Consider the following 110,896-nt stretch of genomic DNA (forward strand, 5'->3'; position numbering starts at 1 on the left):
CTCCCGTCCATTCCCGTCCTACCCGCGCCCGACCGACCTCCCGGGCCTTCCCGACCAACCCGCGCCCGACCGACCTCCCGGGCCTTCCCGATCGGCCTGCGCGCGGCCGGTCGGCCGCGCTCGCGAACCCGCCTCCGCGTCGAACGCGGCGACCGACCGGGGTTGCGGTGCGCAGGCCGGCCCCGCGAGCTTTCCCGACCAACCTGCACCCAACCGAACTCTCGGCCTGCGTCCGACCGAACTCTCGGCCCGCGCCCGACCGACCTCGCGGGACGGTCAGCTGTGGCCGAGGGCCTCCTCGTCGGTCAGTGTCGCCGACGGCACCACGTCGTAGCCCATCTCGTCGACGATAGGGGGCGCGACCTCGGCCGAGGGCGGCGCCACCACGGCCTCGGAGTGGGCGCCGCATCCGTGGTCGACGGAGACGACCTTGCCGTCGTCGGGGGCGTACTCGTTGGCGCACACGCCGAACACCTGCCGCAGTGAGCCCGCGAGCGGCACGAAGAAGCCGCAGGTCGCGCACTGTGCCGGCGCGGAACGGGCGACCGGCGCCTCCGGGCCGGACTCCCCGCCGTACCACCGGCCGGCGGCATCGTCGCGGCCCTCGACGGACAGCACGCGGGCCTTGCCGAGGCCCAGCTCCCAGCCGAGCTCGACGTCGATCTCCTCCGTACTCGTGAATCCGGGCGCCAGGCGCGGGTCGTCGGCCTGTGTCGGCAGCAGGTCGCCGGGGCCGAGGTCGCCGGGGCGCAGCCGGTCGCTCCACGGGACCCACTCGGGAGAGAGCATGGCGTCCTCGCCGGGCAGCAGCACGCTCTCGCTGACGGTGGCGTGTTTGGCGCGGGAGGCGCGGACGACCGAGACGGCCCAGCGCCAGCCACGGTAGGCCGGGTCTTGGCAGGCGAAGTAGTGGGTGACGACCCGTTCCGCCTCGGGGAGCATGCCCAGGTGCTCGCCGACGAACTCCGGCCGGGACGTCTCCTCGGCCGCCGCGCGTGCCAGATCGACGGCCTCGGCGGCGATGGCGTCGATCACAGGGGTACGGCTCCGCCTGGTGGCGGCCGGACTGGTGGAACGCACAGGACTCACATACACGATTGTCGCTCATCAATGGGCATGGGTTCGCCGCAAAGAGGCAGACTTGACGGCATGAGTTTGTGGTCACGTACGCGCGCCATGGGGCGGTCGATGCGCGGGGTGGCCCAAAAGGCCGGCCGGGCGACCCGCCGGGCCACGCACGCCGGGGGCGCGGGCGGCAGCGGGCTGGGCGCCCTGATCGAGCTGGGCGCGCTGAACAGCGCCGGGGACGCGCTGATCGCGGTGGCGCTGGCGGGCACGATGTTCTTCAGCCTTGACGTTCAGCAGGCGCGTGGCCAGGTCGCCCTTTACCTTTTGGTGACGATGGCGCCGTTCGCGCTGGTCGCGCCCCTGATCGGGCCGGTGCTCGACCACATGCGCCACGCGCGGCGCATCGCGATCGCGGGCACGATGCTGGCGCGCGGCCTGCTGTGCTGGGGGATGGCCGGGGCGGTCCTGCACAAGGATCCGGTGACGCTGATGCCCGCGGCGTTCGGGGCGCTCGTGCTGTCGAAGGCGTTCGGGGTGTCGCGCAGTGCCGTCACGCCGCGGGTGCTGCCCGACGGCCTCGCCCTGGTCACCGCGAACGCCCGCGCGTCGTTCACCGGCCTGGTCGCCGCGTCGATCATGGCGCCGCTCGGGGCGGGTCTGGTCGCCGTCACGAACGCCGGCTGGGCCCTGCGCGTCGCGACGGTCGTCTTCATGGTCGGCGCGATCTCCGCCATGCGGCTGCCGTCCCACGTCGACACGCCCGACACCACCGACGCGGGTGCCCCGGAGGGAGCCCGTACGGACGACCGGGGCCGCTGGCGGACCCTGCTGCGGGTCGGGCCGGTGGTCGGGGAGGCGATGCTCGTCAACGCGGCCCTTCGGGCGTTCGCCGGGTTCTTGATCCTCTATCTGGCGTTCCTGCTGCGGACCAAGGGGTTCGTCCAGCCGGTCTCGCCCAACATCGCACTGGGTCTGCTGGCGGCCTCCGCCGGCGCGGGCGGCTTGGCCGGAACCGGCCTGGGCGCACTGGTCAAGGCGCGGGCTCCGCGCGCGATCGTGTTCGGCACGCTGGCGACCGCGACGGTGACGGCGGCGGTGTGCGCGGCGTTCTTCGGCCTCATCGCCGCGCTCGTGGTGGCGTTCGTCGGCGCGCTCGGTCAGTCGCTGGGCAAGCTCGGCCTGGACGCGATCGTGCAGCGGGAGATCGGCGAGGAGGTCCGGTCGTCGACGTTCGCGGTGACGGAGACGGTGCACCAGCTCGTCTGGGTGGTCGGCGGGCTGACCGGACTCGGCATGTCGATCGTCGCCTCGAACGGCCACCTCGCCCTCGCCGCGGTGGCCGGCGCGCTCGCGCTGTCCCTGCTCACGCTGGCGTCCCGGTCCAGGAGCCGCCGTGCCGTACGACGCCGCGAGCGCGCCGCCGAGGGTGAGCCGAGCGTCGCCGACACCACCGCGTGACTACTGCGGATCGAGGTCGTCCGCGACCGCGCGCAGCACCTCACCGATCTTCTTGGCGATCTTGCCCTCGGGGTGCTTGCCCCGACGATAGGTGGTGGAGATGCCGTCGAGGAGCTTGATGAGGTCCTCGACGATCTCCACCATCTCGTCGGGCTTCTTGCGCTTGCCCTTGACCACGGACGGCGGGTTGTCGAGCGTGCGGACGCTCAGCGCCTGCTGTCCCTTGCGGCCCTCGACGACCCCGAACTCGACGCGCTGCCCGGGTTTGAGCGAGGTCACGCCGCCGGGCAGCGCGGAGGAATGAACGAACACCTCACCACCGTCATCGCGGGTGAGGAAGCCGAATCCCTTGTCGGCGTCGTACCACTTGACCTTGCCAGTGGGCACAGGGGACCTCGTTGCTAGCTCTTGTCCGGGCGGGTCACATCAAGGCTATTGCCTCGACGGGGAACCAGGGTTGATCAGTTCGTTCAAAGTGTCGGGGAAACGCCGCAAATCGGGCAACACGATATCGGCTCCGTAGGCCCGCAGCGCCTCCGAATCGTACGGGCCGGTGGCGATCGCGACGCTGCGGGCGCCCGCAGCCCGGGCGGCGTCGATGTCGGCGACGTGGTCCCCGGCGTACGCCGTCGCACCGAACTCCTTCAGCGCCGAGCCCTTCCCCGTGCCGAAGAGCCCGCCCGCGACGGCGTTGACGTTCAGGCCGAGGAACCGGACGGTCGCCTCGGCGTCGCGCTGGTTCTTGGCGGTGACGACGATGACGCGCCCGCCCCGGGCCCGTACGGCGTCGACGGCCGCGCCCGCACCGGGCATCGGGGACGTACGGGGAACGGCGACCTCGCCGTAGAAGGCGCGGTAACGCGCGGCCACCTCCACGACGTCCTCGGGCGGGAACCAGTAGGCGAGTTCGGTCTCCAGCGGCGGGCCGAGGCGCGAGGTCACGGCGGCCGTGTCGATGGGCACCCCGGTCTCCGCCGACAGCCTCTCGAAGGCAGCGGCGATCCCCGTACGGGTGTCGGCAAGTGTCATGTCCAGATCGAATCCCACAGCGAGCACGCGCCTTAGGGTACGTACCATGCCGACTCACGCGTGCCCGCGCCCTCCCGGTAGTGGCGATGCGACGGGATCCGAGTGGGAGGGCGCGGAGTCTGCGCGAAATCTGGATCTATTGATCTGGTCACCGGCCGGGCTCGCATTATTTGCAGGCCCATAACTGCGGTTACGTGATGCGGATATACCCAGCGGCCACCCCTCGAACCGTACAGACGGCAAATCGATCTCGAGAGTAAGAAAAGAAAATGGCGAGATGGCGCACTAAGTCGGGAAATGTCGCCCAGGATTCCGGCCGAGACGAGTCCTCCTCCGACCGGACCGTTCCGCAGGCCGGACGACACCGGCCGAACGGCGATCCACTCCGAAGCGGCCTGGCCAGAGCCGCAGGCATCGCGGCCACCGTGGTCGCGGTCGCCGCGACGGTCGTCACGGTGGTGTTGGCCCTGCACATCGCCTTCGTCGTGTTCTCCGCCAATCCCGCCAACCCGATCGTCCGGACGGTGAACGATCGGGCACAGGGATTCGCGTGGGAGTTCCGGGACATGTTCACACCCAAGGACGAACGCGTGGCGGTGCTCGTCAACTACGGGATCGCCGCCGTCGTGTACCTCATCGCCGGAAGGGTGGCAGCCGGGCTGATCCGGAGGATTCGCTGACCGTCGCCTCCGTACGCGCACTGTCACACCCTGTGAGATGACGAATCCGTACGACATCGCGCGACCGTTCCATGGCTTACGCTCTTTCTCGGAGGAGCACACGAAAATGCAAAGATCTACCCGAGAACGGATCGTCGCCGAGGCGCTCCGGCTGTTCGCCGAGCGGGGCTACGCCGCGACATCCGTGGCGGAGATCGAGGCCGCGGCCGGCCTGTCCCCAGGGGCCGGTGGGCTCTACCGCCACTTCCGCTCCAAAGAGGAGGTCCTGGCCGCCGCCGTGCGCGAGCACATCGCCCGCACCTCCGAGCAGATCGCCACGATCTTCAAGCGGTCGGCCGGGATCCAGGACCAGCCGCTGGCCGACCGGCTGAGCGCGGCCGCGTCGGCGGGCCTGGCCAAGATGCGGGAGGAGGCCGACCTCATCCGGGTCCTCTTCCGCGACCTGGACAAGTTCCCCAACCTCGTCGCCGAGATGCGCGAGGGCATCGCCAACCCCCTCTACGACCTGTTCGGCAAGTGGCTGGCCGGCCAGCCGGAGATGGCCGGAATCGACGAGGACTGGGACGCCGTCGCCCTGACCCTCGGCGGGGCGATCGTCAACTACTGGCTCGCCCAGGACGCCCTCTACGCGGCGCCCAACCGCATCGACGAAGAACGCTTCATCAACGGCTGGTCCCGCCTCGCCATGGGCCTGGTCGGCACGGCCGCCGAAGCCGTCCAGTAGCCGGCCCGGTGGGTTCGGCAGTGGTCGTCGGCCGATAGCGGCCAGGCAGATCCCCGAATCGGCCGCGGCGGACCGACCGCCGGCCAAGCGATCCGCTCAGCCGCCGGTCGGCCCGCTGCCGCCGGGACCGGCTCAGCGGACGAGCCGGCCCAGCAACGCCGACGCGGCCGTGATCCCGGCCGCCGCGGCCACCACGAGCACCGCGATGTCGAGAGGAAGATGCCCCGGCGTGCCGATCAGCAGGTTACGCAGGGCGTCGACCTCGTAGCTCAGCGGGTTGACATGGCTGATGACGCGCAGCCATCCCGGCATGATGCTCACCGGGTACAGCGCGTTCGACCCGAAGAACAACGGCATCGTGATCGCCTGCCCGATGCCCATGAGCCGGTCCCGGGACATGGCGAGACCGGCGATGGTCATTGACAGGCACGAGAAGAACGCGGTGCCGAGCATCACCACGACCACGACCCCGAGCCAGCGCACGGGGTTGACGGTCAGCACCACGCCGAGCAGCGCGGACAGCACCATGATGGCCACGGCCTGAGCGAGGGAGCGCACTCCCGCGGCGAACGCCTTTCCGGTGACCAGCGCCGCCCGCGGGGTCGGCGTGACGAGCAGCTTGGCCAGCACGCCCGCATCGCGCTCCCAGATGATCTGGATGCCGTAGAAGATCGCGATGAACAGGGCGGACTGAGCGAGGATGCCCGGCGCCAGGTAGTCCAGGTACGGCACCCGCCCGGTGGGGATGGCCCGGATCCGGGAGAACGTCTCCCCGAAGATCAGCATCCACAGCGCGGGCTGGATCGCGCGGGTGTAGAGCTCCGTCCGGTCGTGCCGCATCTTCTGCAGCTCGACGATGCACATCGCGGTCACCCGCGCGAGCGGCAGGCGCCAGGCGGCCCGGCGGGCCGACGGCTCGACCGAGCCGACCGGCGGCCGGGAGGTCGCAGGGTCAGTGGGGTCGACCGGCGGCCGAGAGATCACAGACTCGGCCGTGCCGACGGGCGGTCCCGAGGTCGCGGACTCAGCCGAGTCGGCCGGCGGTGCGCCGGGTGCGGCGCACGTCGCGGAATCCGTGTCCCGGCTCGTCGAGCCGGTCTCCGGTGTAGGCACGGAACACCTCCTCGAGGGTGGCGCCGGGTTCCAGCCCGGACTTGAGTTCGGTCGGGGTGCCGAGGGCCTGGATCCGGCCCCGGTGCATGAGCGCGATCCGGCCGCAGTGCTGGTCGGCCTCGTCCATGTAGTGGGTGGTCACCAGGACGGTCATCCCGGTGGCGTGCCGGACCTCCTGGATGCGCTCCCAGACCCCGTCGCGCGCGACCGGGTCCAGGCCGATGGTCGGCTCGTCGAGAATGAGCAGGCGCGGGGCGCTGACGAGGGCCTGCGCGAGTTCGAGGCGCCGGATCATTCCCCCGGAGTACGTCTGCGCGCGCCGGTCGGCGGCGTCGGCGAGCCCGACCGCGGACAGGACCTCCTCGACACGTTCCCGGCGATGGCGGCGCGGCACGTCGAACAGGCGGGCGAAGAGTTCGACGTTCTCCCGGCCGGTCAGCGCGGCGTCCGCGGACAACTGCTGGGGCAGGTAGCCGATCGCCCGGCGCACGGCCATCCGATGGCGTGCCACGTCGAGCCCGAACACCTCCACCATGCCCGGCGTGGCGGGCAGCAGGGTGGTGATCAGCCGGATCGTCGTGGTCTTGCCCGCCCCGTTCGGGCCGAGCAGGCCGAAGACCTCGCCCTCGGCCACCTCCAGGTCGACGCCGTCGACCGCGACGTTGCCACCGAACGCGTGCCGCAGCCCCCGGCACATCACCGCGAGCCGGTCCGCCGGTTCGCTCCCGTCGCTCATGATTCACCCCCGTCGGAAGACGCGTGCACGGATGACGCTGCCGGGCGACCGATGTCGGCCGGCTCTGTGGATGGGCTGGCCGGGCGGTCGGCGGCGTCGTCGGACGGCTGCACGAATGTCGCCGGGCGACCGGCGCTGACCGGCTCCGTGGACGGGCTGGGCGGACCGTCGGCTGCGTCGCCTGTCGGCTCCGCCAGCCGGGCGAGCAGCCGGCGCAGGGCGGGCAGCGCCGCGGCGATCGAAGCCTGGTCCTCGTCGGACAGTTCGTCGAGTCGTGCCCCGACAAGGTGGGCCCGGCGGTCCCGCCAGTCGGCGATGCGGCGGCGCGCTGCGGCCGTGAGCTCCAGCCGGGCGGCCCGCCGGTCGTCAGGGTCAGTCTCCCGGCGCAGCATGCCGGCGCGGATCAGCTGGTTGACCAGGGTGCTCACCGTGTTGTCGGCCAGCCGGAGCTCGCGCGCGGCCGCCGCCACGCTCACCCCGGGGTTGCGGTCGACGACGAGCATCAGCTCGACCTGGGCCGGGCGCAGGTCCGGCGGTGGTGTCACACCGCGCAGCCTGCGCCGTACGAGGCGGCGCATCGCCATGGTCACGTCCATGAGATCGCCGCCCAGGCGAACGCCATCGCTGCCCATAAGTCCGGATATTACCTCTTAAGCAGAGGTAATCATTTCCCCTGGGACCGACGTGGCTGTAGTGGCCAGTGAGGATTGGCGGCCGGGGAAGGGCCCTCCCTCCACTTCGCCACTCGTCACGGACGGTAAAGAAGTTGCTCCATAGTGTGGTGGTCATCACGCGTGCCGAGGAGCCCACGCCGCAGTTCCGTCCCCCCGACGGCCCGCCCGCGCAGTCCGAACGGAGCACCATGTCCGTACGAGGGGAAGAACGGTGATCGCCACGGTGCGGGGGTTCATGTCCATGGGCCGCCCCGCCAAGGTGCTGCTGATCAACGAGAGCGGTGAGACGGCCGGGCTCCTCATGCTCGCGCCGTACCTCGCCGACCACCTGACGCACCGGATCGGGCTGGCGGTCTGGCTCGTCGGCATCCTTCTGGGGCTGCGCCACTTCAGCGAGGGCCTGTTCGCCGTCGCCGGCACGCTGGGCGACCGTATCGGCTACAAGCCGGTGCTCGTGGTCGGATGCGCGCTCGAGGCCCTGGGCTGCGTGCTGTTCGGCCTGTCCACCGCCGTGCCGTGGCTGATCGGGGCAGCGCTGTTCAGCGGGCTCGCCCGCGCGCTGTTCATCCCCGCCAGGCGCGCGTACCTCGCCCAGGTGGAAGGCGACCGGAAGGTCGAGGCGTTCGCCCTGGCGAGCGTCTGCCGCCGGGTCGGGCTGCTCATCGGCCCTATCGCCGGAATCCTGCTGATCGACGCGGGGTTCGAAACGCTGTGCACGGCGGCGGCCGGGGTCTTCGTCGCCCTCACGCTGGCCCAGTGGTGGCTGCTGCCGCCCTGCGCCGGCGTCCACGCGGGCTCGGCGCGTCCGCTCTGGGCCGAGTGGCGGGAGGCGCTCGGTGACCGCGTGTTCCTCGCCTTCGCCGCGACGATGTTCGCGTCGTACTCGCTCGTCTACCAGCTCTCGTTCGGCCTGCCGATCGAGGTACGCCACGTGTCCGGAGGACGCGCCGGGATCACGGCCCTGTTCGTCCTGTCGGCCCTGCTCGGTCTCGCGGGACAGGTACGCCTCACGCGGTGGTGCGAGCGGCGCTGGACACCCGGCCAGGTCATGGTGCGCGGCCTGATCATCATGGGTGTCGCGTTCGTCCCGTTGATGTTGCCGCCCGCGCACGGCGGGCCGCTCATCCGCCTGCTCCCCATCATGCTGTGCGCGGCGATCCTGACCGTCGGCATGATGATGGTCTTCCCATTCGAGATGGCCACCATCGCCGACCTCGCCGGCGACCGCGGGATCGGGACGTACTACAGCGTCAACAACCTGCTGTCCGGAGTCGGCTCCGTCTTCGGCAACCTGCTCAGCGCCGCCGCGATGGGCCTGTCGCGCACCCTGAACGTGGCGGGCCTGCCGTGGCTCGTGCTGCTGTTCCTCGGCCTTTTCTCGGCGACCGCGCTGACCTTCGTGAACCGAAGCGGCCGGCTCCCCGCGGGCCGCCTGGCCGAGGCAGGGGTCGGGACGGCGCCCTAGCCGCGATCACGCGCGGCGTCGATTCCGTACCCGCGCGGGACCATCAGGTCGCCATCCGCGAATACCGTTGTCGTCGTGAGCACGGAGACCTACGCCGATTGGCTGCGGGCGCGCGACGACGACGGTCTGCGCGCCCTGTTCGCGGCTCGCCCCGAGTTGATCACTCCCGTGCCCGCCGACATGGGAGCGCTGGCCGCCCGAGCGTCCGCGGCATCGGCCGTGTCGCGGGCGCTCGACCGCCTTGACCGGCTCGCGCTGAACGTCTTCGAGGCGCTGCTGGTCCTCCCCACGCCCATCGCCTACGACGACCTCTTGACGGCCGTCTCCGCCGAGCCGGCCGCGGAGGCCGGCGCCCGGATCCGAGAGACCGTGGACCGGCTGCGCACCCTGGCCCTGGTGTGGGGCGAGGACGAGGCCCTCCGGGTGGTGCCGGGTGGGCGGCAGGTCATTCCGCACCCGGCCGGACTCGGCCCGACGCTCCGGGAGGCGTTCGCCTCGTATCCCTCCGACCGGTTGGCGGAGCTGCTCGGCGACCTCGGTCTGGAGTCGGTCGACGACATCCCGGGCCGGATCGCCACTTTGATCGAGGACGCGGGTCCAGAGGCGAGGGCCGCGCTGGACCGGCTCGCCTGGGGGCCGCCCGTCGGCCGGGTCGACGGCGCCCGCCGGCCCGTCAGCCTCGCCACGGCCGCCTCCCCCATCGAGCGCCTTCTCGCGCGTGGCCTGCTGGCCGCGACCGACGACCGCACCGTGACGCTGCCCCGCGAGGTCGGCCTCCATCTGCGCGGCGGCCGGGTCTTCGCCGAGTTGCGGACGACACCGCCGCCCCTCGACGGCAAGGCGCGACCGCGATCGCTCGTCGACCGCACCGCCGGCGGCCAGGCGTTCACGTTCGTGCGCACGATCGAGGACCTGCTCGACCACTGGGGCGTCGAGCCACCCGGCGTGCTGCGCGGTGGCGGCCTCGGCATCCGCGACCTGCGCGCCACCGCCGGCCGGCTCGACGTGCCCGAGTGGACGGCCGCGCTGCTCATCGAGGTGGCGTACGCCGCCGGGCTGCTCGCCCGCGACGGCGACCACGACGGCCCGGCGGGCGCGGAATGGCTGCCGACCCAGGCGTACGACCTGTGGCGGCTGCGGGACATCGAGCGCCGCTGGACCGACCTGGCCAACGCCTGGCTGCTGACCGACCGGGCATCCGGCCTAGCGGGCGAGCGCGACGACCGCGACCGGCTCATCAACGCGCTGTCCGACGAGGCCGTACGGGTGAGCGCCCCGCAGGTGCGGCGCTCGGTGCTCGGCGCGCTCGGCGACGCCGAGCCCGGGACCGTGCCCAGGGCGGAGGACGTCTTCGCCTACCTCACGTGGCAGCAGCCGCGCCGCGGCGGCACCCTGCGCGAGCGACTCGTCGGCTGGAGCCTTCGCGAGGCCGAGGTGCTCGGTGTCACCGGGCTCGGCGCCCTGTCCGGCCACGCCCGGGTGCTCCTCTCGGGCGGCGACGCGACCAAGGCGCTCGCCGCCGTACTGCCCGAGCCGGTCGACCACGTGCTCATCCAGGCCGACCTGACGGCGGTCGCCCCGGGCCCGCTCGTCAGCGACCTGGCCCGCGAGCTCGCGCTCGCCGCCGACGTCGAGTCCACCGGCGGCGCCACCGTCTACCGCTTCACCCCGGAGTCGGTACGCCGGGCCCTCGACGCGGGTCGCGGCGCAGCCGAGCTGATCGACCTGCTCAAACGGCATTCGACGACCGACCTGCCGCAGCCGCTGACCTACCTCATCGAGGACGTCGCCCGCCGGCACGGCCGGTTGCGGGTCGGCGTCGCCTCGGCGTACGTCCGCTGCGACGACCCTGCCGTCCTCGACGAGATCCTCGCGGACCGGCGCTCGGACCAGCTGCGGCTGCACCGGCTCGCACCGACGGTCCTGGCCTCCCGGATCTCCCGCGGCGAGCTGCTGGAGTCCCTGCGCGCGCTGGGGTACGCGCCGGTGGCCGAGTCGCCGGAGGGCTCCGTCGTCGTCACCCGCCTCGACGCGCGCCGAGCCGAGACCACGCACGGCATGTACGAACCGGCGCACCACTCCCAGATCGGCGTGGCCGGCCCGGACCCGTCGGTCGTGACGGCGGCCGTCCGCGCGCTCCGGGCGGGCGAGAGCGCCGCGCGGGCCGCCGTCCCGAGCGGCGCGCCGCCGCGCTCCCCTGCCATGGCCATGGTCAAGCAGCTCCGGCAGGCGGCCGATCGAGGCGCCCGCGTGTGGATCGGCTACCTCGACCAGCAGGGGCAGGCGTCCAGCCGCATCATCGAACCGGCCCGTGTGGAGGGCGGTTTCCTCACCGCGTACGACGCGACGCGGGCCGCCGTACAGCGCTTCGCCCTGCACCGCATCACCGGCGTCGCCGAGGTCGACGGCTCGCCCTGATCCACAGCACCGACGTCGTCGAGCTCGGCAGCTCATCCTGGCTCACAGCACCGCCCGCGCCGAGGTCAACGGCTTATTCTGCTCCGAAACCCGGTCGCCCTGGCCGTTTCCGGTCACCGGCATTCAGTGCTGATATTCCATGATCAATCTACGAATGTCACCGAATGCACACAAATGTAACTCTTTTGCCCTTGCGACTCACGTATCACAGAAGGCAGGGTTCGCATCGGTCGGCCGACCGTAATGCCCATGGTCATCTCTCCACAACGGGAGTTCAGATGCGCATTACCGCAAAGACCCTGGCAGCGACGACGATGACGGCCGGCCTTACCCTGACCGGAATGGCGACCGCACACGCCGCCGTCGCCGCCCCGGCCACCGCGAAAGCCCCGGCCGCCGTGAAGGTCACGGACGTCACGGCCCAGGCGTGCAAGGGCAACCCCAGCAGCAACCTGCACCTGACCCGAGCCCAGATCAAGACCCGCGCCCGCACCTGGCTCGGCAAGGTCTCGTACTCTCGGAGCAGCTACTACTGCAACGGCTACGGCCGTTACCGGCAGGACTGCTCCGGCTACGTCTCGATGGCCTGGGGGCTGCACACGTCCCAATGGACCGGAAGTCTCCTCAGCTATTCCTATGGCATCTCCAAGAAATCGCTCCGGTACGGTGACGTGCTGACCCACGACCCCCAGAGCACGTCGAAGGGCCACGTCGCGATCTTCATGGGATGGGCGAGTAAGGGCCGCCCGATCGTGTGGGAGGAGTCCCACCCCGGCACCAAGGCGGGCCAGCACACCTGGACAGCTTCCTACGCGGCCACCTTCTCGGCGCGCCGTTACAAGAACGTCCGTTAGCGCAGCTGGGGCAGGCTGATGCCGGAATCCATCAGCTCACCACGCCGAAATGGGTCGAGGGGTCATCGGCCCCGAAAACGGCCCCTCGACCCTTCCCATTTCACGCCCATATCTTCGCGGCGAAGAACCGCGCGGCGGTCATCCCCCGCGCTTGCCGAAGTCGGCGCTGGACCAGTGCGCGGGATGCATCCGGATCAGCACGAGGCCCTCTCCGCTGGTGCTCTGGAGATACCGCTCGCCGAGTTCCGGCCCGAGATAACGGTGGGCCAGCGCGGCGCGCTCGGCCTCCCCGGCCGGTTCGTCGACGGCGGTGACCGGGCCCTCCACGGTGACGTACCGGTAGGGCGGGTCGTCGTTGTGCACGCACAGCGTGACCCGGCCGGCCTCCCGGATCAGCTCGGCCTTACGGCTCTTCGCGCCGGTGATGAAGTACAACTCGCCACCAGGCTCGTAGGCGAACCACATCGGCACGGTCACCGGTGCCCGGTCTCCGCCGCTCTCGGTCACACTCAGCACGCCGAGCCGTACTCCCGCGAGGAACGCCTCGCGCTCCCCGACACTCATCACCTGCGTCACGCCGTGATGCGTAACCGGGCCGCGCCCATCGCCAACCCGTAGGCCGGCAAAGAGTCAGCGCGGGTCGGCGCCGCCCGCGTACCGGCCCGGGGTGACGCCGAAGGCGTGGCGGAACGACTCGATGTACGCGCTGGGGCTGCGGAAGCCGCTGGTGGCCGCGACGGTGGTGACCGACGCTCCGGTGGCGAGGAGTGTGAGGGAGTGGTGCAGCCGCAGCTGGGTGCGCCACTGCGGGAAGGTCATCCCCGTCTGTTCCCGGAAGAGACGGCTGAGCGTGCGTTCGCCCGCGCCGACGGCCCGCCCGAGTTCGGCGAGGGAGCGCTGGTCGGTGGGGTCGGCGGTCAGGATTCCCGCCACGTCGCGGAGCCGGGGGTCGACCGGTGTCGGCAGGCACAGCGGGAGTGCCTCGACCCGGCGCAGCTGGTCGAGGGCGACCGCCTCGAGGTTGCGCCGCTGGCGGGTGGTCAGTCCGTCGTCGTCGCTGAGCGCGATGATCACTTCGCGCATCAGCGGGGTCACCGCCAGGACGGTGGGCGTGTCGAGCCCGAGCGGGTTGACCCGGGTGTCGAAGACGAGGGTCCGCATCTGCGTCGGACCGTACGCCTGGTGGGAGTGGGCCACGGCGGCGGGGATCCACACGGCGCGGTGCGGAGGGACGACCCATGAGCCCGCGCTCGTGGAGACCTGCAGCACGCCCCGGCTCGGATGGACGAGCTGGTGCCGGGCGTGGTCGTGCCAATCGATCCAGGCGCCGTGCTGCAACGACTTGCGCGTCGGGCCGGTGAGATGTTGGCGGGTTACCGACATTTGTTGGCAGAGTACCGGAAGCCCGCTCCCTGTACCGGGCCCGATCCTGAGCACATGTGTCACTCAGGACCTCGATCATGACCGCCGAAGGGACCCGTGTCGGCGACGGAGCGCCCCGTACGGAGACCGCGAGCGAAGCGGCCGACGCCCCCGGGCCGACCAAGCCGGCCGTGCCGTCCTCGGCGTTGCGGCGGATGTGGGTGTGGGCGGTCGCGCACGCGGTCGACGACCTGTATCAGGGGCTGGTCCCCGCGAGCGTGCCGTACTTCGTGCTGGACCGTCACTACGGCTACGTGGCCGCCTCCGGGCTGACCCTCGCCGCCACGCTGGGCAGTTCGGTGCCTCAGCCGTTCATCGGCGTGGCCGTGGACCGGAAGGGGCTCGGCCGGCTGGCCGCCGTAGGCGTGGCGGTCGCCGGGCTCGGGTTCGGGCTGTCCGGCCTGGTGAACTCCTACGCCCTCGTCTGGAGCCTGATCCTGATCTCCGGGCTGGGCGTGGCGATGTTCCATCCGGCCGCCGGGAAGTGGGCTCGGGAGACGGCCGGCGACAGCACGACCGCGATGAGCCTGTTCGCCGCGGGCGGCAGCGTCGGATTCTTCCTCGCTCCGGTCCTGGCGACGCCCGCGCTGGTGTCGATGGGCGTCGGGGCGAGCGCGCTGTTCATCCCGCCCGCCCTGCTGATCGCCTTCGTCCTCCTCCGGCACGGGCGGCGAAGGGCCGGGACCGCGTCCGCGGTGGCACGGACGGGAACGGACCGGTGGCCGCCGTTCCTCGTGCTGACCGGCATCGAGATCGTGCGGTCCGTGGCCTTCTTCGGTGTCAACACCTTCATCGAGCTGTACTGGATCCGGAACCTGCACTCCTCACGCGTGCTCGCGGGCGCCGCGCTGGCGTGCTTCCTCGTCGGGGGCGTCGCCGGCACCCTGCTCGGCGGCCGCGTCGCCGACCGGATCGGCCTGGTCCGCACCGTGCAGATCGGCGGCGCGCTGGCGATCCCCGCGCTGGTCGGGCTCCGCCTGGCCCCGGGTCCGGTCGTTCCGCTGCTGTTCGCCGTGTTCAGCGGCGTCGCGCTGAACATCCCGTTCGCGGTGCTCGTCAAGCTCGGCCAGGACTACCTGCCGACGCGGCCGGGAACGGCGGCCGGAGTCACGCTGGGCCTGGGAGTCAGCGTCGGCGGCCTGATCTCCCCGGTGTTCGGCCTCATCGCCGAGGCGTACGGCCCGCGGGGCGTCTTCCTGATCCTGGGCGCGGTCCCCGTCGCCGCCCTCGTGCTGGGCCTGTTCCTCGTCGAACCGGAAGGTCCCCCGGACAATCGACTTTCGGGACGGCAAGATGGAACCAAACGGTGATCGGATGAGTCGTACTTATCCGTCATGCTTGGCGTGCCGTTTACATCCTTGGATTGTCGACCTGGGGGCTCACCGTGACATGGCAGGACCCGTATGGGCAGTACGGTCAAGGTGGCCAGAACCCGTACGGTCAGGACCCCTATGGCCAGCAGGGCTGGCAGAACACCCAGCAGGGCTGGCAGGACCCGTACGCCCAGCAGAACGCCTACGGGCAGCAGCAGGGTTACGGCTACTACGGGCCGCCGGGCGCACCGGCCGGCGGCTCCAACGGGAGCGCGGTCGCGGCGCTCGTCGTCAACATCATCTCCGCGCTGCTCTGCTGCGGCGGAATCGCCTGGCTGCCCGGCATCATCCTCGCCGCGATGGCGATGAACCGGAACAACACCGACCCGGAGTCCGCCAAGCAGCTGACCCTGTGGTCGTGGGTCTGCGTCGTCCTCAACATCGTGCTCGTCATCATCCTGTTCGTGGTGCTGTACAGCATCGGCACGTTCGCCAACCACTCGTCGAGCACCAGCGGTACGTACTGACCGATCGGGCGCGGGAAGCTTCACGGGGGTCCCGACTGTTGGACACTGAGGTTCCACCCCAGAAAGGCACCCCGTGACCGACGGCCCGCTCATCGTCCAGTCCGACAAGACCCTGCTGCTCGAGGTCGACCACGACCTGGCGAACGAATGCCGCAAGGCGATCGCGCCGTTCGCCGAACTGGAGCGCGCGCCCGAGCACATCCACACGTACCGGATCACCCCGCTCGCGCTGTGGAACGCCCGTGCCGCGGGCCACGACGCCGAGCAGGTGATCGACGCGCTCATCACCTACGCGCGCTACCCCGTGCCGCACGCGCTGCTCGTCGACGTCACCGACACGATGGGCCGGTACGGCCGGCTGCGGCTGGAGAAACACCCGACGTACGGGCTGGTGCTGGCCTCGTCGGACCGCGCCGTGCTCGAAGAGGTGCTGCGGGCCAAGAAGCTCAAGGCGATGTTCGGCCAGCGCGTCGACGACGACACCGTGGCCGTGCACCCCAGCGAGCGGGGCACGCTCAAGCAGGCCCTGCTCAAGCTGGGCTGGCCGGCCGAGGACCTCGCCGGGTACGTCGACGGCGAGGCCCACCCGATCGCTCTGCAGGAGAACGGCTGGGAGCTGCGGTCGTACCAGCGTGACGCCGCCGAGTCGTTCTGGCACGGCGGATCGGGCGTCGTCGTACTGCCCTGCGGCGCGGGCAAGACGATCGTGGGCGCCGCAGCGATGGCCCACGCGTCCGCCACCACGCTGATCCTCGTCACCAACACCGTCTCGGCGCACCAGTGGAAGCAGGAGCTGCTGCGCCGCACGTCGCTGACCGAGGACGAGATCGGGGAGTACACCGGCACCAAGAAGGAGATCCGGCCGGTGACGATCGCGACGTACCAGGTCATGACCACCCGCCGGAAGGGCGTCTACTCCCACCTGGAGCTGTTCGACGCCCGCGACTGGGGCCTCGTCCTGTACGACGAGGTGCACCTGCTGCCCGCGCCGATCTTCCGGATGACCGCCGACCTGCAGACCCGCCGGAGGCTCGGCCTGACCGCGACGCTCGTCCGCGAGGACGGCCGCGAGGGCGACGTGTTCTCCCTCATCGGCCCGAAGCGGTACGACGCGCCGTGGAAGGAGATGGAGGCCCAGGGCTGGATCGCCCCGGCCGACTGCGTCGAGGTCCGGGTGACGCTCACCGACTCCGAGCGCCTCGCCTACGCCACCGCCGAGCAGGAGGAGCGCTACCGTTTCTGCTCGACGACGGCGACCAAGACCTCGGTCGTCGAGGCCCTCGTCGAGCGCCACCGCGGCGAGCAGTTGCTCGTCATCGGCCAGTACATCGACCAGCTCGACGAGCTCGGCGAGCGACTCGACGCACCGGTGATCAAGGGCGAGACGAAGATCAAGGAGCGGGAGCGGCTGTTCGACGCCTTCCGCAGCGGCGAGCTGTCCGTCCTGATCGTCTCGAAGGTCGCAAACTTCTCCATCGACCTGCCCGAGGCCTCGGTGGCCATCCAGGTCTCGGGGACGTTCGGGTCGCGGCAGGAGGAGGCACAGCGGCTCGGCCGCGTCCTGCGCCCGAAGGCGTCGGGCAAGGGCGCGCGGTTCTACTCGGTCGTCGCCCGCGACACCCTCGACCAGGACTACGCCGCCCACCGGCAGCGCTTCCTCGCCGAGCAGGGCTACGCCTACCGCATCGTCGACGCCGACGCCGTCTACTCCTCCGACGAGGAGATCTGACCTAGTCGATCCGGAACACCGGGACGGTCGGCGCGACGGCCACGAGCAGCTCGTCGTCGGCGTTCTTGATGTCCACGTCGAAGAACCGGGCGACCTCCCAGCCCCACCGCTTGAAGTAGTGGCGCAGCAGCAGGGGCTTCTGGTCGTCCGGTAGTTCCGTGATGGTGAACGACTCGACCCGGCGGCCCAGGCGCAGCTCACCCCCGCCGGCGACACGGATGTTGCGCACCCACTGGGTGTGGCCGCGCGGGGCGACCAGATAGCGCGTGCCCTCGTGGGTCAGCAGGTTGACCGGGGTGGTGCGCCACTCCCCGCTGGTACGGCCCCGGACGGCGAGGACCCGCGTCCCGAAGAGGCTGACCCCCTTCCGGGTCAGGAAGTGCACGAACTTGTTGAAGTAGATCTCGATCCCGGCGCCCTGGACGTAACGGGGCTCGGTGGTGGCGGTCATCTCGACTCCTTTGTGAGCAGTGCTCTCTCTTAAGAGCAGTGTGCACCAGAGGATGTCGGCGAAGCAAGAGCACTGCTCTCGAATTTGTGCGCCGATCTCATCCCTGTCAGACTGTGCCCATGAACGCGAGTCGTACCGCCCGCGAGCGAGCGAGGGCCGAACTGACCCAGGAGATCAAGGACGAGGCGCGCCGCCAGTTGGCGGTCTCCGGCGCCCAAGGGCTGTCGCTGCGCGCCGTGGCCCGCGAGCTCGGCATGGTCTCCTCGGCGCTGTACCGCTACTTCGCCAGCCGCGACGACCTGCTCACCGCACTGATCATCGACGCGTACTCGGCACTCGCCGACGAGGTTGAGGCCGCCGACCGGGCTGCGGCCACGGCCGGCTTCCGCGCCCGCTGGCAGGCGATCTGCCGGACGGTGCGCGCCTGGGCGACCGCGCATCCCCACGAGTACGCACTGGTCTACGGCTCACCGGTGCCGGGATACCAGGCGCCCGAGACGACGATCGCCTCGGCGACCCGCGTGCCCATCGCCATCATGTCCATCATCCGCGACGCCCACGAGGCCGGCGCATTGGCCGCCCCGCGCGACGAGGACGCGATGCCGCCGGTCCTCACCGAGCAGACCGCCCGCATCGCCGCGTTCATCGGACCGGACGTCCCCGGCCACCTGCTCGTTCGAGGCGCCGTGGCCTGGACGCAACTGTTCGGCATGGTCACGTTCGAACTGTTCGGCCAGTACGCCAACACCCTCGACCCCGCCGACGCCTTCTTCGACCACACCGTCGCCCGCATGGCCCGCCTACTCGGCCTTCCGTAACCGAAGGCACTGTGTCGGCGGTCGGCGACCCAGCGAGAAGTGGCTGTGGCCATGGGGGTGTCGGCCCGCGGGTGTCCGCGATCGAGCACGGCGACATGAACAAGGTCGAGGTCGCCAGGTGATCATCGGCGGTTGCCGCGTTCTATCGGCAGCGACCGCCGACGATCATGAGGGGGCTTACTTCTTGTTCTCCCTCAGGACCACGTCGATGGTGATGGCCGTGGAGATGACGAGGGTGCGGAGCGGGTCGGGGAGCTGGTACGGGATCTGGACGGCGTAGCGGTCGGCCGTCGTGAACCAGGCGGCGGCGAGGCCCTCCCACTGCTTGTTGACCTGAGCGACCTCGACGCCCTGCCAGTCGGTGACCCGGAAGTCCCAGGCGAAGAAGTCACCGCGAATCTCGCCGATCTGGCGGTCCTGCGGGTCCAGCATCGTGAAGCGCGGCTTGAGCCCGAAATGGCATTGGATGGCGCCGATCGGCTGGCCGTTCGGCCAAGTGATCTTCACCTTCGGCGTCGCCAAGGCGAACGGCTTGTCGATGATCAGCATCGGCGCGCCGTCGGGGCGCATCACGTGCAGGGTGTGCCGCGTGTTGTTCGAAAGATCCGAGAACATGAAGCGCATCGCCTTCTTGCCCCCGGACAGGTTCGGCTCGCCGACGATCGCGACCGGTTGCCCCTGGGCGTTGAAGACGGTGTATTTCGACTCGACCGCGAACACTTTTTTGGGCTGCTCAACGAGCAGAACGGGAGAGTTGAAGAGATCCACAGGCAGAAGTTTACGTTTTTTACCCTACCTACGCTTACGTATGGCCGGCTCCGCTGATCACCAGGTCGAAAATCGCCGACGCCGACGCGGCCGGGGCCGGAACACCAAGGACGATCGGCCGGTACAGCGCCGGCCCGACGATGGCGTCCATCAGCAGCTCCGGATCCACATCGCCGCGCAGCCTCCCCTGGTCGACCGCCCGGCGGATGAGCGTCCGCGCCCGGTCCCGCAGCGGGTGGACGAAGCGCCGCCGGTACTCCTCGGCGAGGGCACGATCGGCCATGAGCTCGGCGGAGAGGGCCGGAAGGGCCCGGCCGGCGACGGTCTCGGCGAGCCGCTCGTACGTCACCTCGAGCAGTCGCCGCAGGTCTTCGAGGGGGTCGCCGCTCTCCTCGACCGACCGGTCCCCGAGCTGCGCGGCGATGGCGTCGAGTACCATCTCGCCCTTGGAGGGCCAGCGACGGTAGATCGTCGTCTTGGCCACTCCCGCGCGCCGGGCGACGTCGTCGACGCGGAGGGCGGGGTAGCCGCCCTCGGCCAGGAGTTCCAGGGTCGCCGACAGGATCGCGCGGTCACGAGCCGCGTCCCGCGGCCTTCCGATACTCACAGTTGCGTATTATGCCGAACGCTATTTACGCTACTCGTAGTTTCGTTATGGAGATGATCATGGTCGGATGGAAGCGGTGGTCCTGGGCGCTGGCGGGCGCGTTCGCGCTGCACAACACCGAGGAGGCGCTCACCATGCGCCGTTTCCCGAGCCTCGCGGGCTGGCTCGACCAAGCGGGCCGGCTCGACCAGGGCGCCCTCAACGGGCTCATGGCGGCGATCTCCGGGCTCGGCGTGGTGGCGGTCGCCGTCGGGACGACGGGCCGGCCCGCCGCCTGGAAGCCGTACCTGCCCGCGGGCATGGCCGGGGTGATGCTGCTGAACGTGGCACTCCCCCACGTGCCCGCCGCCGTGGCCGCGCGCGGCTATGCGCCCGGTCTGGTCACCGCCCTGGGCCTCAACCTGCCGATCGGGGCCGCGGTGCTGCGGAGCGCCGTACGGGAGGGCGCGATCTCCCGGCGCGGTCTGCGCCGCACGATGCCGGTCGCGCTCGGCGTCCTTGCCTGCGCTCCCCTCGCTGTCGCCGCCGCCCGCGCGGTCTCTGTCGGAGGGCGTCGCTAGCGTTCCGGCCGTGACGGCGAACGTGGCGTCCTCCTGGGACCGGATCATCACCTGGCTACAGGCGCACGCGCCGACGACCGGCTCGTGGACGCCGAATTCGACGGCAGACTTCTGAAACGCTGACCGTCGTTCTTCTTCGACTGGGTCTGAACAGGGATGGGCGGGCATGCGAAAGGGGCGGTCCCAGCACCGCGGACCGCCCCCTAAGCGAGTGGACTCAGAAGTCCATGCCGCCCATGCCACCGGAGGGGTCGCCGGCCGGAGCCTTCTCCTTCTCCGGCTTCTCGGCGATGACCGCCTCGGTGGTGAGGAACAGCGCCGCGATGGACGCGGCGTTCTGCAGCGCCGAGCGCGTCACCTTCGCGGGGTCGATGATGCCCGCGTCGAACATGTTGACGTACTCGCCGGTCGCGGCGTTGAGGCCCTGACCCGGCTCGAGGTTGCGGACCTTCTCGGCCACCACGCCGCCCTCGAGGCCGGCGTTGATCGCGATCTGCTTCAGCGGCTCCTCGAGGGCGCGCTTGACGATCGCCGCACCGGTCGCCTCGTCGCCTTCGAGCTCGATCTTGTCGAACGCCCTGGCGCTCGCCTGCAGCAGCGCGACACCACCGCCGGGCACGATGCCCTCCTCGACGGCTGCCTTCGCGTTGCGAACGGCGTCCTCGATGCGGTGCTTGCGCTCCTTGAGCTCGACCTCGGTGGCCGCGCCGGCCTTGATGACGGCGACGCCGCCGGCCAGCTTGGCGAGGCGCTCCTGGAGCTTCTCGCGGTCGTAGTCGGAGTCGGAGTTCTCGATCTCCGCGCGGATCTCGTTGACGCGGCCCGCGATGTCGTCGGGGTTGCCGGCGCCATCGACGATGGTGGTCTCGTCCTTGGTCACCACGATGCGCTTGGCCTGGCCGAGCATGTCGAGCGTGGTGTTCTCCAGCTTGAGGCCGATGTCCTCGCTGATGACCTGGCCACCGGTCAGGATCGCGATGTCCTGCAGCATGGCCTTGCGGCGGTCGCCGAAGCCCGGGGCCTTGACGGCGACGGACTTGAAGACACCGCGGATCTTGTTGACGACCAGCGTGGCCAGGGCCTCGCCCTCGACGTCCTCAGCGAGGAGGATGAGCGGCTTGCCGCTCTGCATGACCTGCTCGAGAACCGGCACGAGGTCCTTGTTGGCCGAGATCTTCGAGCTGACGATGAGGATGTAGGGGTCGTCGAAGACGGCCTCCATGCGCTCGGGGTCGGTCACGAAGTAGTGCGACACGTAGCCCTTGTCGAAGCGCATGCCCTCGGTCAGCTCGAGCTCCAGACCGAAGGTCTGGCTCTCCTCGACCGTGATGACGCCTTCCTTGCCGACCTTGTCCATCGCCTCGGCGATCATCTCGCCGATCGAGGGGTCGCCCGCGGAGATGGAGGCCGTGGAAGCGATCTGCTCCTTGGTCTCCACGTCCTTCGCGATCTTGGAGAGCTCCTCGCTGACGCGCTCCACGGCGGACTCGATGCCCCGCTTCAGGGACATCGGGTTGGCGCCGGCGGCCACGTTGCGCAGGCCCTCGCGGACCAGCGCCTGGGCCAGCACGGTGGCCGTGGTGGTGCCGTCACCGGCTACGTCGTCGGTCTTCTTCGCGACCTCTTTGACGAGCTCGGCCCCGATCTTCTCCCACGGGTCCTCGAGCTCGATCTCCTTGGCGATGGATACACCGTCGTTGGTGATCGTGGGGGCGCCCCACTTCTTCTCCAGAACGACGTTGCGGCCCTTGGGACCGAGGGTCACCTTCACGGCGTCGGCAAGCTGGTTCATGCCGCGCTCGAGGCCGCGTCGCGCGTCCTCGTCGAACGCGATCATCTTTGCAGCCATAAGCTCCAGATCCTCCCGGAACGGGGTGGCTATCACTGGATCGAGTCGACGCCCGCGACGGACGACCCCGTCCGGCGACTTCCATGCCGTCGCCGGGCGCGAGGCCTCATCGCCTCGATCACTTCGTTGGCACTCTCAATAGTAGAGTGCCAACCGCTTGTTTAGCACTCTGCCCCCGAGAGTGCAAGCGCGGTCCGCTCTCACCAGGGTGAACTTCTCGCCATCTCGCGCCGGCGCCCTCCCCAGCACGCTATAACGCCAGGTCTGCGGGGTTACGCCAGGGCCCTGACCGCGTACGACCGGGAGCCCAGAAACCCGCACGGCGACGGCCAGAGGGGCCGTTCACGGTCAGCGGGCCGAGCGGGGGAGGCGTTCGGACGGCCGGAGGCCCGGCGCCGAAGCGCCGGGCCTCCGTCGGGCTATGGGACTCAGAGTGCCCGGACCGCGTCCGCCTGGGGACCCCGGTCGCTCTGCGTGATCTCGAACTCCACCCGCTGCCCCTGCTCGAGGCTGCGGTAGCCATCCGACTGGATGGCCGAGTAGTGCACGAACACATCCCTGCCACCGTCGACCGCGATGAAGCCGTAGCCTTTGTCCGCGTTGAACCATTTGACGGTGCCTTGCGCCATTCCTAACAACTCCCACCAGGGCAATTCCCGTGACCATTGGCCACGGCCACTGATTCGAGCCCGCCGGACCACTGCGGAACCCGCCGATCGCCCGCCGACTCGGCTGCGGCGGCCATCGCCGACCCTACACACGGCTACCGTCCGTGGAACAGCCTTTACCCGAGAAGTGCGCGCGGCCGATGTCGGTCAAAAAGAGAATCCCTCAGGCGGAACTAGCGACGTCTACCGATAAATCCGTATACGCGGGCCCGAATTACCGCGCGGGAGAGCGGAGTGGGAGCCTCTGCCTCGGTCGTTTCGGCTGCCGAACGCACGATCCCCGGTGGTCACCGGGTCCGTAGACTCGGCGACCACCGGGGATCGCGGGTACGTCCTGATCACGGGGGGTCACCCCCGAGGAGGGCTCAGCCGCCGGCGACGGCCGGGATGATGGAGATCTGGACGCCGTCCGGCGTCGGCGTGTCGAGCCCGTCGGCGAACCGCACGTCCTCCTCGCCCACGTAGACGTTGACGAACCGCCGGATCTTGCCGTTGTCGTCGAGGATGCGCGCCGCGATGCCGGAGTAGCTGGCCTCCAGGTCGGCGACGACCTCGCGCACGGTCGAGCCCGTCGCCTTCACCTCGGCCTCACCTCCGGTGTAGCTCCGGAGGATCGTCGGGATGCGGACACTGATCGAGCTCACGCCAGACCTGCCTTTCGGAATGCCTCGATGGTCGGAGCGATGTTCGCGGACGGCACGGCCACCGGGGCCACCGCGTCAAGGGTCTTGAGACCGTCGCCGGAGTTGATGAAGACGGTCTCGGCGTCGGGGTCGAGTGCGCCGCCGGCCAGCAGCTTGCGGAGGGCGCCCAGCGTGACACCGCCCGCCGTCTCGCCGAAGATGCCCTCGGTGCGGGCGAGCAGCGCGATGCTGTCGACGACCTCTTCGTCGGAGACGTCCTCGATGGCCCCGCCGGTGCGGCGCACGGCGTCGAGGACGTACGGCCCGTCGGCGGGGTTGCCGATCGCGAGGGACTTGGCGATCGTGGCCGGCTTGACGGGCTGGACGACGTCGAGCCCCGCCTTGAAGGCCGCCGAGACGGGCGAGCAGCCGGTCGCCTGCGCTCCGAAGATCTTGTACGGCCGGTCCTCGACCAGGCCCAGCTTGATGAACTCCTGGAAGGCCTTGTCGATCTTCGTGAGCTGGGAGCCGGACGCGATCGGGATGACGATCTGCTCGGGCAGCCGCCAGCCGAGCTGCTCGGCGATCTCGTACCCGATGGTCTTCGAGCCCTCGGCGTAGTACGGCCGCACGTTGACGTTGACGAACGCCCAGTCCTCCTGCTCGCCCGCGAGCTCCGAGGCCAGCCGGTTGACGTCGTCGTAGTTGCCGTCGACGGTGACGAACGTCCCGCCGTACACCGCCGTCGTGACGATCTTCTGGCGTTCGAGGTCGGACGGCACGAACACGGCGCTGCGGATGCCGGCGCGCGCCGCCGCGGCGGCGACCGCGTTGGCGAGGTTGCCGGTGGACGGGCAGGCCAGGACCTTGAACCCGAGCTCGCGGGCGGCGGCCAGCGCGACCGCCACGACCCGGTCCTTGAACGAGTGGGTCGGGTTGCCACTGTCGTCCTTGACCCACAGCGACCGCAGCCCCAGCGACTCGGCGAGGTTGTCCGCGCGTACGAGGCGGGTGAAGCCGGGCTCGGTGTTGGGCGTGTCGACGACGTTCGACGGAACGGGCAGCAGGCCGCGGTAGCGCCAGATGTTGCGCGGGCCGGACTCGATCTGCTCCCGGGTCACGCCGGCGAGGTCGTAGGAGACTTCCAGGGGCCCGAAACAGAGCTCACAGGCGTAGCGAGGGCCCAGATCGTAGGATTCACCGCATTCACGGCACGTCAGTGCGGTCGCGGGGCCGAGGTTTCGGGCGGCGGACTGCGACATGGAGCGAGGCCTCTCTCCTCATCTTTCCCGTGCCACCTTGGTCACGAGCCGGAGTTGGCACCTGTCCCGGGCGGCCTCGCTGTCAGCGCGAGTTGGTCGCGTGCGAAGCACGCGGTGAACCGCATCTCCGGGAGGGTTGCCGGGGCTTCAACGGGCCGGTCCCTCCACCCCTCTGGATGAGCTTTATGAAGTTGTCTGTTGACCTGTATACGTGACTGACCGGTTCGCCGCCAAGCGCGTCTCAGGTCGCGAGACACCGCCGGGGCCGTACGCCGGGTCGCGAAGCGCCACGTGGGGCCCGGTCGCGGGATGACGTATCTGCGGGATGACGTCCCGAACCGCCCGCCATTCGACCTTCTTCGACCCTCCTTAACGTCGGCCGGTTACGCTCCCTCCATGGGTGACTCGCAGGTCCTCGTCGCTTCCAACCGCGGTCCGGTGTCCTTCGCGCTCGCCGACGACGGCACGCTGTCCATGCGGCGCGGCGGCGGCGGTCTCGTCTCGGCCCTGGCCGGTCTGGGCGGCGACATCCTGTGGATCTGCACGGCGCTGTCGGACGCCGACCGCGCCGCGGCCCGCCGCGCGGAGGACGGCCGGCTGGACGCCTACGGCGCCGGCGCCGTCCGCATGCTGGACATCCCGGCCGGCACCTTCCACCGCGCCTACAACGCCGTGGCGAACTCCACACTGTGGTTCGTCCACCACATGCTGTACGACAGCCCGAACACGCCGCACTTCGACGCGCGGTCCCGGCGGGACTGGCAGTCCTACGAGGCGTACAACGCGGCGTTCGCCGACGCGCTGGCCCGGGACGCGCGGCCGGGCGCGAAGGTGGCGATCCAGGACTACCACCTGACGCTCGCCCCCGGGATGCTGCGCGAGCGCCGACCCGACCTGAAGATCGCCCACTTCTCGCACACGCCGTGGGCGCCGCCGGAGTACTACCGGCTGCTGCCGGACGACATCGGGCGGCAGGTCCTCGAGGGCATCCTCGGCGCCGACCACGCCGGTTTCCACGCCCAGCGCTGGGCCGACGCGTTCATCGACTGCTGCGCCGCCGTCCTGCAGGCGAAGGTCGACCCGGTCGCGGGCACCGTCACCCACGCCGGCCGCGTCACGCGCGTCGGCGTGCACGGGCTGGGGATCGACGGCGAATCCCTCCGAGCGCGCGCCGCCGAACCCGACGTACAGGCCCGCAAGAAGGCCCTGCGCGAGCAGGTCGGCGACCGCCGGCTCATCGTGCGGATCGACCGTACGGAGCTGTCCAAGAACATCGTGCGGGGGCTCGCCGCCTACCGTGAGCTGCTCGCCAAGCACCCGGAGTGGCACGGCCGGGTGGTGCACCTGGCCTTCGCCTACCCCTCCCGCCACGACCTGCCGGAGTACCGCGAGTACACCGCCGCCGTGCAGCGGATCGCGGCCGAGATCTCCGACGAGTTCGGGGACGCCACGTGGGAGCCGCTGATCCTGCAGGTCAACGACGACTATCCGCGCTCGCTGGCGGCGTACGGCCTGGCCGACGTCCTCCTGGTCAACCCGATCCGGGACGGCATGAACCTCGTCGCCAAGGAAGGGCCGGTGCTGTCGGAGCGGGGCTGCGCCCTCGTGCTGTCCCGGGAGGCGGGGGCCGCCGCCGAGATGGACGACGACGCCCTGATGATCAACCCGTTCGACATATCGCAGACCGCCGAGGCGCTGAACCAGGCGCTGCTCATGCCGCCCGACGAGCGCGCCGAGCGCTGCGCCCGTCTGACCGCCGCCGCGACGACCCTGCCTCCCCAGGAGTGGCTCGGCGCCCAGCTCGCCGCCCTGGACGGTCAGCTGTAGTCGTCGCCGAGCGTTTGCCGGAACTGCTTGCGCGCCTCGTGGATCCGGGACTTCACCGTGCCCAGGGGCAGGTTGAGCTGCTGGGCGATCTCGCTGTACTCCAGCTGGGACACGTCGCGCAGCACCAGGGCCTCGATGAGGTCCGGCTTGCGACGCTCCAGATCCTCCATCGCCTCGAGGATGTCCACGCGCGAACCGGCGATGACGCTCGTACGGTGCGGGTCCGGGCGCTGCTGGGGCAGCTCGCCCGCCTGCTCCACCGACCGGCGCTTGAGCGACCGGTACGTCGAGCGCGCGGAGTTGGCCACGACCACGTGCAGCCACGTGCTGAACCGCGAACGGCCCTCGAACCGCCCGATGTTGCGCGCGACCTGCATGAGCGCGTCCTGGCACGCCTCCTCGGCGTCCTGCCGGCACGGGAGGAATCGGGAGCAATGACGCAAAACGTCAGATTCGATGACTCTGAGTAGTTCGTTCAACGCCGCCGAGTCACCTTTAGCGGCCCGCTCCGCCAGCTCTTCGGTCCGCTCGTCGTACGCCATGAAGCCGCCTCGCCCTCGCTATAGCCCCGATATTGGGCATGATACGGGGGTGTCCATGCCTTCCGCCGTCGGCCGTTACCGAATCGATCGTGTTCTTGGGTCCGGAGCTTTCGCTTCCGTTTGGCTGGCCCGAGACGAGCTGCTCGATGCCCCCGTGGCCGTGAAGGTGCTGGCCGGGGGGCTCATCGACGACCTCGACGTACGAAGTCGCTTTCTGGAAGAGGCCAAGATCCTGCGCCGCGCGGACTCCGAACGCCTGGTGCGCGTGCACGACATCGGGGAGTTGGAGGACGGCCGGCCCTACTTCGTCATGTCGTACGCCGACCGCGGCACGCTCGCGGACCGGATGCGGGAGCGGAGGATTTCGGTCTCCGAGGCGCTGCGGCTGGCCATCGAGATCTCCCACGGGGTGGAGGTCATCAACCGGCTCGGCGTGATCCACCGTGATCTCAAGCCGTCGAACGTCCTCTTCCAGTCGACCACCGATGGCGGCGAACGCCTGCTCATCGCCGACCTCGGGCTCGCCAAGGCGCTCGCGCACGCCTCCGGGGCGTTCACGATGCCGGTGGGCACCCCGGGCTACATGTCGCCCGAGCAGGCGCGGTTCGGCGGCGGCCTCGACGTCCGGGCCGACGTGTACGGGCTGGGCGCGCTGACTTACCACCTCCTCACCGGTGATCCCCCGGGTCCGGCGCCGGTGGACGCTCCGCCGAGCGCGGCGCGGCCGGGCCTCCCCCCGGCCGTCGACGAGATCGTGATGCGGGCCCTGGAAGGCGATCGGGAGCGCCGCTGGCCCTCCGCCGAGGCGTTCGCGGCCGCCCTGAGCGTCCCGCTGATGTCCGTCAACGATGACGCGACGCTGTACGACGGCCCCGAGACCGGCGACATGGCGACGACGGCGGACTCCGGATCGGGTGGCGGATGGGCCCCGGGCGTGTCGCCCGGCGGCCCGGCGGGGGGTACGCTCCGCGTCCACCCGATCCCGGACGACCCCGGCCCCACGGACCACCCGGAGGGCGGGCCACCGCCGGACCGTACGTTCGACGTCCCCCCGATCCCGGACGCCTCCCCGGACCGTACGTTCGATGTCCTCCCGGCCCCGGGCGACGCCTCCACGGGCCACCCGGAGGGCGGTCCAGTGCCGGGGGGTACGCTCCACGTCCACCCGATCCCGGACGGCCCCGGTTCCACGGGCGGCGGATTGCCGTCGGACCGTACGGTCCGGGTCCCGCCGGTGGACGATCCGGGTTCGGCGCCGCCGTACGAGAACGCGCGGGACCGGACGATCAACACGCCGCCTCCGGCCGACGTCGGCAACGACACGGTCGTCGACCTGCCGATCGGGGGTCCTCGCGGCGCCGGCCCCAAGACGCCCGGGTCGCACCGCTCCGGTGACACGGGCGGCAGATCACTCGCCGGTTCGCCGAGCCGCAAGCGGTTGATCGTCGTCGCCGGCCTCGCCGCGGTACTGGTCATCGGCGGTGGGGGCGCCTTCGCGATCGGCAAGCTCACCGGTTCCTCGAAGTCGCACGGCAAGCCCGGGGACGGCCTCGTCGCGGTGACCGACGTGACGGGCCGCCTGAGCATCCGCGTGCCGCCGACCTGGAAGCTGCAGACCGAGCACACCACCTGGCCGATCGCGGTGACGGACCGAGCGAAGGCGCCCGCGCTGCGCGCCACCCCCGACTACGCCCAGTTCGTCAAGGACGACGTCCCGACGCCGGGCGTCTTCGCGGGGCTCACCCACGACCTGAACGCCACTCTGCCGCCACCGGGTCTGGGGCGGCATCGCCTCAAGTGCACCGCCGGCACCGCGCAGCCGTACCATCACGGCACGCTGAGCGGGCAGATCAACCCGTGGCACTGCGGCACGATCACGATCAACGAGGTGGGCCTGCGGGACGCGAGCGGGAAGTACGCGATGTGGGTGCGCGTGAAGCTGGCCGGACCGCCCGACCTGACCAAGAAGATCCTGGACAGCATCCAGATCAAGGGCTGACCGACCGTACGATATATCGTCGAACATCGTCGGGAGAGGTCATGCGCAGAGGATCACGGCACCGCGAGGAACGCGCGGCGTTCGGTGACTGGGGGCCGGGTTTCGGGCCTGGGTTCGGTCCGCGCGGCCGCGGCGGGCGGGGCGGACGCCGGATGAAACGCGGCAACGTGCGGGCCGCGATCCTCGCGCTGCTCGCCGAGCGCCCCATGCACGGCTACGAGATGATCCAGGAGCTGGCGAACCGCACGGGCGGGATCTGGCGGCCCAGCCCGGGGTCCGTGTACCCGACGCTGCAGCTGCTGGAGGACGAAGGGCTCATCTCCGGGCAGGAGTCGTCCGGCAAAAAGCTGTTCGCGCTGACGGACGAGGGCCGCGGTGAGGCCGAGTCGGCCGGGCGGACGCCGCCGTGGGCGGAGGTCACCGAGGACGCCGGGGCCGCCGCCACGCACGTCCACACCGCGATGGGCCAGCTGATGATGGCGATCCGGCAGGTCATGCACGCCGGCAACGAGGACCAGCGCGAACGCGCCCTCGACGTCATCAACGACGCGCGGCGCCGCCTGTACGGCATCCTCGCCGACGACGGGGACTGATCCCGGCAGCACACAGCAGAAAACGCCTCCGGTCGGCCACGGGGCCATCCGAAGGCGTTCTCATCGGGTGATCGCCTGCCTGGCCGGAGGCGCCCACCTGCGCTCGCGAGGTCAGGCGGCGGGCACGCCGAACGCGCTGACCAGGGCGTCGAGCTCCTGCCGCCAGATCCGGTGGACGTTGAGCCGGATCGGCTTGGGCGCGTTCGGCACGGCGTAGCGGAACGAGCTCCACAGCGCGCTGCGCTTGTAGTCGGAGATCTGGACGGCCTGGAGCGGAACGGCGTAGGAGATCTCCTTGGGCCGGTTCGTCATGCGGTTCATCTTGACGAAGATGACCTGCTGACGGGTGACGGCGACGAAGTAGTAGTCGATGAAGAACTGGCCGAGCAGGCCGAGCTGGTTCATCAGCCACGGGCTCGGGCCGGTGATGGCGTACACGCCGCTGACGATCTGGTCGCCGGGCTGCATGGCCTGGACCACCATTTCATTGGCCTGCTGTTTGATGGTCTCCTTGCGAATGGCCACCGGGCTACCCTTTCGGTCGTCACCTATACCCGGAATCGGGCATTTCGTCCGTTGTTGGACGGTTGGGGCGACGACTCTACCGTTACCCCAATTCGCTCGCGAGCGATTCGATCACAGTGACCACGCCCGCTGGGCCGTCGACCACGAGATCCGCGCGCTCGGCCACGACGGTGACCTCGTCCGAGGAGCTGCACACCTTCACGCCGGGGATGCCCTCCTTGCGCAGCGCGTCGATCGCGTCGTACGCCGCGAGGTCCCCGAGGTCGTCGCCGCCGAACAGCACGGACGAAGCGCCGCGCTCGGCGACCAGCGCGCGCAGCGCCCCGCCCTTGTCCATGCCGGGCGGGCGCAGCTCGAGCACGAAGCGGCCCGGCTCGACGGCGAGGCCGGTGCGCTCGGCCAGGGCCTCGACGATGCTGCGCAGCCGGTCCAGGGCGACCTGCGGCTCGGCGGCGCGCCGGGTGTGCACCGCCAGCGCGAGCCCCTTGTCCTCGATCGTGACGCCTTCCGGGGCGTTCTGGAGGATCTGAGGGAGCTTGGCGCGGACCTCCGCGACCCCGGGCGGCGGCTCCGGGACCTGCAGGACGCCGTTCTCCCAGCGCTCCCGGCCGTACTGACCGAGGACCAGGAGGTTCTCAATACCCTCGAACCCGCCGCGCTCGACGGCGGTCGCGGCCGGACGGCCGGTGATGACGGCGATCGTGCCGACGAACGGCGCCAGCCGGCGCAGCGCCGGCGCGACACCGGGATGGGCGCGCGCCTCCGCCGGGTCGTCGACGATGGGCGAGAGTGTCCCGTCGAAATCGAAGCCGATCAGCGCCTGCCGCGGGCGGGCACGGATCGCGGACAGTCCCTCGGCTCCGGCGGTCGTCTGGGCTTCCAGGGCGGCGGCGCTCATCGATCGTCCCTCTCGTTCGGTTGACGAGCCCGTCGCGGCCGGTAACGGCGGCGTACGGTCCGTCATCGACCGGTCACGCCACTTTACGACGCGCCACCGATGGCCGCAGCCCGTACGGCCGTCCCGGTCGCGGCTCAATCCACGCCGACCCGGCCGCCGAGGCCTGGGGCGGGTCAGGTCCGGATGCCGAGCCGGCGCGCGGCCCGCTGGCGCTGCCGCGCGGATCGCTGCCGCCGGAGCCGCTTCACGAGCATGGGGTCGTGCTCCAGGGCCTCCGGCCGATCGATCAGCTGGTTGAGGATCTGGTAGTAGCGGGTCGACGACATGTCGAACAGCTCGCGGATCGCCTGTTCCTTCGCGCCCGCGTGCTTCCACCATTGTCGTTCGAAGTCGAGGATCTCCCGGTCGCGCTGGGTCAGGCGGCCGTCCTTGTCTTTGTCAGGGCCATCGCCCCGGGCGTTCGCCGGTTGCATCAGGTCCCCTCTTTACGGGTCGGGGGGCTGTCATGCTACGCGTGATCGGCGGCTGGTTGGCGGTGTTCTCCGGGACCGGCCTCGACGTACTCTTCAACCGTGGCGCTCACCAACTGCGTAACGCTGCTGACCGACTACGGGCTGGAGGACGGCTTCGTCGCCGCCTGTCACGGAGTCATCTCACGCATCTCGCCGAGCACTCGCATCGTCGACATCACCCACCTCGTCCCTCCCGGTGACGTGCGCCGTGGTGCGGCGATCCTCGCCCAGACCGTGCCGTACCTCCCGGAGGGCGTGCACGTGGCGGTCGTCGATCCCGGCGTGGGCACGTCGCGGCGGGCGGTCGCGGTCGCCGCGGGCGACCGGATCTTCGTCGGGCCGGACAACGGACTGCTGTCGTGGTCGCTGCCCGACAGCGGAGCGCGGGCCTTCGAGCTGACCAACTCCAAGCTGTGGCTCGAGCCCCTGTCGGCCACGTTCCACGGCCGGGACATGTTCTCGCCGGTGGCGGCCCACCTCGCGGCGGGACTGGACGTCGCGGCGGTCGGCACGGAGTTCGACGCCGCCGACCTCGTGATGCTTCCCCGGCCGACGCGCCGCGTCCAGGAGGGCACCGCCGACGGCGAGGTGCTGACCGTCGACCGGTTCGGGAACGTCCAGCTCTCCGTGACCGCCGACGACCTTCACCGGATCGGAGCGGTGAGCGGCACCTCGTTGACCATGACGCTCGGGCGCCGCACCCTCACCGTGCCGTACGGCGAGACGTTCGCCTCGGCGGCGCCCGGCGAGCTGGTGGCCTACGTCGACTCCGTGGGATGCCTGGCTCTCGCGGTGAACTCCGGAAACGCCGCTCAGCGCCTGGGCCTGCCGCCGGGGGCGCACGTCCGCGTCTCCGTCGCCGCACCATCGATGCGCTGAAGGTCAACGAACCGTCAAAACCGCAGGTCCGAATGCGGCATGATCTCCACCATGGTTTTCTCCCGCTCGGACTGGCGCCTGATGATCGCCACGGTGGTAGCGACCGTCGCGGCCGGCGTCACGCACTTTGGAAAGATCGGCGGCACTGTCATCCCCTTCGTCGTCGCGGCGCTCGCGCTGGCGCTCCTGGCCAGCCTGGTCGGGCGTAGCGTCGAGGCTCTCGGCGACCGCCTCGGCGCGGGTGCGACCGGGGTCGTCCAGAGCGCGCTGGGGAACCTCCCCGAGTTGTTCGTCGTCCTGTTCGCGCTGCAGAAGAAGTTGTACGACGTCGCGACCGCCACGATCGTCGGTTCCATCCTCGCGAACGTCCTGCTCGTGCTGGGCCTGGCGTTCCTGCTCGGAGGCATCAAGCACGGGCCGCAGAAGTTCGGCAGCGACGCCGCCCGTACCCTCTCGATGCTGCTCGTGCTGTCGGTGGCGGCGCTGCTGGTCCCCTCCCTCACCGCGGCGCTCGGCTCGCATGCCACAAAGGCGGCCCTGCACGAACGGAACCTGTCCGTCGTGGTGTCGGTCCTGCTGCTGGGCCTGTTCGTGGCCTCGCTGCCCAGCGCGATCAAGCGGCAGAAGGCCGGTGAGGCGCACGCCGGGGCCGGAGAGACGGCTCCGGTCACCGCGGGGGCCGGAGAGGCGGCCACGGCCGCCGCCGGCACCGGCGAGAGCACCGCGGAGAAGGCCGACGCGGCCGTGACCGCCTCCGTTGCGGACAAGGCGGGCGACGGGGAGGGCGCCCCCCACGGGCCGTCGTGGCCCTTGGCCGTCGCCCTGATCATGCTGGCGGTCACCGGAGTCGGCGCGGCGTTCGTCTCCGACTGGTTCGTGGCCGCTCTGGAGCCCGCCATGGACTCCCTCGGCATCTCTCAGGCGTTCGCCGGTCTCGTCATCGTGGCGATCGCCGGAAACGCCGTCGAGAACGTCGTCGGCATCCAGCTCGCCCTCAAGAACCAGTCCGACTACGCACTGTCGGTCATCCTCCAGAGCCCGCTGCAGATCGCCCTGGTCGTCGCCCCCGCGCTCGTCCTGCTCTCCCCGCTGGTCGGCGCGTCGTTCACCCTGGTGCTCTCGCCGCTGCTGATCGCGGTCCTGATCATGGCCGTGGTGATCACCGTTCTGGTGGTGCTCGACGGCGAGTCGAACTGGCTTGAGGGCGCGACGCTGATGGTGCTGTACGGAATCATCGCCACGGCGTTCTGGTGGGGATGATCTCGTTGGATGCGGGCTCGGCGCACGGGCTCAATTACTGTGACGGTGTGGGTACCGACATCGACGCGAGCGTCGCGGAGATCGAGCAGGCCGCCTTCCAGCTGCGCAGGCTGTGGATCAAACCGCAGCTGCTACGGCGGCTCCGTGAGGAATGCGAGCAGGGACAGGGCATCCAGCTGTCCAACCTGATGGTGATCTACGCCATCTGCCGACAGAGCGAGGAGCACGGTGATGTCACCGTCGGTGCCGTCGCCGAGCACCTCGATGTCGACCCGTCAACCGCCAGCCGGCTCGTCGGCCACGCCATCGACGGGGGGTTCGTCTCCCGCCAGGCGTCCCCCGTCGACGCCCGGCGCGCCCACCTTCAGCTGACCGACGCCGGCCGGCGGATCAAGCAGATGGCCGATGAGTTCCGGCGAAACTTCATTCGCCAGCTCGTCGCCGACTGGGCCCCGGAGGAGCGCACCCAGTTCGCCCGCCTTCTGCGGCGTTTCAGCGACGCCGCGGCGAGCATCCCCATCGACCAGACCGGAGCCGGCAGGCTCCTCGAGGCGGCCGGCCCGCCCGCCGACCGGCCCGAGGACGCCCCCACGGCTCCAGGCACCGAACGGCCCCACGAGACCACACCCCGGTGAGCCGAGCCGCCGCAGGGTTCTGACGGGAGTCAGGAGCGCAGGACGGTCAGCCGCTCGCGGTACTCCTCCTCGTCGATCTCGCCCCGCGCGTAGCGCTCGGCGAGGACGGACTCCGCTTTCGCCGGCGACTTCGTACGCCGCCAGAGCAGGTAGCCGCCTCCGCCGAGGAGAAGCAGCCAGAAGAGCCCGAACGCGAGAGGGATGACGGGCCACCAACCAGGGCCGCCTTCGTGGTGCCAGGGACCGTGCCCGGCGAGGATCATCGTTTCCATGCCCCGATCGTGCGCCCGGGTCTCCCCGATGGTCGTCATACGGCGGGAGGCTTCCGTCGTACGCCGGGTGGAGCAGACGGCCGGCGCGCGCCCCGTACCTGGCACTTCCGCCACGCTCCGTGACGCGTCGAGTCCCAAGCGCACCGAAATGGCGTCGATCGTGAGGGCGTTCCGCATTCCTCCGTGGCAGAATGACGCCCGCCGCCGATACCGGGGAGGAAACCGGTGCCCGTATCCGAGCCCCGCCGCACCTTTCCTCGCCTCGTCTCCGCGCTGCTGGTCAGCGCCGCCGTCGCGGTGTTGTCCGTCCCGGCGGCCCAGTCCGCCGTGCCGGGCCGACCGGCCCGCCCAGCAGGCCGTACGGCCGCGGTGGACCTGTACCGCGGCCAACAGTGGACACTGGGCGCTCTTCACCTTCCGCGTGCGTGGAAGTACTCACGGGGCGACGGCGTGACCGTGGCCGTGCTCGACACCGGTGTGGACGGCCACCAGCCGGACCTCACCGGCCGCGTCGTCGACGGCCCCGACTTCACGGGGCACGCACGCAAACCGGGCAACCGCTATTGGGGCCGCCACGGCACCGAGATGGCCAGTCTCATCGCGGGCCACGGGCACGGCGCCGGCGGCAGCGCGGGGATCATGGGCGTGGCGCCGGAGGCGAAGATCCTCTCCATCCGGGTCACGTGGGAACTGAACGATCCGATGCGGGACGACCACGCGCAGGTCACCCACTCGCGCGACGCCATCGCGAAGGGCATCCGGTACGCCGCCGACCACGGCGCGCAGGTCATCAGCATGTCGCTCGGCGGCGGCAAGCTCTTCTACAACGGCAACCCGCTCGAAGAGGCGGCGATCAAGTACGCGCTCGGCAAGGGCGTCGTGCTCGTGGCCTCTTCCGGCAACGACGGCGCCACGGGAAACCGGCGCAACTATCCGGCCGCCTACCCCGGAGTGATCGCCGTCGGCGCGGTCGACCGCGCTTTCAAGCCGACCAAGTTCACGAACCGCCACACGTACGTGTCGATCGCGGCACCCGGCGTCGAGATCGTCAGCGCCGACGTCGCGGGACACGGATACGTCCTCGGCACCGGGACCAGTTCGTCCGCGGCTCTCGTGGCCGGCATGAGCGCCCTGGTCAAGGCCCGTTTCCCCCGCCTCACGCCGGACGAGGTCAAGCAGACGCTCGAGGAGGGCACGACGCACCGTCCGGCCGAGGGCCGCAACGCCGCGATCGGCACCGGCGTGGCCGACGCGCTGGGCTCGCTGCGCACGGCAGCCCGCATCAACAAGGCCGAGCACGGTGGCGCCGGCGTGAAGCAGCCGGACTCGTCCACCACGCCCGCACCAACCGGGTCCTCGGCGAAGGGCGGGCCCGATCTCATGCTCGTCGCCGTCCTGAGCGGCGGCGGCACTCTGCTCGTTCTCAGTCTCATCCTGGGCTGGCGGCAGCGCCGCCGGCGTCTCGCCGCCGACCGGGCCGCCGAGGAGGAGGAGACCCTCGCAGCGGTCGCCGTCGCCTCACCCGCCGAGGCCGACCCGTGGCAACCGCGCTCGACCGGTCGCTCCCCGCGGCAGGGCCGGCCCTCAGGCCCCTCCCCCTGGGAGCCACGCTCGGACGAACCCTCCTCGCCGTGGGAACCTCGATCGACCGAGCGGCCGACCCCCTGGGAGCCTCGGCCGACCGAGCCCTCGTCCTCTTGGGAACCGCTCGCGTCCGAGTCGGCGGCGGAACGCTCCACGGACGCCTCCGCGTGGCGGCGAGGCGAGACCGACGCCTCGCCGCGGTCCCGGCGTCCGGAGGAGCCGTCACCCTGGCAGCAGCCATCGTCGGACGCCCCGTTCTCCGACACCGGGTTCGGCGACGCGGCCAGGCCGTCGCCTTCCTCCCCCGTCGGCGATCGGTCCCCCTCCGGACCATCGCCCTTCTCCGCCCCCGCCGACCGGCTGCCCGCCGAGCCCCCGACCGGACCGATGCCGGCCGCCGGTCCCGCCGCCGCGCAGCCGCCCCGTCGCGGAGGTCCCGGAGTGCCACCGGCCGACGAGAACGCGGCCTGGTCTGTTCCTTTGCCCTCCGGCCCTTCGGCCGCCGGTCCGTCGGCGGCCGCGCCGGATGCGCGCACCGAGGCGTTCCCGGCGGCCGGCGGACCGGCGGCCACCAACGCCACCTCCGGGTCCGAACCGGACCGGTCCGCCCCCGCGTCCCGTACGCCGCTGAGCGGTGCCACGACGTCGAGCGATCCGTCACCCGTGGTCGGTCCGGACGTCCGGTCCGGCGGTGGCCCCGACCCGCTGAGCGACGCGTCGATCGACTCGTCCTCCGACGTCGGCACACCACTCGCGGACGAGAGCTGGGAGAGCATCCGCCGCGGGTTCGACCGGCTGAAGGAGGACACCCGCAACTGGGGATCTCCGCTACTCGGTGGGGAGACCGGTTCGGGCTGGTCCACGTCGTGGAACTCCGCGAGCGAGCCGGCGGACCCGCCTCCCGCCGAACCCGACGGCGAGTCCGAGAACTGATGGCGTAGGGGGGATAACCCCACCCGCGTCACGCCTGTCGCCCCCATAGGGTCCGGCACCGCGTTCCAGTAGCGTGCGATGCAACCGACCTGGAGGAACTCGTCCGTGAGAAAACGTGGCCTGGCTCTTTCGCTGCTCGCCGTCGCCGCCCTCCCGGGGTGCGGTGTCGGCGTGCACTTCGCCGGCTACCGTCACGAACTGACCGCCGACGCCGACATCAGCGGACCGGTGAAGGTCGTGGACGTGAACGGGGACAGCGGCCGCGTGACCATCACCACGGGCGGCTCCGGGGTGAGGATCCACCGGACCGTCCGCTACCAGGACGGCACCCCGCATCCCGGGCAGCGGCTCGAGGACGGGACCCTGACGTTCACCAAGGACTGCTCGCGCTGCAGCATCGACTACGAGCTGACCGTCCCGGCCTCCGTCACCGTCCGCGCCCGTGCCGACAGCGGCAAACTCGACATCAGCGGAGTCGCGGCCGTCGACGCTGAGGCCGACTCGGGGTCCGTCAAGGTCCGCTCCGTCAAAGGCGCGGTGCGCGCCCACAGCGACTCCGGTTCGGTCGCGGTCGAGGACCTGTGGGGCACGCTGGACCTCGCGGCCGAGTCGGGGTCGGTCCGCGCCATCGACCTGCGATCCACGACCGTACGAGCGTCGTCCGACTCTGGAAGCCTCCGGTTGGAATTCGCCGCCGCGCCCACCGACGTACGCGCGACCACCGACTCCGGATCGCTCCACGTCACGGTCCCCGGCGGCCCGTACAACGTGCAGGCGAACACCGACAGCGGCGACAGGAACGTCTCGTCGGTTCCCCACGACCCGTCCGCCCCGCGCCGGCTGTACCTGCGCACCGACTCGGGCAGCCTGACCGCCGAGCACGCCTGACCCGCTCCCGAACGACCGTCCCGTTCGGGGCTTTTGCGGTGAAGAGCTCCGATTTGCGACCCGCTTCGGGGGCTTCACTTGAACCGTAGATGACTGTGAGGTATCCGTCCCACTACGTGTCTTTTGCCACAGGACTACCGATCATCGCCCTCGAGGGTGAAACATGCTCCTATGCGGGCGAAGAGGGTTGAGACCACGTCCTACGCCGACCGCGCGATGGCGCGGGTGGCATCGTGGCCCGGGGTGCGCAGCGGACGGGCAGCCTGTGGTCTCGGGACGGCGCTGAATGTCGGCGGTCGTCAGCTCGCACACCTGCACGCCGACGGCGCCGCGGAATTGCGGCTGACGTGGCCGGTCATCGGGCGTCTCCGCCGCCCCCTGTTGGAGTCCGGTCGGGTGCAGATGGCCCCCGGCGGAGACTGGATCCGTGTGCAGCTCGACAGCGACAGCGACGTCGACCTGTTCACCTCGCTGGCCAGTGTCGCCATCAAGGCGAACACCGCCAGACGGCACGACGAACGCGCCGAACGGGCAGGCAGGTGCATGGCGATGGCCCGGGCCGAGGTCAAGGACGCGATGCTGGGCCGCTGGCCGGCCGTCGTACCGGAGGACCTCCGGGAGCCTCGCCTCCGCTCCCGCTGAGCCGGCGCCCGCGCGCCGCCCCGGGAAGGGCCGCTCTCACCGGTCCGTGAGCCCGTGGCGGACCGGCCGAGCAGATCGCAGGAGATCACCGGCTGCCTCGCGACGACGGCGTTCGGCGCCGTCGCGCCCGATGGCCCGTACCCGCCGCGATGGGGTGCCCCGTGGACGCCGGTCGTCTATCGGCGGCCGCGGAACGTACGCCGCAGGTCATCGACCCACTCGTCCGGTATCTCCCAGGGGATGAAGTGACCGCCGCGGTCGTGCACGGTGAGGTTGACGTGGTGGTACCAGTCGGCGCGATCGCTGTCGAGGAAGTGCCGGACCCGCTGGTCGGTGCTGACGCCGGGCGGGTTCTCGTAGCCGACGAAGGTGATGCCGGTCGGCGCCTCGATGACCGGTCGCCGGTCGTGGGACGGGGCCCACGGGTACCGGTTGTTGTTGGCGTAGGTGCGGATCGAGGTGCCGATCGCGTTGTTCACCCAGAAGATCATGGCGTGCGTGAGCAGGTCGTCCTTGGTGAAGACGGTCTCGATGTCGCCGCCGTTGTCGCTCCACTTCACCCAGCGCTCGAGGATCCAGGCGAGCATCCCGGCGGGCGAGTCGGACAGTCCGTGCGCGAGCGTGCTCGGCGCGAGCATGTGCGCCGCGAGGTGGACGGCGAACCGCCTCTCGAGCGCGACGAGCCGGTCACGGACCTCGGCGGGCAGGCCGTCGGGGATGGGCCGGCCGCCGCTGAAGTCCCACGCCCGGTCGCCGTTGAAAAAGTCGAGCCTCAGGCCGGAGCCGATGTGGATGGCGTACAGCTCATCGGGGTACTTGTGCCCGAGCTGGCCGGTGATCAGGGCTCCGACGTCGCAGCCCGCGGCGGCGTACCTGTCGTGGCCGAGAACCCGGGTCATGAGGACATGCCAGAGGTCGGCGATCTTCCAGAAGTTCATGTCCGGGTCGTCCGGCAGCGGCGTGGAGAACCCGAAACCGGGCAGCGAGGGGACGATCACGTCGAACGCCTCGGCCGGGTCGCCGCCGTACGCACCCGGGTCGGCCAGCGGGTCGACGACCTTGGACCAGTGCCAGAACGTCCAGGGCCAGCCGTGCGTGAGGATCAACGGCGTCGGGTTCGGCCCGACGCCGGGCCTGCGCATGAAGTGCACCGGCACGCCGTCGACCTCGACGCGGTAGTGCTCGTAGGCGTTGATCGCGGCCTCGGCCGTACGCCAGTCGTAGCCGGTGCGCCAGTAGTCGACGAGTTCCTGCAGGTACGCGCGGTTCACGCCGTAGTACCAGTCCTCGTTGCCCGCGTCGACCGGCAGCCGAGTCAGCTCAAGGCGTTGCCGGAGGTCGGTGAGCACGTCGTCGGCCACGTGGATCGGCGTCGGCTCCAACGGAAACGGCCGGGCCTCGGCAGCGTGTGATCGGGTGGTCTCCTGGCTCGTCATCGCTTCCTCCAACCGCGCCGGCCGAAGCCGTCGATACGCATGGAGACATCGGTCGCCCCCGCGCACCCGCCCGGACCAGGGCGGGCACGCAAAACTATATCAGTAGCTTATTTAAATTCCTGATGTACCCGCCGCGACGCCGGCGATGCTGCCTTCCCGGTGCCCCGACATCCACACCGCATGGCGTCGCGGGGTATGACTCCCCGTCGACTGAAGACACGGGGGCGGCCTCGGCTAGGTTCTTGTCCTGTGACAGGCGCGAGACGGTACGAGGAGCGTGCGGTGCCGGCTGCGCACGGGACGATCTGGCGCAACGCCTTCACCGGTGACGAGTCCATCATCGTCCCGGACGGCTGCATGGACTTGCTGTGGACCGGCGAGACGCTGTTGATCGCGGGTGCCGATTCGCACGCTCGTGTCTTCGCGCCGGGCCAAGGGGGATGCCTGGTCGGGCTGAGGTTCTGGCCGGGAGTCCTGCCGCAGCTGCTGCGGACCGGGGCGGACCAGCTGGCCGACAGCGTCGTCAGCCTCGACTCGGTGATCGGGCTCGACGCCCGGCGGTGGGAGACGCGACTGGCCGCCGCCGAGCACCCGGCCGTCGCGTTGGTCGACCTCGCCGCCGGCGCCGTGGCCGACCTCATGATCGACCAACGCCCCATCCGCGTGGCCGCCGACTTGAGTTCGGGACTCTCCATCGCCCAGGTCGCCGACCGAACCGGCTACTCTTCCCGGCAACTCCAGCGCCTTGCCGGGCAGTGGTACGGCTACGGCGCCAAGCACCTGCAGCGCGTGCTTCGACTGCGGAAGGCCGACCGTCTCTTGGCCGGCGGCCACACCCGCGCGGGGGCGGCCGCCGGCGCCGGCTACGCCGATTCGTCCCACCTGTGGCGGGACCAGCAGGCACTCGATGAGCCTCAGCCCAACGCCGCGAACAGATCCACGGGGTTGCCGTCGGGATCGATGATGACGGCATAGCGCTGTCCCCAGAACGCGTCCCACGGCTTTTTGCCGACCCCTGCTCCCGCCGCGACCATCCGGTCGAACGTGGCATCCACGTCGTCGGGGGTCCCGCAGTCGAACGCCAGCGCCATCGCGTGTCCGCCGCTCGGCGGCTTCCAGTGCGGGTCTATCCCCGTGACCACCTCTCGGGTGTCGAGCATGACCTTGATGCCCGCACCGCCGAACTCCGAGTGCGGCTCGTTCGGGCCCCCGCCGCTCAGCTGGAGCCCGCACGATTCGTAGAAGGCGATGGCGGCCGGCATGTCGTCCGTGATGATGGAGATCACCGCGAGTCTGGGATTCGTCATGCACAACACGCTAGGCACGACGACCCCATCTCGCATGAACGGATCGGACATCATCCGACGACGGACGCAGCGACGACCGTACTCCTCGTAAGCCCGGCCGCGGCTTCTTCACGTCGCGCTGACGTCTGTTCGGTGAGGAGCCGGTGGGCGTCGTCGGCGTTCAGCCGCCGCGCCGGGTCCTTGTCGAGGAGCCCAGCGAGGACGTCCGTGAGCGGTCCGGCATGGACGAACGGGTGCGGGTCCTCGGTGGCGATGGCGACGAAGATCCCGCCGGCGCTCGCTCCACCGAACGGCACCTGCCCTTCCACGGCCGCGTACAGGGTGGCCCCGAGCGACCACAGGTCGGTCTCGGGGGTGGCGTCCTGTCCCCGGACCTGTTCCCCCTTGGCTCCCAGCTGACCCTCAGCACCCGCGGAAGGCCGTCGGACGCACCGAGTCGACCAGACCGACACGCCCGAGGAGTCCTCGCTCAGTCGCGCCCTTGGGCCGAACGGTTTGCCTGATTTGCTCGAGCGAGCTAAGTTTTGCTCATGCGAGCAAGGACGTTCACCGAGTCAGGCAGACGCACCCAGATCGTGACGGCGGCGATCGAGGTGATCGCCGAGGTCGGCTACGCCAAGGCGTCGTTCAGCCGGATCGCGAAGCACGCGGGCCTGTCGAGCACCGGCATGATCAGCTACCACTTCGCCGGAAAGGACGACCTGCTCGCGGCGTGCGTCTCCGAGATCGAGAAGGTCACCGGGGCGTTCATGCAGCCGTACATCGACGCCGCCGAGGGCCACATCGCGCAGCTGCGCGCCTACGTCGAGTCGAACATCGCACTCGTCGGCGAGCACCCCGCCGAGGTCCGGGCGCTGATCGACATCGTGAAGAACGCCGGCTCGCAGAGCGCCGCCGTCAACGGACGTCTCGCCATGGTCGAGGAGCACCTGCGCACCGGGCAGGCGGCGGGCGTCTTCCGCCCCCTCGACACGCGGACCGCGGCGATCGCCTTCATCAGTGGTCTCGACTCCGTCGTCGTCACCGCGACCGCCGCCGCACCGGAACCCACCGAGCTCGCCCGCATCGGCCGCGAGCTCGCCGACCTCTACGTGCGGGCGACCGCAGCCGACCCCGAAGGGGAATCCGCATGATGATCGACGAGAAGCCCGCGCCCGACGTGGGCCTGCGCCGGGTGATCCGCGCCAACGTGCTGACCGTCGTGTTCGAGGTGGTCATGCCGATGGCGCTGTTCTACGGTCTGCGCGCCGCCGGCGTGAGCCAGTGGTGGGCGCTGATGGCCGGCGTCCTGGTGGCCGCGCCGTACGCGGTGTGGACCATCGTGCGCAACCGCCGGATCGACCTCCTCGCCCTGGTCACGTTGAGCGTCCTGGTCCTCTCCGTCGTGCTCGGCCTGTTGTCGGACGACCCGCGCAGCCTCGCGATCCGGGAGGGCTGGACCGCCGCGCTGGGCGGCCTGTTCGGCGCCTGGATGCTGGTCACGGTCTTCGTCGGCAGGCCCGCCCAGCTGACGTTCGGTCGTACGATCGCCGAGATCAAGCGCGGTGCCGAGGGCGCGGCCGCGTGGGCGGCACGCTGGGACACCGACGCCCGGTTCCGGCGCGGGTTGCGCATCGACACGGCCGTCTGGGGCGCCGTGCTGCTGGCCAACGCGGTGGCGCACATCGTGCTCGTCTACACCCTGCCGATCGACCTCATCTCCTTGGTCACCACCGTGGTGTGGTTCGCCGTGCTGGCCTGCCTGATCGCCTGGCACGTCTGGTACATCCGCAAGGAGGACCTCGAAGCCTGACGTCCCGGTCACGGACGAGCGGCTGGTCGGACACTCACGCCCCGTCTCTGCGAGGCGGGGCGTTCGTCTGTCGTCCTCTTTTGTCGCTCCCCTTGACCAGCGCTAACGGCACACCACCGGCCGTTCGCAGGCACCGCGATCCCGTGTATATCCCACGCACTGGGCAACCAGTCCCTGGCCAGGTCAGATGGGGTCTACGGAAACACGCGACCGCTATATCGCCCGATAGAACCTGCTATCCGGATACGTCTGATTCCAGCTATTTATCCGACTCGATCGCTCATCTGGCTGCATGATGGATATTCCCGATTTGGGAGGTCCCTCTCATGCGTCGCTCCATCACGGCCGCTATTGCCACGTGCCTGCTGCTGGCCGGCTGCAGCTCCACCGCCTCGCGGGTCTCATCGCACCGCGACCGGACCGGCTCCCCGCAATCCGCGGGGACACCAACCGACACCGCCGCTCCGGAACCGACCAGCACCCTCGCGCCCGGGTCCTGTCACGCCTCCAGCCTCGACCCGGCCACCACCCACCCAGACCCGCACTGCACCCCTGGCGCCCTCAACCCCGCCGTGAACCAAGCGAACATTCACAACACGATCTGTGTCTCCGGCTACACCAAGACGATCCGCCCACCCGTCGCCTACACCGACGCGCTGAAGCGGCAGCAGATCCGCGAGTACGGCTACACCGACACCAGTCCGCGCTCCTACGAAGAGGACCACTTCATACCGCTGAGCCTCGGCGGCGCACCACGCGACCCGCACAACCTGTGGCCCGAACCCGGCGCGTCACCGAATCCCAAAGACGACATCGAGTTCAAACTGTACAAAGCCGTCTGCGCCGGCACAGTGACACTGGCCGCCGCCCAGAAGGCCATCGCCACGGACTGGACGACCGCAGGCCAGATCATCCACTAGGCGCGTCCTTCGCCCGCTGGACACGCTCGTTGAGCCGAGGGTCAGGAACACCGGCTGCTCCACAGTGCGCCGCGGAGCTTGGGCTGCTCCCCCACTGCCCTGCGCGGAGTCCCTGCCGATCCTCTTGACGCCGTCGCCGGATTCCGCGCATTTTCCACAGTGGGTTTCAACTTCAATGCTCTTCGTGGTGGAATGTCGGGCAGCCGTTTGAAGATCGTTCGGGGAGACGCGTTGCCAGGTGAGCTGAGCCTGGAGGCTGGGCTACTGCTGGCCCAGCGGTACCGGTTGGACGCCCCCATCGGTGCAGGCGCCATGGGGCAGGTGTGGCGTGGGGTCGACCTCGGCCTGAACCGGCCGATCGCGATCAAAATCCTCCCGTCGCAGGTGGCGCAGGACGAGAACGGGGCCGTGCGGTTCCGCCGGGAGGCCGAATCCGCCGCCGGTCTGCAGCACCCGGGCATCTGCGCGGTCTTCGACATCGACACCCACGGTTCCGTGATGTTCCTCGTGATGGAGCTCCTCCAGGGGTCCGACCTGACCCGGGTCGTCGCGGCGCATCCCGGTGGGCTGCCGATCGACCAGGTGGTGGGACTGGCGGAGCAGATCACCGATGCACTCGCGGTGGCTCACGCACGCGGTGTCGTCCACCGGGACATCAAACCGGCGAACCTGTTTCTGCAGCAGGACGGCCGGGTGAAGATCTGCGACTTCGGCATCGCCCGGCTGGCCGACCGTACGACGCTGACGGCCACCGGCGGGCTGATCGGCACGCCTCGTTACATGGCTCCCGAGGAGTTCGTCGGCGTGCCGGCCGACTACCGCGCCGACCTCTACGCGCTCGGCGGGGTGCTGTACGAGCTGTTCACCGGCAAGCCCGCGTTCGACACGGACGGCGACTCGGGACTCGCCGCGATCATGTACAAGCACCTCAACGAGCCGCCCCTGCCGTTGCGTTCACACCGTCCGGACATCCCCGTTCATCTCGAACGGCTGGTCCTGGACCTGCTGGCCAAATCAGCCGACCAACGGCCCGTCAGCGCTACCGCCGTACGGGACTTCCTGCGCTGGTCCGGGCACACCGCCGTTCCTCCCACTGGTCCGCCGCCGTACCTGCGGCCGCAGCCGCCTACCGCGGATCAAGCCCTCGGGACGACGACGGTCACCACGCCGTCCGTCATCAAGACGCCGAAGAGCCGGAAGCGCGTCGTCGCCGCCGTCGGTGGCGTGCTGGGGGCGGCGGCGCTGGTCGGAGCCGGGGTCTTCGCGCTGCCGAACGGCTTCGGTGGCGACGGCGCGAAGACGAAGACGACGGCCACGGCGCATCCGTCCTCCACCGGGCTCCCGATGCTCCAGCCGGTCGGTGGAACGGTGCCTGGTCAGGCCAGGCCCGGAGACCAGAAGCAGATCGGTCAGATGGCCATCGTGCCCGTCGCCCAATGGATGCATACGGATGCGGTGGGGGTGACCGTGACCTCGCTCGTCAAGGGTTCCAAGGCCGACCTGGCCAACCTGGCACTGTCACGTTCGGACAAGGACACGACCCCGTACTACGCCCATTTCACGGTGACCAATCTCGGACCCGATGACCCCTACATGGACTTTAATCCCGCCGGGCAGATGATAGGGGTCGACTCCACGGGCATCTCCATCGACAACACCATCGAGTCGGAGGATCCAAAGGACTACCCCAGCCAGTGTCGCTCAGTCGTCATCAACGACGGTGGGTTCCATCACGGAGCCCGTTACGACACATGCACGGTCATCCTGGCCCCCAAGAACCGGGACATCACCACCGTGCAGTGGTGGGAGAAACCCTACGGCCTTGGCGACAACCAGGGCGTTTACTGGAAGCAATGAGGGACGATCGTGCGGAACACCTTGGGGCAGCAACCCGGCCAGCTCCTTTCCGGGCGGTACCGTCTCGACGCGGCGATCGGCAGCGTCGGGGCCGGTGAGGTATGGCGCGGGTTCGACCTTCGGCTGAACCGGACCGTCACCGTCAAGGCCTTCGCCGCACCGGCCGCCACCGACCAGGCAGGCGTCGCCGCGTTCCGTCTCCGGGCCGAGAAGGCGGCGACGGTACGGCATCCCGAGGTCGAGGCGGTGCTGGACATCGGGACCGCCGAGCCCCCGGTGTTCCTCGTAACCGAGTATTTCGAAGGGCAGGACCTGAAAACCGTCCTGGCCGCGCAGGGCGGCGGACTGCCGGTCGGGCAGGTCACCAGGGTGGCCGAGCAGGCCCTCGATGCCATGACGGCCGTGCATGCCCAGAGCGTCGTTCACGGTGGCCTCACATCCGCCGATCTGTTCCTACTCGAAAACGGGGACGTGAAACTCTGCAACCTGGGCGTCGGCATAACGCGGGCGGATACCGCCGATCCCCGGGTGGATCTGTACGCCCTCGGAGGTGTCCTCTATGAACTGCTGACGGGCGCACCGCCGGCAGAGTCGCCTCCCGTACCACCGGCGTCCCGCCGGGCCGATGTGCCGCCGTACCTCGACCGTATGGTGCTGGATCTCCTGGCCGAGGACCCTGCCGCACGACCGCAGAGCGCAGCCGCCGCCCTCGCGGTACTCCGCGAGTCGATGGGGCCCGCCCCTCAGCACACAGGCAATTGGCCACTGGCGAATCCCTCGGGGTTGGGCTCGACGGTCAACGACGGTGCGCCGACCGTGGCCGCGGGCAAGAGCAAGAGCAGCCGCGGGCGTCTGCTGGCGGAGATCGCGGGGGCCGCCGTGCTCGTGGTGGCCGCGGCGGCCGGTGGGTATTTCGTGCACGGCGATACGGCCGCCAAAGCGCCGTCACGCCCAGTGGCCGCCAAGTCCACCGCGGGCACCGCAGCCTCGACACCGCCCGGTGTCAGCCCGAAATCGCCACCGCAGGTCCCCGGTTGGCAGGTCGTGTCCGCTCCCGACTACGGCGTGGTGTACAACGTCCCGCCGGGTTGGAAAGTCGAGGCTCCCAGCACTGGTGTGGGCCTCGCCGACGCCAGCGGGAATGCCGTCGTCGGTTCGAATGGCGTTGCCGACATCAGCCAGAAGAACTGCACGATCGTCCAGTCGGGGCTGCTCGGTGGCGCGGGCATCACCTCGGCCTCATCGGGTCAGCTGGAGTCCCTTGAAGTGGCCGCCGCCCACGACGCGCTCCAATGGGCGAACTTCGGCTACCAACTCGGAGGCGTGCTTCCCCGGACGGAGCCAGCGATGGCGGAGCACCCGACGATCGGCGGCCTCAAGGCAGTGCTGCAAAAGGTCGTCACCAAGACGAAGGGCGGCAACGGGACCGCGTGCAAACCGAACGGGGGAACGGTGTACGTCGCCACTTTCGCCTCACGGCAGGGTGCCTTGGTCAGCTTCTACGTCTTCTCCAACAGCACCGGTCCGCGGATCGTGAGTGACAAGACGCTGCGGCAGATCGTCAACACGATCCGTCCGCTGGCGTAAAAAGGGCCACGGAGGTCCGTTCGCCACTGATCGCCAACTGCCGCCGCTCCTGGTCAACGAGCGCCGAGGACACGAGCGGACGGCCGCGTACATGAGCGAATGAGACCACGACTGAGACCACCAGAAGAGGCTGGAACATAGGGGCGCCCCCTGTTCCAGCCTCCCCTGCCTGCCGAGAGGGACATCGCACGCCCGATGTCCCCCGTCGTGTCCTCCCGGTATGCGCTGGTCAGACGGGGATGCCCGGCTGCTCGTCGCGGACCGCGCGGCGGCCGCCGCTCGCTGAGTCAGAGGTCAGTGGATTGGTCGTCCCAGAGGTGGCGTCCTTGTAGCCGATCGGGTCGGTGTCCCTGGACCGCCAGCGGGACGGGAAGAGCGACGCGAACAACAGGCCCACTCCGGCGAAGAGGATGAGCCCGTCCTCCTCCAGGCCGTTCACCGTCTCGCGCTGTACCAGGTACGGGAGGTGGTTGATCAGGTCGGAGGTCGTCGTCTGCGAGACGAAGAAGATTACGCCGGCCGCTGTCAGGACGAGGCCGCCGACGAGCGAGGCGACCGGCGACAGCCGTGAGGCGACCAGCAGGGCGAAGACGACGGCGGCGCCCGCGAGCATGCCCCCGCCGATCCATTTGTCTTGGTCGTCGAACTGGGTGAGGCCGTGATGCAGCCTGAAGCTGCCAAAGAACAACAGTGCGGCGAGGGCAGCGGTCAGTGCCACCCCCGCAAAGAAGCCCCAAGTGTGGCGAGCGCCGTTGGACATCGCTACTCCTCCGAAGTGGTCGCGACCCGCACGGTCGGCGTGAGCTCAGCAGGGTAGCGGTCAAATGCCGCTTTTGTGGGCTAATGGGCACTTATGTCGTTGCCAGCCGCGTTCCCGACCAGGGCCGTACTGGATGACCGTCGTCGTTGCGCCGAGCCGCGCGCCGGGTACCACGCTCGTTCTGAGGTAGACGGTGGTGGAGGTGGCTCGGTGGCCGTGCCCGGTTGCCGTCGTTGCCGTCATCGTTGCCGTCAGGCGGATCCGCTTCTGCCTTGGGGCCGGGCGATCAGGTCGTCGGCGAGGGGGCGGACGAGGACGGCCTCGACCTCGGCACGACGACCAGTGATCTTCCCGGAACGTGTATCGCAGACGTATCGAAAACCACATACGCCACCACAACAGTCTCCCGTCTTCAGTGGAGGCATGGACCACAGCGCATCAACGGTCAGTTCCTCCATCGGGAAAGGGCTGTGATCATGAACTCGGATTCCGTAGGTGGTGTCGACCGGCGGCGGCTGCTCGGGTGGGGCGGGTTGGCGGCCGCCGGCGTGGTGGCCGGCGCGTCGCTGGTGGGCGCCCAGCCCGGCCACGCCGACCCGGCCCCAACCGACCCGATCCCGCCGGACACCCGGCCCGGCGGAGCCTACGACCGGTACGTGGCGAAGCTCGCCGCCGACGGCAAGTTCTCCGGCGTGGTGCTGCTGTCGCACCGAGGCCGGACCGTGCTGTCCCGCAGCTACGGCATGGCCGACAAGGAAAAGGGGATCGCCAACCACGAGGGCGTCGCATTCAGCCTCAGCTCGGCGGGCAAGCCGTTCAACGCGGTGGCCATCTTGCAGCTGGCGCAGCAGGGCAAGGTGAAGCTGTCGGAAACGGTGGGCACCCATCTGAAGGGCTTCGCCAAGGACATCGCCGAACAGGTGACCATCCACCACCTGTTGTCCGGCACCTCTGGGCTGGACAGCCCGGATGAGGACGTGCAGACGTCGCTCACCGCTCCGGCGAGCTGTCGTGGAACGGCCGCAACCCCGCACGGGATCAGCGGGTGATGAATACGACTTCGGGCAGAACACTGACCTGCAACTACCTCAACCCGCGGCCCGATTCTGCCGTATTCCGGAACCACCCCGGGTAGGGCAGCCAACTGGTGAACAGCTCGGTGACCGGGGTCAGGTGCGGCGCGAACACCCCGTCCAGCAGCTCCCACTCGCCGCCACCCAGGCTGAACCTGTCGGGCCGGGCGATTCACGGGATCGGCCCGAGGGCCGTTCGCATTCTCCGCGAGACGATCGACTGAGCTCGGTGCGCGAATCCGCCAGCCGAACAGCGAGGTGATCACGGACGGGGTGGCGCGGCGGTGGTTGGCCGGTACGACTTCACGCTGCCGGCGATCGCCGCCATGATCGCCGTCAGGACGCCGAAGATGATCGCCAGCCCCATGGCGACGCCGTTGCTCTTGTGGAAGCCGAAGACCCACCTGAGCTGAGCACCGAAGGTCGTGCTCCCCAGTAGCGGCTGCGCCACCAAGATCGCCACGACGTAAAGCACGCAAAGCGCGCACAGTGTCCACGCGCCGGAAATCCTGCGGGCGAGCGTGAACCCCGCTGCGACCAACAGCAACCCGGCGCCGATGACGCCGCCGACCACGTTCTCCAACACCAGGCTGGACCAGCGACCGGTCGGCCCGTTGGCGTAGACGACGTTGTAGAGCGCGGACCAGACGAGCATGCCGGCGGTGAGCAGCGCCAGGATGCCGGCGATCACCGCCGCCGCGACGTTTTCCCTCGGCCTAGGGGGCAGCATGTCAGGGTGCGGGGGTGGGCTGGATGGGTGCCATGCGAACTGGCCGGGGCCGCGGGAGGTCTGACCGTAGGGGTTGGGGCTGGGCTCCAACGGCGGGCTTGGCGCGGCCAACAGCGGCGGCATGACGCTCTCGACCGCAGTGGCGCCGGCCGCCAGGAGACCATCGGCGTCTCCCGGTGCCGTGCCGAGACCGAGCAGGGCGAGCAGGACGTGCGGTGCGGTCGGCCTGTGGGCGGGCTCCTTGGACAGGCATGCGGTGACCAGCCCGGCCAAGGGCTGGGGAAGCAAGCTGGTGTCGGGGGCGGCATGCAGGATGCGATGCATCACCGCGGGTACCGTGTCGTCCCCGAAAGGGGAACGGCCGGTCGCAGCGAACAAGATGGTGACTCCCCAGGCGAACATGTCGGTCCATGTGCCGGGCTCCTGGCCGCTCACTTGTTCGGGCGCCATGTAGGCGGGAGTTCCGACGACCTGGCTCGTCATGGTGGAGGTGCCGTCAAGAGCCCTGGCGATGCCGAAGTCGATGACTCGCGGACCGTCCTCGCCCATCAGCACGTTCGGTGGCTTGAAGTCGCGGTGCACGACTCCGGCCTGGTGGATCGCCGCCAGCGCGGTGGCGGTGCCGATGGCCAGCCGCTGCAAAGCCGCACCTGTCCGTGGCCCCTCGTCACGGACGAGCTCGTACAAAGACGGGCCGGGCACGAACTCGCTGACGATGTAGGGCTGATCGCCATGGATGTCGGCCTCCAGCACCCGGGCAGTACAGAACTCGGCGACCCTCTCCGCGAACCCCAACTCACGCACGAACCGCTCACGCGCCTTCGGATCACGTGCGACATGAGTGCGCAGCAGCTTGACGGCCACCTCCCCGCCGTCCAGCCCGCGCCCGGCATACACGACGCCCTGGCCACCCTCCCCGAGACGGCCGGTCAGCTCGTACCGCCCCAGCCGTTCGGGATCGTCGGGTTGCAGTGAAACAGCCATAGTTGTCTATTTGACCATGCCGGAGCCCTCCGCCGAGCAGAGATCATCCACACTCGCGGCGGCCCGCGATCTCCGGAGCGGTCAGCCGAGGTTGGCGAGCTCGCACACCCCTGCGGCCTGGGTAGCAGTAGCGATCAAGAAGTTTCAATCGCATATGGCCCTGACCTGCGCCGGTCTGAGGCCCTCGGCCGATGTACGCGCCATGAGCGGTTCCGGTCGCGTGGACGGCGGGCCAACCCGGGATTGGTCCGGCGCCGCGCGCGCCGTTCCGACCGTATAACCCGGCAGGCCGAGAACGCCACGTACGTGCTCGGCCACCACCGCAGAGACGTCCGCCAGCTTCGGGAAGTACCCCAGCCACTGGTATGCCTTCAACCACACCAGCAACGCCAGCAGATGCCGATCATCCTGCGTCTTCCCGCGCGCCCACTCCACCTCGGCCGAAGACGAGGTGAACACCTCCGCCAGCTCCCGCGCCGGAACCTGGCCCTCCAGGCACCAGCACCGGTCATCGCACGGATGCTCGGCTACACCGACCAACAGACCAGCCGCATCGCCACCGCCGTCGGCAGCCCATGGAGCCGCTACGCCCCAGGCGACGACCACTCTCCGTGACAACCATTCGGTTCAATACCCGCGAATAGGCGACAGTCGATTACGCGAGGTCGCCAGTGTGACACCCGCAGAAGGTTCTCACCCGCTCCACGGCTGCCTATCGACCGCCGAAGCCCCGGTCCACGGTTCCGGAAACCGTTGCACCGGTGATCACCCGTTGGAAGGCTCAGCCGTCTGATCCGTAGCAAGATCGGGAACGTCCACGGCCGTCCAGATCCATCCCCTGACCTGCGTCCGGGCCGCCCCACCGTCCAGGGTTGTCCAAAGCCGCTGTTAGCGGACGCGTTAGCAACCTGTGGCACTCCGCCCTTCGTCCCGAACTATGCGCACTCCTCGGCCGATACGACGTTCACTGGCGTCAGGCGTGTGCTGGTGGCGCTGGAGCTGGTGCCGGTGTGCGGGGTCGTCGCTGTATCTGTCCGTGCACAGCGTGCGCGCCGTCGGAGTCGCGCAGCACCGCCGTGGGTAAGGTCCTCATCGTCCCTTGGGCCTCGCACGAGGGCAGGTATGCAGGGCAATGGATCACGACGCCGAGACCCGGGCCGGGATAGAACAGCACTGGGCGGCCTCTGAGCGCGGAGACGTCGACACCGAGCACGCGATCTACGCGACGGACGCCATCCTCGACTACCCGCAGTCAGGGGAACGCTTCCGGGGCCGATCGAGGATCCAGGCACAGCGCGGCGGGCACCCGGCCGAGCGCCACTTCACCGTCCTGCGGATCTCCGGCACCTGCGACCTGTGGGTGAGCGAATGCATCATCACCTATGACGGCGCGCCCACCTACACGGTGAGCATCATGGAGTTCGCCAACGGCCTGGTGACGCACGAGACCCAGTACTTCGCCGCGCCCTTCCCGGCACCCGCGGCTCGGTCGACCCTTGCCGAACCGATCCCCGACCACTAGAAACCCAGACGGTTTTCAAGCATCTAGCCATCGGTTGGCAAGTCGGACGGAAGAACGATCTTTACATGACGTACCTCGTCTCGGGGGATCACACCACTTTCATCCCCTCGGCGCGCCTGGTGCAGGCCGCTAAGCCAAGCACGGAACTGGTCAGCCGCGATATCCGCAAGGTCCTCGGCACCCAACCATCCATGGCGATCGTATGCCGGACGGGTTCTCCAACCTCGCCACCAAGTGCGACCACGGCAACCGGGTGTACTCCGCCTACAAGGGCGACAGCAACCGCGCCGCGGTCACCGTGGTGCCGAACGACCCCACCTGCACCAAGTAAGACGCAGGCAGGGACACAAAACCCCCGGCCGCATGCGCGGCCGGGGGTTTTCTTCTGCCAACGCTGCCCCAGTGCCGACCACCCATGACAGTGTCTTTGCGGGCCCGAGCAGCCTAGGCGTGCCCACGCCACAGCACCGCCCGCCGGGTCATCCCCTCTGCCGTCTCGGACAGCTGACCGGCTGACGGGCCCACCTCACCCACTCTCCAAATAAGGAACGGACACAAGCCCACTTTCCGCACTCTCAGAGTGCGGAACATGACTGTTTGGGGTGTTTGTCTTTGCTCGTTCGTGTGGTGTAGCAGGGAATCGGCTCGGCGGTGCACCGACCGGTGATGGGCTGGCCCGGTGAGCGAGCGACACACCACACCTTCGGACTAGACCGACTCCCGTCAGTTTCGACGCTGGTCACCTGGCTGGAGATCGAGGCCTGCAACACCCCCGGGTGATCTGGCGTCCACCCCTGGGCGGGTGCTGGACCGGGTCAACGACGGCGACCTGTTCGTCGGGCTCCTGGACCCGGACGCCGCACGCGGAATGTCTCACCGTTGAGAAGGCTGCGCGGCCGGTCGGTTCCGTGCCGCGCAGCCGCCCTGCCAAGATTGACTGAGGACAGGTCGGACGCCGCGGTCGACTACGCGGCCGGCGTCTAATGCAGCTCGTACCAGGTCTGCTGGGGTGAGCCGTTGGGGCTGTACAGTTGGAGCGGGTCGCCGTTCATGCTTGGATTCCATGTGCCGTCGGTGCGGGCGTCCAGGACGAAGTTGGTGTTGGCGCCGTTGATCAGCTCAGTGTTGTTGCCGTTGGGTGCGTACCAGTGTTGCTGTGCGGACCCGTTACAGTCCCACACTTGGACTTTGTCTCCCAGGCTGTTGATGTGATTCAAGTCGGCGTCGAGGCACTTCCCGTGTTGGTCGTTGATCTGGTACCAGGTGCCGCTGGAATTGGACGACACCGCCAGGAAGTACCAGTCCTGCTCGCAGTAGGGGACTTCCATGACGACCTGGGATCCGTTGACCTCGCTAGACGGTGCCATACAGCCGGCTCCCCAGTAGAGGTTCGACAGGGAATAGGTACCCGGACCGTACAGTGCATTGGCGGTTCCAGTTCCGCCAATCAGCGTAGTAAGAGCCACGGCACCGACCGCAGCCACCTTGACGATCTTGTTGAGCATTGTGCGCCTCCCGGTATCACCGGACATCAGGACTCGATCGAGCAGGCCGACGTCTCGAACCGATATCCGTTGCCATCATCCGCAGCGGTCAGGGGAGGCGCGATCGTTTAAGCCGTCGAGTTAAACGATCACCCGCAGTCCCCGCCGTCGGCTCGGTTCTATGGCCTGGTCCGGACAGACCTTGATCACGTTCGCTCTGTGCCTGCACGCCGACGACCGCCCGGTGTTCCTCGACGACGCCGAAGACTACGGTGCGTGGAGGTCCTGAAGGCGCTCAAGGTCGAACAGGACCGCGCCCGTGAGGTCGCTGGCGACGCCTGGCACGGCAGTGATCTGGTGTTCTGCACCAAGAACGGGACGGCGCTCAGCGCCGAGAACGTACGGCGCGACTTCCGGGAGGTCCTCGACCGCGCCAGTCTGGTCGGCACAGAGTGTGGACGCCACGGGAGTTGCGGCACAGCTTCGTCTCGCTGCTGTCAGCTCACGACGTCCCGCTGGAGAACATCTCCCGGCTGGTCGGGCACACCAACCCCGTGGTGACGGAGACCGCCTACCGGAAGCAGATCCGCCCTGTCATGCAGGACGGCGCTCGCGCGATGGACGCCATCTTCCCTGCGGATTTCGAGCCGTAGTCGCTCAGTTAGACACTCAAGCCCCGTCTCTGTGATCAGAGGCGGGGCGTTTTGCCTGGTGAGATGGGAGCCTCCGGCCGGATTCGAACCGGCGACCCGCCGCTTACAAGGAATACGGACACCCCTGCTCACACAGCATCCGCCGAGGTAGACGGCGTTGGACGTGCGCCTGTGGCTGTCCCCGGTCGCCGTCGTTGCCGTCACCATTGCCGTCAGCCGCACCCGTGTTGTCCCGGCTCTAGTTGGGCGGCACCAGGGTACGCAGAACGTCGAACTCGTTGCCCTCCGGGTCGACCATCACCACCCAGCTCCGGCCAGGGCCCTGGCCCACGTCCACCTTGGCGGCGCCAAGGCCGAGCAGCCTGGCCACCTCGTCGTCGGTACTGCCGTCGATCGGGCTGACGTCCAGGTGGAGCCGGTTCTTCACGGTCTTGCCCTCCGGCACCCGTATGAACACCAGGGTGGGCGGCATCTGGCGCGCCCGGACCTCCTCGACGGTCGGCTCCCAGGAGCCGATCTCGACCTTGCCCTCGCTCCGATCGATCACCTTGAAGTCCAGGACCGCGCACCAGAAGGCCGCGAGGCGCTCCGGATCGTGGCAGTCGACAACCAACTCGGTGAACCTACTTGTCATGGACTCCCCCAGACAGCGCGGACGGGGGCTCAGCCTACGGGTTCCCGCCATCCGTCAGGCGACTCTCACGGAGTGCGGGCCGACGCTGATGGTGATGTCGACGTGTCCACCCAAGGCAGTCGCATAGGCACGGAGCGTCTCGAGTTCCATGGCTTCGATCTTGCCGTTCTCGATTTGGGAGATCCGGGATTGAGACACGCCCAGCGCCCGAGCCAACTCGACCTGAGTCTTCCCAACGGCCTTGCGTAGCTCCTTGAGGTGATGACCGGCCACATAGGCGTCGAGCTCAGCACGCGCGTTCGCCTGCCGCTCAGGATCGGCCAGCTCAGGATGCCGTCGATGCGCCTCAGCCTTGACATCACGCCAGTTGCGTCCGGTGCTCATCGGCCGCCCTCCTCGTCCTTCTCCACCCGATAGTCGGCGTACCTGGCCTCAGCAAGCGGAATCGCATCCTCATACCAGCGGGACCATCGCCCGGCCTTGTCACCTGCGACCAGGAAGATCGCTGCACGGTCCGGGTCAAAGACGAACAACATGCGTATCTCCGAGCGTCCACGAGAGCCCGGCCGTAGCTCCTTCAAGTTACGTAGCTTGCTGTGCTCCAGAGTGTCGACGAGCGGCCGGCCAAGAGTCGGTCCGACAGCGGCAAGCCGATCGATCGCCTGCTCGACCAAGGACGCCGAGTCCGGCTCAGACTCGCAGAGCTTCAGGAACCACGTCTCGACGGGCTCTAAGAGGATGACTTCCCACGCCACACAGCAAATATAACCTCTGCCTCATCTTTTCGGCTATGAAGCGCCGGACATCGCACCCCGACCGTCCGCCGGTGCCCGTCACCATTGCCGTCAGCCGCACCCGCGTTATCCGAGGACAGGCCGACCCGGACCGCAGGGCCGACCCGTCAGCGGTGGAAGCTGACCTCCGGGTAGGCGGCGGAGGGACCGGCGAGGACAGGCTCGGGGATGCCACGCAGGTGCAGGTCGAAGAACGCCCTGACGTAGGTGCGAGTGATCTGCACCGAACGCTGGGCAGAGATCGTCGTCCCGGGAGGCACGGGGATGCCCAGTTTTTCGGCGAGGATCGGCACATCGGTGAAGCTGCCATGATTTGAACCAGAGACGGTCAGCCAGCGCTTCCAGCCGTCCAGGTTCGCCCAGGCGCTCGCCCAGGTGGGATCCACCGCGCCGCCCATGTCGTGGTTCACCATCATGAAAGGACGACCGCCAAGACCCGTGGCGGGGACCGGCGCGTCCATGGTGCCGTCTAGGTTGACCCCGGCCCGCACCCGTTTGTCGGTGGCCATGGTCGGGACCGCGGCGGCACCACCGAGGGAATGCCCGGCCATGCCGATCCGCCTGACGTCGATCATGTCGGCGTACCGCCAGTCGGAATGGCGGCGGCTGGTCAGCTCGTCGATCACGAAAGAGACGTCCTTCGCCCGGCTCTCCGCCACGACGCCGGAACCGCCTGCGGGGGGCTTGTCGCAGATGGCGCAGGTAAGCGTCCTCCCGTCGGGAAAGGTTGTGCCGGAATTCTCGTAGGTGTGGTCGACGAGCGCGACGACATACCCGCGGCTGGCCAGATCCTCGGCGAGGCTCGTGAGCTCGGTGCGTGGCATGGTGAAACCAGGCGAGAGCAAGACCAGCGGGAACCTGCCGTGTTCCGGGCTCGCGCCGGAGTGCGCCCAGGTACGGGTCCCGCTGACGGCCTCGGCCGGGATGGTGGTACCAGGAAGCTTCATCTGCAGCATGAGGCGGGCTGCCTCGGTGGTCATGTACAGGGCCGGCCCGCCCGTCCCGGGCCGGGCCGGATAATACATCGACACCATCAGCTGCCGCGGTCCCGCCGACGGCACCCAAGGGTCCTGGCGGTGTTTGTCGACGAGGTGCAGGATCTCGCGGCCGACCGCGTGCGGACCTGTCGGGCGGGGCAGCTCCGCATGGAGGCCGTACGGGTCCGAGGCCGTGGCAGGAGCGGCGGTGAACTGTGCTGACACGGGTGCGGCTACCGCCGGACCCGCTGCGACGACGGGCAGCGGCAGGACGAGCGCGAGGGCGGCGGCTGTGGCAGTACGACGGATTCTGATCATGGCCACGACGCTAGAACGCGACCATCGCAGCTGACGTCCGCACTAGGAACGATCTGATCGCGCCAAAAGGAGTACAGCGTCCTCCCGGGGGAGGACGCGCACAAGGCCGGGGCGATGGCCCACTGGTACAAGGATGCGATTCCGCTCGCTAAGGCCGGTCAGAGACGGGCGCGGGCAGGCGCCACGGCCCGAGCCTCATCTTTTCGGCTATGAAGCGCCGGACATCGCACCCCGACCGTCCGCCGGTGCCCGTCGCCGTTGCCGTCAGGCGAGCCTCGACCGGTGGACCACTCAACCGCTCTCACCTGGGGAGACAAGAGCCTCCGGCCGGGATCGAACCGGCGACCTGCCGCTTACAAGGCGGACGCTCTGCCAGCTGAGCTACGGAGGCGGCGCTGCTTTCGCAGCCTCACCACGATAGCGCGTATACGCCGCGACTCAGACGCGCTCGCGGGTCGGACTCTCCGGTCGCGTCGGGCCGCCGGGCGCTGGCGACACATTAATGAACCGTGGTTCAATAATGTCATGGCACGGCCGAGGAAGATCACGGATGAACGTCTGCTGGCTGCCGCCGGTGTGGTCATCAGCCGGCTGGGGCCGGGGTTCACGCTGGCCGACGTGGCTCGGGAGGCTGAGGTCGCCGTCGGGACGGTGGCGCAGCGGTTCGCGTCCAAGCATGGGCTGCTGGTCGCAATGAGCAGGACGGCGGTCGAGAGCACGCGGCACGGTATGCGCACGACGGCGGAGGAGGCCGGCGATCCGGTCGCCGCGGTGGTCGACGTACTGGTCGGGACGTTCGCGCCGCTGGACGATCCCGAGACGGCTCCCAACCACCTGGCGCAGTTGGCCGTCGATCTGGCCGATGAGGAGCTGCGCGGGCTGCTGGCGGAGCTGTACGCGGCCCTGGAGGAGGGCCTCGTCGCGCTGCTCGAGCGGGCGGTGCGCGAGGGACGGCTCCGGGGCGCACCGCCCGTACCGGCGGCCGCCCGGATCCTCACCGCGGTCGCCGACGGGACCGCGCTGCACTGGTCGGCGCGGCCGGCCGGTGGTCTGTGCGACCGGATGCGCGCCGACGTCGGCGCGGTTCTGGCCGGCTGGTGTCACGGTTCAGACGCAGGAGCGATCGAGGAGGGCATGTGACCGGTCCACTGAGGGGACACGTCGCGCTGGTCACCGGGGGTACCCGGGGGGCCGGGCGGGGCATGGCGGTCGAGTTGGGAGCGGCCGGCGCGACGGTGTACGTCACCGGCCGCAGCACGCGGGAGTCGCGCAGTCCGCTGGGCCGTACGGAGACGATCGAGGAGACCGCCGAGCTGGTGACGGAGGCGGGCGGTCAGGGTATCGCGGTGCGGTGCGACCACATGGTGCCGGCGGACGTCCGAGCACTTGTCCGCCGGATCGAGGAGGAACAGGACGGCCGCCTGGACGTGCTCGTCGACGACACGTGGGGCGGTGATCAGTGGATCGAGTGGGCGCCGCTGTGGGAGCACGACCTGGACAAGGGTCTGCAGGCGGTCCGCAACGGGCTGGAGACCCATCTGATCACGCTCCACACGGTCCTCCCGCTGCTCGTACGGCGGGGCCGTGGGCTGGTCGTGGAGATCACCGACGGGGATGACATGTTCAACGACCGCTACCGGGGATCGATGTTCTTCGATCTGGTGAAGGTGGCGATCACGCGGCTCGGCAAGATGCTGCACGAGGAGCTGGCCCCGCACGGTGTCACGTCACTGTCGCTGACGCCCGGGTTCCTGCGCTCGGAGGAGATGCTCGAACACTTCGGGGTCACCGAGGAGAACTGGCGGGACGGGATCGCGAAGGACAAGTGGTTCGCGATCGCGGAGTCGCCTCGCTACATCGGGCGGGCGGTGGCCGCGCTGGCCGCCGACCCGGACGTGGCCCGCTGGTCCGGCAAGGCGCTGTCGTCCGGGGTACTGGCCAAGCACTACGGCTTCACCGACCTCGACGGCTCGCGGCCGGAGGCGAGCCGGTTCTTCGAAGAGGTCTACTTCGGCGACAAGAAGGACGCCCCGGTCACGGACTACCGCTGAGAGCGACGGCGGGCGATCTCGTACATGGCGATGCCCCCGGCGACGCCGGCGTTGAGGGACTCGGCGCTCGGGCCCATCGGGATGTTGACCAGCAGGTCACACGTCTCGGCGACCAACCGCGACAGGCCCTTGCCCTCTGAGCCCACGACCAGCACGAGCGGGCCGCTCGCGGCCTCCAGCTCGCCGACGCCGACCGCGCCGCGGGCATCCAGCCCGGCGACGAACAGACCGGCGCTCTGGTAGCTCTTCAGCGCGCGTACGAGGTTGGTGGCGCGGGCGACCGGGACCGAGGCGAGGGTGCCCGCGGAGGTCTTCCAGGCCCCGGCGGTCACTCCCGCCGCCCGGCGCTCGGGCACGAGCACACCGTGCGCGCCGAACGCCGCCGCCGACCGGACGATCGCCCCCAGGTTGCGTGGGTCGGTGACGCCGTCGAGAGCGACGACGAGCGGAGGGGTGCCACGGCGCAGCAGGTCGTCGGGGTGCGCGTAACGGTATTCGGGGACCTGGAGGACGATGCCCTGGTGCACGGCCCGGTCGGTCATCCGGTCGAGCTCGGCCTTGCCCGCCTCCAGCAGCGGAACACCGGCGTCGGTGGCGAGCTTGATGGACTCGCGGACACGGTCGTCCGACGCCCCGGTCATGACGTACAGGGCGCTGGCCGGGATGCCCGCGCGCAGCGCCTCGACGACCGGATTGCGGCCGGTGACCAGCTCCGGGCCCTCCGGCGCGTATCGCCGGGCCGGTCGCTCCGTGGGGGACGACGAGGGCGTACGCCGGGCGCCGGCGGTGGTGGCGGTGCCGGTTCGTTCCGCCGACTTGGCCGCGCGGGCGGTCTGGCGCTTGCCGTACCAGTGCCGATCCTCGGCCTTCAGTGTGTGACTCGGCCCTTTCTTGCGACGCTTCGACATCCTCGCCCTCCGCTGGTGCACCGGGCGATCTGTCGCCCCGCACAGACTCTACGCGGCCCCCGGACCCGAACCGTCCCGCAGGAGCCGCTCGATGCGCTCCAGCCGGTGTTCGATGGCGGCCAGCCGCTCTCCGATGGCCTCGATCGCGGTCTCGTGCGGCCGCTCGCCCGCCGAGCCCGTCTCGATCGGCCGTTCCGCCGCCGGGCCCGTCTCGATCGGCCGTTCGCCGGGCGGGGCCTCTCCAGCCGCTGCCTCCCGGGGTGCGGGCTTGGGGCGACCCGTCCGGCGGCGCTGCAGGTCCAGGATGACGACGCTCCGCAGTTCGGCCACGTCGACGCCGCGCCGCTGCAGGACACGAGCGCCGACCCCGTCGGTCTCGCGCATGAGGCCGAGGAGGATGTGCTCGCTGCCGATGTAGTCGTCGCCGAGTTGCAGTGCCTCGCGCAGGGACAGCTCGAGGACCTTCTTGGCCCGTCGTGTGAACGGGATGTCGCTCTCGGGCTCCCGTGAGCCTCGTCCGGCGATGGCCTCCACGTCGCGACGGGCGGTGTCGAGGTCGACGCCCGCGGCGGCGAGGGCCCGTACGGCCCCGTCGGTGTCGCCGCGCAGCAGACCGAGAAGGAGGTGCTCGGTCCCGATATGGCCGTGCTCGAGCGAGCGGGCCTCCTCCTGGGCGTGAACGACGACACGGCGTGCGGTATCGGCGAACCGCTCGAACACGTGCACCACCTCGGCAGGCAGGGCCCCGGCCGGGGCGGCCGCTCGGACCCGTCGGACTTCTCGTCCGATACGTCCCCCGGAGCGCCGCCCCGCAACCGGATCAGAGGACCCCGCGTCACGCCCCAAGCGGATCAGCGGATCCCCGTCGCGCCGAGCCCGCGTCCCGAGACCGTCCCGTACGCGGTGGTCTGCCGGGACGGCTCAGGAGCGCTTGAGCTCCCAGCGGGTGCCGCGCGGAGTGTCCTCGATCAGGATCCCGGCGGCGGTCAGGCCGTCGCGGATGGCGTCGGCCGCGGCGTAGTCCTTACGGGCCCGGGCCGCCTGCCGCTGTTCGAGGGCCACCGACACGAGCGCGTCGACGACCTCGCGAAGGTCGCCACCGGCGCCCTCCCATTGCTCCGACAGCGGGTCGAGGCCGAGGACGTCGAGCATCGCGCGCACCTCACCGAGGACACGGATCACGGCGTCCTTGTCGCCGGCGGCGAGCGCGGTGTTGCCATCGCGGACGGCCTCGTGAACGACGGCCAGGGCCTGCGGAACACCGAGGTCGTCGTTCATCGCGTCGACGAACGGGGCGGGCGGCGTGCCGGGCTCGACGCGCCCGGCGAGCTCCACCGCCCGCGTCACGAATCCCTCGACGCGCTGGTACGCCACAGCGGCCTCGCGCAGGGCCTCGTCGGAGTAGTCGATGATCGAGCGGTAGTGGGCGGCGGCGAGGTAGTAACGGACCTCGACCGGGCGGGCCCGGTCGAGCAGATCCGTCAGCAGCACGACGTTGCCGACGGACTTGCTCATCTTCTCGCCGTTCACCGTGAGCAGGCCGTTGTGCAACCAGTACCGGGCGAACCCGTCGCCGGCGGCGGTCGACTGCGCGAGCTCGTTCTCGTGGTGGGGGAAGATCAGGTCGACGCCGCCGCCGTGGATGTCGAAGGTCGGCCCGAGGTACTTGGTCGCCATCGCGGAGCACTCGAGGTGCCAGCCGGGGCGGCCCGGCCCCCAGGGCGTCTCCCAGCTCGGCTCGCCCGGTTTGGCGCCCTTCCACAGCGCGAAGTCCCGAGCGTCGTGCTTGGCCGCCTCGTTGGGCGTGTCACCGGCCGGCCGCATGTTGTCGAGCCGCTGGTTGGACAGGGCACCGTAGCGATCGGCCCAGGACTCGACGTCGAAGTAGACGTCGCCCTCGACGGTGTAGGCGTGGCCCGCCTCGATGAGGCGGCGCATCAGCACGATCATCTCGGGGACGTGCCCGGTCGCGCGGGGCTCGATGGTCGGCGGCAGGCAGCCGAGGACGTCGTAGCCGCGGCCGAAGACCCGCTGGTTGGCCTCTGCCACCGCGAACCACGGCACGCCGGTCTCGGCGGCGACGCGGATGATCTTGTCGTCGACGTCGGTGATGTTCCGGACGAAGGTGACGTCGTAGCCGGAGGCGCGCAGCCAGCGGACCACGAGGTCGTAGATGACGCCGGAGCGAAGGTGCCCGATGTGCGGGGCGGCCTGCGGCGTGGCACCACAGACGTAGATCCCCGCCCGGCCCGCCTCGAGCGGGACGAAGTCGCGGATGCTACGGGTACCGGTGTCGTAGAGGCGCAGGCTCGCTTGTTCCTTAGTCACTCTTGGTGATCCTATGGTATCGTTCCGTCATTAGCACGCCCCGTGCCCAGGCGACGCGGGGCACCCTCCTCGGTCCGATAGCTGTGCAGGCTGGGCCGACAGCGTCCGGAGGGACGTGCCACGCGGGTCGGCAGTTCTGCCCGTCGACACCAGGACACGAAGACGATTGGCACATGCCCGGCACCCAGTCGGGACGATTCCTGAGTATTCCTCGGATCGCTTAGCCGATCAGAGACGCTCACGCGTAAGAGGCTATTCGATACGTGTTCGCTCCCGGCACTGGAATCGCAAGGCTCATCCGATCATGTGCGACTCCGTGACCGTGCCGGGGCGACACGCCACACGGCGATGAGAGCAAGGACGCGTTGATCCGGTCAAGATAGGGGAACCCTCCGAGCCGATGGTTGGTTTCCCTGCTATGACTGACTCCCCCGCCCCGTACTCCACGGCGCAGCGGCGGCTGCTGACGGCCGCCGGCGGCCTCGGCGTCGCGGCGCTGGCCGGTGCGACGTTCGTGCTCTCCTATGACGACCTGCGGGCGCTCGCCGTCCAGGGTGGCGCGGCGCGCCACTGGGCGTACCTGTACCCCGGCGTGCTCGACGGACTGATCGTCGTCGTGATCCTCTCGATCCTCACCGCGCGCCGGTCCCGCTGGTGGGCGCGTGCCGTCCGGTGGCTGCTCCTACTGGTGCTCATCGCCGGCGCCGGCGCCGCGGGGGTCGAGCGTGCCGTCCACGGCTATCGCCACCTGTCGCGCCCATGGCTGTCGGGCGGGGTCGCGGCGGCCCCCTGGGTGATCCTCGCGATCGCCGTATGGCTGTGGCTGTCCATGATCAAACAGGTCGTACGGACCCGTCGGCGCGACGCCACCGCCCCGCCGGTCCCGGATTCCCCGTCGGCCACGACCGCCTCGCCGAACGCCGAGCCGGCGAACACCCACGCCGAGCCGACCGACACCCGGCGAGCGCTCATTCCGGGCCTCTTCGACGAGGAGCCCGCCGACACCCGCCCGCTGCCGCGTCCCGCGGCACCACGCGCGCTCGGACCCGCTCCCGAGTCTCTCGGAACCGCTCCAGGGTCTCTCGGAACCGCTTCCGAGCCCGACGCCGGGACCGGCCTGGAGCCGGCGGCGCTTCGGGACGGACCGTTGCTCTCGCCGGAGTTGGCGCAGCAGGCGGATCGCGCGTGGCAGCCCGGTCCCGCTCTGTCGCCCGCCACGGCGCCCGACGCGGAAGGCGACGCCCGGGACTCCGGGACCGATCCCCTGAGCGACTCCCGGCACTCCGGGACCGTACGCCTGACGGACGACGCCCGAGGCTCCGGGTCCGTACCTCTGACGGACGACGAGAGAGGCTCCGGAACCGTACCTCTGACGGACGACGACAGAGGCTCCGGGACGGTATCTCTGAGGGAGGACGCCTGGGACTCCGAGACCGTGTCCCGGGCGGACACGGACCCGGCCGATGCCGATCCCGACCCGGAGGTGAACGTGCCCGTGAACGAGACGCCCGTGGACCCTGAGCAGGAGGAGCCCCCGCCGCGCTGGGTGGCCCGGACCTCGCTGCCGACCGATGTACGGCTCGTCGGGCCGCCCCAGAGAGGGCGATCACTCGGCGACACCCAGCCCGACGGCATCAGGCTGGCGGACACCGACCCGGACGGCATCCCGATAGCCGGTGTGGCCGACGCGGCGCAGGCGAGTGAGGAGGAGGACGCGTACGCCGAGGACCGGGCCGAGGACCCGGACGCCGGCGACGCGTCCGACGACGCCCGGTCGTGGGCGGAGCAGGACGAGGGCTCTTGGCAGGCCGCCCCGGGGGCTCCCCCACGAGACGAGGACATGACCCCGCCGTCCAGCAAGTTCCGCAGCTCGCCGACGCCGCCCCGCGACTGAGCGCACGCCGGATCCTGCGGGATCAAATCCGCTCGGACCTGGGAAGGTATGGATGATGGAGACCTGGGTTCCCGTTCCCGACGGCAGCGGATTCGGGGTGCACAACCTCCCGTACGGCGTGTTCTCCCGGCGCGGAGAGCTGCCGCGTGTGGGTGTGGCCATCGGCGACCACGTGCTGGACCTGGCCGCGCTGGCGGCGGCGGGACTGCTCGCCGACCGGCGGTGGTTCGCCTCCGGGACGCTGAACTCCTTCATGGCCGCCGGGCGCGCGGTCTGGCAGGCGACCCGGGACCGCGTGACGACGCTGCTCACCGACGCGGCGTACCGCGACCAGGTCGAGCCGCATCTCGTGCCGCAGAGCGACGCCGAACCTCGCCTGCCGTTCGACGTGGCCGACTACGTCGACTTCTACTCCTCGCGCGACCACGCCACGAATGTCAGCCAGATCTTCCGGCCGGGCGCGGACCCGCTCCCCCCGAACTGGCTTCACCTGCCGATCGGGTACCACGGCCGGGCCGGGACCGTGGTGCCGTCGGGGACGCCGATCGTACGGCCCTGTGGGCAGCGTCGGGGCGATGACGGCCCGGTGTTCGGCCCGACCGTCAAGCTGGACGTCGAGGCGGAGGTCGGCTTCGTCGTGGGCGTGCCCTCGGCGCTCGGCCGGCCGGTGCCGACGGCCGGGTTCCGCGACCACGTGTTCGGCTTCGTGCTCGTCAACGACTGGAGCGCCCGGGACATCCAGGCATGGGAGTACCAACCACTCGGACCGTTCCTCGGCAAGTCCTTCGCGACGTCGATCTCCCCGTGGGTCGTGCCCGTGGCGGCCCTGGAGAGCGCTCGTACGGGCCCGCCGGCCCAGAGCCCGGAGCCGTTGCCGTACCTGCGTACCGACGAGCCGTGGGGCCTGGAGATGACGCTCCAGATCGAGCTCAACGGCCACGTCGTGAGCCGCCCGCCGTTCGCGAGGATGTACTGGACCGCGCCGCAGCAGCTCGCCCACGCCACCGTGAACGGCGCCGCGCTGCGCACCGGCGACCTGATGGCCTCCGGAACGGTCTCCGGACCGACGCGGCACGAACGCGGCAGCCTGATCGAGCTCACCTGGGACGGCCGGGACCCGCTGGTGCTCCCCGACGGGCAGCGCCGGGCCTTCCTGGAGGACGGCGACACCGTACGGATCCAGGCGACCGCCGCCGGGCCCGACGGCGTCCCGATCGGGTTCGGCGAGGTGACCGGCACCGTGCTGCCGGTGATCTGCTGAACTCCGTCGAGATCGGCGACCGCACCGCGCCCAGCCTGTCGAGGTCGGGGGTGCCGTACCGTCGGCGGCTCCGTCGAGGTCGGCGGCCGTGGCACGGCCGAGCCCCGTCGAGAAGCGGTGGCACCGTGCCGCCGGTGGTCTGTCGGCGGTCAGACGAGGACGAGGGCGGTCGCGATGGCGGCAAGCCCCTCGCCGCGGCCGGTGAGGCCCAGGCCGTCCGTCGTGGTGCCCGACACACTGACCGGGACGCCTCCCAGCGCCTCGCTCAGGGCCTTCTCCGCCTCGGCGCGCCGCGGGCCGACCCGCGGGCGAACCCCGATGACCTGGATGGAGACGTTGCCGATGGCGTGCCCCGCGGCCGTGATCCGGCGTTCGACCTCCCGCAGGAGATCCACTCCGGAGGCTCCCGCCCAACGCGGGTCGCTGGTGCCGAAGATCGCACCGAGATCACCGAGACCGGCGGCGGACAGGAGCGCGTCGCACGCCGCGTGCGCCGCGACGTCACCGTCCGAATGCCCGGCGAGACCGTCGCCCTGACCGGGCCAGTCCAGACCGGCCACCCGCAGCGGGCGGCCAGAAGCGAACGGGTGGACGTCGACTCCGACGCCCACCCGTGGAAACCGAGTCGCCAAGGCGTTAGTTGGCCAAGACCTCGTCGAGGAGGGCCTCGGCCTTGTCCTCGTTGGTCTTCTCGGCCAGCGCCAGCTCGCTGACCAGTATCTGCCGCGCCTTGGCCAGCATGCGCTTCTCACCGGCCGAGAGGCCGCGCTCCTTGTCACGCCGCCACAGGTCCCGGACAACCTCAGCGACCTTGTTGACGTCGCCGGACGCGAGCTTCTCGAGGTTCGCCTTGTAACGCCTCGACCAGTTCGTGGGCTCTTCGGTGTAGGGTGCGCGAAGCACCTCGAACACCTTCTCCAGCCCCTCCTGGCCCACGACGTCGCGGACACCGACCAGCTCGGCGTTCTCCGCGGGAACGCGAACGGTGAGATCGCCCTTATCGACCTTCAGGACCAGGTAGGTCTTGTCCTGACCTTTGATGGCACGAGTCTCGATGGCTTCGATCCGAGCAGCCCCATGGTGGGGGTAGACGACAGTGTCGCCGACCTTGAAAGTCATGTGACAAGTACCCCTTCCGCTATGGATAAGGGTAGCACGCTGCAGGGACCTGCTGAACCGACCATCCGGACATATACGCAGGTCAGCGGGGTAATTAGGGTATTGACAAAGCTGGAATTCGGTGTAACACCCGGCTATGAGGATTGGATTGGGCCACACCGCTCACACAGCGCCGGAAGCGGCTCATACTGGAGATGGACGAGCCGACACGGGCCGACGGTCCCCTGTGCACGGGGAGCGCCGCCTCGGGGTGGGGCCGGCAGCGGTCCGAGAAGGTAGGTGTGGCGTGGGGCTTGACGGCGACCCTGACGACTATGGGCTTCCCAAGGTCGACATCGTCGTCCCGGACGATGCGCGGGAGCTCGACCGCGATGTGATCGCGTACCACCGCGAGCTGCGGCAACACCGCCGCCGCGAGCGGTGGCGCAGGCTCGCCCGCCCGTTCACCCGCTACGGGATCGCCGCCCCGTTCATTGCCAGCGCCGTCCTCGTCGCGCTCATCAGCGGAGTGCTGATGACGGTCGTCTCACCCCGGCCCACCGACCACGCCATCCAGGTCCCCCCGACCGGCGTGGTGCGGCACCGCCCAGGAGACGCCGGCGGCGCGCTGCCCCAGGGGAACCTGATCGTGAATGGCCGGCAGATGCCGGTCGACACACTGATCAACGTGGCCGGCCTCGTCCTGATCGTTCCGCGCGACTGCCACTGCGACGCCACCGTCACGCGACTCGCCCAGCAGGCCGTGGCCCAGGGGTTCCAGACCTGGATGATCGCGGACGGCCGCGCCGGCCGGGACGCGGACGACGTACGGCGGCTCGCCGACACGGTGGCCCGCGGCGACGCCATTCCCGCGGAGGATCCCGATCGCCTGCTGTCGACGGCCTATCGGGCGGCGGGGCTGACGGCGGTGCTCATCCGCCCCGATAGGATCGTCCGCGATGTCATCCGCGGCGTCCAGCCGACCCGGGACCTCACCCCGGACCTGAGGACGTTGCGCACCCCATAGCCGTCGTACGGCGGGCTCCCCCGCACGGCCGATGGCGCTCCGCGCGCGGACTCCCCGATCTTCGGGCGCCTGCGAAACCGGCCCCCCGTCGGGCCCGCGAGGGTACCCTCGCTACGCTTCACATTCGGGCGTTCCGCGCGCCTCGGAAGACTCAAGTCCTGTCCAAGGAGAGAACGACGCCGTGAGCCGCAACCGCCGCCGGGCCGTCGCCATGGCCATCGCCGGCGCCCTCGCCGTCGCGCCGATGGTGTCCGCCTGCGCCGCCGGCCAGCATCCGCAGTCGGTGCTGCCGACCCGCCTGACCGAGGGCGTCAACGCCTCCGTGGGCCGGGTCGACGTCCGCAACGCCTTCGTGCTCGGCCCCGAGCCGGGCCAGCGACTGCCGGTGGGCGCTTCCGCGCCGTTCTACGCCTGGATCGTCGTCAAAGGCACCTCGGCGGACAAGCTCGTCGGTGTCGAGGCGGCGGGCACGGCCCAGTCGGTCGAGGTCGCGAACGGCGGGCTGGACCTGCCGCCGAATCAGCTGATCTCCACGAACCCCCAGGCCACCGGCGAGCAGCCGCCCGGCGTGTCGACTCCGGGCGCCTCGCCGAGCGGCACTCCGAGCGGTGTTCCGAGCGGCACGCCGACCAAGGGCGCCAAGAAGGCCCCGGTCAAGCCGGGCACGACGCCGACCGGCGCCCCGACCGCGGGCTCCCCTGCCCCCGGCGGCACGCCGAAGACTCCCAGCACGGGCGGCACCGCCGCGGAGGCCACGCCGAGCGTGGTCCTCAAGGGGCTCGCCAAGGAGCTCACGGGCGGCGAGTCGATCCGGCTGACCCTGCACTTCCAGCAGGCCGGCGCCCTCACGATCGACGTCCCCGTCGTCCCGCGGGCCGGTTACTACGCGACCTACCCGCCGGCGCCGAGCACTCCGAGCGCCCCGGCCGGCACGCCGAGCCCCGGCGCGAGCACCGGCCCGGGCGCGAGCGCGAGCCCGACCGCGGGCGGGGCCGCCCCGGCGGGCTCCGCCACCCCGGCCGCCAAGTCGGGTAAGCACGCGAAGGCCAAGAAGCCCGCCGCGAGCCCGTCCGCCTGAGACGCGAAGCATCAAGCCCGCCGACTCCGTACCGGAGCGGCGGGCTTTCGCGTTGCCAGCCGACTCTGAGGCGAGGGCTCCCGAGAACGGGCGGCCCTGACGGCCGGCGGTCCCGAGAACGGGCGTCTCCAGCGGCTTCGCCGCGGAGACGCCCGGCCCGTGCCTGTTTACTCGTCGGGCTCGAACTTGTAGCCGAGCCCGCGCACCGTGATGATGAACCGCGGCGTCGACGGGGCGGGTTCGATCTTCGCCCTGAGCCGCTTGATGTGGACGTCGAGCGTCTTGGTGTCACCGACGTAGTCGGCGCCCCACACGCGGTCGATCAGCTGCATGCGGGTCAGCACACGTCCGGCGTTGCGCAACAGCACCTCGAGGAGCTCGAACTCCTTGAGCGGCAGCGGCACCTCGTTGCCGGAGACGGTGACGACGTGCCGCTCGACGTCCATGCGGACCGGTCCGGCCTCCAGCGTCGCGGGGGCCAGTTCCTCGCCGTCGCCTCTGCGGCGCAGCACCGCGCGGATGCGGGCGACCAGTTCACGGGAGGAGAAGGGCTTGGTCACGTAGTCGTCCGCGCCGAGCTCCAGCCCGACGACCTTGTCGACCTCGCTGTCCTTGGCCGTGAGCATGATCACGGGGACGTTCGACTTGGTGCGCAGTTCCCTGCACACCTCGGTGCCGGGGAGCCCGGGCAGCATCAGGTCGAGCAGCACAAGGTCGGCGCCGGAGCGGTCGAAGGACTCCAGGGCGTCCGGCCCGGTCGCCGCGACGGCGACTTCGAAACCCTCCTTGCGCAGCATGTACGACAGCGCGTCGCTGAACGACTCCTCGTCTTCCACGACGAGCACTCGGGTCACTAGGGGGCCTCCCGTACGGTGTCTTGCTCAGTGATTTCCTTCGCGGGTGCGGAGGCGGAGGGCAGCGGAAGGCGGATGGTGAAGGTCGAGCCGGATCCCTCCTTGCTCCAGACGTTCACATCCCCCCGATGCCGGGTCGTGACGTGCTTGACGATGGCGAGCCCGAGGCCCGTGCCACCGGTCTGCCGGGATCGCGCGGGGTCGACGCGGTAGAAGCGCTCGAAGATGCGCTCGAGGTCGGCCTCGGGGATGCCGATGCCCTGGTCGGTGACGCTGATCTCGACGTGGTTCTCGTCGGCCAGCCGGGTGCACACGACGACTCTCGTGCGTTCGGGGCTGTAGGCGATGGCGTTGTCGATCAGGTTGCGGACCGCGGTGGTGAGGAGCTCCTCGTCGCCGTACGCCTCCAGGTCGTCGCGGCCGCCGATGGCGAGGGTGATCTCCTTGGGCTCCGCCTTGAGCCGGCAGCGGTCGACGGCCTCGTGGATGACGTCGTCGAGGTTGACCGTCCGGGGCCGCTCGACGGTCTCGCCGCCCTGCAGGCGGGTGAGCGTGATGAGGTCCTGGATGACGTTGGTGAGGCGCGCGGACTCGTGCTGCATGCGCTTCGCGAAGCGACGTATGGCCTCGGGGTCCTCGGCGGCGTCCTCGACCGCCTCCGACAGCAGGGACAGGGCGCCGACGGGCGTCTTCAGCTCGTGGCTCACGTTGGCCACGAAGTCGCGCCGGACCGCCTCGACGCGGCGGAACTCGGTCAGGTCCTCGGCGAGGACGAGCACGAGGCCGTGTGATCCCATCGGCGCGACGCGGACCGAGAACCAGCGGCCCTCCCGGCGCCCGTGGACGACCTCGATCTCCTCTTCGCGGATCTCACCGTCGCGGCGGACGAGCCGCGCCATGGCGATGAGCTCGTCGACGAGCAGTCGATCGCCGCTGACGAGACCGAACGCCCGCGCCGCCGAACTGGCGCGCAGGACGCGGTCGTCCCCGTCGATGACCACGGCCGAGGACGGGAGCACGCTCAGCACGGACGCCACACCGCTCGGCAGGCTCGACAGCGGGGTGGGGGCATCCACCGCCCGCTGGGCACGCTCGCTGGCACGGACGGCCAGCCCTGCCACCAGGCCGGTTACGAGCCCGACGGCACCCGCCAGGCCGGCGACAACCTCCACATTCACATCTTGGATCGTAGGCGGCGCTCTGGCTAGGTCGCCCCGCGGAGCTGCGACGCCGCAAGGACGTTCGTCAAAAGTTAACCTGTGACTACACAACCGTTCACAGCATCCGACGATGCTGCCAACTGGATAACCACGTCTGAATAAAGGATCTTTATGCGAGACGCCTACCACGAGGAGCTCGACGGGCTCTCCGACAAGCTCGTGGAGATGACGCGGCTGGTGCGATCGGCGATGACGCGGGCCAGCACGGCCTTGCTCGACTCCGATCTGCGGCTCGCCGAAGAGGTCATCAGCACCGACGAGCAGGTCAACAAGCTCGAGACCGAGATCGAGGAGACGGTCTTCGACCTGATGGCGCGGCAGCAGCCGGTCGCTCGCGACCTGCGCATGCTGATCGCCGCGCTGCGGATGGCCGGTGACATCGAGCGCATGGGTGACCTCGCCGTCCACCTCGCCAAGACCGCCCGCCGACGTCACCCCGAGTCGGCCATCCCGCCGGAGCTGCAGGCCACCGTCCTGGAGATGGGCCAGATCGCCGAGCGCATGATCGCCAAGGCCGGCAGCGTCATCGCCTCGCACGACGTCGAGATGGGCCTCGAGCTCGACGCCGACGACGACCAGATGGACCGGCTCCACCGGAAGCTGTTCGACTCGATGCTGTCGCCGAAGTGGAAGCACGGGGTCGAGCCGGCGGTGGACATCTCCCTGGCCGGTCGCTACTTCGAGCGGTTCGCCGACCACGCCGTCCACGTGGCGGAGAACGTTGTCTACCTGGTCACCGGCGAGCAGGCGGCGGACCTCGTCGACTAGTTCCCGGGTCACGAACGACGGATCCCGGCAGCGAGTCCGCTGCCGGGATCTGTGCTTTTCGGGGAAAGATCTACTTCTTGCCCTGGTTCGCGACGGCCGCGATGGACTCCTTGGCGGCCTCCGGGTCGAGGTACTCCCCGCCCTTCTTGAGCGGCTCGAAGTCGCCGTCCAGCTCGTACAGCAGCGGGATGCCGGTGGGGATGTTGAGCCCGGCGATGTCCTCGTCGGAGATGTCGTCGAGGTGCTTGACCAGGGCGCGCAGCGAGTTGCCGTGCGCGGCGATCAGCACCGTGCGGCCCGCCGCGAGGTCCGGGACGATCGCGTCGTACCAGTACGGCAGCAGGCGGTCGACCACGTCGGCCAGGCACTCGGTCCGCGGGATCAGCTCCGAGGGCAGGAGGCCGTACCGCGGGTCGTTGATCTGGGACAGAGGGTCGTCGTCGGCGATCGGCGGCGGCGGCGTGTCGTACGACCGGCGCCAGGTCATGAACTGCTCGTCGCCGTACTCCTCGCGCGTCTGCGCCTTGTTCTTGCCCTGGAGGGCCCCGTAGTGGCGCTCGTTGAGCCGCCAGGAGCGTCGTACGGGGATCCACAGCTGCTCGGCGGCGTCGAGCGCGATGTTGGACGTACGGATCGCCCGCTTGAGCACCGAGGTGTGAACCACGTCGAGCCGGATGTCGGCGTCGAGTAGCAGCTCACCGCCGGTGACCGCCTCTTCTTCCCCCTTCTCGGACAGATCGACGTCCACCCAGCCCGTGAACAGGCCTTCGGCGTTCCACACGCTCTCGCCGTGCCTGAGAAGTACCAATGTCGCCATGGCCAAAGAGCCTAGCTCAGGGCTTGCGGGCGACTCCCGCCAGGAAGTACCCCTGTGGGTACCTCTCGGCGATCCGCTTGGCCTCCACCGTCTCGGGACGCCACGCCGAGACGTTGGCGAGCCCGGGGTCGACCAACTCCAGGTCGCCGAAGAATCCGCGGATCCGCTCGGTGCTGCGCGTGATGATCGGGGTGGAGGAGCGCCGGTAGATCTCCATGACGGGCGCGACGGCATCGGGGAGCGCGTCCCCGCAGACGTGGCTCAGCACGAGGTACCCGCCCGGCGGCAGGGCGTCCCGGAACCTCGCGACGATCTCTTCGGGGCCGTCGGAGTCCTGGAGGAAGTGCACGATCGCCACGAGCAGGATCGCGAACGGCCGGTCGAAGTCCAGGCGCTCGCGCACCTCGGGATTCTCCAGAACCTCCTCGGGGCGGCGCAGGTCGGCCTGGACGATGTCGACGTTCTTGGATCCGGCGAGGATCGCGCGGCCGTGCGCGAGGACGACCGGGTCGTTGTCGGCGTAGACGACCTGGGCCTCGGGGGCGGTGCGGTGCGCGACCTCGTGGACGTTGTTCTGGGTCGGCAGCCCGGTGCCGACGTCGAGGAACTGCCGGATGCCCGCCTCGGCGAGGTAGCGCACGGCCCGGCCGAGGAAGGCGCGGTTCTGCTGCGCTGCGATCCGGATCTCGGGTGCGATCTGCAGGACCATCTCGGCGGCGGCGCGGTCGGGCGCCAGGTTGTCCTTCCCGCCGAGGTAGTAGTCGTACATCCGGGCGGCGTTGGGGGTGCTCAGATCGACACTCTTTGGGGCCCAGTCGTCCCGATCCGTCACTCCACGCCCCCTCTGTCCGGTACGCCCGCAACGCCAGGTAGTTTAGCTACTTAAAGCCACCAATGGTGCGCAATATGCACATCAAACTAGAATCTGTTCTCGTTGGAGTCTCACCCCAGGGCGGGGCCGGAGGAGACGGGGTCCGCGCCGTCGCCGGCCGCGTCGGGCAGGATCCGGGCGAACGGGCGGAGGTTGGCCACGCTCTCCCCGCGCTTCACGCGCCAGTCCCACTCGCGCCGGATGGACTCGGCGAACCCGAGCTCCAACGCGCGGTCGAAATTGTCGTCAGAGTAGGTCAGCACGCAGCCGAGAATCCGGTCGACCTCCTCGGGCGTCACCGCCGACAGCGGAAGCCGTCCCACGAGGTAGACGTCGCCGACCGGGTCGAGCGTGAACCCCACGCCGTACATGCCGCCGTTCTTGCGCAGCAGCCAGCGGTAGAACTCCTCGTGGTTCTCGTCGGGCTGCCGGCAGAAGAACGCCTCGACGTGCAGGCTGTGGTCGCCGGCGATGAGCCAGGTCATCGTGGCCAGCTTGTGCTTGCCGGGGAGTTTCACGAGGTACGCCCTGGGGCGCGGCCGCTCGTACTCCAGCCCCTGCTCGTCCAGGATCGCCTTGAGCGCCTCGTCGGCGTTCATCGTGCCCTCCCTTACGCGGAGACGGCCATGGTCCGTGCCTCGACGGCCTCGGCGTACACCTCCAGGAGCCGGTCGGCCGTGGCGTCCCAGCCGAAGCCCCTGGCGTGGCGGACGGCCGCGTCCGACATCGCGCGCAGCCGGCCGGGCGTGCCGATCAGGCCGTGCAGCACGCGAGCGTAGTCGGCCGGGTCGTGGCCGTCGATCAGGAGCCCGGACCCGCCGTCCCGTACGGCGATGCGCAGCCCGCCGACCGACGCGGCGACCACCGGGGTGCCGCACGCCTGCGACTCGACGGCGACCAGGCCGAACGACTCGCTGTGGGAGGGGACGACGGTGACGTCCGCGGCCCGGTACCAGTCGGCCAGCTCGTCCTGGGGGCAGGGCGGTTCGAAGCGGACCACGTCGGCGACGCCGAGCCGGGCCGCGAGGCTCCGCAGTTCCTCCGGGCGGGAGCGCGCCGACCCGCTGGGCCCGCCGACGACGGCGACGAGCAGCCGGTCGCGGAGGCCCGGGTCGTCCTCGAGCATGCGGGCGGTGGCGTGGATGAGGACGTCGGGCGCCTTCAGCGGCTGGATGCGACCGACGAACAGGAGGATGACGGCGTTCTCCGGGAGTCCCAGGCGGTGCCGTGCCCCGTCCTGCGGGGTGAACCGGGACAGGTCGGCTCCGGGGGCGACGGTGGCGACCTGGCCGGGGTCGGCGTCGTACAGCGAGGCGAGTTCCCGGGCCTCTTCGGCGGTGTTGGCCACGAGCCGGTCGGCGGAGTCGACGACCTGCTGCTCGCCGAGTACGCGGCCGAGGGGTTCGGGCGTGTCACCGGTGGCCAGCGAGGTGTTCTTGACCTTCGCGAGGGTGTGCATGGAGTGGACGAGCGGGACGCCCCAGCGCTGTCGCGCGGCCCACCCCGCCTGGCCGGACAGCCAGTAGTGGGAGTGGATGATGTCGTAGTGGCCGGGGTCGTGCGCCGCCTCGATGCGGAGCAGTTCGGAGGTGAACGCGCACATGTGGCCGGGCAGCTCGGACTTGTCGAGGTCCTCGAACGGCCCGGCGGCGACGTGCCGGACCGAGACTCCGGGCACCAGTTCGACGACCGGCGGGAGCGCCCGTGAGGTGTGCCGGGTGAAGACGTCGACCTCGACACCGCGTTCCGCCATGCGCTTGGCGACTTCGACGATGTAGACGTTCATCCCGCCGGCGTCCCCGGTCCCCGGCTGTTCCAACGGCGATGTGTGAACACTGATCGTCGCGACCCGGGCCAGACCCGACACGGACACCACCTCCGTTACAACAACTTATCGGCCACATCACCGCATTCCCCCGGCCCGGGGGTGTAAGCAGTGCGCCTGAGAGGATGTCGATCGTGCGGAGAACAGCAGTAGTCACCGGAGCAAGCAGCGGAATCGGAGCGGCCACCGCCCGCCGGCTCGCGGCCGAGGGGTTCGACGTCGTCCTCGCCGCGCGCCGCGTCGACCGCCTGGAGAAGCTCAAGGCGGAGATCGAGAGCGCCGACCCCGCGGGGCGGCGGAACGCCGTCGCGGTGGTGGCCCTGGACGTGACGTCCCAGGAGTCGGTCGACGCCTTCGCGGCGGCCCTGCGGCAGTGCCACGTCCTCGTCAACAACGCCGGTGGGGCGGCCGGCCTGGACCCGGTCGCCGAGACGGACCCGGCCGACTGGCAGTGGATGTTCGAGACGAACGTCCTCGGGCTGATGCGGGTCACCAAGGCGCTGCTGCCCAAGCTCATCGACAGCGGCGACGGCCACATCGTGAACATCACCTCGCTGGCCGGGCACGTCGTCTACGAGGGCGGGGCCGGGTACACCGCCGCCAAGCACGGGGCCGCCGCCGTCAACGACACGCTCCGCCTGGAGTTGTACGACAAGCCGGTGCGTGTCACCGAGGTGGCCCCGGGGATGGTCCGGACGGACGAGTTCTCCCTCGTCCGGTTCAAGGGCGACGCGGAGAAGGCCGACAAGACGTACGAGGGCGTGGCCGAGCCGCTGACCGCGGAGGACGTCGCCGACTGCATCGGCTGGGCCGTCACCCGCCCGTCGCACGTCAACATCGACCGGATCGACGTCAAGCCGCGCGCCCAGGCGGCCGCCCACAAGGTGCACAGAGTCTGAACCTCTGGTCGCGGCGGTCCGCCGGGGACCGCACACTTGGTGCGTGCCCCGTCCCCCACGGCCCGAAGGCGTCATCACCCGCGGCACGACCGCGCCCAACCGGCTCCGCCGCGCCGACCGCTGGATCGCCTCGGTCCACGGCCCGCTGCTGCGGCGGGCCGACCGGCCCCTCGTCGTGGACCTCGGGTTCGGGGCGTCGCCGGTCACGACGGCCGAGCTGTTCGGGCGGCTGCGGGCGGTGCATCCCCGGGTCGAGGTCGTCGGCGTCGAGATCGACCCGGACCGGGTCACCGCGGCGAAACCGCGCGAACGCGAGGGGCTGTCGTTCCGTCTCGGCGGTTTCGAGCTGCCCGTGGACCGGCCGCCGACACTGATCCGGGTGTTCAACGTGCTGCGCCAGTACGGGGAGGACGAGGCCTGGGCGGCGTGGGACCGGCTGTGCGCCGGGCTGTCCCCCGACGGCGTTCTCGTCGAGGGCACGTGCGGGGAGATCGGCCGCCGGGCCGCCTGGGTGACTCTCGAGGGCGGTGGGAGTCGATCGGGTGTGTCCGTGCCGCGGACGATCACGTTCGCGGCCCATCTCCCGACGCTGTCGCATCCGTCCCAGCTCGCCGAGCGGCTCCCCAAGACGCTGATCCACCGGAACGTCCCCGGCGAGCGGGTCCACGAGCTGCTGACCGCGTTCGACCGCGCGTGGGCGGCCGCCGCGCCGCAGTCGGTGTTCGGGCCGCGGCAGCGCTGGGTGACGGCGGTGGAGCTCCTCGCCCGCGACCATCCGGTGGTCACGACGCCGCCGTCCGGGGGCCGGGCCCGGTGGAGGCTCGGCGAGGTCACCCTCCCCTGGACGGCCGTCGCCCCGCGATAGATCTTCTTGATGCCGTCTTTGCGGTAATAACCACCTTTCGCCATAGAAACGGCATTTCGGGCGGACGACCGTTGGAGTACTGGTCACTTCCACCGAGGAGATGATTCTGATGAGCGAAGGCCATGAGATGCGATGGGGCGGTCTGGCCGGCATCGGTGCGGTCATCTTCGCGGTGGTCGGCCGGATCGTGATGGGCGGCATGCCACAGCTCACGAACGCCGCCGGGGTGGTCGCCATGTACCTGGCCGGTCACCGGGCCCAGATCATGTGGGGCACCATCCTGTACGCCATCGCCATCTCCCTGTTCCTGTGGTTCGGCGCGGCCCTGTCCACGGCGTTCCGGCGCGCGGACGACAAGAGCGACGCCCCCACCGTCGTCCTCGCGGGGTTCATCCTCGTCTCCGCGATCGCCTTCATGGCCATCTCGGTGTTCGCCGGGATGACCTATGCCATGACCGAGTACCGGGCGCTGCTGCTGTTCTCACCCGCGCCGTACGCCACCATGACCATCGTGGGGACGGTGGCCGGGATCGCCGTCGCCCTGACGCTGGCCGCCACCGCCGTGGCCATCGCCCGCACGCATGTCTTTCCCATATGGATGGCGTGGTTCGCCGGAATCGTCGCGGTGCTCCAGCTGCTCGCCGCCTTCACGCTGGGAATCACCGGAGGCGTTCTGGTGCCCGGCGGATGGCTGGAGACGTACGTCCCAGGCGTCCTCGCGGCGCTCTGGGTGCTGGCCGCCAGCGGCCTGCTGGTCCGCGAACACCTGCCGACCGTACGGCTGCGCGCCCCGCGCATTATGGGAGGCCACGCCTGACGTGCCACAACGCGACGGGGCCGCTCCCTCGAGGACCGGGGGCGCCCCCGTCGCGGCCGGCCACGGTCTCCGCCGGCGCACGGCTGACGACGCCGCCCGGCGGGATTGCCGGTCTCGGCCGCCACCGAGCAGGTCACGAGCCGAGCTCGCCGACGAGATACCGCTCTCAGCCACCACCGAGCAGGTCACGAGCCGAGCTCGCCGGCAGTCTCAGCCGCCGCCGAGCAGGTCACGCGCTGAGCTCGCCGCCAGGCGCAGGGCCTCGTCCAGTCGCCCGGCGCGCCGGCCGCCCGCGTTCGCGACGGTTCCCTTGCCGCCCGCGCCGCCGCCGATCGCGGTCGCCGCGGACGCCAGGACCGTACGCGCCGGCGCGCCGAGGTCCGGGCTGACCGCCGCGACCATCACCGCCCGGCCGCCGATCTCGGCGCCGAGCACCACCACGCCGCCGCGGCGTTCGAGGACGTCCGCCGCGAGCGGCCGCAGCTCGTCCGCGTCCACGCCGGGGACCCGCTGGACGACCAGCCAGCCTTGGCCGACGCGCTTGGCGAGCCCCGTGAGGCGTACCGCCTCGGCCGTCAGTTCCTCCCGCCGATGCCGCTCCAGCACGCGGCGCGCCTCCGCGAGCTCGGCGAGCCGCTGCCGCAGCCGTCCGGGCGCCTCGTCCGGGCGCACCCGCAGGAGATCGGCGAGCTCGGTGAGCAGCGTCCGCTCGTGATCCTGGTGCCGCAGCGCGTCCACGCCGGTCAGCGCCTCGATCCGGCGCACGCCGGAGCCGATCGAGGACTCGCCGAGCAGGTTCACCGGTCCCGCCTGCGATCCGTGGCCGACGTGGGTGCCGCCGCACAGCTCGCGGGAGAAGTCGCCGATGTCGACGATCCGCACGTGCTCCCCGTACGTCTCGCCGAACAGCGCCATCGCTCCGGCCGCCTCCGCCCGCGCCCGGTCCGCGTGCCACACCCGGACCTCCGGGTCGTCGAGCAGATGCTCGTTGACCAGGGTCTGCACCTCCCGCAGCCGCTCGGGCGCGAGCGGCTCGAAGTGCGTGAAGTCGAACCGCAGCCGTCCCGCGTCGACGAGCGACCCCCGCTGCGCCGCGTGCTCGCCGAGCACCCGGCGCAGCATCGCGTGCAGCACGTGCGTCGCCGTGTGGGACCGCGCGACCGCCGCCCGCCGCTCGGCGTCCACGATCGCCTCGACCTCTCCCGGCACGACCTCGCCCGACTCGACCCGCGCGACGTGGACGTGGCCCGGCCGGGTGTCCGTCACGGCGAGGACCGCACCGGACGCCGTACGGATGCGGCCCCGGTCGCCGACCTGGCCGCCCGCCTCCGCGTAGAACGGGCTCCGGTCGAGGATCACCTCGACCTCCTCGCCCTCGACCGCCGCCGGAACCTCCGCTCCGTCGCGGAGGATCGTGCGCAGCCGCGCCTCCGAACGCGTCGCGTCGTACCCGACGAACTCGGTCCTGGTCTCCGCCCGCTGCCCGCGGGCCGGCTCCGTACGGCCGGACCGGCTGCGCCGGCGGCGTTCCTCCAGCAGCACGCCGAACGCGTCCTCGTCGACGGTGAGTCCCGCCGCCCGCGCCGCGTCCACCGTCAGGTCGAACGGGAAGCCGTACGTGTCGTGCAGGTCGAACGCCAGCCGCGGCGACAGCCGGCGCTCCCGGATCGCGGTGTCGAGGATCCGCGACCCCTGTCGCAGCGTGCGCGCGAAGCCGTCCTCCTCGGCGCTCACCACCTTCTCGATCAGCGGGCGCGCCGTCTCGAGCTCCAGCCAGGTCGTACCGTGCAGGTCCACGACCGCGCCGGTCACGGTCGGCAGCACCGCGTCCCCGACGCCCAGCAGCCGCGCGTGCCGGATCGCCCGGCGCAGCAGCCGCCGCAGAACGTACCCGCGCCCGTCACCCGAGGGCAGGACCCCGTCCGCGATGAGGAACGCCGCCGCCCGCGCGTGGTCCGCGACGATCTTCAGTGAGGTGTCGTCGCCGCCACCCGCCAGGTCCCGCACCGTCTCCAGCACCGGGAGCATCAGGTCGGTGTGGAAGATGTCGGGCGCGTCCTGCAGCACGAGCGCGAGCCGATCCACGCCGAGACCCGTGTCGATGCTCTTGGCCGGAAGCTCCCCCACGATGCGGAAGTCGTCGTCGCGAACGTCCTGCATGAAGACGAGATTCCACAGCTCGAGGTAGCGTTCGCCGCTCGACGCGGGGCCGCCGTCGGGACCGTACGCCGGGCCGCGGTCATAGTGGATCTCCGAGCTCGGCCCGCACGGGCCCGCCATGCCCATCGACCAGTAGTTGTCCTCTTTACCGAGCCGCTGAACGCGCTCGCCGGGCACCCCGAGCCTCCGCCACAGGCGCTCGGCCTCGTCGTCGTCCTCGTAGACGGTGATCCACAGCCGGTCGCGCGGGAGACCGAACCCCTCGGTGATCAGCTCCCACGCCCACGCGATCGTCTCCTCCTTGAAGTAGTCGCCGAAGGAGAAGTTGCCGAGCATCTCGAAGAACGTGACGTGCCGGGCGGTACGGCCGACGTTGTCCAGGTCGCCGGTGCGCACGCACTTCTGCAGCGTGGTCGCCCGGCGGAAGTCCGGAACGCTCCGGCCGAGGTAGTACGGCTTGAACTGGTTCATCCCCGCATTGGTCAGCAGCAACTCGGGGTCGGGCGAGACCAGTGAGCTCGCAGGCACGCGGCGATGCCCGCGCGCGGTGAAGAAATCGAGGAAGACGGAACGGATCTCGGTGGATCGCATGGAAGAGCCTCACGAGGTCGGCGGGACGATGGCACGCACACGCCGAGCCGGGCCGGGCCGGGACTACCCGTCCCCCGGCTCGGCGCAGCTAGCTCGCCGCCCCACCTCGTGCAGATCCATGCCCCGGACCGTACCGACGCGGCGCGCGACCGCACAATCGGTTTTCCCGGGCACGCCCGCGAGCGGGAGACCTACATACAGTAGTACTACGGCAGGTAGTACTACGAACGATAGGATGCATCGCGTGAAGGGTCTCGGAGAGCTCGAACGTACGGTCATGGAGGTCCTGTGGGACCGGGAGAACGGCGCGACCGCCCGTGAGGTCGGCCGGGCGCTGGCTGACGAACGCGACCTCGCGCACACCACGGTCATGACGGTCCTTGACCGGCTGGCCAAAAAAGGTTTTCTGGTTCGTGAGAGGGAAGGACGCGCCTGGCGCTACCGTCCGGTGGCAACGAAAGAGGCGTACGTCGCCGAGCTCATGCTGGGCGCGCTCAACATGACCGGCGACCGCGATGCCGCGCTGGCGCACTTCGCGCGCTCGGTCTCCGGTGATGAGGTCGAGCTGCTGCGCCGCGTGCTCGACGAGGTGGAAGGGACATAACCGGGATGACCGGCACGGCCCTACTCGCCCTGGTGGCGGCCGCGAGCGCGTTCGGCGCGCACCGGCTGACGCGCGCCCGCTGGACGTGGCGGACGCCGCGCACCGCGATCGTTCTCTGGCAGGCCCTCGGCCTGGCCTGGGGCCTGGCCTCCATCGGTACCCTGCTCGGCCTCGGCGTCGCGCCGTACGGCGAGGGCGTCGTCGGCGGCGTCGCCCGCTTCTTCGCCGACCCGCAGGCCCTGTCGCCGATCCGCATCGCCTCGGTCGCCGCCGGCCTGACCTTCATGCTCGTTCTCATCGCCATGCTGCTCGTCGCGGTCGCCGGAGTCGTCCGCGCGCGGCGGCGGCACCGGGCCCTGCTGGCGCTCGTGGCGCACGGCGACCCGGAGATGCCCGGCACGCTCGTGCTCGACCATCCGGCGGCGGCGGCCTACTGCGTCCCCGGCGTACGCTCGTCCAAGGTCGTCATCAGCGCCGGCACACTGGAGATCCTCGGCCCGTACGAGCTGGCCGCCGTGCTCGACCATGAGCGCGCGCACGTCCGCGAACGCCACGACCTCGTCCTGCTGCCCTTCACGTCGCTGCGCCGGATCTTCCCGCAGGCGCGCATCGTCGGCCGCACCCTCGACGCGGTGGAGCTGCTGGTCGAGATGGCCGCCGACGACCGCGCCCGCCGCCACCGCCCGGCCAAGGAGCTCGCGACGGCCCTGCTGCGGTTCGCCGCCGCCCGCCCGGCCCCGACCCCGGCCGGCACCCTCGGCGTCACCGGCATCGACACGGCCGACGAGACCAGCCCGATCCTCGTACGGGTCCGGCGGCTGCTGGCCCCGGCACCGTTCCCGCGCCCGCTGCGCGGCGCCATGCTGGCCGGCGCGACCCTCGTCGCCGTCCTCCCCCTGATCCTCTACGCCATCCCGGCCTGACGCCCGGCGGATCCGTTCCGGTATCGGATCCGCGGCCGGGCGACGCAACGTAACGATCCATTTCCAGCATTTGTGACGCGCTAAACGCGCGGCGAACCCCATTAAGCGGCCCGCTCTTACGATGATTCGTTACCGCACCGTATAGCCGTTCCGACATGGAAACGTAACTGTGGGGGACGACTGCGGGACCAAACGGTCAGTTCGTGTTCTATTCCGCCGATGCCACGATGAGCCGCATTGGTGATCAGTCTTTGATCACCCAATGGACGCGCCGGAGGTAAGGCATGACCGTCAAGGAAGCCGAGATCGCCGAACGGACCGCCGAGCAGTGGCGGACCACCGCCGGAAACGACAACCCCGCCGGGCCCCTCTACACGGCCGGCACCTTCGCGGAAGCGGACATCGTCGAAGCGGAGACGAGCTACACCGGCCACTGCAGCGCGTGCAGCGCCTCGCACACCATCTGGTGCTGCTGAACCGCTTAATTCCGGACTACCGATAATCGCGCACTAGTGACGCGCGAATATCGAACCAAAGCGATTGATCGATATATCTACTGGACGCGTGGGAGAAACGCATGACCGTCAAGGAAATCCAAATCGCCGAACGGACCGCCGAGCAGTGGCGGACCACCGCCGGAGACGACAACCCCGCCGGACCGCTCTACGCGGCCGGTGCCTTCGCGGAAGCGGACATCGTCGAGGCGGAGACGAGCTACACGGGCATCTGCAGCGCGTGCAGCGCCTCGCACACCCACCCCTGCTGCTGAGCCCCCTTCTGGACGCGGATGGTGAGCACTGACGTGAGCCCTGCTGCCGGTGACTTCGCACGATCGCTGAGCCGCCTGGTCGAACCGGCCCTGGACGGACTGTGGGAACAACTCGGATCCGTCCCCGGCCTGGCCGAGTCCGAGCGGACCGCGATCCGGGACGGCACCGCGGCGGCGCTGTACGAGACGGCTCATCGTAAGGTCGCCCGCGTCCTGATTCTGGAGCTGAATGCCGCACGGATCACCGGCCGCCTCACGGCCGGTGATCCCCCGGCGCGCTGGGCCGAATTCGCGGAGATGTCGTCGTCTCCGCGGTACTGGGAGTCCCTGTCCGGACACTACCCGCCGCTGCCCGACCGGCTGCGTACGGTGCTGTCGAGGCGGTGCGCCGCGGCGTTGGCGCTGGCCCGTCGGCTGGCCGCCGACCGGGACGCGACGGCGCGGCTGCTCGGCACGGAACCCGGGCCGCTGTCCCGGGTCGCCTTCGGCGCCGGGGACAGCCACCGGGGCGGTCACACGGTCGCCCTCCTGGAGTTCGACGCCGGCACGGTCGTGTACAAACCGCGGCCGGTGAGCGTGGACGCGGTGCTCGGCGAAATGCTGGCCGAGGTGTTCCGCGACGTCCCGGCGCAATTGCGGATCCGGGTCCCCCGGGTCGTGCCCTGCGACGGGTACGGCTGGGCCGAGTTCGTGACCCACCGATACTGCGCGGATGTCGCGGAGCTGTCCGCGTTCTACCGCGGCATCGGCCACTGGCTGGGCATGATGCGGCTGCTCGGCGGCAGCGACCTGCATGCCGAGAACGTCATCGCCTGCGGGCCGGTGCCGGTCGTGGTGGACTGCGAAACCCTGTTCACGCCGGTGCACCCGATCCCTCCGTCCGGGCTCGGGCTCGCGCCCGACCGGGCGCGCGCGCTGGTCGGCACGACCGTGCTGCGGACCGGGATGCTGCCCAACCGGGGGACGGCCCTGGGCTGGCGGGGCGTGGACGCCTCCGCGGTGGGGGCGCTGCCCGGCGAGCAGCCGCTCACCGAGTTGCCGGTCATCGTGGACGCGGGCAGCGACCAGGCGCGGATCGGCACCCGACCGGTCGAGCCGACGATCGGTGCGAGCCATCCCAGCCCGGAGCCGGTGCTGGCCGACCACTGGCAACGCGTCCTCGACGGCTTCGCCGAGACGACGGAGACGTTGCGGTCGATCGACCGGGCGGGCGCCTTGGAACCACTGCTCGCCCGTTTCGCCGACTGCCCGATCCGCGTGGTGCTGCGCTCCACCGAGGCGTATACCGAACTGGCGCGGATGCTGTGGCATCCGGTGTCGCTGCACGACCCCGATGCCGCTGCGAACCGCGCCGCCGAACTGCTCACCGCGATGGCCAGGCACGTTCCCGGTGCGCCGGGCGATCCGGAGGTCATCGCCGCGGAGGTGGCCGACCTGCTCGACGGGGACGTGCCGTTCTTCGCCACCACGCCCCGCCGCGGACGGCTGGACGGCCCGTGCGGCACGTCGTACCTGCCCGAACAGGACCTCGTGGCGGCCTCGCTGCAGCGGTGGCGCACCGCCGACCTCCGGCTGGAGAGCGACGTCATCCGGGCGACACTGGTCAGCGCGTACCTCAATGACGGCTGGCTGCCGGGCGATCCGGGGATGCGGGTGGAACGGCCGCGCCGCGACGACCTGGACCGCAGGCGACGCCGGATCGTGGCGGCGCTGATCCGCGAGCTTCGCGACGCCGCGCTCCGCGCCGAGGACGGCACGGTCACGTGGATCGCGCCGGTGCTCGGCCCCGCGGGCTGGGCCGTGCAACCGCTGGGCCCGGACGTCTACGGCGGCCTGACCGGAGTGGCCGTCCTGCTCGCCGCGTACCACCGAGAGCACACCGCCGGCCGGGCCGATGACGTCGACGGCGTGGCCGGGCTGCTCGATGCCGTGCTGCGCACCGTACGCGCGGCAGAGGACAAGGACGCCGCTCTCCGCCTGGAGGAGACCCGGTTGCGCCCGCCGCCGCCCGGCGGATACATCGGACTCGGCTCGCAGATCTGGGCGTGGCTGACACTGCACGCCTGGGGCAAGGCCGGCCCGGACGGCCTGGACCGCGCCCGCGCGCTCGCCGCGCTGCTGCCCAAGGCGGTCACGGCCGAGGACAGATTCGACGTGCTGACCGGAATGGCCGGGGCGATCGTCCCGCTGCTGCAACTAGCCGCCGTGACCGGTGAAGACGACTGGACGCGCCACGCCGTCATCATCGGCGACCGGATCATCGCCGGCGCCCGGCGGAACGCGGGAACCATGTGCTGGCCCTCCCGCCGCTGGCCGGACGGCCTGGGCGGGTTCGCCCACGGCGCGACCGGCATCGGGTGGGCGCTGGCCCGTCTCGCCCTGGCGACCGGCGAAACGCGATTCGCCGACGCGGCGCGGGAGGCGTTCTCCTTCGAGGAGACGCTCTACGACCCGGCCGTCGACGGCTGGCTCGACCTGCGCGAACCCGAGGAGAAGGTGGCCTCGGCCGCCTGGTGCCACGGCGCCGTCGGCATCGGGATCAGCGCCGCCGACCTGGCACGGCGCGGCTGGGACGGGGCGGACGCCCTCACGGGGCGGGCGGTCGGGCCGGCGGCGCGGCGCGGGTTCGACTGGAACCACACCCTGTGCCACGGTGATCTGGGGTGCTGGGAGCTGTTCGACCACGCCCTGGCACTCGGCCGCGTCCCGGTCGGGCTGGACCGCTCCGGGCTCGGCGCGCGGATCATCACCAGCCTGGAGGACAACGGCCCGGCCAGCGGACTGGCCCGCGACGCGTACTCCCCGGGCATGCTCGCCGGCCGAGGCGGCATGGCCTACCAGTTGCTGCGACTGCACCCGGACAGCGTCCTGCCCTCGATCCTGACCCTGGACTCGGCCGAGCACGACGGCCAGGATTTCAGGGGCGAGTCGCGTTAGTACTGCGGAGTGCTCAGCGGGTGGGCGCCCAGAGTCGGTCGGCGTCGCCGGCGGCGAGCCGACCCCGGTAGGTGTCGATCTTGTGGTCGATGAGCCTGAGGTTCTCCTGAATCTCAGCGAGCTTGGCGGTCACGTCGGCGCGGTGGGCCTCCAGCAGAGCAAGCCGTTCCTGCTCGTTGCCGGACCCGTCGGATACGAGCTGGGCGTAGCGGCGGATCGTCTTGATGGGCATGCCGGTGGCCCGCAGCTTCGTGCAGATGGCGATCCACCCGAGGTCGAGCTGGTGGTAGCGCCGCCGGCCGCCGTGGGTGCGTTCAATGGGGGTGACGACCAGGCCGGCGCGTTCGTAGTAGCGGAGCGTGTGCACGCTGACCCCGGTGCGGCGAGCGGCCTCGGCGATGCTCAGCCCCTCCCGGGGGATGGGGCGATCGGATCCGGATTCTGACTGCGGCTTGACTTCGAGCACGCTCTAAATCGTAGCCCTGTGATCAACCGGCCTTGGAGAAGTCGTCCGGCTCACAGCCGCCGGGCGCGTGGAGCCAGGCGAGAAGATCTGGCGGCGCCATCGACGTCACGCGGGCGTGATAGCCGGCGATCTCCTCGTCGGTGAGGACCTCCTCGGCGGCGCCGGGCCGTCCCCGGCGGAAGAACGATGTGGTGCTCTTGATGATCCCGTCGCCGGGGACGAAGCGATCAGCCTCGCCTCGCATCCGCTCGAAGGTCGCCGCCTGTACGAGCCGGGGCCAGGAGGGTTCGGGCACCGCTATCCCCAGGTGTCCCGCGAGCCTGCGCATCTGTCCTTCCAGGTCGCGCGACAGGTCGTCATAGTGGATCAGCAGCACGTTGGATTCACCGCGCCTGGCCCAGGCGTCGCCCAGGTGGAACAGGACGCCGGGCAGTGAATCCAGGTTCCGCCGGGGATCCGTGTCGTGGCCGATCCAGGAGACAAGCCAGTCCCGCAGCGTCTTGCGCAGTGCCGTCGGATTGGTGGGCAGCTGATTGCCGGTCAGTTCCGACATCCGGGCGATGTCGATGTTCGTCGTGTGGTGGTAGAGCGACACCGCCAGATCGAGCGGATGCCTGGCCGTCACGATGTACGTGACGCGGGGATCGATCGGGATCCCGTCCAGCGGCGTGTGCGTCTTGATGAACCGGCGGTGCCGCTGCGCGGCGAGCAGCGCGTACACCTCGTCACGCGGCATGGTCAGGTGATCGAGCCACGGCGACAGTCGCCCCAGCGGGGCGGGCAGGTCGGGAGTCTGGAAGATCAGCAGCCCACAGATCATCTGCGTCCAGGTAGTACCGCTCCTGGTCCGGGTGCTGATCACAACATCCCCGTCCCGAAACGGGAAACCGTCCCAGCGACCGCTGTCGTCATCAAGCGAGTGGTAACGAATGGGCGCCAACGGCTCGAAAAGCTCAGTCGCGCTCGTCGGTACGGATCAGCTCAGCCACCTCGACGCAGCTGCCCTGCGTGGTGGTGCTCTCGCTGCGGCTGGACTTTCGCCAGGTCGTCATGAGAATCGCTCCATCGCTTCTACGATCAGATCCAACGAGGCGTTTTTGGGCAACGCGACGTCGCCGATGAGATCGAACCACACTCGGTAGCAATTTGTCTCGGTTGCGTCCTGTATGAGCCGCCCACCGCCGGGAGCGACCGTGTAAACCGAATCCACTCCCCCCATGGTGATGATATTGAATGATCCGTCCCGGCCAGCGTGAGCGCCAGCGGACTGCGGCACCACCCGCACGCTGACATGCGGTCGTTTGGCCAACTCGATCAGATGAGCGAGTTGGTCACGCATGATCTCGGCAGAGCCGACCGGCTGGGTTATGACGCGCTCGTCGATGATCGCCCACACCCGCGGCGGAGGAGTGCGGTTCAGGCATTGCTGTCTCTCGACTCGGGCCTTGGCGCCCGCTTCCGCTCCCTCAGTGCCCGCTGCGTCGAACGTGGCACGCGCGTAGTCTTCGGTCTGGAAGAGGCCGGGTACCCAGCCAAGATCCCAGCTACGGAGTTCGCCGGCGTCGGCTTCCAACTCCAAGTAGGTCGCGGACCAGCTGACGTCATGTCCGAGCTTGGCGAACTTGACGAGGCGGCTGTAGAGACCGTCGGTGCGCCAGGCGTCATCGATCTTGACCGCGTGCTTCTCTTGGAGCTTGGTTTTTCCGCATTCAACGTAGGCGACCAGAGACCGGTCCCGACCGATGATCCCACCGACGGCGGCGAGTGATATGTCGCGTTCTTGGCGCTGTCTCCTGAGGTCGAAAGCGATTAAGTCCCACAAGTTGCCGTCCGGATCGAATCCGCTGCGGTAGCGCACTGTGACTCCTTTTGTTGAATCTCGCTAGCTCGCCTGGTCAACGTAGCCAGACGAGGCGCATGCTGTCTGGCGAACACGGAAAGTGGCGAGAGAAGAGCGATGGGTGACGATAATGACCTTCGACGCATTTCAATTCGCGACGGGCCGGTCGGGGGTCCGTACGGACCCGCTGGCCTCCATGGCACCCGCTCCGGTGGTCCTCCGGCCGTCGTGGATCGCGCTGAGCGTCAGCCGCGCGTCGGTCGCCAAGGCCAGACGGTTCGCCGCCGACGTCATCGCGGACCACGTCACCGATCCCGGCCACGCGGACGACATCGTGCTGGTCGTCTCCGAACTCGTCACGAACGCCCGGCGCGCCGCCACCGAGGTCCGCCGCTGGGAGCCCCACGACCTCCCCCTGCGGCTCGGGATCCTCGCAACCGACCGCCACGTGCACCTGTACGTCACCGACCCCGACCCACGCCCCTTTTCGGCGAATCCCACTCCGGCGAACGGCTGGGGCCTAGGGATCGTCGACACGTACGCCGCAGCCCGCTGGATCACCTACACCCAGATCGACAAGACCGTCCACGCTCTCATCCCCGCACCCAGCGTCACGCTGACCGCAACGGAACTGAAGGAGGAAACGGCGCTCATGGGCAAGCACGGCAAGACAGTGGACTGCTCTGCCTGCAACGGTAAAGGAGGGTCCTGGAAGACCCACGACGGAGAGAGGTTCTGGGCAACATGTGCCCTGTGCAACGGAACGGGGAAGCAGTGAACGCTCGTGAGGCCCTCGCGGCCGTCCCCAGGGAATTGTTCATCCCCGACCAGATCTTCGTGTCCAACGATCACGGCTGGCTGGTGCCGCTGCGGCGCTCCGAGGACCCCGAGCGCTGGCAGCAACTCGTGGCGGCCGACAACGCGATCATCACGCGAACCGCATTCGACCCCACCCTCCCGGCTGAGCTGTGCGATTCGACGACGGGCAGAGGTGTCGACGCGACCAGCTCCAGCAGCGCCCCGCACATCATGGCGCGCATGATCGACGCCCTGGAGCTCCGCGCGGGCACGCGGGTACTCGAGATCGGAACCGGAACCGGATACAACGCCGCCGTCCTGGCCCACCTGCTCGGCGCCGAGAACGTCACCTCCATCGAAATCGATCCGGCAGCCGCCGAACACGCCCGCAGGGCATTGGAGAAGGCCGGGTATCCGGTACGGGTGATCACCGGAGACGGTGAGCATGGTCATCCCGGGAGCGCGCCGTACGACAGGATCGTCGCGACCGCCGCCGCGCACACCGTGCCCATCGCCTGGGTCGAACAGGTGCGGCCGGGCGGGGTGATCCTCGTTCCCTGGGCACCGACCTTCCATCCGGACTGGCCGCTCTGCCGCCTCGTCGTACGACCCGACGGAACCGCGGAGGGCCGTTTCGTCGGGCCTTCCTGGTTCATGCCGTTGCGGGATCAACGGGTACAGCCACGTGTCATGCAGGAGGCCGAGGAGAAGTGGATCAAAGTGGGGAGGCCCGACTCCAGTCGGTACGGATTGACCGTTACGCCCGAGAGTCAGTATGTGTGGCTCGACTCGCCGGACAACCCGATCGTCTGCTGACCCCCTACAAGCACTGGGTGGCCCGGGAGAAGCTACGCCTCACGCCCGGTCCGGTGGGGTGCTCGAGATCGTGTGGCTACTCGAACAGCCGGCGGTTGGATCGGCTCCAGGCCAGCCGTTGATCCAGTTCGTCAAGGAGTCCGTCGGCGATCCAGTCGGCTTGTGGCTGGTATCCGGCGTCGGCCAGCCGGCGGACCTGCTCGATCCCCTCCTGCTGGACGTCGATGACCGCAGCGATCAGCCCGGTGGTGGAGGTCAGGCCGTAGGCGGCGGCGAACACCTCCACCCGGTGGTGCCGGTCGGGCGGCTCGGGATAGCGCAGCCAGCGCAGGCATTCGGCGTCATCGCGGAACGGCGCGACGTATTGGAGCGCGTAGGCGATGTCGTACATGCGGTGCGCCGGCCGGGCGTAGTCCCAGTCGAGGATCCCGGCCGGGCGCGCGCCGCACCAGACGATGTTCCAGGGACCGAAGTCCCCGTGGCAGATCACCTCGTCATCGCCCAGCCCGCTCTCGCCCGTGAACCAGGCGAGCTCATCGGGCGGTCGAAAGCCGGCGACGGCGTCGTGATAGTCGCGTAGCAGGCCGGCAAAGGTCTTCAGCCCGGCGTCGTCGACCACCTTGGCCCAGCCGTGCGGGCCGGACTCACCGTCCAGGTAGGTGAGGACCTCACGGCCCTCCTGGTCCATCCCCAGCACCCGCGGCGAGTACGGGAAACCGACCCGTTCTAGATGCCCGAGCAATGCGTGGACGGCTGGTGTCCACGGGTGGGTGGGCCTGCGGACGGTATCGCCCAGACGTACCACCCTGCGGTGCGGTGCGTCCTGCAGCACGTCCTCGTCTGCCATGAGTTCCGAGACTACCTGCGGGTGCCGGGCATGGAGATCACAGCGATCCGCTGCGCCAGGCCACTCTCATATGCGCCGTCTGCACGACACCAGTCCCACATGAGGCGTGCAGGGTTCATGCCGACCGGCTTCTCGGCTGACTGGCAGCGGATCAGCGCGGCGCCGGGCGTCCAGGATGCTCGGCGAACATCTCGCCGCGCCCGCCGTCCCGAGCCGGCTCGAGCGGCCGGGTACGGCGCCGGCGTTTCCAGTAGGCGACGGTGACCGCTGCCAGCAGCGGTCCCCAGAGGAGCAGTGGCGCGTAGGCGGCGACGGCGAGCACGCCCTTCCAGTCGTGGAGGCTCAGCGGGAAGTCGGGAGGGAGCGGGCGGCCGCGCACGTCACGTCCGAGGGACACGGCGGCCATCGCGGACGTCCACATGAACGTCAGGACGCCAGCGCCGATGGCGGCCGGGATGACGGCGGCGAGGACCGGCACGTTGCGGCCGCGCAGCCCCGGGACCCAACGCGGGAAGACCTCGCCCCACGCGGAGATCAGCCCGACGGCGGTGAAGGCCAGGAGCTCCGAGAAGATCGAGAGCACGACGACGTAGAGCTCCATCGGCAGCCACGAAGGCAGCTCGCCGCTGCCCTGCTCACCGCGGGCGATCGGCGCGTGGAAGGTGACGGCCGCCACCCGCCAGAGGCTGGATGGCAGCACGGTGAACGGGATGGTGTAGGCGGCGATCCGTGCCCAGCGAGGCACCCTCGCGACGGGCTTGTGAGCGGCCGTCCAGGCGGCGCGTAGCCGCGTCACCCAAGGCGCTTCGGTGAAAGTGGTCATTCGGCTCGATCCCTTCGGCGACGGCTGCCCATCGGTTCCGAAGATCGCAGTCAGTACGGCCGTACTCCTCACCGGCGAAGGGGAGCCGGATCCCCCGCTCGAGGGAGATCGAGGATGACCCGGCCTGCGGGCGATGCCTCGCCCCTCTGGTGTCTCGTACGGATAGTGGTAGTCGCGCCAGTAGTCCGAGATGGCGCCTGACCTGGCCACCAGCGAGATGCGGGCGAGGCCCTCCAGACACATCGACTCGCGACGGGCGAAGGGACGGCGCGCGGGGACGATGAGAGTGCGCGGGGTGGCGGCGCCGGAGCACGTTGGCGGCTTCGAGCACCGTGTCACCCGCTGTCCCCGGTCGGCCATGACCAGCTGCTCACCATCGTTCCCGCAGGCAGAGCCGAGGTCCTGGATGGGTATCAGCGGGCGGCGGCGAGGAGGAGTTCGGCGAGGCGGCGGGCTCGGCTTGCGGGTCCTTCGGCTCCGAGGGCCTGTACGGAGGCGTAGGCGCCTTCGAAGACGAGGACGAGCTGGTCGGCCAGTACGTCGGGTTTTGTGGCGCCGGCCTCTTTGATGAGCTGGCCGATGCGGGTGCGGACCCAGGCTTTGGTTTCGACTGCGTGTTGATGGGCTGGGTGGTCGGGGTCGGGCAGTTCCGCCAGCGCCATCAGGAACGGGCAGCCTCGGCAGTTTTCCGGCTGGATCTGTTCGGTCTGGGCGTCGAACAGGGCGAGGATCCGTTCTTGTGGGGATCGGCCGTCGTCTGCGGTGACGTTGTCGAACCAGTTCTTGTAAAGGCCGTTGGCGCGTTGCACGTAGGCGGCGACCAGATCGTCTTTGGAGGCGAACAGGCGGTAGAGGGTGGTGGACGCGACACCCGCCGTTGCCGCTATCTTGTCGACCCCGACGCCGCGGATGCCCTGCCAGTAGAACAGCTCGTGCGCGACCTCGAGGACGTGCGCGCGAGTCTCGACGGAACTGCGTCGCATGGCATCCCCCTTGTGGAATTACTGGCTACGGCCCTAGCCTAGTCGATGTTAGGGATCGTTCCCTAACACGATCGCCATGGACTGGCGCCGCGAGCCGTGCTGTGGGCGGAGGCCAGGTAGACCTGGTCCGGGCCACCCCTACGCGGCTCGCTGAGAGATGGACCGAATCTGACGATCAAGGAAGGCGAGAACGGCTGATGATCTTGGTTACTGGGGCTTCTGGGCATGTCGGGAGCGAGTTGGTGAAGCTCCTCACCGATCAGGGGCGGTCCGCTCGGGCACTGGTTCGCAGTCCCGACGACACCGCTTCTGGGGTGCGGTCTGGAGTAGAGGTCGTGGGAGGTGATCTGAACCGGCCGGAGAGCTTGTCGGAAGTCCTGGAAGGCATCGACGCCGTGTTCTTGCTGGGCGGGTTCGCGGACATGCCGGGGGTGCTTGCGCAGGCCCGTGCCGCCGGCGTCGGCCATGTCGTGCTGCTGTCGTCACGGTCGGTGGTGGAAGGCCACCCCGACAACGCGGTGGTCGCAATGCACCTTGGCTCCGAGGCCGCCGTGCGCGAGTCCGGCATCGAATGGACGTTGCTGCGCCCGAGTGGCTTCATGTCCAACACCTTGCAGTGGCAGGCGCAACTGCGCGTGGGTGATGCCGTACGCGCACCTTTCGCGGGCGTGCCGATCGCCGCGATCGATCCGTACGACATCGCCGCCGTGGCCGCCGCGGTCCTCGGCGACAAGAAGCACTTCGGTGTCGCCTACACGCTCAGCGGCCCGACCGCGCTGCTCCCGGCCGACCAAGTCGACATCCTGGCCAGGGTGCTCGACCGGCCGCTGCGCTTCGAAGCCCAGCCCGACGATGAGGCCCGGAAGGAGATGCTGCAGACCACACCGGCCAACTACGTCGATGCATTCTTCCGCTTCTTCGCAGCCGGCGAATTCGACGACACCCCAGTAGTGCCAACCGTCGCCGATCTCACCGGCCGCCAACCTCGCACCTTCGAGGACTGGGCAACGGCCCATGCGGAGGTCTTCCGCTAGAGCTTCAGGCCGTTCCAGGGTCCGCTTGGTGCGACCGATACCCGGGGGCTAGTGCGGGGCGAGGGCGACATGCAGCAATTGAGATCGGCCGCCGGATGACCAACGGCTCGGTACGCGTCCATGTGGACCACGCATTCCCCCTGGAGGACGCCGCTTCCGCCCACACGGTCGGCGACCGCGGCCACGTCCGCGGACTCCTCGTCCTCGATGTGGGCTGACCGCGAAAGAGGCACGATGGACGAGCAGACCAAGCAGTCCGCGTTCATGAACGCTTTGGTCACCGAGCACTTCGTACTCCAGTCGGCTGCGAGCACGACGGTCAGCGAGGCGGCCGGCCGGGCCACCCTGTACATGACCACACTGTCGAGCGCGGTGGTGGCGATGGGCTTCGTCACCCGCTCGCCCGGCATGCTGGCGCCGTTCGCCGCGACCGTGATTCCCACCGTCTTCATCATGGGCGTCTTCACCACCGTGCGGCTGGTCGACACCGGCGTGCAGAACCTCACCTTCCTCGCCGGCATCGCACGGATCCGCGGCTACTATCGCGGCCTGGAATCCAGCGATGACTCCCATTTCACCCCGTGGGGCCAAACGAGCAACGAGGCCACCCAAGCACTCTCCGCACTCGCGGTGAAACGCAGCCGGCTGCTCGGTTTCGGCACGACCGCCAGCATGATCGCCACCGTCAACGGCATCTTGGCGGGGGTCGGGGTCGCTCTCCTCGGCACCGCTCTCCTCGGCCGAGACCACACCTGGCTGGACGTCCTGGCCGGCATCCTCGCGACGGCCACCTGCCTCACCGCGTTCTACCGCTATCAGGACAAGCGCTACCGAACCCTCGACACCCCTTCTCAGTAAGCCCGGACATAGGCCTTTGAGCAGATGCTGGTCTGCGACGCCGGGCATGTGAAGAATGTCCCCGGGCGCAAAACCGACTTCGCCGATGCCGAATGGCTGAGTCATGCCGACCGGACGTCTTCGGCCGGCGCGACGACCGCGGGATCGGGCATGCGCGCCTGTCCGGGAAGGAAGAGGGGGGTTCCGAGCAGGAGGATGCCGGAGATGGTGATCGCGGTGAGCGGGTCGGTGAGCGTCGCGAGGACGCCCCAGATCACCATGGCGGTGGCCTGTGTGAGTTTGCCGCTGATGGTCCATGCGCTGAGGACTCGTGCGGCGCGATCCGCGGGAATGCGTTGCAGGCGTTCCGTCGCGTTGATGGGGTTGAAGATGCCCATGCAGATGATCAGCAGACCTTCGACGATGATCACCGTGAGGAGTCCGGGGATGCCGGGACCGGTCAGGGCGAGTCCGAGTGGGAAGATCGAGCGCAGCCAGCCGGAAACGATCATGACACGGTGGCGACCGTAGCGGCCGACGAGGCGCGCGGAGAGGCGGGCACCCGCGAAGCCGCCGAGTGCCGGGATGCCGAAGGCGAGACCGTACTGCCAGGCAGGGAAGTGGTATCGGCCCAGCAGGAGGACCGATAGGAGCGGAAGGGTGGCCATGATCAGGCCTCCGACTGTCACGGAGTTGAGGAACAGACGCCGCAGGACGCGGTCGTGGAGGATGAATCGCCAGCCGCTCAGAAGGTCGGTGGCCCGCAGTCTGGTTGCCGCATCGCGGGGCGCTGCGACGTCGCCTCCACGGATACGGAGGACCCCGAGCGCGGAGAGCAGGTAGCTGAGGGCGTCGGCGGCGATCGTGATGACCGGGCCGAGCAACCCGATGAGCGCTCCGCCGAGAGGCGGGCCTGCCGCGGTCGCCAGCCAGCTCGTGCCCTCGAACCTGCCGTTCGCGATGAGGAGATGGTCGTTGTTGACGAGGTATTTCAGGTACGCGCCGGATGCGGCGGTGAAGGCGATGCTCGCGGTCCCGGAGATGACCGAGACGACGAGCATCTGGCCGTAGGAGAGGCATCCGAGGAGGTACGCGGTCGGAACGCTCGCCATTGCGAGGAAGCGGACCAGGTCCATCGCGATCATCACCGGGCGCTTGGCCCGGTGCTCGACCCACGGCCCGAGCGGGATCGCGACGATCGCCGCGACGGCAAGGCCGGCGGCTTCCAGGAGGGAGACGGCGAATGCCGGCGAGTGCAGCACTCGAACGGCGATCAGTGGGAACGCCCCGAACGCGATCCACGTGCCGTACGTGCTCACAGCGTAGGCAGACCACAGCCACCCGAAGCCGGGTCCCAACTTCACGCGCACATGACTCCCTCGCGACAACCGACCGTTCAGGTTCGTGAAGTACAGCAGCGGTGGGCGCGCACGATCAAACAACCGACTCTCGGGGAGCCACAACGATCGGTTGTACGGGCATACGCCGGATCAGGTCGCCGCCTTGTCGGCTCGCAGGGTCCGGGGAACGGCTTGTGTGTCATGTGGTCAGCATGGTCGGAGGCGGTGACAGATCACCGGCCGGGCCGGGAGCACTGACCGCGCACCGTGACTATAAGTCGGAACCGGACTAAACGCTCAACGCTGCACAAAGTGCCTGAAAAGCGGTTATTGTCCCGGAGCACCCCGCCGTGTGGATCGGCCGGCCGCGCTCACGCCCGGTCGGCGTGTCGCTGATTCCTCTCGGTAACGCCAAGGAGTGCCCGATGACGAACCCGTCACCGTCCCAGGATCCGCTCGCCGGGTCCCGGATCCCGCTGTACGGGCCGGAGTTCCAGCGGAAATCCGCTGACCTCTATGCCGAGATGCGGCGTAGGCACGGCCCGGTGGCTCCGGTCCTGCTCGACGGCGACGTGCCCGCGTGGCTGGTGTTGGGCTACCGGGAGGTGCAGTACGTCACGGGGAATCCGCAGATCTTCGGGCGCGACTCACGGCGCTGGAACGCCTGGGATCGCGTCCCGCCCGACTGGCCGCTGCTCCCGCTCATCGGCTACCAGCCCACCATGATGTTCACCGAGGGCGGCGAGCATGAGCGGCGTGCCGGGGCGCTCGAGGCCGCGCTCGCCGATGTCGACCAGTTCACCCTGCGGACGGAGGCCCAGCAGGTCGCCGATCGGCTCATCGACACGTTCGCCGGGTCCGGTGAAGCCGACCTGATCGCCCAGTACGCCGATGGAGTGCCGCTGCCCGTCGTGGCCCGGATGATAGGCGTGCCGGAGGGAGAGACCGCCGACCTGGTCCGTGAGGTCTATACGACGCATGCCGCGGGCGAGGGCGCGAACGAGGCGTACGCACGCGTCCGGGAGAAGGTTCAGCGACTGGTGCGGTTCAGGCGGGAGAACCCCGCCTCTGATGTCACATCACGGCTGCTGGCCCACCCGGCCGGGCTCACCGACGAGGAGATCGCCGAGGATCTGCTCCACCTGATGAACGCCGGGCAGTTGCCCACCGCGTACTGGATCGGCAACACGCTGCGGCTGATGCTCACCGACGACCGCTTCGGGACGACCTTGTTCGGCGGACGCCGGAGCGTCGGCCAGGCGCTCAACGAGGTGCTCTGGGAGGACACGCCGACCCAGAACTTCCCGGGCCGGTTCGCCGCCTGCGACGTCCAGTTGGGCGGCCGGCAACTTCGTAAGGGCGACCTGCTCATCCTCGGTCTGGCCGCGGCCAATCATGACCCGCTCGTACGGATGGACCCCCTGACCTCGATCGGCAACCAGGCGTACATGTCATTCAGCCATGGCCCGCACCGGTGCCCGTACGCGGCCCAGCAGATCGCCGAGGTCATCGCCGAGGCCGCGATCGAGGTCCTGCTCGACCGGCTCCCGGACGTGTTCCTCACGGTGCGGGCCGATGCGCTGACCTGGCGGCCGTCGCCGTTGTTCCGCGGCCTGTCGGCGCTCCCGGTGAGGTTCACCCCGGCCTGAGGACCCGACGGCGATCAGACGTGTTCGAGAGCGCGTTCCTCGGGGCGTACCGGCGGCGGGGCCGGACGGCGGCGGCCGGGAAACCACCAGTTGGCGTGGCCGAGGAGGCTCATCAACGCCGGGACCAGCACGAGGCGGACGACCGTGGCGTCCACGGCGACCGCGGCGGCCAGGCCGAGGCCCATCATCTTGACCATCGAGTCCGGCTGCGGCAGGAAGCTCAGGAACACGCAGATCATGATGAGCGCGGCCGAGGTGATGAGCCGGGCGGTCGAGGCGATGCCGGTGACGACGCTGCCGTGCGGGTCGCCGGTGCGGAGGTACTCCTCGCGGATGCGGGACAGCAGGAAGACCTCGTAGTCCATCGACAGGCCGAACAGCAGCGCGAACATGAACAGCGGCACGAACGACACGATCGGCGTCGGCTGGTCGAGGCCGATCAGGTCGATGCCCCAGCCCCACTGGAAGACGGCCACCACCACGCCGTACGCCGCGCCGATGGACAGCATGTTCATCACCGCGGCCTTGATCGGCACGATGATCGAGCGGAACGCGATGACGAGCAGCACCAGCGCGACCGCGACGACGACGATCATGACGTACGGCATGCGCTGCTTGACGATCGTCGCCATGTCGATGATCGCCGGCGACTCCCCGCCCAGATAGGCGCGTGCTCCCGGATGGCGGGCCACGGTCGGCGGGATCACCGACGTCCGCAGCCGCCGTACGAGATCGGCGGTCGCGGCGGCCTGGGGCGGCGTGGTGGGCGCGACCTTGATCGTGACGCTGTCGCCGATGACGACCGGGGTGTCGACGGAGGCGACGCCGGGCACCTTCTGAAAGCCGCGCCGCAGGTCATCGCCCAGGCGGCGGGCCTCCGGGTTCGGCGTCGGCTTGTCGTTCGGGCTGACGGCCAGCCGTCCGCCCGGCTCCTGGCGCAGGGCCGTCCAGCCCTTGGCGGTCTTGGTGTTCTCGTCCGCCTGCGGCGGCTGCGCGGGACTCGGGACGGTGGCGACGACCACGAACGGGCTGTACCAGCCGGGTCCGAACTCCTTCGCCGTCACGTCGTACGCGCGGCGCGCGCTGGTGGAGTGCGGCAGTGTGCTGTCGGACATGATGCCGAAGCGCAGGCTGAGCACCGGCAGCGCGAGGAAGAGCAGCAGGAGCGTCGCCGCGATCGCGTACGGCCAGGCGTGCCGGTCGACGTGACGGCCCCAGCGCTCCCAGCGGTGCGTCGAGCGGTCGGGCCGCATGCGGGGCAGCCGGTAGCGGTCGATGTTCGTGCCGAGGGCGCCGAGCACGGCGGGGAGCAGCGTGAGGGCCGCCGTGACCATGAAGGCCACGGCCGTCGCCGTCGCGAGTCCGATGATGCCGACGAAGGTGATGCCGGAGAACCACAGGCCGCAGATCGCGAACAGGACCGTGCCGCCCGCGAACACGACGGCATGCCCGGAGGTCGCCAGCGCCTCGCCGACCGACTCCTCCACGCCCATGCCCTCGGCGAGCTGCTGCCGGTGGCGTGTGACGACGAACAGCGCGTAGTCGATGCCCGCGCCCAGGCCGAGCATGGCCGCGACCATCGGCGCGGTCGGGTGGACCTGCCAGATCGACGCGCCGACGTGGATGAGGGAGTACGCCACCGCCATCGCGCACAGGGATACGACGATCGGCACGCCGGCCGCGAGGAACGATCCGAAGGCGGCCAGCAGCACCCCGAGGGCGAGGACGACGCCGATGCCCTCCTTGGGACCCGCCTTCGGCTGATTGAGGATCGTCGTGACGATGCCGCCGAACTCCACGTCGACACCGGCCTGCCGGGCCGGCTCCGTCGCCTCTTCGAGGGCGTGCAGGTCGTCCAGGGAGAGGTCGCGGGCGGTGCCCTTGAAGTGCGCGACGGCGACGACGGCGTTCGCGCCCTTGGCGCCGCCGGTGCCGCCGTAGGGGTTCTCCGCCATGGCGACGCGGGGCAGCGCGCCGACCTGCTGGATGGCCTTGCCGACCTGGAGCGCGACGCGCCAGTCGGACAGGGAGACGCCCCGCTGCGGGTGGAAGACGATCGTGGCCGTCGGCCCGGTGACCTCGGCGAAGTTCTTGCGGAGCAGGTCGATGGAGCGCTGGGTCTCGGTGCCGGGGAGGCGATCCTGCTGCACGAAGGTGCCGCCCCGGGCGACTCCGAGGACTCCGGTGCCGACCGCGACGGCGAGCCAGACCAGGATCACCCACCGCGCGTGGCGGGCACAGAACCGCCCCAGTCTCCCCAGAATCCCCGACATAGCCACAGAACAGCACGAGAAGTGAAACTTTGCAACGCCTGCAAAGTCGCAGTGAGTGTATATATTGGTGAGATGGATCACATGGGCCTGCGGGAGCGGAAGAAGCTCCAGACCAGGCGGGCGATCGCGAGTGCCGCTCTCCGACTGTTCGCCGAGCGCGGCTACGAGGAGACGACGATCGCGGACATCACCGAGGCCGCCGACGTGTCCCCGCGGACGTTCTTCAGCTACTTCCCGTCCAAGGAGGACGTCGTCTTCGCGGAGATCGACGAGCGCCTGGCCGAGGTACGGGAGGGCGTCGCGCGCCGACCCGCGGGCGAGACTCCCCTGGAGTCCATGCGCCGCATCGTGTTCGAGATGATCGACGCGATCGCCGCCGCGCACGGGGAGTACGGCGCGATCCAGATCCAGCTCATCCTCGAACGTCCCTCCCTGCAGGCGCGGGCCCTCAAGCGGATGCACGACCTCGAGCAGCACATCGTCGAACGGCTGACCGAGCTCTCCCCCGACATCGGCGAGATCGATGCCATCGTGATCGCCGGTGCGCTCGTCGGCGGCATGAACGCCGTCATCGCCCACTGCCGCGCTCAGGGATACGACCCGGACGCCACCCGAGAGGCGGTCGACCGCGCCCTGGCCATCGTCGAGCACGGCCTCGGCTCCGTCCCCGCCCTCACCCGCCCCGTGCCGTGAACCGTGCCGCGGACTCCGGCGCATTGGAAATCGATCTAAAGCATTGCCGCCCCCGAACGCGTAGAACAGTGTGACAAATGAAACGTTCACTGTGAGACGGAAGTCGTACGGGTCGATCAAATGTCCCAGCCCGGTCCCACATCCGTCCCAGGACAGGTTCGAACTCCGCTGCCGGCTGCCTGGATGACTGAAGTATTCCCACCGTTCACAGCGGTGTTCCGCCTCGTCAACGCTCCCTCGAACGGATTCGAACAGGGTCGAACAGCCTCAGTCTTGCCCCACGGCGCGGTGCCTCTATAGATCTAGTGGCGTCAACCGAACAAGGGCTCAATATCGACGCGGAGGGCTGTCAATGCTGCGGATCCACTTCGAACCTGAGGATCTCGCCCGCACCACCGTTGCCCCATCGGCGGACGTGCTCTGGGAAATCCTGCTGAGTCTGCACGCGCTCCAGGAACGCAACGAGGAAATCGCGTTGGACGGATGGCGGCGTCGCACTCGTCCCCTGATGCCACGATCACTCTCCCCGCTATTCGAGATCGCGCCACCGCGTGGCTACTCCGCCGACTTCATCACCCCCACACGCGGAACCGCCGCCCTGAACGAGGGACTACAGAAGGTCCTGGCCACCACCCCGGATCAGCTGGCCCGCGACTTCACCGAATTCGCGCGGTACGGCCGTAAGCCCTACATCGCGCGGTCGCTCGAGGCCAGGGCGGCCGTCCGCCGAGTGGCCCACGACCTGCAGAGGTTCTTCACCCTCGCGCTGGCACCCCACTGGCGGCAGATCACTCGCGACATCGAGGCCGAGCGCCTGCGGCTCGTCCAGACGCTGGCCGACCACGGTGTGGAACGCGCCTTGGGCACGCTCCACCCGTACGCGCGCTGGGAGCACCCGGTGCTTCAGGTCGACGACTACGTCGACCAGGACGTCACCCTGAACGGACGCGGCCTGGTCCTCCTCCCGTCGTTCTTCTGCCGGCACCACCCGATCACTCTCCGGGATCCCGAACTGCCGCCCTTGCTCGTCTTTCCCGTCAGCCGGCGTACGTGGCTGGAGAAGGTCGACACCGACGAGGCCACCCGCGGGGAGCCCCTGGAAGGACTGCTCGGTCGCACGCGGACCACCGTGCTCAAGACGAGCGTGGCCGGGTGCAGCACGACGGACATCGCCAAAGCCGCCGGCATCTCCCCCGCCTCGGTGAGCCATCACACCAAGGTGCTCCGCGAGGCCGGCCTCATCACCACCCGACGCGACGGCTACTCCGTCTGCCACGAGGTCACGGACCTGGGCCTCAGCCTGCTCACGTCGACGTCGGGGGCACCGATCAAACAGCAACACCCTGCCATACCCGAACGATTGATCCGTCCGGCAATATGATCGACGCCAGCGCCATTCATAGCAACTACTTTGGCGGGCTTTTACGACTGTTCGAAACGCTTGCTAGCCGACTCAGGGCTCAGCAATGCTCTCCATCGTTCGCTCCTCCCAGGAAAGGAATGGGAACGATGAAGCGCATTACCAAGACGCTCATCCCGGTGCAGTTGGCGGCCGCCGCGGTGATCGGAATCGCCGGCGCCGGCAGCGCCAATGCGGCGACTCACCACGGCAGCGTCGCGAAGCCGGCGGAGCAGGCGTCCATCGCCGCCATCAGTGCGTGCGAGAAGAAGTACCAGCCGAAGAAGGACCTGACCCTGACGCGCGCGCAGATGATTACGCGCGCCAAGAGCTGGCTCGGCAAGGTCTGGTACTCGCAGATCAATTACCACTGCAACAAGTACGGAAATTACCGACAGGACTGCTCCGGGTTCGTGTCGATGGCCTGGGGCCTGCACAGCAAGAATGAGTGGACCGGCACCCTGATCGCCAAGAAGTACAGTTCACCGATCAAGGACTGGAAGAAGAACATCATGCAGGGTGACGCGGTCACCCGTCAGCCGCAGAGCTCCGCGCACGGTCACGTGGCCCTCGTCGAGAAGCGGACGTCAAAGGGCGTCTGGGTCCTCCAGGAGAACCAGACGGGCACCAAGGCCAACCGTCAGTTCAAGTCCTGGGCGCAGCTCAAGGCCGGGGGATACTACGGTATCCGTTACAAGCACGTGAAGTAATCGGTTGAACACGACGGGGCCGCCTCGAGTGTCCGGGCGGCTCCGTCCGCGTTTTGTACGCCGTCACGCCGTGAACGACCGTCGACTGCGATTCGCATATCGAGGCCCTTGGTGGAGTTCCAGAGGGTAAGTTCTATTACGTGTCTCTGGCGAGTTCCGCCCCGGATCCTCATGACGTGCAGAGTACGGTCGATTTCATCGCGCAGCTGCGACGCCTCAAGGCATGGTCCGGTCTGACCTACCGTCAGCTGGAGAAAGAGGCGGGAACACACGGGTACGTCCTGCCGCACAGCACGATCGCCTCGGCTCTCAAACGTGAGTCACTTCCCAGGGAAGAGCTGGTCAAGGGATTCGTAACGGCGTGCGGCTGTTCCGACGAAACGGTCGCGGCATGGGTGGCGATCCGCCGCGCCCTCGCCGTCGGCGCACATTCCGCCTCCCGCCCCACGGCAGGGCCGCCTCCACGCGCCGACGACGCGAGGCCATCCCCGGACGCGCCCGGTGCCCCCGCCGAGGACCCCGCCCGGCCTCCCGGCGAACCACCGGCGCTCCCTCCCGGCAAGGCCCGGCCCACCGCCCACCCACCAGCGCCCTCTCGCGATGACGTCGAGCCCGCCGAAGCACCGGCGGTCGCCTCTGACGACGCCGCCCGGCCCCCCGCAGCACCCGACGCCCCGCCGTCGCGTCCGGAGGCGGCCGCAGGGCCCGGCACCCGCCGGAACCGGCGCACGTACGGCCCTCTCGGCCGCTCGCGGCGCGCGGGGCTGCTGGCCCGCGCGGGTTTACTGGCTCCGATCCTCCTCGTCCTGTTCGCGGTGAGCGCGGCGTCGCGCGCGATACCTGACGAGCCGCCCCGTCCCACCCGCGGCGGTGCCGGTGCCGCCGTGCCACCGCCGCCGACACCGGCCGGCTGGTGGCGATTCGAGGAGACCGGCGGCCGGACCGCGCTGGACGCCTCCGGCCACGGTATGAACCTGCGGATCAGCGGCGACGCCACCCGTACGACGGCCCCGCCCGGCCACGCGCTCAGCCTCGGCGGGAACGGTCACGCGGCCGCCGGCGGTCCCGTCATCCGCACCGACGCGCCCTTCACGATCACGGCGTGGGTCCTCCTGGAGAACACCCGTGAGTCCGGCACGGTGGTCGCCGTGCATCATGCGGGTGACGCGCCCGACGTGGTCCTGCTCGCCTACGATGCGGAGCACGCCGACTGGGCGTTCATGATCCCCGACCGCGACACGGGATGGGCGAACGGCGACGACACGGCCTTCGGCGGTGGCCGCCCCGCCCCCGGACGGTGGACCCATCTCGCAGCGGTCTTCGATCCCGCCGACCGGCAGATCTGCCTCTACGTCGACGGCGAGCGCGGCTCCTGCCGGAACCGTACGGCCATCACCCGCGCGAGCGGCCCGCTCGACATCGGCCGTGCCCTGCTCAAGGGCTCGCTGGTCGACGGCTGGCAGGGTGCCATCGACGACGTCCGCGTGTTCAGCGTGCCCCTGTCGCGGAGACAGGTCCGGCAGGTCGCCGCCCAACGATCCTGACGCACACCGACCGAGCCCCGCGCACGGCCACGAACCTCCGGTGAAAAGGCCGATGGTGGAACTCTCGCGCAGCGGCGACGGCCGGGCAACGGTTCAGGCCGTGGTCGAATCCCTAGAGGACGTCGTGCGGCGACCGCTCAGTCGAGGATCTTGACGCGGACGCGCCGGAAGCCCCGGCCCTTGTTCTCGATCTTGGCGACCTGGAGACGGCCGACCTGCCGGGTGGACGCGACGTGAGTGCCGCCGTCGGCCTGGGTGTCCAGCCCGACGATGTCGACGATGCGGACGTCCTCCACCTCCGGCGGCACCAGGTTGGTCGCCGTCCGGATGATGTCGGGAATCGCGAACGCCTCGGCGCGCGGCAGGGTCTTGACATCGATGCGCCGGTCCGCCTGGATCTCGGTGTTGCAGGCGGCCTCGACGGCCTCCTTGAAACCGGCCGGGACCTCGGGGAGGTTGAAGTCCATCCGGGCGGCCCCGGGCTCCATGTTGCCGCCCGTGACGAGACATCCGTAGTCGCGGAAGACGACGCCGCACAGGATGTGCAGACCAGAGTGGGTCCGCATCAGGCTCGTCCGCCGCTCGTCCTCGACCGCACCGCGCACGGCAGTGCCGACCGGCGGAAGCGGGTCGTCCTCGTGGGGAAGGAGGTAGAGGTCGTCGCCCTTGCGGATGCCGACGATCCGCGTCTGCACGCCCTGCCAGAGCAAAACCCCGTGATCCGGCGGCTGGCCGCCTCCACCCGGATAAAATGCCGAGCGGTCGAGGACGATCCCCCCGGGTCCCGAATCGAGCACGACCGCTTCCCACTCGCGCAGCGTCTGGTCGGTCAGCTCAAGCCGCTGCGTCCGGTGCGTCGTCGTCATGGAGATCAGCTTAGGACGTCCATTTCGGGCGCCGACTTCAAGGAGCGGGATTGAGACGACGCGCCGTACGTTGTGCCGCCGCGGCCGTCGTTCTCCTCGCGCTCGCGGGGTGCGGCGGTACGGGGCGCCGGGCGCAGGCGGAGGGCCCGTCTCGCGCGCCGAAACGGCACGCGGCGCACGCGCCCGTCGTCATGTTCCTCGGCGACAGCTACACCGCCGGCAAGGTGGGACAGACGCCGGAGCAGACGTACGCCGCCGAGACCGCCCGGACCCTGGGCTGGCAGGTCATCATCGGCGGCTACCGGCAGACCGGGTTCGTCGCCAAGGGCCAGATCGGCAAGGACTTCGCGCGGTTGTTCACCGAGCAGCTCGCCTGGCGCCCGGCACCCGACCTGGTGATCGTCTCTGGCGGCCACAACGACCGGCGGCATCCGGCGGCGGACGTCGGTGAGGCGGCCCAGCAGCTGCTGGGCACGGTGCACCAGCGCTGGGCGACGGCACGGCTCCTCCTCATCGGCCCGATGTGGGGCGGCGGCGACCCGCCCAAGGAGGTCACGGCCATCCGGGACGCCCTGGGCAGCGTCGCCGCGGAGTCGAAGGTGCCGTACATCGACCCGCTGAGCGAACAGTGGATCACCGGGGACCGCGACAAGGGCACCGGCAACGCGCCGCAGTACATCCTGCCCGACGGCACCCACCCCACCGCCGCGGGCGCCCGTCACATCGCCGACCGGCTCGTCGCCGATCTTCGCAGGCTCAAACTCGACCGGCCCTGACCGGCCGCTGGCTCACCAGGGGCCGTACGGGCCCGAGGAGGACGAGCCGCCGCGACCGTACTGCCGCACAGCGGGCCGCACGTCGGCGAGGTAGACGGCGGCGGCGATGAAGCCGATGACCGGCAGCATCTGGATGATCGAGACGAACCTGACCGCGCCGGCCAGGCCGAACAACAGCGCGACCCCAAGGATGATCAGCCACAGCTGTTTCGTGAGCTTCCCCGCGGCCGAGTAGGCCCCCGCCGGCCGGCGTACGGCGTCGACGAACGCCCAGACCTCGACGATGAAGGCGGCGATGGCCACGACCCAGAAAAGATTGCCGACAAAACTCTGGGCTGGACCGAGCACGATCAACCCCCTGTACCAGGGCGGCGTCGTACGAGCGCCGCGTCGAATGTCATCACGTACGGCCCCCAGCGTATGCGTTCCGCCGGGGTCATGCCGATGGTCGCGGCCGGAAATGCGGCAGCCCGGGCGGATCCGTCCACCCGGGCTCCCGGCACACGCGCGCTGCGGACGGTCAGTTGCCGACCTTCTTGGAAGCGTCGGTCGCGGCCTTGCCGACCGCCTTGGCCGCCTCCTTGGCGGAGCCGGCGGCCGTCTTGGCCTTGCGGGCCGTGGACTTGGCGGACTCCTCCAGCTGCTGCGTGGACTTCTGCCGCTCGACCCGGCTCACGATCTTCTTGCCGCGCTCGGCGAGCTCGTCGACGACCTCGGCGGCCCGGCCGCCGACCCGGGCCGCGTAGCCGAGCGCGGCGCCGCCCAGGTCCTTCGGGTCCGTCCGCTCCTGCAGGCGGTTGATCCGCTCCGGCACCTCGCGGATCTTCTCGACCGCGAGGTCGCCGGCGCCCGCGGCGACGTAGAAGGCCTTGGAGTCGCGCAGCTTCTCGGTGATGTTCGGCTTCGGCATGTCTGGGTTCACCCTTCGGTTGATGAGGTGGCTTCGGTGGCGGCTTTCCCGCTGGACTCGTTCTCCCGGCGGAACGACTCGTAGATGTCGAGCAGCACCTGCTTCTGGCGTTCCGACAGGTCCGCGTCCGCCCTGATCGCGGCCTGGACGTCCGTGTCGGCGTCTCGCTCGTCGAGGATCCCTGCTTGCACGTACAGGGCTTCGGCGGAGATGCGCAGACCCTTGGCGATCTGCTGCAGGATCTCCGCGCTCGGCTTGCGCAGCCCACGCTCGATCTGGCTGAGGTAGGGGTTCGAAACACCCGTGACCTCGGCCAGCTGGCGCAGCGAGACCTTGGCCCGCTTGCGCTGCTCTTTGATGTACTCCCCGATGGAGCCGACTTTGGAAGTCGCCATGTCTCCACTGTGCGCCGCCGTGCTTGCTATTGCAAGCGCAGTTGCAAGCACTTCGCGGTGAAACGAGTCACATCGCGAGTTCGCCGTCCCCGGCGGGGCGGTGAGCGAGACGGTCCCCGGCCGGGGCCGGGGACCGGTCAGTTCACCGAGCCGGACGGGGCGGCCCAGGTGTTGCAGGCCGCCGTGGTGCCCCGGTTGTAACCAATCTGGACCCAGCCGCGGTAGTGCGCGTCCGTGCCGTGGTCCCGCTGGTCGAGGGGGCGCCCGTCGTCACCGCGCTCGTACGAGTCCCGCAGCGCCATCGCCCACTGGTCGGGCGTGACGGGGAAGGTCGAGCGCACCGAGCCCAGGAACAGCCCGGACAGGCACTGGGCCTGCAGCTCGCTGCGCTTGGTGACGGCGTTGCGGGCCGTGGTGCTCGTCGCCTCGGACCGGGCCTGCTGGACGTACTCGAGGATGCCGGACTGGTCCTGGATCGCGTGGCCGTACTCGTGGGCGATCTCCCGGGTGTAGGCCACGTTGTAGCGCACCGGCAGGCCGCCGGCCGCCTTCTGGGCGTCGGTGATGCCGATGTACATCGACTGGTTGGACGGACAGTAGAACGCGGCGACGCCCGGCGACGGGTAGGTGCCGCAGGGGCTCTGACCCCCCGTGGACCAGAACACCCGGTGCGGCGCGGAGAACCGCATGCCGGCGTGCGCGAAGCCCTGGCTCCAGGCGCGGTCCAGGCAGTCGGTCGTCCCGTCGAGGAACAGCCGGAACGACCGGGAGTCGCCCTGGGTGATCTGCCGGCCCTGGCAACCGTCCGAGGGCAGCCGGCCGACCTTGTACAGCGTGCTGGTGGCGGCGTTCTGGCCCGGCGCGGAGGGTGCGCTGACCGGCGGCCGGTTCGGCGTGTACCCGTGCCCGGTGATCACCCTCGAGGCCACCGCGCCGACCACCCCGATGATGGCGAGGAGGCCGAGCACGCCGATGCCGCGCACGCCCCCGCCGCTCCGGCGCCGGGGCGGTGGCCGGTAGCCGTAGCCCGGAGCCGCGTAGCGAGGCCCGCCGTGCCCGGGACCGTACGGCGGCCGGGGCGGCGGACCTTGCGGAGGGCCCTGCGGCGGACCGTACGAAGGACCGTAGCCCTGCGGCGCGCCGTGTCCCTGTCCCTGGCCGTATCCCTGGGGCCGGCCATATCCCTGGCCGTAACCCTGGCCTTGGCCCGGAGGCGGGCCGTATCCCCGACCGTGTCCCTGGGGCGGGGGTCCCCATGAGCCCGGTCCAGCCATTCACTCTCCTCCTGTCAGGAAACGTCCGCGGGGGTGGCCGCCCACGTGTTGCAGGACGACAGGACGCGCTGCGTGTAGCCGCGGGCCACCCAGCCCGCGTAGTCGGCCCCGGAGCCGTGGTCGCGCCGGTCGTCCGGCTGGCCGTCGTCGCCGCGTGCCCGCGCGTCGGCCAGCACCGCCCGGTACTGCGAGGACGTCATGGGGAGGCTGTCGCGCTGGGCCGACAGGAACGCGCCCGCGAAGCACTGCGCCTGCAACTCGATCCGGCGGCTCGTCTCGTCGCGGGCATCGGTGGCCGAGCGGGCCATCAACTGGTGGCCGTACTCGAGGATGCCCGCGTCCTCCTGCACGTGGTGGCCGTACTCGTGCGCGATCACCCGGGCGTACACCGCGTAGTGCGACACCGGCTCTCCGTCCGCGGTCTCCACGACGTCACCGAGGCCGACGTACATCGTGTCGTTGGCCGGGCAGTAGAACGCGGCGGCGCCGGGAGCCGGGTACGACCCGCACGGGCTGCTGCCCGAGTCGCTCCAGAACACCCGGTTCGGGGCGGCGAAGCCGGCCAGACCCACCTTGGCGAACTGCCGCCGCCAGGCCTCGTCCAGGCAGTCCGACAGCCGGTCGAGGAAGACCCGCATCGAGTCCTCGTCGTGCTTCCGGATCGCCGGGAGCGCGCAGCCGACCGGGTCGAGCGCTCCGCTGCGGTAGAGCGGGCCGGCGAACGCGGCCTGCCTGCTGCCCGCGTTCGACGGCGCTTGGGTGGTACCGGCACCCGCCGCCGGCCGGTCCGGGCCGGCCAGCGAGTAGGCGACGATCGCGACCGTGCACAGCCCGGCGACGCCGCCGAGCGCGCCGACGATCGTGCCGGCCGCGCTGCGCCGCCGGGATGGGCGGCGCGGTGGCAGGTAGCCGATGTCCCGTGCCGGCCGACGCCACAGGCGGGACGGCGGGCCCTGCGGCTCCGGGCCGTCCGGCGGGCGCCGCCGATAGGGACCTTGCACTTGCTGTCCGTTCCTCCCCTGGGACCGGCACGCCGGCTCCACGCAGGAGGGACGACCGGAGCAAGAATCATCGCATACCGTCGAAAACTCGATCACTTGTACGGCAATGACCACCGATCGGTTCATGATCGTCACATCAGCAGGTCACGTTCGGTCGGCGGTTCACCGGTACGCTGTGCGCCCATGCGGGTTCGCACGCGGCTTCTGACCGCCCCCCTCGTCGCCGCAGGACTCCTCATCGGCGCGGCCTCCGCGTCGGCGGCGTCGGGACAGGTCGTCAAGGACACCGTCGCGATCACGGTGGCGCCGGACGGGACGCTCCAGGTCAAGGAGACGGTCGTCTACGACGGGGACGCGCCCGCGCGTACCCTCATCCGCCGAAAGCACCTCGACGACCGGCAGGACCGCCGGTTCGACGTCGGCAATGTCCAGGGCGGCACGCTCAAGAACCAGGGCGACCACGCGGTGCTCCAAGTCGCCGGTGGCGGCGGCACCGGCCGGCGGACGGCCCAGCTGGCCTACACGGTCAAGGGCGCGATCACCAGGCTGCGCACCGGCGAGCAGCTGACCTGGACGGCCGCCGGCGGCTGGCACGTCCCGGTCGCGCAGACCCGGGTGACCATCGAGTCCAGCGCCGTCGTCCAGAACCTCAACTGCTTCGCCGGGGAGCCGGAGAGCACCGTCGGCTGCACGCAGTTCTTCACCAACCACACCCACACGCTGGCCGACTTCCGGCAGCAGGACCTCCAGCCGGGCGACTACGTCACGGTCATGATCGGGTACCCGTCGGGCACGACCTCCGGCAAGCCGATCATCGACCAGCGGCACACGGTGGCCACCGCCTTCACCGTCAACGGGGTCACCGGCGGCACCCTGCTCCTCCTGCTCCTCCTGCTGCTCAGCGGGGTGGCGCTGCTGTACGTCACCCGGGGCAGGGACGCGCGCATCGTCAACAAGAAGGCGGCCGAGGGCGACCAGGCCCCCCTCGACTCGACGGGCTTCGCCCCACCGGACGGCGTACGGCCCGGCCAGATCGGCACCCTCATCGACGAGCAGGCCGACGTCGTCGACGTCACCGCGACCATCATCGACCTGGCCGTGCGCGGCTACGTCCTGATCGAGGAGCTGCCCCGTGAGACGCACGGCCTCGACTGGCAGCTTCGCCGCATGGACCGCCCGGCCGACGACCTCCTCCCGTACGAGCGGATCCTCTACGACTCCCTGTTCACCGGGCGCGACGTCGTCCGGCTGTCCGAGCTCGGCGGCACCTTCGCCGACCAGCTCGCGGCGGTGCGCAAGGCCCTGTACGAGGACGTCGTCCGGCAGGGCTGGTTCGCCCGCCGGCCCGACTCCGAGCGCACCCGCTGGACCACGATCGGCATGGTGCTGGCCGGCCTCGGGGTCGTCGGGACCATCCTGCTGGC

General features: G+C 69.9%; 115 protein-coding genes, 1 tRNA gene, 1 pseudogene and 1 riboswitch (1 of these 118 cut by a window edge). Of the genes and pseudogenes, 58 read left to right on the plus strand and 59 right to left on the minus strand.

Going from position 1 to position 110,896, the window contains the following annotated elements:
• Window positions 1-276 precede the first annotated feature (276 nt).
• The gene (locus tag AB0I04_RS25290; protein ID WP_360888977.1) at window positions 277-1,089 is read right to left on the minus strand and encodes a DUF3027 domain-containing protein; all 813 of its coding nucleotides are present in this window, start codon (window positions 1,087-1,089) and stop codon (window positions 277-279) included.
• 60 nt (window positions 1,090-1,149) lie between these two features.
• Between AB0I04_RS25290 and AB0I04_RS25295 the strand changes: the two genes are divergently transcribed.
• The gene (locus AB0I04_RS25295; protein WP_360888980.1) at window positions 1,150-2,526 is read left to right on the plus strand and encodes an MFS transporter; all 1,377 of its coding nucleotides are present in this window, start codon (window positions 1,150-1,152) and stop codon (window positions 2,524-2,526) included.
• Here the strand turns inward: AB0I04_RS25295 and AB0I04_RS25300 are convergent, their stop codons facing one another.
• Both AB0I04_RS25300 and AB0I04_RS25305 read right to left on the minus strand, forming a co-directional pair.
• Window positions 2,527-2,913, minus strand: coding sequence for a cold-shock protein (locus tag AB0I04_RS25300; protein WP_360888983.1), 387 nt, complete (start codon window positions 2,911-2,913; stop codon window positions 2,527-2,529).
• 45 nt (window positions 2,914-2,958) lie between these two features.
• Window positions 2,959-3,582 (minus strand): HAD hydrolase-like protein, encoded by a 624-nt coding sequence (locus tag AB0I04_RS25305; RefSeq protein WP_360888985.1) that lies wholly within the window; start codon window positions 3,580-3,582, stop codon window positions 2,959-2,961.
• A gap of 242 nt (window positions 3,583-3,824) precedes the next feature.
• Between AB0I04_RS25305 and AB0I04_RS25310 the strand changes: the two genes are divergently transcribed.
• On the plus strand, window positions 3,825-4,235 hold the full coding sequence (locus AB0I04_RS25310; RefSeq protein ID WP_360888988.1) for a hypothetical protein: 411 nt from the start codon (window positions 3,825-3,827) through the stop codon (window positions 4,233-4,235).
• A 106-nt stretch (window positions 4,236-4,341) separates the two neighbouring features.
• Window positions 4,342-4,959, plus strand: a complete 618-nt coding sequence (locus AB0I04_RS25315) for a helix-turn-helix domain-containing protein (protein WP_360888991.1) — start codon at window positions 4,342-4,344, stop codon at window positions 4,957-4,959.
• Window positions 4,960-5,091: 132 nt separating this feature from the next.
• On the opposite strand, the gene AB0I04_RS25320 is transcribed toward AB0I04_RS25315, so the two are convergent.
• The 3 genes from AB0I04_RS25320 to AB0I04_RS25330 are packed head-to-tail and all read right to left on the minus strand — an operon-like array spanning window position 5,092 to window position 7,440.
• Window positions 5,092-5,943 carry an ABC transporter permease gene (locus AB0I04_RS25320; protein ID WP_360888994.1) on the minus strand — a complete coding sequence of 284 codons (852 nt, stop codon included), beginning with the start codon at window positions 5,941-5,943 and terminating at the stop codon, window positions 5,092-5,094.
• Window positions 5,944-5,983: 40 nt separating this feature from the next.
• On the minus strand, window positions 5,984-6,808 hold the full coding sequence (locus AB0I04_RS25325; protein ID WP_360888997.1) for an ATP-binding cassette domain-containing protein: 825 nt from the start codon (window positions 6,806-6,808) through the stop codon (window positions 5,984-5,986).
• Complete coding sequence (locus AB0I04_RS25330) at window positions 6,805-7,440, minus strand: MarR family transcriptional regulator (protein ID WP_360889001.1); 636 nt, start codon at window positions 7,438-7,440, stop codon at window positions 6,805-6,807. The genes AB0I04_RS25325 and AB0I04_RS25330 overlap by 4 nt, the downstream gene beginning before the upstream one ends.
• A gap of 253 nt (window positions 7,441-7,693) precedes the next feature.
• On the opposite strand from AB0I04_RS25330, the gene AB0I04_RS25335 reads away from it, so the two are divergent.
• The 3 genes from AB0I04_RS25335 to AB0I04_RS25345 all read left to right on the plus strand — a co-directional run bounded on the left by AB0I04_RS25335 (window position 7,694) and on the right by AB0I04_RS25345 (window position 12,219).
• Window positions 7,694-8,947 (plus strand): MFS transporter, encoded by a 1,254-nt coding sequence (locus AB0I04_RS25335; protein WP_360889005.1) that lies wholly within the window; start codon window positions 7,694-7,696, stop codon window positions 8,945-8,947.
• A gap of 75 nt (window positions 8,948-9,022) precedes the next feature.
• Window positions 9,023-11,365: a helicase-associated domain-containing protein gene (locus AB0I04_RS25340; protein WP_360889008.1), complete on the plus strand. Its 2,343-nt coding sequence runs from the start codon at window positions 9,023-9,025 to the stop codon at window positions 11,363-11,365.
• A gap of 278 nt (window positions 11,366-11,643) precedes the next feature.
• The gene (locus tag AB0I04_RS25345) at window positions 11,644-12,219 is read left to right on the plus strand and encodes a hypothetical protein (RefSeq protein ID WP_360889011.1); all 576 of its coding nucleotides are present in this window, start codon (window positions 11,644-11,646) and stop codon (window positions 12,217-12,219) included.
• 138 nt (window positions 12,220-12,357) lie between these two features.
• On the opposite strand, the gene AB0I04_RS25350 is transcribed toward AB0I04_RS25345, so the two are convergent.
• Both AB0I04_RS25350 and AB0I04_RS25355 read right to left on the minus strand, forming a co-directional pair.
• The gene (locus AB0I04_RS25350) at window positions 12,358-12,795 is read right to left on the minus strand and encodes a pyridoxamine 5'-phosphate oxidase family protein (RefSeq protein WP_360889014.1); all 438 of its coding nucleotides are present in this window, start codon (window positions 12,793-12,795) and stop codon (window positions 12,358-12,360) included.
• Window positions 12,796-12,849: 54 nt separating this feature from the next.
• Complete coding sequence (locus tag AB0I04_RS25355; protein WP_360889017.1) at window positions 12,850-13,602, minus strand: helix-turn-helix transcriptional regulator; 753 nt, start codon at window positions 13,600-13,602, stop codon at window positions 12,850-12,852.
• Between the two features lie 77 nt (window positions 13,603-13,679).
• Here AB0I04_RS25355 and AB0I04_RS25360 point away from each other — a divergent pair, with 77 nt between their 5' ends.
• The 3 genes from AB0I04_RS25360 to AB0I04_RS25370 all read left to right on the plus strand — a co-directional run bounded on the left by AB0I04_RS25360 (window position 13,680) and on the right by AB0I04_RS25370 (window position 17,210).
• Window positions 13,680-14,951, plus strand: a complete 1,272-nt coding sequence (locus AB0I04_RS25360; RefSeq protein WP_360889020.1) for an MFS transporter — start codon at window positions 13,680-13,682, stop codon at window positions 14,949-14,951.
• A 53-nt stretch (window positions 14,952-15,004) separates the two neighbouring features.
• Window positions 15,005-15,481: a hypothetical protein gene (locus tag AB0I04_RS25365; RefSeq protein ID WP_360889023.1), complete on the plus strand. Its 477-nt coding sequence runs from the start codon at window positions 15,005-15,007 to the stop codon at window positions 15,479-15,481.
• A 73-nt stretch (window positions 15,482-15,554) separates the two neighbouring features.
• Complete coding sequence (locus AB0I04_RS25370) at window positions 15,555-17,210, plus strand: DNA repair helicase XPB (RefSeq protein WP_360889026.1); 1,656 nt, start codon at window positions 15,555-15,557, stop codon at window positions 17,208-17,210.
• Window position 17,211: 1 nt separating this feature from the next.
• Here the strand turns inward: AB0I04_RS25370 and AB0I04_RS25375 are convergent, their stop codons facing one another.
• Window positions 17,212-17,661 (minus strand): nitroreductase/quinone reductase family protein, encoded by a 450-nt coding sequence (locus tag AB0I04_RS25375; RefSeq protein WP_360889029.1) that lies wholly within the window; start codon window positions 17,659-17,661, stop codon window positions 17,212-17,214.
• Between the two features lie 119 nt (window positions 17,662-17,780).
• Here AB0I04_RS25375 and AB0I04_RS25380 point away from each other — a divergent pair, with 119 nt between their 5' ends.
• Window positions 17,781-18,479: a TetR/AcrR family transcriptional regulator gene (locus tag AB0I04_RS25380; RefSeq protein ID WP_360889032.1), complete on the plus strand. Its 699-nt coding sequence runs from the start codon at window positions 17,781-17,783 to the stop codon at window positions 18,477-18,479.
• A 177-nt stretch (window positions 18,480-18,656) separates the two neighbouring features.
• Here the strand turns inward: AB0I04_RS25380 and AB0I04_RS25385 are convergent, their stop codons facing one another.
• Window positions 18,657-19,247, minus strand: a complete 591-nt coding sequence (locus AB0I04_RS25385) for a phospholipid scramblase-related protein (protein ID WP_360889035.1) — start codon at window positions 19,245-19,247, stop codon at window positions 18,657-18,659.
• Window positions 19,248-19,281: 34 nt separating this feature from the next.
• Window positions 19,282-19,854, minus strand: coding sequence for a TetR/AcrR family transcriptional regulator (locus AB0I04_RS25390; protein WP_360889038.1), 573 nt, complete (start codon window positions 19,852-19,854; stop codon window positions 19,282-19,284).
• 59 nt (window positions 19,855-19,913) lie between these two features.
• Here AB0I04_RS25390 and AB0I04_RS25395 point away from each other — a divergent pair, with 59 nt between their 5' ends.
• Window positions 19,914-20,414, plus strand: coding sequence for an HXXEE domain-containing protein (locus AB0I04_RS25395; RefSeq protein WP_360889041.1), 501 nt, complete (start codon window positions 19,914-19,916; stop codon window positions 20,412-20,414).
• 217 nt (window positions 20,415-20,631) lie between these two features.
• On the opposite strand, the gene groL is transcribed toward AB0I04_RS25395, so the two are convergent.
• The 4 genes from groL to thrC form a co-directional block, all read right to left on the minus strand.
• Window positions 20,632-22,263, minus strand: a complete 1,632-nt coding sequence (gene groL, locus AB0I04_RS25400) for a chaperonin GroEL (RefSeq protein WP_360889044.1) — start codon at window positions 22,261-22,263, stop codon at window positions 20,632-20,634.
• A 428-nt stretch (window positions 22,264-22,691) separates the two neighbouring features.
• Window positions 22,692-22,892: a cold-shock protein gene (locus AB0I04_RS25405; RefSeq protein WP_360889047.1), complete on the minus strand. Its 201-nt coding sequence runs from the start codon at window positions 22,890-22,892 to the stop codon at window positions 22,692-22,694.
• 404 nt (window positions 22,893-23,296) lie between these two features.
• Window positions 23,297-23,575 carry a MoaD/ThiS family protein gene (locus tag AB0I04_RS25410; RefSeq protein WP_360889050.1) on the minus strand — a complete coding sequence of 93 codons (279 nt, stop codon included), beginning with the start codon at window positions 23,573-23,575 and terminating at the stop codon, window positions 23,297-23,299.
• On the minus strand, window positions 23,572-24,816 hold the full coding sequence (thrC, locus tag AB0I04_RS25415; protein ID WP_360889052.1) for a threonine synthase: 1,245 nt from the start codon (window positions 24,814-24,816) through the stop codon (window positions 23,572-23,574). Before thrC ends, AB0I04_RS25410 begins: the two co-directional genes overlap by 4 nt.
• A gap of 15 nt (window positions 24,817-24,831) precedes the next feature.
• Window positions 24,832-24,999: riboswitch (SAM riboswitch) on the minus strand.
• A 213-nt stretch (window positions 25,000-25,212) separates the two neighbouring features.
• Here thrC and AB0I04_RS25420 point away from each other — a divergent pair.
• On the plus strand, window positions 25,213-26,643 hold the full coding sequence (locus AB0I04_RS25420) for a trehalose-6-phosphate synthase (RefSeq protein WP_360889055.1): 1,431 nt from the start codon (window positions 25,213-25,215) through the stop codon (window positions 26,641-26,643).
• Here the strand turns inward: AB0I04_RS25420 and AB0I04_RS25425 are convergent.
• Entirely contained in the window at window positions 26,634-27,185 is a 552-nt protein-coding gene (locus tag AB0I04_RS25425) for an RNA polymerase sigma factor (protein WP_360889058.1), read from the minus strand. The genes AB0I04_RS25420 and AB0I04_RS25425 overlap by 10 nt on opposite strands.
• Window positions 27,186-27,240: 55 nt before the next feature.
• Here AB0I04_RS25425 and AB0I04_RS25430 point away from each other — a divergent pair, with 55 nt between their 5' ends.
• Window positions 27,241-29,184 (plus strand): protein kinase, encoded by a 1,944-nt coding sequence (locus AB0I04_RS25430; protein WP_360889456.1) that lies wholly within the window; start codon window positions 27,241-27,243, stop codon window positions 29,182-29,184.
• Between the two features lie 41 nt (window positions 29,185-29,225).
• The gene (locus tag AB0I04_RS25435) at window positions 29,226-29,777 is read left to right on the plus strand and encodes a PadR family transcriptional regulator (protein ID WP_360889061.1); all 552 of its coding nucleotides are present in this window, start codon (window positions 29,226-29,228) and stop codon (window positions 29,775-29,777) included.
• 111 nt (window positions 29,778-29,888) lie between these two features.
• Here AB0I04_RS25435 and AB0I04_RS25440 read toward each other — a convergent pair whose 3' ends face one another.
• From AB0I04_RS25440 to AB0I04_RS25450, 3 genes are all read right to left on the minus strand, one after another.
• Complete coding sequence (locus tag AB0I04_RS25440) at window positions 29,889-30,302, minus strand: hypothetical protein (protein ID WP_360889064.1); 414 nt, start codon at window positions 30,300-30,302, stop codon at window positions 29,889-29,891.
• A gap of 82 nt (window positions 30,303-30,384) precedes the next feature.
• Window positions 30,385-31,200, minus strand: coding sequence for a trehalose-phosphatase (otsB, locus tag AB0I04_RS25445; protein WP_360889067.1), 816 nt, complete (start codon window positions 31,198-31,200; stop codon window positions 30,385-30,387).
• A gap of 173 nt (window positions 31,201-31,373) precedes the next feature.
• Entirely contained in the window at window positions 31,374-31,673 is a 300-nt protein-coding gene (locus AB0I04_RS25450; protein WP_360889070.1) for a DUF3263 domain-containing protein, read from the minus strand.
• Between the two features lie 99 nt (window positions 31,674-31,772).
• Between AB0I04_RS25450 and AB0I04_RS25455 the strand changes: the two genes are divergently transcribed.
• The 3 genes from AB0I04_RS25455 to AB0I04_RS25465 are packed head-to-tail and all read left to right on the plus strand — an operon-like array spanning window position 31,773 to window position 34,486.
• The gene (locus AB0I04_RS25455) at window positions 31,773-32,591 is read left to right on the plus strand and encodes an SAM-dependent chlorinase/fluorinase (RefSeq protein WP_360889073.1); all 819 of its coding nucleotides are present in this window, start codon (window positions 31,773-31,775) and stop codon (window positions 32,589-32,591) included.
• A gap of 51 nt (window positions 32,592-32,642) precedes the next feature.
• A complete protein-coding gene (locus AB0I04_RS25460) occupies window positions 32,643-33,851 on the plus strand; it encodes a hypothetical protein (protein WP_360889075.1) in 1,209 nt (402 codons plus the stop codon).
• A gap of 47 nt (window positions 33,852-33,898) precedes the next feature.
• Window positions 33,899-34,486 (plus strand): MarR family winged helix-turn-helix transcriptional regulator, encoded by a 588-nt coding sequence (locus AB0I04_RS25465; RefSeq protein ID WP_360889078.1) that lies wholly within the window; start codon window positions 33,899-33,901, stop codon window positions 34,484-34,486.
• Between the two features lie 29 nt (window positions 34,487-34,515).
• On the opposite strand, the gene AB0I04_RS25470 is transcribed toward AB0I04_RS25465, so the two are convergent.
• Window positions 34,516-34,758 (minus strand): SHOCT domain-containing protein, encoded by a 243-nt coding sequence (locus tag AB0I04_RS25470; RefSeq protein ID WP_360889081.1) that lies wholly within the window; start codon window positions 34,756-34,758, stop codon window positions 34,516-34,518.
• A gap of 225 nt (window positions 34,759-34,983) precedes the next feature.
• On the opposite strand from AB0I04_RS25470, the gene AB0I04_RS25475 reads away from it, so the two are divergent.
• From AB0I04_RS25475 to AB0I04_RS25485, 3 genes are all read left to right on the plus strand, one after another.
• Window positions 34,984-37,275 (plus strand): S8 family serine peptidase, encoded by a 2,292-nt coding sequence (locus tag AB0I04_RS25475; protein WP_360889084.1) that lies wholly within the window; start codon window positions 34,984-34,986, stop codon window positions 37,273-37,275.
• Window positions 37,276-37,380: 105 nt separating this feature from the next.
• Window positions 37,381-38,163 carry a DUF4097 family beta strand repeat-containing protein gene (locus AB0I04_RS25480; RefSeq protein WP_360889087.1) on the plus strand — a complete coding sequence of 261 codons (783 nt, stop codon included), beginning with the start codon at window positions 37,381-37,383 and terminating at the stop codon, window positions 38,161-38,163.
• Between the two features lie 171 nt (window positions 38,164-38,334).
• Window positions 38,335-38,805, plus strand: a complete 471-nt coding sequence (locus AB0I04_RS25485; protein ID WP_360889090.1) for a luciferase family protein — start codon at window positions 38,335-38,337, stop codon at window positions 38,803-38,805.
• A 176-nt stretch (window positions 38,806-38,981) separates the two neighbouring features.
• On the opposite strand, the gene AB0I04_RS25490 is transcribed toward AB0I04_RS25485, so the two are convergent.
• A complete protein-coding gene (locus tag AB0I04_RS25490) occupies window positions 38,982-40,241 on the minus strand; it encodes an epoxide hydrolase (RefSeq protein ID WP_360889093.1) in 1,260 nt (419 codons plus the stop codon).
• Between the two features lie 282 nt (window positions 40,242-40,523).
• Between AB0I04_RS25490 and AB0I04_RS25495 the strand changes: the two genes are divergently transcribed.
• Entirely contained in the window at window positions 40,524-41,216 is a 693-nt protein-coding gene (locus AB0I04_RS25495; protein ID WP_360889096.1) for a helix-turn-helix domain-containing protein, read from the plus strand.
• Here AB0I04_RS25495 and AB0I04_RS25500 read toward each other — a convergent pair.
• Together AB0I04_RS25500 and AB0I04_RS25505 are read right to left on the minus strand one after the other, a co-directional pair.
• The gene (locus AB0I04_RS25500) at window positions 41,156-41,548 is read right to left on the minus strand and encodes a VOC family protein (RefSeq protein WP_360889099.1); all 393 of its coding nucleotides are present in this window, start codon (window positions 41,546-41,548) and stop codon (window positions 41,156-41,158) included. The two genes, AB0I04_RS25495 and AB0I04_RS25500, sit on opposite strands and share 61 nt — an antisense overlap.
• Before the next feature lie 50 nt (window positions 41,549-41,598).
• Window positions 41,599-42,000 (minus strand): hypothetical protein, encoded by a 402-nt coding sequence (locus tag AB0I04_RS25505; RefSeq protein WP_360889102.1) that lies wholly within the window; start codon window positions 41,998-42,000, stop codon window positions 41,599-41,601.
• A 78-nt stretch (window positions 42,001-42,078) separates the two neighbouring features.
• Between AB0I04_RS25505 and AB0I04_RS25510 the strand changes: the two genes are divergently transcribed.
• The 5 genes from AB0I04_RS25510 (at window position 42,079) to AB0I04_RS25530 (ending at window position 47,704) form a co-directional block, all read left to right on the plus strand.
• Window positions 42,079-42,681 carry a TetR/AcrR family transcriptional regulator gene (locus tag AB0I04_RS25510; RefSeq protein ID WP_360889105.1) on the plus strand — a complete coding sequence of 201 codons (603 nt, stop codon included), beginning with the start codon at window positions 42,079-42,081 and terminating at the stop codon, window positions 42,679-42,681.
• Window positions 42,678-43,340, plus strand: coding sequence for a VC0807 family protein (locus AB0I04_RS25515; RefSeq protein ID WP_360889108.1), 663 nt, complete (start codon window positions 42,678-42,680; stop codon window positions 43,338-43,340). Before AB0I04_RS25510 ends, AB0I04_RS25515 begins: the two co-directional genes overlap by 4 nt.
• Window positions 43,341-43,666: 326 nt before the next feature.
• Window positions 43,667-44,260 (plus strand): hypothetical protein, encoded by a 594-nt coding sequence (locus AB0I04_RS25520; RefSeq protein WP_360889111.1) that lies wholly within the window; start codon window positions 43,667-43,669, stop codon window positions 44,258-44,260.
• 231 nt (window positions 44,261-44,491) lie between these two features.
• Complete coding sequence (locus AB0I04_RS25525) at window positions 44,492-46,117, plus strand: serine/threonine-protein kinase (RefSeq protein ID WP_360889114.1); 1,626 nt, start codon at window positions 44,492-44,494, stop codon at window positions 46,115-46,117.
• 9 nt (window positions 46,118-46,126) lie between these two features.
• On the plus strand, window positions 46,127-47,704 hold the full coding sequence (locus AB0I04_RS25530) for a serine/threonine-protein kinase (protein ID WP_360889117.1): 1,578 nt from the start codon (window positions 46,127-46,129) through the stop codon (window positions 47,702-47,704).
• Window positions 47,705-47,933: 229 nt separating this feature from the next.
• Here AB0I04_RS25530 and AB0I04_RS25535 read toward each other — a convergent pair whose 3' ends face one another.
• Window positions 47,934-48,464: a hypothetical protein gene (locus AB0I04_RS25535; protein ID WP_360889120.1), complete on the minus strand. Its 531-nt coding sequence runs from the start codon at window positions 48,462-48,464 to the stop codon at window positions 47,934-47,936.
• A 476-nt stretch (window positions 48,465-48,940) separates the two neighbouring features.
• Here AB0I04_RS25535 and AB0I04_RS25540 point away from each other — a divergent pair, with 476 nt between their 5' ends.
• The gene (locus AB0I04_RS25540; protein WP_360889123.1) at window positions 48,941-49,513 is read left to right on the plus strand and encodes a serine hydrolase domain-containing protein; all 573 of its coding nucleotides are present in this window, start codon (window positions 48,941-48,943) and stop codon (window positions 49,511-49,513) included.
• A 286-nt stretch (window positions 49,514-49,799) separates the two neighbouring features.
• Here the strand turns inward: AB0I04_RS25540 and AB0I04_RS25545 are convergent, their stop codons facing one another.
• On the minus strand, window positions 49,800-51,251 hold the full coding sequence (locus AB0I04_RS25545; protein WP_360889125.1) for a serine/threonine-protein kinase: 1,452 nt from the start codon (window positions 51,249-51,251) through the stop codon (window positions 49,800-49,802).
• Between the two features lie 144 nt (window positions 51,252-51,395).
• On the minus strand, window positions 51,396-51,710 hold the full coding sequence (locus AB0I04_RS25550) for a hypothetical protein (RefSeq protein WP_360889128.1): 315 nt from the start codon (window positions 51,708-51,710) through the stop codon (window positions 51,396-51,398).
• Here AB0I04_RS25550 and AB0I04_RS25555 point away from each other — a divergent pair.
• The 3 genes from AB0I04_RS25555 (at window position 51,648) to AB0I04_RS25565 (ending at window position 53,104) form a co-directional block, all read left to right on the plus strand.
• A complete protein-coding gene (locus AB0I04_RS25555) occupies window positions 51,648-51,866 on the plus strand; it encodes a hypothetical protein (RefSeq protein WP_360889468.1) in 219 nt (72 codons plus the stop codon). The genes AB0I04_RS25550 and AB0I04_RS25555 overlap by 63 nt on opposite strands.
• 517 nt (window positions 51,867-52,383) lie before the next feature.
• Window positions 52,384-52,773, plus strand: a complete 390-nt coding sequence (locus AB0I04_RS25560; RefSeq protein ID WP_360889131.1) for a nuclear transport factor 2 family protein — start codon at window positions 52,384-52,386, stop codon at window positions 52,771-52,773.
• A gap of 202 nt (window positions 52,774-52,975) precedes the next feature.
• Entirely contained in the window at window positions 52,976-53,104 is a 129-nt protein-coding gene (locus AB0I04_RS25565) for a hypothetical protein (RefSeq protein ID WP_360889134.1), read from the plus strand.
• Between the two features lie 649 nt (window positions 53,105-53,753).
• On the opposite strand, the gene AB0I04_RS25570 is transcribed toward AB0I04_RS25565, so the two are convergent.
• A complete protein-coding gene (locus tag AB0I04_RS25570; RefSeq protein ID WP_360889137.1) occupies window positions 53,754-54,140 on the minus strand; it encodes an RICIN domain-containing protein in 387 nt (128 codons plus the stop codon).
• Between the two features lie 569 nt (window positions 54,141-54,709).
• Between AB0I04_RS25570 and AB0I04_RS25575 the strand changes: the two genes are divergently transcribed.
• Window positions 54,710-54,910 (plus strand): hypothetical protein, encoded by a 201-nt coding sequence (locus AB0I04_RS25575; protein WP_360889140.1) that lies wholly within the window; start codon window positions 54,710-54,712, stop codon window positions 54,908-54,910.
• Window positions 54,911-55,148: 238 nt separating this feature from the next.
• On the opposite strand, the gene AB0I04_RS25580 is transcribed toward AB0I04_RS25575, so the two are convergent.
• The 5 genes from AB0I04_RS25580 to AB0I04_RS25600 form a co-directional block, all read right to left on the minus strand.
• Window positions 55,149-55,544 carry a VOC family protein gene (locus AB0I04_RS25580; protein WP_360889142.1) on the minus strand — a complete coding sequence of 132 codons (396 nt, stop codon included), beginning with the start codon at window positions 55,542-55,544 and terminating at the stop codon, window positions 55,149-55,151.
• Window positions 55,545-55,598: 54 nt separating this feature from the next.
• Window positions 55,599-55,928: a helix-turn-helix transcriptional regulator gene (locus AB0I04_RS25585; protein WP_360889145.1), complete on the minus strand. Its 330-nt coding sequence runs from the start codon at window positions 55,926-55,928 to the stop codon at window positions 55,599-55,601.
• The gene (locus AB0I04_RS25590; RefSeq protein WP_360889147.1) at window positions 55,925-56,299 is read right to left on the minus strand and encodes a type II toxin-antitoxin system RelE/ParE family toxin; all 375 of its coding nucleotides are present in this window, start codon (window positions 56,297-56,299) and stop codon (window positions 55,925-55,927) included. Before AB0I04_RS25590 ends, AB0I04_RS25585 begins: the two co-directional genes overlap by 4 nt.
• A gap of 146 nt (window positions 56,300-56,445) precedes the next feature.
• Window positions 56,446-57,633: an alpha/beta hydrolase gene (locus AB0I04_RS25595; RefSeq protein WP_360889150.1), complete on the minus strand. Its 1,188-nt coding sequence runs from the start codon at window positions 57,631-57,633 to the stop codon at window positions 56,446-56,448.
• 318 nt (window positions 57,634-57,951) lie between these two features.
• Window positions 57,952-58,024 (minus strand) — tRNA-Thr (locus AB0I04_RS25600).
• Window positions 58,025-58,158: 134 nt separating this feature from the next.
• Between AB0I04_RS25600 and AB0I04_RS25605 the strand changes: the two genes are divergently transcribed.
• Together AB0I04_RS25605 and AB0I04_RS25610 are read left to right on the plus strand one after the other, a co-directional pair.
• The gene (locus AB0I04_RS25605; RefSeq protein WP_360889153.1) at window positions 58,159-58,773 is read left to right on the plus strand and encodes a TetR family transcriptional regulator C-terminal domain-containing protein; all 615 of its coding nucleotides are present in this window, start codon (window positions 58,159-58,161) and stop codon (window positions 58,771-58,773) included.
• A complete protein-coding gene (locus tag AB0I04_RS25610) occupies window positions 58,770-59,684 on the plus strand; it encodes an SDR family oxidoreductase (protein WP_360889156.1) in 915 nt (304 codons plus the stop codon). Before AB0I04_RS25605 ends, AB0I04_RS25610 begins: the two co-directional genes overlap by 4 nt.
• On the opposite strand, the gene rlmB is transcribed toward AB0I04_RS25610, so the two are convergent.
• From rlmB to cysS, 3 genes and pseudogenes are all read right to left on the minus strand, one after another.
• A complete protein-coding gene (gene rlmB / locus AB0I04_RS25615) occupies window positions 59,675-60,592 on the minus strand; it encodes a 23S rRNA (guanosine(2251)-2'-O)-methyltransferase RlmB (RefSeq protein WP_360889159.1) in 918 nt (305 codons plus the stop codon). The genes AB0I04_RS25610 and rlmB overlap by 10 nt on opposite strands.
• Window positions 60,593-60,895: 303 nt before the next feature.
• A pseudogene (locus AB0I04_RS25620) lies at window positions 60,896-61,312 on the minus strand (Clp protease N-terminal domain-containing protein); the annotation flags it as partial.
• 201 nt (window positions 61,313-61,513) lie between these two features.
• A complete protein-coding gene (gene cysS / locus AB0I04_RS25625; RefSeq protein WP_360889163.1) occupies window positions 61,514-62,920 on the minus strand; it encodes a cysteine--tRNA ligase in 1,407 nt (468 codons plus the stop codon).
• A 418-nt stretch (window positions 62,921-63,338) separates the two neighbouring features.
• Between cysS and AB0I04_RS25630 the strand changes: the two genes are divergently transcribed.
• A complete protein-coding gene (locus AB0I04_RS25630; protein ID WP_360889166.1) occupies window positions 63,339-64,814 on the plus strand; it encodes a DUF2637 domain-containing protein in 1,476 nt (491 codons plus the stop codon).
• 52 nt (window positions 64,815-64,866) lie between these two features.
• A complete protein-coding gene (fahA, locus tag AB0I04_RS25635) occupies window positions 64,867-66,075 on the plus strand; it encodes a fumarylacetoacetase (protein WP_360889168.1) in 1,209 nt (402 codons plus the stop codon).
• Between the two features lie 149 nt (window positions 66,076-66,224).
• Here fahA and ispF read toward each other — a convergent pair whose 3' ends face one another.
• Complete coding sequence (ispF, locus tag AB0I04_RS25640; RefSeq protein WP_360889171.1) at window positions 66,225-66,686, minus strand: 2-C-methyl-D-erythritol 2,4-cyclodiphosphate synthase; 462 nt, start codon at window positions 66,684-66,686, stop codon at window positions 66,225-66,227.
• A gap of 25 nt (window positions 66,687-66,711) precedes the next feature.
• Window positions 66,712-67,194: a CarD family transcriptional regulator gene (locus AB0I04_RS25645; RefSeq protein ID WP_252778128.1), complete on the minus strand. Its 483-nt coding sequence runs from the start codon at window positions 67,192-67,194 to the stop codon at window positions 66,712-66,714.
• A gap of 286 nt (window positions 67,195-67,480) precedes the next feature.
• On the opposite strand from AB0I04_RS25645, the gene AB0I04_RS25650 reads away from it, so the two are divergent.
• Entirely contained in the window at window positions 67,481-68,200 is a 720-nt protein-coding gene (locus tag AB0I04_RS25650; RefSeq protein WP_360889174.1) for a hypothetical protein, read from the plus strand.
• Between the two features lie 181 nt (window positions 68,201-68,381).
• Window positions 68,382-69,278 (plus strand): hypothetical protein, encoded by an 897-nt coding sequence (locus AB0I04_RS25655; RefSeq protein ID WP_360889176.1) that lies wholly within the window; start codon window positions 68,382-68,384, stop codon window positions 69,276-69,278.
• A 167-nt stretch (window positions 69,279-69,445) separates the two neighbouring features.
• Here AB0I04_RS25655 and AB0I04_RS25660 read toward each other — a convergent pair whose 3' ends face one another.
• Together AB0I04_RS25660 and AB0I04_RS25665 are read right to left on the minus strand one after the other, a co-directional pair.
• A complete protein-coding gene (locus AB0I04_RS25660) occupies window positions 69,446-70,132 on the minus strand; it encodes a response regulator transcription factor (protein ID WP_252778131.1) in 687 nt (228 codons plus the stop codon).
• The gene (locus AB0I04_RS25665; RefSeq protein ID WP_360889179.1) at window positions 70,132-71,310 is read right to left on the minus strand and encodes an ATP-binding protein; all 1,179 of its coding nucleotides are present in this window, start codon (window positions 71,308-71,310) and stop codon (window positions 70,132-70,134) included. Before AB0I04_RS25665 ends, AB0I04_RS25660 begins: the two co-directional genes overlap by 1 nt.
• A gap of 153 nt (window positions 71,311-71,463) precedes the next feature.
• On the opposite strand from AB0I04_RS25665, the gene phoU reads away from it, so the two are divergent.
• Window positions 71,464-72,120, plus strand: coding sequence for a phosphate signaling complex protein PhoU (phoU, locus tag AB0I04_RS25670; protein ID WP_360889182.1), 657 nt, complete (start codon window positions 71,464-71,466; stop codon window positions 72,118-72,120).
• 70 nt (window positions 72,121-72,190) lie between these two features.
• On the opposite strand, the gene AB0I04_RS25675 is transcribed toward phoU, so the two are convergent.
• The 4 genes from AB0I04_RS25675 to mshA form a co-directional block, all read right to left on the minus strand.
• A complete protein-coding gene (locus tag AB0I04_RS25675) occupies window positions 72,191-72,937 on the minus strand; it encodes a phosphoglyceromutase (RefSeq protein ID WP_360889185.1) in 747 nt (248 codons plus the stop codon).
• 16 nt (window positions 72,938-72,953) lie between these two features.
• The gene (locus AB0I04_RS25680; RefSeq protein WP_360889188.1) at window positions 72,954-73,769 is read right to left on the minus strand and encodes an SAM-dependent methyltransferase; all 816 of its coding nucleotides are present in this window, start codon (window positions 73,767-73,769) and stop codon (window positions 72,954-72,956) included.
• Between the two features lie 110 nt (window positions 73,770-73,879).
• Window positions 73,880-74,407, minus strand: coding sequence for a YbjN domain-containing protein (locus tag AB0I04_RS25685; RefSeq protein WP_360889191.1), 528 nt, complete (start codon window positions 74,405-74,407; stop codon window positions 73,880-73,882).
• An 11-nt stretch (window positions 74,408-74,418) separates the two neighbouring features.
• Complete coding sequence (gene mshA, locus AB0I04_RS25690; RefSeq protein WP_360889194.1) at window positions 74,419-75,675, minus strand: D-inositol-3-phosphate glycosyltransferase; 1,257 nt, start codon at window positions 75,673-75,675, stop codon at window positions 74,419-74,421.
• A gap of 92 nt (window positions 75,676-75,767) precedes the next feature.
• Here mshA and AB0I04_RS25695 point away from each other — a divergent pair, with 92 nt between their 5' ends.
• The 3 genes from AB0I04_RS25695 to AB0I04_RS25705 all read left to right on the plus strand — a co-directional run bounded on the left by AB0I04_RS25695 (window position 75,768) and on the right by AB0I04_RS25705 (window position 78,214).
• Window positions 75,768-76,532: an SDR family NAD(P)-dependent oxidoreductase gene (locus AB0I04_RS25695; protein WP_360889196.1), complete on the plus strand. Its 765-nt coding sequence runs from the start codon at window positions 75,768-75,770 to the stop codon at window positions 76,530-76,532.
• A 43-nt stretch (window positions 76,533-76,575) separates the two neighbouring features.
• A complete protein-coding gene (locus AB0I04_RS25700; RefSeq protein ID WP_360889199.1) occupies window positions 76,576-77,397 on the plus strand; it encodes a class I SAM-dependent methyltransferase in 822 nt (273 codons plus the stop codon).
• Window positions 77,398-77,506: 109 nt separating this feature from the next.
• Window positions 77,507-78,214, plus strand: a complete 708-nt coding sequence (locus AB0I04_RS25705; RefSeq protein WP_360889202.1) for a hypothetical protein — start codon at window positions 77,507-77,509, stop codon at window positions 78,212-78,214.
• A 210-nt stretch (window positions 78,215-78,424) separates the two neighbouring features.
• On the opposite strand, the gene alaS is transcribed toward AB0I04_RS25705, so the two are convergent.
• The gene (gene alaS, locus AB0I04_RS25710; RefSeq protein ID WP_360889204.1) at window positions 78,425-80,965 is read right to left on the minus strand and encodes an alanine--tRNA ligase; all 2,541 of its coding nucleotides are present in this window, start codon (window positions 80,963-80,965) and stop codon (window positions 78,425-78,427) included.
• A gap of 244 nt (window positions 80,966-81,209) precedes the next feature.
• Between alaS and AB0I04_RS25715 the strand changes: the two genes are divergently transcribed.
• From AB0I04_RS25715 to AB0I04_RS25735, 5 genes are all read left to right on the plus strand, one after another.
• Complete coding sequence (locus AB0I04_RS25715; RefSeq protein WP_360889207.1) at window positions 81,210-81,569, plus strand: BlaI/MecI/CopY family transcriptional regulator; 360 nt, start codon at window positions 81,210-81,212, stop codon at window positions 81,567-81,569.
• Between the two features lie 5 nt (window positions 81,570-81,574).
• Window positions 81,575-82,492 (plus strand): M48 family metalloprotease, encoded by a 918-nt coding sequence (locus tag AB0I04_RS25720; protein WP_360889210.1) that lies wholly within the window; start codon window positions 81,575-81,577, stop codon window positions 82,490-82,492.
• Between the two features lie 284 nt (window positions 82,493-82,776).
• Complete coding sequence (locus AB0I04_RS25725) at window positions 82,777-82,968, plus strand: DUF6229 family protein (protein ID WP_360889213.1); 192 nt, start codon at window positions 82,777-82,779, stop codon at window positions 82,966-82,968.
• Between the two features lie 101 nt (window positions 82,969-83,069).
• Window positions 83,070-83,261 carry a DUF6229 family protein gene (locus AB0I04_RS25730; protein ID WP_360889215.1) on the plus strand — a complete coding sequence of 64 codons (192 nt, stop codon included), beginning with the start codon at window positions 83,070-83,072 and terminating at the stop codon, window positions 83,259-83,261.
• 33 nt (window positions 83,262-83,294) lie between these two features.
• On the plus strand, window positions 83,295-86,198 hold the full coding sequence (locus AB0I04_RS25735) for a type 2 lanthipeptide synthetase LanM family protein (RefSeq protein WP_360889218.1): 2,904 nt from the start codon (window positions 83,295-83,297) through the stop codon (window positions 86,196-86,198).
• A gap of 13 nt (window positions 86,199-86,211) precedes the next feature.
• On the opposite strand, the gene AB0I04_RS25740 is transcribed toward AB0I04_RS25735, so the two are convergent.
• The 4 genes from AB0I04_RS25740 to AB0I04_RS25755 form a co-directional block, all read right to left on the minus strand.
• On the minus strand, window positions 86,212-86,664 hold the full coding sequence (locus AB0I04_RS25740) for a MerR family transcriptional regulator (RefSeq protein WP_360889221.1): 453 nt from the start codon (window positions 86,662-86,664) through the stop codon (window positions 86,212-86,214).
• A gap of 22 nt (window positions 86,665-86,686) precedes the next feature.
• On the minus strand, window positions 86,687-87,526 hold the full coding sequence (locus AB0I04_RS25745; protein WP_360889224.1) for a sulfotransferase domain-containing protein: 840 nt from the start codon (window positions 87,524-87,526) through the stop codon (window positions 86,687-86,689).
• 91 nt (window positions 87,527-87,617) lie between these two features.
• Complete coding sequence (locus tag AB0I04_RS25750; protein WP_360889227.1) at window positions 87,618-87,716, minus strand: DUF397 domain-containing protein; 99 nt, start codon at window positions 87,714-87,716, stop codon at window positions 87,618-87,620.
• Window positions 87,713-88,522, minus strand: a complete 810-nt coding sequence (locus AB0I04_RS25755; RefSeq protein WP_360889229.1) for a helix-turn-helix transcriptional regulator — start codon at window positions 88,520-88,522, stop codon at window positions 87,713-87,715. The genes AB0I04_RS25750 and AB0I04_RS25755 overlap by 4 nt, the downstream gene beginning before the upstream one ends.
• A 112-nt stretch (window positions 88,523-88,634) precedes the next feature.
• Here AB0I04_RS25755 and AB0I04_RS25760 point away from each other — a divergent pair, with 112 nt between their 5' ends.
• The gene (locus AB0I04_RS25760) at window positions 88,635-89,282 is read left to right on the plus strand and encodes an ATP-binding protein (protein ID WP_360889459.1); all 648 of its coding nucleotides are present in this window, start codon (window positions 88,635-88,637) and stop codon (window positions 89,280-89,282) included.
• The gene (locus tag AB0I04_RS25765) at window positions 89,279-90,118 is read left to right on the plus strand and encodes a methyltransferase domain-containing protein (protein WP_360889232.1); all 840 of its coding nucleotides are present in this window, start codon (window positions 89,279-89,281) and stop codon (window positions 90,116-90,118) included. The genes AB0I04_RS25760 and AB0I04_RS25765 overlap by 4 nt, the downstream gene beginning before the upstream one ends.
• A 76-nt stretch (window positions 90,119-90,194) precedes the next feature.
• Here the strand turns inward: AB0I04_RS25765 and AB0I04_RS25770 are convergent, their stop codons facing one another.
• From AB0I04_RS25770 to AB0I04_RS25780, 3 genes are all read right to left on the minus strand, one after another.
• Entirely contained in the window at window positions 90,195-90,965 is a 771-nt protein-coding gene (locus tag AB0I04_RS25770; RefSeq protein ID WP_360889235.1) for an aminoglycoside phosphotransferase family protein, read from the minus strand.
• A gap of 151 nt (window positions 90,966-91,116) precedes the next feature.
• On the minus strand, window positions 91,117-91,788 hold the full coding sequence (locus AB0I04_RS25775) for a hypothetical protein (RefSeq protein WP_360889238.1): 672 nt from the start codon (window positions 91,786-91,788) through the stop codon (window positions 91,117-91,119).
• 413 nt (window positions 91,789-92,201) lie between these two features.
• On the minus strand, window positions 92,202-92,771 hold the full coding sequence (locus tag AB0I04_RS25780) for a TetR/AcrR family transcriptional regulator (protein ID WP_360889241.1): 570 nt from the start codon (window positions 92,769-92,771) through the stop codon (window positions 92,202-92,204).
• A 197-nt stretch (window positions 92,772-92,968) separates the two neighbouring features.
• Here AB0I04_RS25780 and AB0I04_RS25785 point away from each other — a divergent pair, with 197 nt between their 5' ends.
• The 3 genes from AB0I04_RS25785 to AB0I04_RS25795 all read left to right on the plus strand — a co-directional run bounded on the left by AB0I04_RS25785 (window position 92,969) and on the right by AB0I04_RS25795 (window position 94,663).
• Window positions 92,969-93,805 carry an NAD(P)H-binding protein gene (locus AB0I04_RS25785; protein WP_360889243.1) on the plus strand — a complete coding sequence of 279 codons (837 nt, stop codon included), beginning with the start codon at window positions 92,969-92,971 and terminating at the stop codon, window positions 93,803-93,805.
• Window positions 93,806-93,882: 77 nt separating this feature from the next.
• Complete coding sequence (locus AB0I04_RS25790) at window positions 93,883-94,023, plus strand: zinc-binding dehydrogenase (protein ID WP_360889462.1); 141 nt, start codon at window positions 93,883-93,885, stop codon at window positions 94,021-94,023.
• Window positions 94,024-94,039: 16 nt separating this feature from the next.
• Entirely contained in the window at window positions 94,040-94,663 is a 624-nt protein-coding gene (locus AB0I04_RS25795; protein ID WP_360889246.1) for a hypothetical protein, read from the plus strand.
• Window positions 94,664-94,764: 101 nt separating this feature from the next.
• Here AB0I04_RS25795 and AB0I04_RS25800 read toward each other — a convergent pair whose 3' ends face one another.
• On the minus strand, window positions 94,765-96,006 hold the full coding sequence (locus AB0I04_RS25800; RefSeq protein WP_360889249.1) for an MFS transporter: 1,242 nt from the start codon (window positions 96,004-96,006) through the stop codon (window positions 94,765-94,767).
• A gap of 401 nt (window positions 96,007-96,407) precedes the next feature.
• Between AB0I04_RS25800 and AB0I04_RS25805 the strand changes: the two genes are divergently transcribed.
• Window positions 96,408-97,631, plus strand: a complete 1,224-nt coding sequence (locus tag AB0I04_RS25805) for a cytochrome P450 (protein WP_360889252.1) — start codon at window positions 96,408-96,410, stop codon at window positions 97,629-97,631.
• A gap of 14 nt (window positions 97,632-97,645) precedes the next feature.
• Here AB0I04_RS25805 and AB0I04_RS25810 read toward each other — a convergent pair whose 3' ends face one another.
• A complete protein-coding gene (locus AB0I04_RS25810; protein ID WP_360889255.1) occupies window positions 97,646-99,904 on the minus strand; it encodes an MMPL family transporter in 2,259 nt (752 codons plus the stop codon).
• Window positions 99,905-99,976: 72 nt separating this feature from the next.
• On the opposite strand from AB0I04_RS25810, the gene AB0I04_RS25815 reads away from it, so the two are divergent.
• The 4 genes from AB0I04_RS25815 to AB0I04_RS25830 all read left to right on the plus strand — a co-directional run bounded on the left by AB0I04_RS25815 (window position 99,977) and on the right by AB0I04_RS25830 (window position 104,250).
• Window positions 99,977-100,597, plus strand: coding sequence for a TetR family transcriptional regulator (locus AB0I04_RS25815; RefSeq protein ID WP_360889258.1), 621 nt, complete (start codon window positions 99,977-99,979; stop codon window positions 100,595-100,597).
• Window positions 100,598-100,949: 352 nt separating this feature from the next.
• Window positions 100,950-101,978: a DUF5937 family protein gene (locus AB0I04_RS25820; protein ID WP_360889260.1), complete on the plus strand. Its 1,029-nt coding sequence runs from the start codon at window positions 100,950-100,952 to the stop codon at window positions 101,976-101,978.
• 128 nt (window positions 101,979-102,106) lie between these two features.
• The gene (locus AB0I04_RS25825) at window positions 102,107-102,706 is read left to right on the plus strand and encodes a hypothetical protein (protein WP_360889263.1); all 600 of its coding nucleotides are present in this window, start codon (window positions 102,107-102,109) and stop codon (window positions 102,704-102,706) included.
• Window positions 102,707-102,882: 176 nt separating this feature from the next.
• A complete protein-coding gene (locus AB0I04_RS25830) occupies window positions 102,883-104,250 on the plus strand; it encodes a LamG-like jellyroll fold domain-containing protein (RefSeq protein ID WP_360889265.1) in 1,368 nt (455 codons plus the stop codon).
• Window positions 104,251-104,387: 137 nt separating this feature from the next.
• On the opposite strand, the gene AB0I04_RS25835 is transcribed toward AB0I04_RS25830, so the two are convergent.
• On the minus strand, window positions 104,388-105,116 hold the full coding sequence (locus AB0I04_RS25835) for an alanyl-tRNA editing protein (RefSeq protein WP_360889268.1): 729 nt from the start codon (window positions 105,114-105,116) through the stop codon (window positions 104,388-104,390).
• 50 nt (window positions 105,117-105,166) lie between these two features.
• Here AB0I04_RS25835 and AB0I04_RS25840 point away from each other — a divergent pair, with 50 nt between their 5' ends.
• Window positions 105,167-105,892 carry an SGNH/GDSL hydrolase family protein gene (locus tag AB0I04_RS25840; protein WP_360889270.1) on the plus strand — a complete coding sequence of 242 codons (726 nt, stop codon included), beginning with the start codon at window positions 105,167-105,169 and terminating at the stop codon, window positions 105,890-105,892.
• 12 nt (window positions 105,893-105,904) lie between these two features.
• Here the strand turns inward: AB0I04_RS25840 and AB0I04_RS25845 are convergent, their stop codons facing one another.
• The 5 genes from AB0I04_RS25845 to AB0I04_RS25865 all read right to left on the minus strand — a co-directional run bounded on the left by AB0I04_RS25845 (window position 105,905) and on the right by AB0I04_RS25865 (window position 109,472).
• The gene (locus tag AB0I04_RS25845; RefSeq protein WP_360889273.1) at window positions 105,905-106,240 is read right to left on the minus strand and encodes a DUF2516 family protein; all 336 of its coding nucleotides are present in this window, start codon (window positions 106,238-106,240) and stop codon (window positions 105,905-105,907) included.
• A gap of 172 nt (window positions 106,241-106,412) precedes the next feature.
• Entirely contained in the window at window positions 106,413-106,802 is a 390-nt protein-coding gene (locus tag AB0I04_RS25850) for a hypothetical protein (protein ID WP_360889275.1), read from the minus strand.
• An 8-nt stretch (window positions 106,803-106,810) separates the two neighbouring features.
• A complete protein-coding gene (locus AB0I04_RS25855) occupies window positions 106,811-107,197 on the minus strand; it encodes a helix-turn-helix transcriptional regulator (protein WP_360889278.1) in 387 nt (128 codons plus the stop codon).
• A 137-nt stretch (window positions 107,198-107,334) separates the two neighbouring features.
• Window positions 107,335-108,180: a neutral zinc metallopeptidase gene (locus tag AB0I04_RS25860; RefSeq protein ID WP_360889281.1), complete on the minus strand. Its 846-nt coding sequence runs from the start codon at window positions 108,178-108,180 to the stop codon at window positions 107,335-107,337.
• Between the two features lie 305 nt (window positions 108,181-108,485).
• Window positions 108,486-109,472, minus strand: a complete 987-nt coding sequence (locus AB0I04_RS25865; RefSeq protein ID WP_360889284.1) for a neutral zinc metallopeptidase — start codon at window positions 109,470-109,472, stop codon at window positions 108,486-108,488.
• A gap of 183 nt (window positions 109,473-109,655) precedes the next feature.
• Between AB0I04_RS25865 and AB0I04_RS25870 the strand changes: the two genes are divergently transcribed.
• Window positions 109,656-110,896 carry the 5' portion of a DUF2207 domain-containing protein gene (locus AB0I04_RS25870; RefSeq protein WP_360889287.1) on the plus strand. Its footprint extends 415 nt past the window's final position, so the window shows 1,241 of its 1,656 coding nt (coding positions 1-1,241); the start codon lies at window positions 109,656-109,658; its stop codon lies beyond the right edge, outside the window.

Source organism: Actinoallomurus sp. NPDC050550 (genome assembly GCF_040655075.1).
In the GTDB taxonomy this organism is placed as follows: domain Bacteria; phylum Actinomycetota; class Actinomycetes; order Streptosporangiales; family Streptosporangiaceae; genus Actinoallomurus.

Coding starts and splice junctions, on each gene's coding strand:
- AB0I04_RS25730 (WP_360889215.1), top strand. CDS start 83,070: ATGACCGTCAAGGAAATCCAAATCGCCGAACGGACCGCCGAGCAGTGG.
- otsB (WP_360889067.1), bottom strand. CDS start 31,200: ATGAGCGCCGCCGCCCTGGAAGCCCAGACGACCGCCGGAGCCGAGGGA.
- AB0I04_RS25585 (WP_360889145.1), bottom strand. CDS start 55,928: ATGAGCACCGGACGCAACTGGCGTGATGTCAAGGCTGAGGCGCATCGA.
- AB0I04_RS25775 (WP_360889238.1), bottom strand. CDS start 91,788: ATGACCACTTTCACCGAAGCGCCTTGGGTGACGCGGCTACGCGCCGCC.
- rlmB (WP_360889159.1), bottom strand. CDS start 60,592: ATGTCGAAGCGTCGCAAGAAAGGGCCGAGTCACACACTGAAGGCCGAG.
- AB0I04_RS25435 (WP_360889061.1), top strand. CDS start 29,226: ATGCGCAGAGGATCACGGCACCGCGAGGAACGCGCGGCGTTCGGTGAC.
- alaS (WP_360889204.1), bottom strand. CDS start 80,965: ATGCGATCCACCGAGATCCGTTCCGTCTTCCTCGATTTCTTCACCGCG.
- AB0I04_RS25855 (WP_360889278.1), bottom strand. CDS start 107,197: ATGGCGACTTCCAAAGTCGGCTCCATCGGGGAGTACATCAAAGAGCAG.
- AB0I04_RS25425 (WP_360889058.1), bottom strand. CDS start 27,185: ATGGCGTACGACGAGCGGACCGAAGAGCTGGCGGAGCGGGCCGCTAAA.
- AB0I04_RS25675 (WP_360889185.1), bottom strand. CDS start 72,937: ATGGCGACATTGGTACTTCTCAGGCACGGCGAGAGCGTGTGGAACGCC.
- AB0I04_RS25705 (WP_360889202.1), top strand. CDS start 77,507: ATGAGCGAAGGCCATGAGATGCGATGGGGCGGTCTGGCCGGCATCGGT.
- AB0I04_RS25595 (WP_360889150.1), bottom strand. CDS start 57,633: ATGATCAGAATCCGTCGTACTGCCACAGCCGCCGCCCTCGCGCTCGTC.
- thrC (WP_360889052.1), bottom strand. CDS start 24,816: ATGTCGCAGTCCGCCGCCCGAAACCTCGGCCCCGCGACCGCACTGACG.
- AB0I04_RS25805 (WP_360889252.1), top strand. CDS start 96,408: ATGACGAACCCGTCACCGTCCCAGGATCCGCTCGCCGGGTCCCGGATC.
- AB0I04_RS25645 (WP_252778128.1), bottom strand. CDS start 67,194: ATGACTTTCAAGGTCGGCGACACTGTCGTCTACCCCCACCATGGGGCT.
- AB0I04_RS25560 (WP_360889131.1), top strand. CDS start 52,384: ATGGATCACGACGCCGAGACCCGGGCCGGGATAGAACAGCACTGGGCG.
- AB0I04_RS25395 (WP_360889041.1), top strand. CDS start 19,914: ATGGTCGGATGGAAGCGGTGGTCCTGGGCGCTGGCGGGCGCGTTCGCG.
- AB0I04_RS25460 (WP_360889075.1), top strand. CDS start 32,643: ATGGTTTTCTCCCGCTCGGACTGGCGCCTGATGATCGCCACGGTGGTA.
- AB0I04_RS25515 (WP_360889108.1), top strand. CDS start 42,678: ATGATGATCGACGAGAAGCCCGCGCCCGACGTGGGCCTGCGCCGGGTG.
- AB0I04_RS25510 (WP_360889105.1), top strand. CDS start 42,079: ATGCGAGCAAGGACGTTCACCGAGTCAGGCAGACGCACCCAGATCGTG.
- AB0I04_RS25310 (WP_360888988.1), top strand. CDS start 3,825: ATGGCGAGATGGCGCACTAAGTCGGGAAATGTCGCCCAGGATTCCGGC.
- AB0I04_RS25685 (WP_360889191.1), bottom strand. CDS start 74,407: ATGAACGCCGACGAGGCGCTCAAGGCGATCCTGGACGAGCAGGGGCTG.
- AB0I04_RS25360 (WP_360889020.1), top strand. CDS start 13,680: ATGACCGCCGAAGGGACCCGTGTCGGCGACGGAGCGCCCCGTACGGAG.
- AB0I04_RS25295 (WP_360888980.1), top strand. CDS start 1,150: ATGAGTTTGTGGTCACGTACGCGCGCCATGGGGCGGTCGATGCGCGGG.
- AB0I04_RS25580 (WP_360889142.1), bottom strand. CDS start 55,544: ATGACAAGTAGGTTCACCGAGTTGGTTGTCGACTGCCACGATCCGGAG.
- AB0I04_RS25835 (WP_360889268.1), bottom strand. CDS start 105,116: ATGACGACGACGCACCGGACGCAGCGGCTTGAGCTGACCGACCAGACG.
- AB0I04_RS25430 (WP_360889456.1), top strand. CDS start 27,241: ATGCCTTCCGCCGTCGGCCGTTACCGAATCGATCGTGTTCTTGGGTCC.
- AB0I04_RS25555 (WP_360889468.1), top strand. CDS start 51,648: ATGCCGATCATCCTGCGTCTTCCCGCGCGCCCACTCCACCTCGGCCGA.
- AB0I04_RS25785 (WP_360889243.1), top strand. CDS start 92,969: ATGATCTTGGTTACTGGGGCTTCTGGGCATGTCGGGAGCGAGTTGGTG.
- AB0I04_RS25535 (WP_360889120.1), bottom strand. CDS start 48,464: ATGTCCAACGGCGCTCGCCACACTTGGGGCTTCTTTGCGGGGGTGGCA.
- AB0I04_RS25850 (WP_360889275.1), bottom strand. CDS start 106,802: ATGCCGAAGCCGAACATCACCGAGAAGCTGCGCGACTCCAAGGCCTTC.
- AB0I04_RS25770 (WP_360889235.1), bottom strand. CDS start 90,965: ATGGCAGACGAGGACGTGCTGCAGGACGCACCGCACCGCAGGGTGGTA.
- AB0I04_RS25355 (WP_360889017.1), bottom strand. CDS start 13,602: ATGTCGGTAACCCGCCAACATCTCACCGGCCCGACGCGCAAGTCGTTG.
- AB0I04_RS25490 (WP_360889093.1), bottom strand. CDS start 40,241: ATGACGAGCCAGGAGACCACCCGATCACACGCTGCCGAGGCCCGGCCG.
- groL (WP_360889044.1), bottom strand. CDS start 22,263: ATGGCTGCAAAGATGATCGCGTTCGACGAGGACGCGCGACGCGGCCTC.
- AB0I04_RS25605 (WP_360889153.1), top strand. CDS start 58,159: ATGGCACGGCCGAGGAAGATCACGGATGAACGTCTGCTGGCTGCCGCC.
- AB0I04_RS25325 (WP_360888997.1), bottom strand. CDS start 6,808: ATGAGCGACGGGAGCGAACCGGCGGACCGGCTCGCGGTGATGTGCCGG.
- AB0I04_RS25420 (WP_360889055.1), top strand. CDS start 25,213: ATGGGTGACTCGCAGGTCCTCGTCGCTTCCAACCGCGGTCCGGTGTCC.
- AB0I04_RS25545 (WP_360889125.1), bottom strand. CDS start 51,251: ATGGCTGTTTCACTGCAACCCGACGATCCCGAACGGCTGGGGCGGTAC.
- AB0I04_RS25570 (WP_360889137.1), bottom strand. CDS start 54,140: ATGGCACCGTCTAGCGAGGTCAACGGATCCCAGGTCGTCATGGAAGTC.
- AB0I04_RS25725 (WP_360889213.1), top strand. CDS start 82,777: ATGACCGTCAAGGAAGCCGAGATCGCCGAACGGACCGCCGAGCAGTGG.
- AB0I04_RS25315 (WP_360888991.1), top strand. CDS start 4,342: ATGCAAAGATCTACCCGAGAACGGATCGTCGCCGAGGCGCTCCGGCTG.
- AB0I04_RS25825 (WP_360889263.1), top strand. CDS start 102,107: ATGAAGCGCATTACCAAGACGCTCATCCCGGTGCAGTTGGCGGCCGCC.
- AB0I04_RS25760 (WP_360889459.1), top strand. CDS start 88,635: ATGACCTTCGACGCATTTCAATTCGCGACGGGCCGGTCGGGGGTCCGT.
- AB0I04_RS25405 (WP_360889047.1), bottom strand. CDS start 22,892: ATGGCGCAAGGCACCGTCAAATGGTTCAACGCGGACAAAGGCTACGGC.
- AB0I04_RS25750 (WP_360889227.1), bottom strand. CDS start 87,716: ATGACGACCTGGCGAAAGTCCAGCCGCAGCGAGAGCACCACCACGCAG.
- phoU (WP_360889182.1), top strand. CDS start 71,464: ATGCGAGACGCCTACCACGAGGAGCTCGACGGGCTCTCCGACAAGCTC.
- AB0I04_RS25810 (WP_360889255.1), bottom strand. CDS start 99,904: ATGTCGGGGATTCTGGGGAGACTGGGGCGGTTCTGTGCCCGCCACGCG.
- AB0I04_RS25345 (WP_360889011.1), top strand. CDS start 11,644: ATGCGCATTACCGCAAAGACCCTGGCAGCGACGACGATGACGGCCGGC.
- AB0I04_RS25820 (WP_360889260.1), top strand. CDS start 100,950: ATGCTGCGGATCCACTTCGAACCTGAGGATCTCGCCCGCACCACCGTT.
- AB0I04_RS25540 (WP_360889123.1), top strand. CDS start 48,941: ATGAACTCGGATTCCGTAGGTGGTGTCGACCGGCGGCGGCTGCTCGGG.
- AB0I04_RS25630 (WP_360889166.1), top strand. CDS start 63,339: ATGACTGACTCCCCCGCCCCGTACTCCACGGCGCAGCGGCGGCTGCTG.
- AB0I04_RS25380 (WP_360889032.1), top strand. CDS start 17,781: ATGAACGCGAGTCGTACCGCCCGCGAGCGAGCGAGGGCCGAACTGACC.
- AB0I04_RS25565 (WP_360889134.1), top strand. CDS start 52,976: ATGCCGGACGGGTTCTCCAACCTCGCCACCAAGTGCGACCACGGCAAC.
- AB0I04_RS25815 (WP_360889258.1), top strand. CDS start 99,977: ATGGATCACATGGGCCTGCGGGAGCGGAAGAAGCTCCAGACCAGGCGG.
- AB0I04_RS25375 (WP_360889029.1), bottom strand. CDS start 17,661: ATGACCGCCACCACCGAGCCCCGTTACGTCCAGGGCGCCGGGATCGAG.
- fahA (WP_360889168.1), top strand. CDS start 64,867: ATGATGGAGACCTGGGTTCCCGTTCCCGACGGCAGCGGATTCGGGGTG.
- AB0I04_RS25795 (WP_360889246.1), top strand. CDS start 94,040: ATGGACGAGCAGACCAAGCAGTCCGCGTTCATGAACGCTTTGGTCACC.
- AB0I04_RS25470 (WP_360889081.1), bottom strand. CDS start 34,758: ATGGAAACGATGATCCTCGCCGGGCACGGTCCCTGGCACCACGAAGGC.
- AB0I04_RS25330 (WP_360889001.1), bottom strand. CDS start 7,440: ATGGGCAGCGATGGCGTTCGCCTGGGCGGCGATCTCATGGACGTGACC.
- AB0I04_RS25720 (WP_360889210.1), top strand. CDS start 81,575: ATGACCGGCACGGCCCTACTCGCCCTGGTGGCGGCCGCGAGCGCGTTC.
- AB0I04_RS25450 (WP_360889070.1), bottom strand. CDS start 31,673: ATGCAACCGGCGAACGCCCGGGGCGATGGCCCTGACAAAGACAAGGAC.
- AB0I04_RS25780 (WP_360889241.1), bottom strand. CDS start 92,771: ATGCGACGCAGTTCCGTCGAGACTCGCGCGCACGTCCTCGAGGTCGCG.
- AB0I04_RS25500 (WP_360889099.1), bottom strand. CDS start 41,548: ATGACGAATCCCAGACTCGCGGTGATCTCCATCATCACGGACGACATG.
- AB0I04_RS25485 (WP_360889090.1), top strand. CDS start 38,335: ATGCGGGCGAAGAGGGTTGAGACCACGTCCTACGCCGACCGCGCGATG.
- AB0I04_RS25520 (WP_360889111.1), top strand. CDS start 43,667: ATGCGTCGCTCCATCACGGCCGCTATTGCCACGTGCCTGCTGCTGGCC.